This window comes from Dyella sp. CR10, assembly GCF_055814425.1.
Genome location: NZ_CP185986.1, coordinates 4,366,642 through 4,481,984 on the forward strand (window position 1 = coordinate 4,366,642; position 115,343 = coordinate 4,481,984).

88 protein-coding genes (2 of these 88 only partly in view) are annotated in these 115,343 nt (G+C 66.7%); 36 read left to right on the forward strand and 52 right to left on the reverse strand.

The genetic code is table 11. The features are described 5' to 3' along the window. Positions 1 to 649, reverse strand: the 5' portion of a protein-coding gene (locus ACNR9O_RS19780) for a VOC family protein (protein ID WP_473685595.1). It extends 353 nt beyond the left edge of the window; the window shows 649 of its 1,002 coding nt (coding positions 1-649); its start codon is at positions 647 to 649; its stop codon lies off the left edge, out of view. 577 nt (positions 650 to 1,226) lie between these two features. Between ACNR9O_RS19780 and ACNR9O_RS19785 the strand changes: the two genes are divergently transcribed. Beyond that, complete coding sequence (locus ACNR9O_RS19785; protein ID WP_473685593.1) at positions 1,227 to 1,790, forward strand: helix-turn-helix domain-containing protein; 564 nt, start codon at positions 1,227 to 1,229, stop codon at positions 1,788 to 1,790. On the opposite strand, the gene ACNR9O_RS19790 is transcribed toward ACNR9O_RS19785, so the two are convergent. Both ACNR9O_RS19790 and ACNR9O_RS19795 read right to left on the reverse strand, forming a co-directional pair. Continuing rightward, the gene (locus tag ACNR9O_RS19790; RefSeq protein ID WP_473685591.1) at positions 1,780 to 2,481 is read right to left on the reverse strand and encodes a pirin family protein; all 702 of its coding nucleotides are present in this window, start codon (positions 2,479 to 2,481) and stop codon (positions 1,780 to 1,782) included. The genes ACNR9O_RS19785 and ACNR9O_RS19790 overlap by 11 nt on opposite strands. A gap of 30 nt (positions 2,482 to 2,511) precedes the next feature. Next, positions 2,512 to 3,264, reverse strand: coding sequence for an SDR family NAD(P)-dependent oxidoreductase (locus tag ACNR9O_RS19795; RefSeq protein ID WP_473685589.1), 753 nt, complete (start codon positions 3,262 to 3,264; stop codon positions 2,512 to 2,514). Positions 3,265 to 3,374: 110 nt separating this feature from the next. Here ACNR9O_RS19795 and ACNR9O_RS19800 point away from each other — a divergent pair, with 110 nt between their 5' ends. Beyond that, positions 3,375 to 4,313 (forward strand): LysR family transcriptional regulator, encoded by a 939-nt coding sequence (locus tag ACNR9O_RS19800; RefSeq protein ID WP_473685587.1) that lies wholly within the window; start codon positions 3,375 to 3,377, stop codon positions 4,311 to 4,313. Here the strand turns inward: ACNR9O_RS19800 and ACNR9O_RS19805 are convergent. Then, entirely contained in the window at positions 4,310 to 4,498 is a 189-nt protein-coding gene (locus ACNR9O_RS19805) for an alpha/beta hydrolase fold domain-containing protein (RefSeq protein ID WP_473700819.1), read from the reverse strand. The two genes, ACNR9O_RS19800 and ACNR9O_RS19805, sit on opposite strands and share 4 nt — an antisense overlap. Between ACNR9O_RS19805 and ACNR9O_RS19810 the strand changes: the two genes are divergently transcribed. Together ACNR9O_RS19810 and ACNR9O_RS19815 are read left to right on the forward strand one after the other, a co-directional pair. Then, a complete protein-coding gene (locus ACNR9O_RS19810; protein ID WP_473685585.1) occupies positions 4,468 to 5,229 on the forward strand; it encodes a hypothetical protein in 762 nt (253 codons plus the stop codon). The two genes, ACNR9O_RS19805 and ACNR9O_RS19810, sit on opposite strands and share 31 nt — an antisense overlap. Next, positions 5,229 to 5,933, forward strand: a complete 705-nt coding sequence (locus tag ACNR9O_RS19815; RefSeq protein WP_473685583.1) for a M48 family metallopeptidase — start codon at positions 5,229 to 5,231, stop codon at positions 5,931 to 5,933. Before ACNR9O_RS19810 ends, ACNR9O_RS19815 begins: the two co-directional genes overlap by 1 nt. A 616-nt stretch (positions 5,934 to 6,549) precedes the next feature. Here ACNR9O_RS19815 and ACNR9O_RS19820 read toward each other — a convergent pair. From ACNR9O_RS19820 to ACNR9O_RS19830, 3 genes are all read right to left on the reverse strand, one after another. Next, entirely contained in the window at positions 6,550 to 6,852 is a 303-nt protein-coding gene (locus ACNR9O_RS19820; RefSeq protein WP_473685581.1) for a hypothetical protein, read from the reverse strand. A 633-nt stretch (positions 6,853 to 7,485) separates the two neighbouring features. Continuing rightward, on the reverse strand, positions 7,486 to 7,968 hold the full coding sequence (locus ACNR9O_RS19825) for a hypothetical protein (RefSeq protein WP_473685579.1): 483 nt from the start codon (positions 7,966 to 7,968) through the stop codon (positions 7,486 to 7,488). 32 nt (positions 7,969 to 8,000) lie between these two features. After that, complete coding sequence (locus ACNR9O_RS19830; RefSeq protein WP_473685577.1) at positions 8,001 to 8,558, reverse strand: RebB family R body protein; 558 nt, start codon at positions 8,556 to 8,558, stop codon at positions 8,001 to 8,003. A gap of 287 nt (positions 8,559 to 8,845) precedes the next feature. Between ACNR9O_RS19830 and ACNR9O_RS19835 the strand changes: the two genes are divergently transcribed. Next, positions 8,846 to 9,616, forward strand: a complete 771-nt coding sequence (locus ACNR9O_RS19835) for a TIGR00266 family protein (RefSeq protein ID WP_473685575.1) — start codon at positions 8,846 to 8,848, stop codon at positions 9,614 to 9,616. A gap of 124 nt (positions 9,617 to 9,740) precedes the next feature. On the opposite strand, the gene ACNR9O_RS19840 is transcribed toward ACNR9O_RS19835, so the two are convergent. Together ACNR9O_RS19840 and ACNR9O_RS19845 are read right to left on the reverse strand one after the other, a co-directional pair. Continuing rightward, the gene (locus tag ACNR9O_RS19840) at positions 9,741 to 10,451 is read right to left on the reverse strand and encodes an rRNA pseudouridine synthase (protein ID WP_473685573.1); all 711 of its coding nucleotides are present in this window, start codon (positions 10,449 to 10,451) and stop codon (positions 9,741 to 9,743) included. 63 nt (positions 10,452 to 10,514) lie between these two features. Further along, complete coding sequence (locus tag ACNR9O_RS19845) at positions 10,515 to 12,101, reverse strand: FAD-dependent oxidoreductase (RefSeq protein WP_473685571.1); 1,587 nt, start codon at positions 12,099 to 12,101, stop codon at positions 10,515 to 10,517. Between the two features lie 441 nt (positions 12,102 to 12,542). Between ACNR9O_RS19845 and ACNR9O_RS19850 the strand changes: the two genes are divergently transcribed. After that, positions 12,543 to 13,526: a lipase family protein gene (locus ACNR9O_RS19850; protein WP_473685569.1), complete on the forward strand. Its 984-nt coding sequence runs from the start codon at positions 12,543 to 12,545 to the stop codon at positions 13,524 to 13,526. A 98-nt stretch (positions 13,527 to 13,624) separates the two neighbouring features. Here the strand turns inward: ACNR9O_RS19850 and ACNR9O_RS19855 are convergent, their stop codons facing one another. The 8 genes from ACNR9O_RS19855 to ACNR9O_RS19890 form a co-directional block, all read right to left on the reverse strand. Then, entirely contained in the window at positions 13,625 to 13,921 is a 297-nt protein-coding gene (locus ACNR9O_RS19855; protein ID WP_473685567.1) for a hypothetical protein, read from the reverse strand. 14 nt (positions 13,922 to 13,935) lie between these two features. Continuing rightward, positions 13,936 to 14,226 (reverse strand): hypothetical protein, encoded by a 291-nt coding sequence (locus ACNR9O_RS19860; protein WP_473685565.1) that lies wholly within the window; start codon positions 14,224 to 14,226, stop codon positions 13,936 to 13,938. Positions 14,227 to 14,366: 140 nt separating this feature from the next. Next, a complete protein-coding gene (locus ACNR9O_RS19865) occupies positions 14,367 to 14,822 on the reverse strand; it encodes a hypothetical protein (RefSeq protein WP_473685563.1) in 456 nt (151 codons plus the stop codon). A 719-nt stretch (positions 14,823 to 15,541) separates the two neighbouring features. Continuing rightward, positions 15,542 to 16,033, reverse strand: a complete 492-nt coding sequence (locus ACNR9O_RS19870) for a hypothetical protein (RefSeq protein ID WP_473685561.1) — start codon at positions 16,031 to 16,033, stop codon at positions 15,542 to 15,544. Positions 16,034 to 16,043: 10 nt separating this feature from the next. Further along, on the reverse strand, positions 16,044 to 16,436 hold the full coding sequence (locus tag ACNR9O_RS19875; RefSeq protein ID WP_473685559.1) for a hypothetical protein: 393 nt from the start codon (positions 16,434 to 16,436) through the stop codon (positions 16,044 to 16,046). A 132-nt stretch (positions 16,437 to 16,568) separates the two neighbouring features. Next, entirely contained in the window at positions 16,569 to 16,949 is a 381-nt protein-coding gene (locus ACNR9O_RS19880; RefSeq protein WP_473685557.1) for a hypothetical protein, read from the reverse strand. A gap of 131 nt (positions 16,950 to 17,080) precedes the next feature. Further along, positions 17,081 to 17,470 (reverse strand): hypothetical protein, encoded by a 390-nt coding sequence (locus ACNR9O_RS19885; protein WP_473685555.1) that lies wholly within the window; start codon positions 17,468 to 17,470, stop codon positions 17,081 to 17,083. A 27-nt stretch (positions 17,471 to 17,497) separates the two neighbouring features. Beyond that, positions 17,498 to 22,078: an RHS repeat-associated core domain-containing protein gene (locus ACNR9O_RS19890; RefSeq protein WP_473685553.1), complete on the reverse strand. Its 4,581-nt coding sequence runs from the start codon at positions 22,076 to 22,078 to the stop codon at positions 17,498 to 17,500. 720 nt (positions 22,079 to 22,798) lie between these two features. Here ACNR9O_RS19890 and ACNR9O_RS19895 point away from each other — a divergent pair. Further along, positions 22,799 to 23,026 (forward strand): Imm32 family immunity protein, encoded by a 228-nt coding sequence (locus tag ACNR9O_RS19895; RefSeq protein WP_473685551.1) that lies wholly within the window; start codon positions 22,799 to 22,801, stop codon positions 23,024 to 23,026. A 54-nt stretch (positions 23,027 to 23,080) separates the two neighbouring features. After that, positions 23,081 to 23,458, forward strand: coding sequence for a hypothetical protein (locus tag ACNR9O_RS19900; RefSeq protein WP_473685549.1), 378 nt, complete (start codon positions 23,081 to 23,083; stop codon positions 23,456 to 23,458). Between the two features lie 111 nt (positions 23,459 to 23,569). Here ACNR9O_RS19900 and ACNR9O_RS19905 read toward each other — a convergent pair whose 3' ends face one another. Next, positions 23,570 to 24,343: an SDR family NAD(P)-dependent oxidoreductase gene (locus ACNR9O_RS19905; RefSeq protein WP_473685547.1), complete on the reverse strand. Its 774-nt coding sequence runs from the start codon at positions 24,341 to 24,343 to the stop codon at positions 23,570 to 23,572. A gap of 141 nt (positions 24,344 to 24,484) precedes the next feature. Between ACNR9O_RS19905 and ACNR9O_RS19910 the strand changes: the two genes are divergently transcribed. After that, positions 24,485 to 25,369 carry a LysR family transcriptional regulator gene (locus tag ACNR9O_RS19910; protein WP_473685545.1) on the forward strand — a complete coding sequence of 295 codons (885 nt, stop codon included), beginning with the start codon at positions 24,485 to 24,487 and terminating at the stop codon, positions 25,367 to 25,369. Between the two features lie 235 nt (positions 25,370 to 25,604). Next, complete coding sequence (locus ACNR9O_RS19915; protein WP_473685543.1) at positions 25,605 to 26,018, forward strand: VOC family protein; 414 nt, start codon at positions 25,605 to 25,607, stop codon at positions 26,016 to 26,018. A 93-nt stretch (positions 26,019 to 26,111) separates the two neighbouring features. Here the strand turns inward: ACNR9O_RS19915 and ACNR9O_RS19920 are convergent, their stop codons facing one another. Beyond that, a complete protein-coding gene (locus ACNR9O_RS19920; protein WP_473700678.1) occupies positions 26,112 to 27,665 on the reverse strand; it encodes a glycoside hydrolase family 30 protein in 1,554 nt (517 codons plus the stop codon). 359 nt (positions 27,666 to 28,024) lie between these two features. On the opposite strand from ACNR9O_RS19920, the gene ACNR9O_RS19925 reads away from it, so the two are divergent. From ACNR9O_RS19925 to ACNR9O_RS19965, 9 genes are all read left to right on the forward strand, one after another. Further along, positions 28,025 to 29,200 carry a Vgb family protein gene (locus ACNR9O_RS19925; RefSeq protein WP_473685539.1) on the forward strand — a complete coding sequence of 392 codons (1,176 nt, stop codon included), beginning with the start codon at positions 28,025 to 28,027 and terminating at the stop codon, positions 29,198 to 29,200. 118 nt (positions 29,201 to 29,318) lie between these two features. Then, positions 29,319 to 30,899, forward strand: coding sequence for an AAA family ATPase (locus tag ACNR9O_RS19930; protein WP_473685537.1), 1,581 nt, complete (start codon positions 29,319 to 29,321; stop codon positions 30,897 to 30,899). Position 30,900: 1 nt separating this feature from the next. Then, the gene (locus tag ACNR9O_RS19935; RefSeq protein WP_473685535.1) at positions 30,901 to 31,893 is read left to right on the forward strand and encodes a hypothetical protein; all 993 of its coding nucleotides are present in this window, start codon (positions 30,901 to 30,903) and stop codon (positions 31,891 to 31,893) included. Beyond that, positions 31,890 to 33,680 carry a vWA domain-containing protein gene (locus tag ACNR9O_RS19940; RefSeq protein WP_473685533.1) on the forward strand — a complete coding sequence of 597 codons (1,791 nt, stop codon included), beginning with the start codon at positions 31,890 to 31,892 and terminating at the stop codon, positions 33,678 to 33,680. The genes ACNR9O_RS19935 and ACNR9O_RS19940 overlap by 4 nt, the downstream gene beginning before the upstream one ends. Continuing rightward, on the forward strand, positions 33,677 to 34,642 hold the full coding sequence (locus ACNR9O_RS19945) for a radical SAM protein (RefSeq protein WP_473685531.1): 966 nt from the start codon (positions 33,677 to 33,679) through the stop codon (positions 34,640 to 34,642). Before ACNR9O_RS19940 ends, ACNR9O_RS19945 begins: the two co-directional genes overlap by 4 nt. Beyond that, positions 34,639 to 35,226 (forward strand): hypothetical protein, encoded by a 588-nt coding sequence (locus tag ACNR9O_RS19950; RefSeq protein ID WP_473685529.1) that lies wholly within the window; start codon positions 34,639 to 34,641, stop codon positions 35,224 to 35,226. The genes ACNR9O_RS19945 and ACNR9O_RS19950 overlap by 4 nt, the downstream gene beginning before the upstream one ends. Next, positions 35,223 to 36,572, forward strand: coding sequence for an AMP-binding protein (locus ACNR9O_RS19955; protein ID WP_473685527.1), 1,350 nt, complete (start codon positions 35,223 to 35,225; stop codon positions 36,570 to 36,572). Before ACNR9O_RS19950 ends, ACNR9O_RS19955 begins: the two co-directional genes overlap by 4 nt. Then, complete coding sequence (pnuC, locus tag ACNR9O_RS19960; protein ID WP_473685525.1) at positions 36,569 to 37,138, forward strand: nicotinamide riboside transporter PnuC; 570 nt, start codon at positions 36,569 to 36,571, stop codon at positions 37,136 to 37,138. Before ACNR9O_RS19955 ends, pnuC begins: the two co-directional genes overlap by 4 nt. Beyond that, positions 37,135 to 38,187, forward strand: a complete 1,053-nt coding sequence (locus tag ACNR9O_RS19965; protein ID WP_473685523.1) for an AAA family ATPase — start codon at positions 37,135 to 37,137, stop codon at positions 38,185 to 38,187. The genes pnuC and ACNR9O_RS19965 overlap by 4 nt, the downstream gene beginning before the upstream one ends. Positions 38,188 to 38,230: 43 nt before the next feature. On the opposite strand, the gene ACNR9O_RS19970 is transcribed toward ACNR9O_RS19965, so the two are convergent. Next, positions 38,231 to 43,771, reverse strand: coding sequence for an autotransporter domain-containing protein (locus ACNR9O_RS19970; RefSeq protein WP_473685521.1), 5,541 nt, complete (start codon positions 43,769 to 43,771; stop codon positions 38,231 to 38,233). Positions 43,772 to 44,044: 273 nt separating this feature from the next. On the opposite strand from ACNR9O_RS19970, the gene ACNR9O_RS19975 reads away from it, so the two are divergent. Continuing rightward, complete coding sequence (locus tag ACNR9O_RS19975; protein WP_473685519.1) at positions 44,045 to 47,842, forward strand: AAA family ATPase; 3,798 nt, start codon at positions 44,045 to 44,047, stop codon at positions 47,840 to 47,842. Between the two features lie 43 nt (positions 47,843 to 47,885). Further along, a complete protein-coding gene (gene pssA / locus ACNR9O_RS19980) occupies positions 47,886 to 49,271 on the forward strand; it encodes a CDP-diacylglycerol--serine O-phosphatidyltransferase (RefSeq protein WP_473685517.1) in 1,386 nt (461 codons plus the stop codon). Here pssA and ACNR9O_RS19985 read toward each other — a convergent pair. The 4 genes from ACNR9O_RS19985 to ACNR9O_RS20000 form a co-directional block, all read right to left on the reverse strand. Next, the gene (locus ACNR9O_RS19985) at positions 49,255 to 50,145 is read right to left on the reverse strand and encodes an EamA family transporter (protein ID WP_473685515.1); all 891 of its coding nucleotides are present in this window, start codon (positions 50,143 to 50,145) and stop codon (positions 49,255 to 49,257) included. The two genes, pssA and ACNR9O_RS19985, sit on opposite strands and share 17 nt — an antisense overlap. A 311-nt stretch (positions 50,146 to 50,456) precedes the next feature. Further along, positions 50,457 to 52,889, reverse strand: a complete 2,433-nt coding sequence (locus ACNR9O_RS19990) for a TonB-dependent receptor (RefSeq protein WP_473685513.1) — start codon at positions 52,887 to 52,889, stop codon at positions 50,457 to 50,459. A 245-nt stretch (positions 52,890 to 53,134) separates the two neighbouring features. After that, on the reverse strand, positions 53,135 to 55,588 hold the full coding sequence (locus ACNR9O_RS19995) for a glycoside hydrolase family 3 protein (RefSeq protein WP_473700820.1): 2,454 nt from the start codon (positions 55,586 to 55,588) through the stop codon (positions 53,135 to 53,137). A 208-nt stretch (positions 55,589 to 55,796) separates the two neighbouring features. After that, positions 55,797 to 56,819 carry a LacI family DNA-binding transcriptional regulator gene (locus ACNR9O_RS20000; protein ID WP_473685509.1) on the reverse strand — a complete coding sequence of 341 codons (1,023 nt, stop codon included), beginning with the start codon at positions 56,817 to 56,819 and terminating at the stop codon, positions 55,797 to 55,799. A 171-nt stretch (positions 56,820 to 56,990) separates the two neighbouring features. Here ACNR9O_RS20000 and ACNR9O_RS20005 point away from each other — a divergent pair, with 171 nt between their 5' ends. After that, the gene (locus ACNR9O_RS20005) at positions 56,991 to 57,851 is read left to right on the forward strand and encodes a LysR family transcriptional regulator (RefSeq protein WP_473685507.1); all 861 of its coding nucleotides are present in this window, start codon (positions 56,991 to 56,993) and stop codon (positions 57,849 to 57,851) included. Between the two features lie 3 nt (positions 57,852 to 57,854). Here the strand turns inward: ACNR9O_RS20005 and ACNR9O_RS20010 are convergent, their stop codons facing one another. Beyond that, the gene (locus ACNR9O_RS20010) at positions 57,855 to 58,388 is read right to left on the reverse strand and encodes a lipocalin-like domain-containing protein (RefSeq protein WP_473685505.1); all 534 of its coding nucleotides are present in this window, start codon (positions 58,386 to 58,388) and stop codon (positions 57,855 to 57,857) included. 199 nt (positions 58,389 to 58,587) lie between these two features. Here ACNR9O_RS20010 and ACNR9O_RS20015 point away from each other — a divergent pair, with 199 nt between their 5' ends. From ACNR9O_RS20015 to ACNR9O_RS20025, 3 genes are all read left to right on the forward strand, one after another. After that, on the forward strand, positions 58,588 to 58,857 hold the full coding sequence (locus ACNR9O_RS20015; protein WP_473685503.1) for a hypothetical protein: 270 nt from the start codon (positions 58,588 to 58,590) through the stop codon (positions 58,855 to 58,857). Between the two features lie 133 nt (positions 58,858 to 58,990). After that, positions 58,991 to 59,854 (forward strand): PP2C family protein-serine/threonine phosphatase, encoded by an 864-nt coding sequence (locus tag ACNR9O_RS20020; protein WP_473685501.1) that lies wholly within the window; start codon positions 58,991 to 58,993, stop codon positions 59,852 to 59,854. Continuing rightward, positions 59,851 to 60,756 (forward strand): LysM peptidoglycan-binding domain-containing protein, encoded by a 906-nt coding sequence (locus tag ACNR9O_RS20025; RefSeq protein WP_473685499.1) that lies wholly within the window; start codon positions 59,851 to 59,853, stop codon positions 60,754 to 60,756. Before ACNR9O_RS20020 ends, ACNR9O_RS20025 begins: the two co-directional genes overlap by 4 nt. A gap of 3 nt (positions 60,757 to 60,759) precedes the next feature. Here the strand turns inward: ACNR9O_RS20025 and ACNR9O_RS20030 are convergent, their stop codons facing one another. The 6 genes from ACNR9O_RS20030 to ACNR9O_RS20055 all read right to left on the reverse strand — a co-directional run bounded on the left by ACNR9O_RS20030 (position 60,760) and on the right by ACNR9O_RS20055 (position 66,475). Next, entirely contained in the window at positions 60,760 to 62,448 is a 1,689-nt protein-coding gene (locus ACNR9O_RS20030; protein WP_473685497.1) for a protein kinase domain-containing protein, read from the reverse strand. Next, positions 62,445 to 62,972: an FHA domain-containing protein gene (locus tag ACNR9O_RS20035; RefSeq protein WP_473685495.1), complete on the reverse strand. Its 528-nt coding sequence runs from the start codon at positions 62,970 to 62,972 to the stop codon at positions 62,445 to 62,447. The genes ACNR9O_RS20030 and ACNR9O_RS20035 overlap by 4 nt, the downstream gene beginning before the upstream one ends. A gap of 169 nt (positions 62,973 to 63,141) precedes the next feature. Next, positions 63,142 to 63,447, reverse strand: a complete 306-nt coding sequence (locus tag ACNR9O_RS20040) for a hypothetical protein (RefSeq protein ID WP_473685493.1) — start codon at positions 63,445 to 63,447, stop codon at positions 63,142 to 63,144. A 4-nt stretch (positions 63,448 to 63,451) separates the two neighbouring features. Then, positions 63,452 to 64,189: a hypothetical protein gene (locus ACNR9O_RS20045; RefSeq protein WP_473685491.1), complete on the reverse strand. Its 738-nt coding sequence runs from the start codon at positions 64,187 to 64,189 to the stop codon at positions 63,452 to 63,454. Between the two features lie 121 nt (positions 64,190 to 64,310). Beyond that, positions 64,311 to 64,907, reverse strand: coding sequence for a fasciclin domain-containing protein (locus ACNR9O_RS20050; protein WP_473685489.1), 597 nt, complete (start codon positions 64,905 to 64,907; stop codon positions 64,311 to 64,313). Further along, entirely contained in the window at positions 64,904 to 66,475 is a 1,572-nt protein-coding gene (locus ACNR9O_RS20055; RefSeq protein WP_473685487.1) for a hypothetical protein, read from the reverse strand. The genes ACNR9O_RS20050 and ACNR9O_RS20055 overlap by 4 nt, the downstream gene beginning before the upstream one ends. 239 nt (positions 66,476 to 66,714) lie before the next feature. Between ACNR9O_RS20055 and ACNR9O_RS20060 the strand changes: the two genes are divergently transcribed. The 8 genes from ACNR9O_RS20060 (at position 66,715) to ACNR9O_RS20095 (ending at position 74,240) form a co-directional block, all read left to right on the forward strand. Continuing rightward, positions 66,715 to 67,461, forward strand: a complete 747-nt coding sequence (locus tag ACNR9O_RS20060) for a hypothetical protein (protein WP_473685485.1) — start codon at positions 66,715 to 66,717, stop codon at positions 67,459 to 67,461. A 117-nt stretch (positions 67,462 to 67,578) separates the two neighbouring features. Then, positions 67,579 to 68,334: a hypothetical protein gene (locus ACNR9O_RS20065; protein ID WP_473685483.1), complete on the forward strand. Its 756-nt coding sequence runs from the start codon at positions 67,579 to 67,581 to the stop codon at positions 68,332 to 68,334. A 94-nt stretch (positions 68,335 to 68,428) separates the two neighbouring features. Next, a complete protein-coding gene (locus tag ACNR9O_RS20070) occupies positions 68,429 to 68,788 on the forward strand; it encodes a YciI family protein (protein ID WP_473685481.1) in 360 nt (119 codons plus the stop codon). A 105-nt stretch (positions 68,789 to 68,893) separates the two neighbouring features. Then, positions 68,894 to 69,505, forward strand: a complete 612-nt coding sequence (locus tag ACNR9O_RS20075; RefSeq protein WP_473685479.1) for a M949_RS01915 family surface polysaccharide biosynthesis protein — start codon at positions 68,894 to 68,896, stop codon at positions 69,503 to 69,505. A 104-nt stretch (positions 69,506 to 69,609) separates the two neighbouring features. Beyond that, entirely contained in the window at positions 69,610 to 70,338 is a 729-nt protein-coding gene (locus ACNR9O_RS20080; RefSeq protein ID WP_473685477.1) for an ABC transporter ATP-binding protein, read from the forward strand. 4 nt (positions 70,339 to 70,342) lie between these two features. After that, positions 70,343 to 72,703: an ABC transporter permease gene (locus ACNR9O_RS20085; protein ID WP_473685475.1), complete on the forward strand. Its 2,361-nt coding sequence runs from the start codon at positions 70,343 to 70,345 to the stop codon at positions 72,701 to 72,703. A gap of 2 nt (positions 72,704 to 72,705) precedes the next feature. Continuing rightward, positions 72,706 to 73,911, forward strand: coding sequence for an efflux RND transporter periplasmic adaptor subunit (locus tag ACNR9O_RS20090; protein WP_473685473.1), 1,206 nt, complete (start codon positions 72,706 to 72,708; stop codon positions 73,909 to 73,911). Positions 73,912 to 74,030: 119 nt separating this feature from the next. Further along, a complete protein-coding gene (locus ACNR9O_RS20095) occupies positions 74,031 to 74,240 on the forward strand; it encodes a hypothetical protein (RefSeq protein WP_473685471.1) in 210 nt (69 codons plus the stop codon). An 80-nt stretch (positions 74,241 to 74,320) separates the two neighbouring features. Here the strand turns inward: ACNR9O_RS20095 and ACNR9O_RS20100 are convergent, their stop codons facing one another. Both ACNR9O_RS20100 and ACNR9O_RS20105 read right to left on the reverse strand, forming a co-directional pair. Beyond that, on the reverse strand, positions 74,321 to 75,511 hold the full coding sequence (locus ACNR9O_RS20100; protein ID WP_473685469.1) for an MFS transporter: 1,191 nt from the start codon (positions 75,509 to 75,511) through the stop codon (positions 74,321 to 74,323). Beyond that, on the reverse strand, positions 75,508 to 76,647 hold the full coding sequence (locus ACNR9O_RS20105) for a serine hydrolase domain-containing protein (protein WP_473700821.1): 1,140 nt from the start codon (positions 76,645 to 76,647) through the stop codon (positions 75,508 to 75,510). The genes ACNR9O_RS20100 and ACNR9O_RS20105 overlap by 4 nt, the downstream gene beginning before the upstream one ends. 147 nt (positions 76,648 to 76,794) lie before the next feature. Between ACNR9O_RS20105 and ACNR9O_RS20110 the strand changes: the two genes are divergently transcribed. After that, complete coding sequence (locus ACNR9O_RS20110; RefSeq protein WP_473685465.1) at positions 76,795 to 77,688, forward strand: LysR family transcriptional regulator; 894 nt, start codon at positions 76,795 to 76,797, stop codon at positions 77,686 to 77,688. Between the two features lie 81 nt (positions 77,689 to 77,769). On the opposite strand, the gene ACNR9O_RS20115 is transcribed toward ACNR9O_RS20110, so the two are convergent. The 5 genes from ACNR9O_RS20115 to xylA are packed head-to-tail and all read right to left on the reverse strand — an operon-like array spanning position 77,770 to position 84,347. After that, the gene (locus ACNR9O_RS20115) at positions 77,770 to 78,912 is read right to left on the reverse strand and encodes a sugar ABC transporter permease (RefSeq protein WP_473685463.1); all 1,143 of its coding nucleotides are present in this window, start codon (positions 78,910 to 78,912) and stop codon (positions 77,770 to 77,772) included. Positions 78,913 to 78,938: 26 nt separating this feature from the next. Then, positions 78,939 to 80,480 (reverse strand): xylose ABC transporter ATP-binding protein, encoded by a 1,542-nt coding sequence (locus ACNR9O_RS20120; protein WP_473685461.1) that lies wholly within the window; start codon positions 80,478 to 80,480, stop codon positions 78,939 to 78,941. Between the two features lie 10 nt (positions 80,481 to 80,490). Then, complete coding sequence (xylF, locus tag ACNR9O_RS20125) at positions 80,491 to 81,507, reverse strand: D-xylose ABC transporter substrate-binding protein (RefSeq protein WP_473685459.1); 1,017 nt, start codon at positions 81,505 to 81,507, stop codon at positions 80,491 to 80,493. 28 nt (positions 81,508 to 81,535) lie between these two features. Next, positions 81,536 to 83,026 carry a xylulokinase gene (gene xylB / locus ACNR9O_RS20130; protein ID WP_473685457.1) on the reverse strand — a complete coding sequence of 497 codons (1,491 nt, stop codon included), beginning with the start codon at positions 83,024 to 83,026 and terminating at the stop codon, positions 81,536 to 81,538. Between the two features lie 4 nt (positions 83,027 to 83,030). After that, positions 83,031 to 84,347: a xylose isomerase gene (gene xylA, locus ACNR9O_RS20135; protein ID WP_473685455.1), complete on the reverse strand. Its 1,317-nt coding sequence runs from the start codon at positions 84,345 to 84,347 to the stop codon at positions 83,031 to 83,033. 213 nt (positions 84,348 to 84,560) lie between these two features. Here xylA and ACNR9O_RS20140 point away from each other — a divergent pair, with 213 nt between their 5' ends. After that, positions 84,561 to 85,727 (forward strand): XylR family transcriptional regulator, encoded by a 1,167-nt coding sequence (locus ACNR9O_RS20140; protein ID WP_473685453.1) that lies wholly within the window; start codon positions 84,561 to 84,563, stop codon positions 85,725 to 85,727. 344 nt (positions 85,728 to 86,071) lie between these two features. Here ACNR9O_RS20140 and ACNR9O_RS20145 read toward each other — a convergent pair whose 3' ends face one another. From ACNR9O_RS20145 to ACNR9O_RS20160, 4 genes are all read right to left on the reverse strand, one after another. Beyond that, positions 86,072 to 88,966: a TIM-barrel domain-containing protein gene (locus ACNR9O_RS20145; protein ID WP_473700679.1), complete on the reverse strand. Its 2,895-nt coding sequence runs from the start codon at positions 88,964 to 88,966 to the stop codon at positions 86,072 to 86,074. A 9-nt stretch (positions 88,967 to 88,975) separates the two neighbouring features. After that, positions 88,976 to 90,565, reverse strand: coding sequence for a GH35 family beta-galactosidase (locus ACNR9O_RS20150; protein ID WP_473685449.1), 1,590 nt, complete (start codon positions 90,563 to 90,565; stop codon positions 88,976 to 88,978). 221 nt (positions 90,566 to 90,786) lie between these two features. Then, a complete protein-coding gene (locus ACNR9O_RS20155) occupies positions 90,787 to 93,057 on the reverse strand; it encodes a WD40/YVTN/BNR-like repeat-containing protein (RefSeq protein WP_473685447.1) in 2,271 nt (756 codons plus the stop codon). After that, a complete protein-coding gene (locus tag ACNR9O_RS20160; RefSeq protein ID WP_473685445.1) occupies positions 93,057 to 96,041 on the reverse strand; it encodes a TonB-dependent receptor in 2,985 nt (994 codons plus the stop codon). The genes ACNR9O_RS20155 and ACNR9O_RS20160 overlap by 1 nt, the downstream gene beginning before the upstream one ends. 956 nt (positions 96,042 to 96,997) lie before the next feature. Here ACNR9O_RS20160 and ACNR9O_RS20165 point away from each other — a divergent pair. Then, positions 96,998 to 97,891, forward strand: a complete 894-nt coding sequence (locus tag ACNR9O_RS20165; RefSeq protein ID WP_473685443.1) for a hypothetical protein — start codon at positions 96,998 to 97,000, stop codon at positions 97,889 to 97,891. A 19-nt stretch (positions 97,892 to 97,910) separates the two neighbouring features. Here ACNR9O_RS20165 and ACNR9O_RS20170 read toward each other — a convergent pair whose 3' ends face one another. From ACNR9O_RS20170 to ACNR9O_RS20215, 10 genes are all read right to left on the reverse strand, one after another. Further along, entirely contained in the window at positions 97,911 to 99,065 is a 1,155-nt protein-coding gene (locus tag ACNR9O_RS20170; RefSeq protein WP_473685441.1) for a CaiB/BaiF CoA transferase family protein, read from the reverse strand. Positions 99,066 to 99,170: 105 nt separating this feature from the next. Next, complete coding sequence (locus tag ACNR9O_RS20175) at positions 99,171 to 101,030, reverse strand: glycoside hydrolase family 127 protein (protein WP_473685439.1); 1,860 nt, start codon at positions 101,028 to 101,030, stop codon at positions 99,171 to 99,173. Beyond that, positions 101,027 to 103,219, reverse strand: a complete 2,193-nt coding sequence (locus tag ACNR9O_RS20180) for a formylglycine-generating enzyme family protein (RefSeq protein ID WP_473685437.1) — start codon at positions 103,217 to 103,219, stop codon at positions 101,027 to 101,029. The genes ACNR9O_RS20175 and ACNR9O_RS20180 overlap by 4 nt, the downstream gene beginning before the upstream one ends. Before the next feature lie 27 nt (positions 103,220 to 103,246). Next, positions 103,247 to 104,188 (reverse strand): ribokinase, encoded by a 942-nt coding sequence (locus tag ACNR9O_RS20185; RefSeq protein WP_473685435.1) that lies wholly within the window; start codon positions 104,186 to 104,188, stop codon positions 103,247 to 103,249. Beyond that, positions 104,188 to 105,444, reverse strand: coding sequence for a serine hydrolase domain-containing protein (locus tag ACNR9O_RS20190; RefSeq protein ID WP_473685433.1), 1,257 nt, complete (start codon positions 105,442 to 105,444; stop codon positions 104,188 to 104,190). The genes ACNR9O_RS20185 and ACNR9O_RS20190 overlap by 1 nt, the downstream gene beginning before the upstream one ends. A 35-nt stretch (positions 105,445 to 105,479) precedes the next feature. Then, positions 105,480 to 107,729: a TonB-dependent receptor gene (locus ACNR9O_RS20195; RefSeq protein ID WP_473685431.1), complete on the reverse strand. Its 2,250-nt coding sequence runs from the start codon at positions 107,727 to 107,729 to the stop codon at positions 105,480 to 105,482. A 292-nt stretch (positions 107,730 to 108,021) separates the two neighbouring features. Then, positions 108,022 to 108,903, reverse strand: a complete 882-nt coding sequence (locus ACNR9O_RS20200; RefSeq protein ID WP_473685429.1) for a LysR family transcriptional regulator — start codon at positions 108,901 to 108,903, stop codon at positions 108,022 to 108,024. Positions 108,904 to 109,159: 256 nt separating this feature from the next. Continuing rightward, positions 109,160 to 111,517, reverse strand: a complete 2,358-nt coding sequence (locus ACNR9O_RS20205; RefSeq protein ID WP_473685427.1) for a sodium:solute symporter family protein — start codon at positions 111,515 to 111,517, stop codon at positions 109,160 to 109,162. Positions 111,518 to 111,579: 62 nt separating this feature from the next. Beyond that, positions 111,580 to 112,434, reverse strand: coding sequence for an HpcH/HpaI aldolase/citrate lyase family protein (locus tag ACNR9O_RS20210; RefSeq protein WP_473685425.1), 855 nt, complete (start codon positions 112,432 to 112,434; stop codon positions 111,580 to 111,582). A gap of 153 nt (positions 112,435 to 112,587) precedes the next feature. Beyond that, a protein-coding gene (locus ACNR9O_RS20215) for a putative Ig domain-containing protein (protein WP_473700680.1) crosses the window boundary here: on the reverse strand, positions 112,588 to 115,343 show its end. Its footprint extends 2,854 nt past the window's final position; only the last 2,756 of its 5,610 coding nucleotides appear in the window; its start codon lies off the right edge, out of view; it ends in the stop codon at positions 112,588 to 112,590.

Genomic DNA, 115,343 nt, shown 5'->3' on the forward strand with positions numbered 1-115,343 from the left:
CCTCTTGACTGGGATTGGCCGTGGATACCGAGGAGTCTCGTGCACGCCACAGATGAGTAGCGGCCGTTGCTTCAGCGGCCTGCCCGCCCGGATAACTCACCAGTTCCATCTTCGCCCCCCATGGAGCGAGGAAGTAGGCCCAGGTATCGCCCGCCGTCGGCCCCGATGTCATATGAATAGGATCGGTGAGTACGGTCAGACCCTGGCTGCGAAGACGCTTGACCGCCCCATCGATGTCATCGACGTACAGGGCGACATGCGATGCCCCGGCATCGTCATAGTGAGGCTGAAGGTGATCCGCATCCGGTGCGTCATACGCAAACAGCTCGATGTTTGCTCCGTCCTTGGCACGCATCATCACGATGCTCTTTACGCTGGACGAGCCATGCATGTTGAAAAGCTTCTTGAAATCCGCGTTGACGGGCGGGCTCTTCATCTCGGTCACCGGCTGGAAACCAAACGTCTCCTGGAAAAAACGGATCGCCTGATCCATGTCCGGCACATTGATGCCCACGTGGTCAACACCCGTGACGTTTACGGCAGGCGATCGGTTCGCACCTTCCGCATGTGATTCGGACGCGACAGCGGCCGATGTTGAAATGGCAAGGGTCAACGAAAGCGCCAGGGAAGTGACGGTATTTCTGTTCATGATGTTATTCCAGGTATGGGAGTCGCAATGGCCGCCGGCTCGTCTTGCCGCCAGTCTGCTTTACGCTGTGAGTTCGGGATGCCGCGGATTCTGGTCGCTGCAGACAACTCAAAAGTGGATGAATGCGCTTTTCTTGTACGTATGTGCTCGGCTGCTCTAACTGACCGATCTCAAGTCAGCGCATACCAAGGCATATCGTTCGCCTGCGCTTTGAATGACGGAATCGATCTGTGCTCCCGCATGTGGTCATGGCACTGAAACTAGCCATCGACATAGCGGTGGGCTAGGACAATCGTGCGTCGAGAACTTGCAGGTTTTTGCATCCCGTAGACCTCGAATCCGACGACAAACGCTTCCTGACGTAAGGGCCTGATAGTGCGCTCGGTGTCCGGGTGTGGGTGTCGGCGCGCAATATGGAATACCTAAACCGGTGATTTTCTTTCACGGGATCACATCTGTTTCGGCGTCATGACGCATCACAACATTGAGGGCATTCGCACTACCGCTCTCTTTGCACCTCTACCGACTTCGCCACGCGACGAGAGAGCACTCATCCGCCTTCCATCGGGGACAGAAGATGACGGCCAGTGTCAAAGAAATCAGTGACTCAACGGCATTGCTCTGTGCGAAGCAGCTCCTGGCCGCAGCGCTGGCGGGATTCGATGACGATCTTTCGTTGACTCGCCAGCGCGTCTCCGAGGTCGCCAGCCTCTTGGATAGCTCCTGTCCACCTGAGGCATCCATCGATACCGCCATCCCCAGTGACATGGTCGAGCGTCTCGAGGCATACATTCGCGACCACCTCTATCGTGTGATTCGCATAACAGAGCTGGCGACGATGATCGGGTTCAGTCGAGGCAGGTTTTGCCGATCGTTCAAGGAAACTTTTGGTGTCACCGCCCATAGCTACATTACGACGCAGAGGGTCATGGCGGCCGCAAGAATGATGCGTGAAACCTCCCTGCCGCTCAGCGCCATTGCCGTCTCCTGCGGCCTTTACGACCAGTCGCATCTCTGCAACGTCTTTCGCAAGAAGTACCGCGTGTCGCCGAACGTATGGCGAAAACGACAAGTAGCACATGCTCAGGCGAGACCGAACGATCGGACTGACAGACCCGCCGCCCAGCTACTTATCGGTTGACTTCGACCATGACGACCTCGGTGGCATCGATGGCCTCCAGTGTCAGCACCTCTTCGTCCATGACGTAGGCACCATCCTGGGGATGTACGGTGACCCCGTTGACGATCACCGCCCCTCGCACGGGAACGAGATAAGCCTGCTTCGAAGGGCTAAGCGCACGGTGGATGACGGCCCCTGGAGTCATGGTGGCGCCAAGGACTCTGGCGTCCGCGTTGATGCGCAATGCGCTTGAACCGTCGCCATAACCCGTCGCCAGAACGTCAAACTGATCGCTCGCCGCTGCCCCTCTGAGCTGCCGGCTCTCCCATCGCGGCGTTCCGCCCGGCGTTCTTGGCCTCAACCAGATCTGGAAGATGCGGGTCACGCTCTCTTCCGCGTTCCACTCCGAGTGCCGAATGCCCGTGCCCGCACTCATCACCTGGATGTCGCCGGCAACCGTGCGACCACGGTTGCCGAGACTGTCCTGATGCGTAATCGCGCCTTCGCGCACATACGTGACGATTTCGACGTCCTGATGCGAGTGGAGAGGAAACCCGGAGAGCGGCTCGATCTGATCGTCGTTCCATGCGATGAGCGGACCGATGGCTGCGTGCTCAGGATTGCCCAATCCGGCCACGGCGACATGAAGGCGGGCTTTGAGCCAATCGTGGTCATGGCCACGCAGCGTTGAGTACCGGCGAAGCGCGATCATCGCATGAGCCTCCGGGTTCCTTCCTTCCCTTTAAACCTGCGCCTGGCCGCCGTCGACAAAGAGCTCAGCGCCGTTGACGAAGCTGGCATCGTCGGAGGCAAGGAACACCACCGCCTTGGCGATTTCTTCCGGATCGCCGACACGGCCCATCGGAACCAGCGAGGCAAGGTAGTCCAGCAAACCCTGCTGCTGCGCGGCATCGGGACCGGCCAGATCAACGAGGCCAGGCGTCCTGGTAGCGCCAGGGCTGACCACGTTGAAGCGGATACCGCGGTCCTTCACATCCAGGATCCAGCTGCGAACCAGGGCGCGGACCGCGGCCTTGCTCGCGGAGTAGACGCTGAAAGCGGGCGTGCCGCTGATACCGGCGGTCGAACCGGTGAGGATGACGGAGGCGCCCTTGGCCAGCAGCGGCAGCGCCTTCTGCACGGTGAAGATCACGCCTTTGACGTTGCGGCCGAAGGTGTCTTCGTACTGTTCTTCAGTGATGTCGCCCAGGGGGAGCATGCCGCCGCCACCAGCATTGGCGAACAGTACGTCGATGTGGCCCTTGCTGTTCTTGATCGCCGCGAACAACTGATCGAGCTGATCGAGCTTCGAGGAGTCCACCTGAACGCCCGTCGCGTTGCCGATGGCAGCAACGGCTTCGTCGAGCTCCTTCTTGCGACGACCGGTGATGAAGACGTGGGCGCCCTCCGCGGCAAACTGCTTGGCCGTGGCCAGGCCGATGCCGGAGGTGCCACCAGTGACGACAGCGATCTTGCCTTCGAGCTTACGGGTCATGACTGCGTTCCTCTTGATTGGATGTGGGTGTTGCGGGACGAGAGATAGGCTATCGACGAGGCCAGACAAACAAAATAGAATCGATTGCAATTCATCGTTGCAAAAATGAAATGAGTAACCTCCCCGATCTGGAAGGCCTCGCCCTGTTTGCCAAAGTGGCGGAGGAGCGCTCTTTCGCCGGCGCGGCGCGGGAGTTCGACCTATCCGTGGCGACCGTGTCGCGCGCCGTGACCCGGCTGGAAAGTCGCTTGGGCGGCCGGTTGTTCAATCGCACCTCACGCCAGCTGGCACTGACGGAGTTCGGCGCATCACTGCTGGACCAGGCGAGCCGCCTGCTGCGCGAGGCCGAGGAGCTTGAGGCCACGGCGCGCGAGCAAGCCGCACATCCGCGTGGACTCGTTCGCCTCGCGGTGCCCATGTCCTTCGGGATCAAATGGGTGGCTCCTTTGCTTCCCGAGTTCCTGGAGCGCTTCCCCGACATCAGTGTCGATTTGCATCTATCGGACGCCTCGGTCGACCTCATTGGCGATGGATTCGACGCCGCCGTGCGCATCGCCTTGCTTCCGGACTCGTCGCTGGTGGCGCGCAAGCTCTGCAGCGTCTCGCGCTTCCTGGTGGCATCGCCGGAATACCTTCGCTTGAACGGCAAGCCGAAGAATCCCGATGATCTGAATCGCCATCACTGCGTCGGCTACGCTTACCGCTCACAGAACGACACATGGAAGCTGATCGACCGCGAAGGCAACGAAGAACTGATCAAGCCGCGTGGCAAGCTGCGTGTAACGAACATCGAAGCCTCCATTCCTCTCCTGCTTGCAGGCAAGGCGGTGGGTGAGCTTCCCGAGTTCATTGCCAGTGAGTACCTGAAGTCCGGAGCGCTTCAGGAGGTACTGCCTGGCTGGTCACAGCCAACAGGCGGCCTCTACTTCGTTACGCCCACGTTGCGCTCCCGCCCAGCGAAGATCGAAGCCCTCGGGAATTTCCTGACAGAGAAGCTCTCCGAGCCACAGTGGCGCTGGTCCCCGAAGAGACCAGCGCACCGAAGTTAGTGGCCCCTGAAGGCGGCGCGAATCTTTTCGTTCGCCTGGTCGATCGCCGCGCGGGCGGCCGGCGTATCGGAAAGGGCATTCAACATGACGAAGTCGTGGATCGTGCCTAGATACCGAACTGCGGTCACCGGAACGCCAGCCGATGCCAGTTTGTGTGCGTACGCCTCACCCTGCCGACCTTTCAGAACTTCAAGTTGCGCCTACCGCCAAGAACTATTCCGGCGAGGAGTTCGACATCAAGCCCTTCGAGGGCGACATGCGCGACTTGCTCAATCGCTACGTCAAGGCCGATGACGCCCGCGAGCTGGGCGACATGAGTGATCTGTCGCTAGTCGACCTGATCGTCAAGACGGGCATCCACGACGCCATCGCACAGAAGCTCAATGCCAAGGGCGCTAGTGCGAAAGCCGTGGCCGAGGGCATCATCAACAATATCCGCAAGACCATCATTCAGGAGCGACTGACCGATCCGCGCTTCTTCAAAGAGATGTCCAGCTTGCTGGACGAGTTGATCGAGCAATCGCGCGCCGACGCGAAGAGCTATGCGGAATTCCTCAAGCAAGCCGAGGCGCTGGCGAAGAAGCTGGCAGCGCACGCGTCCGGTGGCGAGCAGGCGCCCGAAGCCTTGCAGGGCCGGCCCGAAGCGGTGGTGATCTACCGCAATCTGCCCGATATCCTGGCCAAGGTGCCCGATGCCAGGCATATCGGAGAGGAAAGGATCTGGCACGCCAGTGAGTTGATCGACATGGCTGTCAAGATCGACGCTGCGATGCGCGAAGCCGTGCCCGCCGGCTGGAAAGGGCATGAGATCAAGGAACGTGAAGTCCGACGCGCACTGCTCCCGCTGGTCGGTGGCGACCGCAGTGCCATGTTGAAGCTGTTCGAGCTGGTCAAGAACCAATCCGGCTACCGTTGATGGATACCTTGCGGCTGGGCGACATCGAGATCACGGTGACGCGCAAGGACGTCAAGCACGTCCATTTGTCCGTGCATCCGCCAGAAGGCAGGGTGACGCTGGTCGCGCCTGTTCGATCCCGCCTTGAGGTGCTCCGGGCCTATGCCATCACCCGGCTTTCGTGGATCCGCAACCAGCAAGCCGCACTCCATGCCCAGGCCCGCGAGGCGCCGCGGCGCCATGTCACGCGGGAGAGCCACTATCTGTGGGGTCGCCGTTACCTGCTCTACGTCCAGTACGTGGATGCCAAGCCCGGCATTCGCCAGGACCACAAGCGCATCACGCTCATGGTGCGCCCCGAGAGTGATCCGGCGAAGCGGGCGGATGTGATGCACGAGTGGCACAAGGCCCAGCTTCACTCGATCCTGCCTGACCTCATCCGAAGCTGGGAGCCTCGGCTGGGTGTAAAGGTGCGCGCCTACTATCTACAGCGAATGAAGACCCGCTGGGGTAGCTGCAATCATGCGCGTGGGCATATCCGTTTGAACACTGAACTGGTCAAGAAGCCCAGGCACCTCTTGGAGTATGTGCTGGTGCACGAGATGGCGCATTTGATAGTGCCTAAGCATGACGAACGCTTCATCGCACTTATGGATGAGCACTACCCACGATGGCGAGAGGCACGCGCGGAGCTCAATGCTCTTCCACTTGCGACGCATACCTAGAACGATAACTAAGCAATGTGGGGCCGGATGTAGCTAAGCGACTAGCGATCTTAATCACCCCAGCCCCTTACTCTTGGGCAAGAAGGTCCAACTGGCGGAATCGGCCATGAGCGGAATGGAAGCCGACGAAGGCGGGGAAGAGGCTCAAGTGGCGTAGTGATGTGTGCCGGAAGATACGAGATCTTGGACCATGGGAAATGGCCCGCCAATTAACCACGATTCGCAGGTATCGAACGCCTGCTGAGAAACCAATCCGGCCTGCGCGTCACTTGCGATAGCCAGCCTTAAATATAGGCGTCCGTAACGTCCCATGTTTAACGCTGGCTTTCATATGGCGACCCTGAGCCAGTTCCCCTGCGTTGATGTTGCCAACAGAGCAACATTCGTTGCCCTATGAGCAACACCCTTGCGAGATAGACCCGATCTCGTACCCGCGCTCCTTGCAAGGACGAAGCGTGGCCTTGAGGTGCGCCGACACAACGAGGCCCGAGCCACGGGCCTCGTCGCTTGAAGATGTGCTCGACGCCTTTGCTTCTTGCGGACCGACCAACCGTTCTGGCTCCCAAGCGCTGATGACAACGCGCTCGTCCTGGCGGGGTAATCCGGGGTAGCGGACCTAAATCGCCACAGCCGAATGTTCCGCCTTGCCGCGCACTTGCAGCCACTGCATCCTCAAATGCGCCTGCGCCGCACACCGCGTGCCCATCTCCATAAATGCCCCAATCCCATCCAACATCACCGTCAATCGCTGGACGTCCGGGACGCCTCGCTCGTTCACCAACTCCGTCAAAGTCCGGAGATTGCTACGCGCGTACTGCAACCACTCCGTAGCGTCGTTCAACAGCGCCTCCGGCCCCGCGTCCGGATCAGAGAAATAATTCGTATGCCGCTTGGTCCAGGGCTCGCCAAAACCGCTCATCAGTAACTCCTTTGCTATAAAGCGCCGCTCCTCGCTCCGAAAACGGCACGCCGCCAACCACTCAGCGTGCCGCGATCACACGGACTCGAGGTTTCACCGGTGGTCCATGGCTGGACTCCGGGCGGCTTGATTGAGAAGTGGAATGCGGCGTCAGTAGATTCCGCCGTCGCGCAAGGCAACGCGCCGGGTTACACGGCTAGGATTCTTCCAACGAAAACCACCTTGGGCCGCGGTTCTTCAACCGTGCCTGCGAGGAATGCAGACGGCCCGAACTGGCGGTGAAGATGTCGCCGAGGGGATCGGCGGGCGTGCAAGTACCGTATGATCTGGCTTAGCCATGATCAACTCTCCAGAAGTTGGTGATGGTCAGCGGGTCAGGGGTGTTTCCAGCACCCTTGGCCCGCGCTTCTCACAGCATTGCTGCCATGGTTGCACGCGACGCGCATCACCACCCCGCGTGCAACGCCATCGACACTAGCAAAATCATTTTTTGTTGTCTGTAGTCCCGCACCCTCGTCGCGGGCGCCTTCGCGCACATTGCGTATATGTCTCATGCGTCGCCGACAAAAAATCGTCGACGACGCATGTCACGCAGGCCTGCATATGACTCGCTAACAGCGTGGCGTAGAACGTTCAGCCGTCCTGGACGGAAATCTTTCGAAGAAAATCCGCAGACGGCGCCGAGCCGTAGTGCAGCACCCGAATATTTCCGGCCTCCGCCTTATCCGCGATGTTGCCGACGATGCCGAGATCCTGGTTGGTACGAACGACATAGACCCACAAATACGCCTTTGCCCTGGCGCCGGGCTTGGGCAAGCAAATGCCGCCTTTGTTTACGGAAGACTGAAGCCCCCAAAGCACGCACTTATCCGCGCATTCGTAGAAGACGTAATCCTCGTTCTCGAACGCGGCGACGTAATGCCCCGCTTTGAGCGTTTGGTTGATGTGATCGCCAAGCACGTTCTTTGCGTCCGTATCCACCGCGTCCTGCGCAAGATCAAAGTGGCTGGCCTTGCCAACCGGATGGAACTTCGCCGGGCTGGTACTCATGCAGCCTGCCAGGCTTGCCACACCGAAGATGGCGAAGCAGAGCGCCTTCCCTGTTGCCTTTTTCATGCGTTCCCCCTGGTGCGTCACTTGATGCAGTACTAGAGCGCCTCGATCATCGCCAGCACCTTGTGATACTGCTCCAGCTGATCCGGCGCTTCGAGCATGCGCGCCAGCGTCGCCGTGATCGCCGCCTGCTTGAGGATGGCCATGTTCGCTTCCTGCGACACCTTCTGAAACTCGCGCAACGTGTCGGCCACGGTGTCCATCAATTCCCGTGCCGCGTGGGACCACGGGCCGGTGTGGTCGAACGGGATCACGTTATTCGGCACGCTCGCGGCATCGGCCTGCGCCAAGGCATCCGCGGAATCCATGACCGCCGCCGCCGGCGACACCGTGTAAGGCGGCTCGCTTTCCAGCGCGGGCTTCGCACCGTCCGCTTCCACCATCGTGTACAGCTGCATCACGCCCTGCGTGGTGGCCGCTTGCGCCAGGATGTAGCTCTGCTGCTGGCTGGACACGGCATTCATCGCCGCATTGCCCATCGCCTGGGCGGCGACCTGATAGAGATTGCGCAGCGCGATGTCCGCGGCGTTGTCATGCGCGTGCACGTTGGACTGCGTCACGGCATCGGTGACTTGAGGGTTGACGGTCGACATGAAGAACTCCCTTCTTGGGTGAGGTCGCCTGAAGGCGCTCCATCGATGGGGCCCCGCAGGCCGGGTATCCGCGCGTGGGCACGGTTTCCATGCGTACTACCGGCGTAGCTTCGTCCAAATTCAGCCACCGTAGACAGTGCCATTTCGGGCCGCACGGCCTAGCCGTCTGCCGCATGTTCTTGCGCCGCCAAAAGACAGGTTCCGCCGGACCCGAAAAGCGTGGACCATGCGCCCCACGCGCTCTTAGATAGCCGCCCGCCAACCCTCAATTGCCAGGGAGAACACTCATGCAGACACGCATCCAGGGCACGGTCATGCCCGTACTGGAAGTCCGGCTCGATCCCAACGAAAGCATCTTCGCGGAGAGCGGCGAGCTTTCCTGGATGACCTCGTCCATCCAGATGAGCACGCACACGCAGATGGGCGGCGGTGGCGGTCTGTTCGGCGCGCTCAAGCGCGTGATCGGCGGCGGCACCTTGTTCATGACCGAATATCGCGCCGCCGGCGCCACCGGCGAAGTGGCGTTCGCCACCAAGGTGCCGGGTCACATCGTGCCGGTGTCGCTCGGCACGGGTAACGAGTACATGGTGCATCGGCACGGCTTTCTCTGCGCCACGCCGCAGGTGTCGATCAGCGTGGGCTTTCAGCAGTCGCTGGGCGCAGGCATCTTCGGCGGCAGCGGCTTCATGCTGCAGAGGCTCGGCGGCACGGGCACGGCATGGCTGGAGCTTTCCGGCGAACTGATCCGCAAGGACCTCGCCCCGGGCGAGAACCTGCGCGTTCACCCGGGACACGTCGGTGCGTTCCAGGGCTCGGTAAACTTCCAGATCGTCACCGTGCCCGGCATCAAGAACGCACTCTTCGGCGGCGACGGCATTTTCCTCGCCTCCCTCACCGGCCCCGGCACGGTGTGGCTGCAAACCCTGCCCATCGCACGCCTCGCCCACCAGATAGCGGAATACCTGCCGAGCAGAGAAGGCGGCGCCGGACGCGCGGCCGGTGGCGGCGCGCTGCTGGGCGGCATCGTGGGGTCGTTGTTGAGCAGTGACGATCGGTGATTCGCGAGGCTCTCTAGTCCGCCCTAGGAGCCGTGAGCCGAATAGAGGCACACGCTATCGGACCACATCGCCTGATGGCACCGCATAACGCTGCCGGGCCTCGCTGCTCATTTACATCAGCCGCTCAGAAACGGTCCGCAGCGGCCAGATAACGCCACTGCCCCGGCTGCAACCGCGCCATCGAAATGCGCCCGACGCGCAGGCGCTTCATCGACAGCACCGTCAGGCCGACCGCGCCGCACATCCGCTCGATCGTCTCCGGCGCGATGCGCTTCAGGGCGAAGCGCAGGTGCGTTTCGTTCTGCCAGCTCACCTTGATCGGCGGCAGCGCGTAGTGGTCGAAGGTCAGCCCGTGGTTGAGCAGGGCGAGGCCGTTGGGCGCCAGCTTGCCGGCCACTTCCACCACGAACTCCTGCTCGATGCGTTCGGCGTCCTCTTCCAGGCGGCGCTTCACGCGCCAGTTCTGGGTGAACACCAGCAGGCCGCTGGCCTTGTCCGGCAGGGACAGCGGCGCTTCCAGCCGTGCGAAGTGGCGCTTGAGCATGCGCACGCCGGAAGCGTCGTCGGCCGCATGGCTCGACGGGCCGATCAGTGCGCGAGCTTCGTCGACGGTCGCGCCAGCGGGCTTGTGCAACACCATCGTGGCCGGTTCGGGCGGTTCGAGCTGGGCGTGCGGATCGATTTCGATGTGCTGGTCCAGCACCTTGAACTGCGGTTCCTCGACGACCACGCCGTCCACGCGCACCCAGCCGCCTTCGATATACATCTCTGCCTCGCGCCGCGAGCACTGGGTCAGGGCGGCGACGCGTTTGGCCAGGCGTACGGGTTCGGTCATCGGCGGGGCCAGGAAGTCATGGGCGCCAATTATAGGCATCGCCATCCCGGCGCCGCGCGCGGCTCAGCCGTTCAAGTAGCTCCACACCTTGGAGATGACCACCGAACCTTCGCCCACCGCCGACGCCACGCGCTTGACCGACCCGGCCCGCACGTCGCCGACCGCGAAGATCCCCGGCTGCGAGGTGGCATAGGGCGAGTCTGCGCCGGCCGCCTCGCCGGTCTCCACGAAGCCCTTCTCGTCCAGCTTGACCAGACCCGACAGCCAGGCGGTGTTGGGCTCCGCGCCGACCATGATGAAGAGCGCGCACGCCGGCAGTACATAGTCCGCACCGCTCTGGCGGTTGTGGATGGTGAGCCCGTCGAGACGCTCGCCGCCATGCAGCAGCCGCACTTCCGAGCAGTACTCGATGGTGATCTTCGGATCGGCTTCCAGCCGGCTCGACAGATAGCTGGACATGGACGACGCCAGTGACGTGCCGCGCACCAGCAGGCGAACATGATGCGCCGCGCGGCTCAGGAACATGGCGGCCTGGCCGGCGGAGTTGCCGCCGCCGATGATGACCGCTTCGCCGTCCTTGCAGTGGCGCGCTTCGTTCTCCGTGGCGGCGTAGTAGACGCCGGCGCCTTCGAACTCCGCCAGGCGATCGATCGGCAGCCGCTTATATTGCACGCCTGTCGCCACCACGATGGCGCCGGCGAGCATGCGCTGGCCGTTGTCGAAGGTGGCGCAGAACTTGCCGTCGGGACGTCGCTCCACGCTCGCCACGCGCCGCGGCATGATGAAGCGCGTACCGAATTTCATCGCCTGCACTTCGCCGCGCCACACCAGGTCGGCGCCGGAGATGCCGGTGGGGAAGCCCATGTAATTTTCGATGCGGCTGGACGTGCCGGCCTGTCCGCCGATCGCGAGATCTTCCACCACCATCGCGCTCAAGCCTTCGGCGCCTGCATAGACGCCAGCCGCCACGCCGGCCGGGCCGCCGCCCACGATCAGCACGTCGATGGTCTCTTCGTCGGCCAGATCGAAGTTGAGGCCGAACCAACGCGCCACCTGGTCAGGCGTCGGCGCGCTCAATACATGGTCGCGGCCGAAGATGACCACCGGCTGGTCCACGGCGGCCGCACAGCTCGTGGCGACCTGCCGCGCCTCGGCACTGCCGATCGCCAGCGACTTGTAGGGGATGCGGTTGCGGCTGGCGAACTCGCCGATCCGCTGGAGGCTCCGGTCGACGTCCTCGCCGATCAGCACCAGCGTGCCGTCGCGGGCATCGAGCTGGCGGCGGCGCCGCGCCGAGAAGACCGTGATGATGATGTCCGACATCTCCGGTATCTCGGACATCAGGCGCAGCATTGCGGGGCGCGGCACTTCGAGCACGCGCGTGTCCTTCACGGCGCGCATCGGCAAAGACCACGCACCGCCATTGAGGAATGCGATCTCGCCCATGAACTGGGTCGGCCCCAGCGTCGACGGCAACAGGCGCTCGCCCGTGAAGGCGTTGACCACCTCGATCTCCCCTTCGTCGACGTAGACGAAGCGATCGATCGGATCGCCCGGCCGCACCAGGAAGGTACCCGCCGCATAGCGCACCTCCGTTCCTACCGCCCGCATGGCCGCCACGTGGGCGCTGTCCAGCGGCACACGTTGCATCTCCCTCAGGTCACGCCCGATCGTTTCCACCTCGACTCCCCGTAATTGGCCTGGCTGCTCGGAACGAGGGCCATGGCGGCCCACGTGAACGCGGATGGTCTCGCCGATGAGGCTGTCATGGCAAGGAAAAGCAGGGGCGCAGCGATCTCCCCGCGCAAGCGATATCACCCATGGCAAACGGCAACTCGAAAGTGCGCTGGATCACGTTGCCGCACACGGGCATCGAAAGCCCGTCGGGAACACCTGGAGAACGCACGCTTTTCACAGGTCATCTACGGTTCCAAACCTAGGTTCACCCCCGACAGAGTGACGACGTCGAACAAGGAGCACCTCGACTCTCCTCCATGCGCCGATGCCGGCGGCAGAGCCTCCCGTTTCTGAGCGCCCCCTCCTTGATAGGAGCGGGGATGGTTGTCTTGTACCCAAGCAAGGAGTGCGGCAATGTCTTCGAATGAAGCAAAGATCAATCTGACGCTGGCTTTCGTGCTCAACAACGCCACCACCGATGACGGTGGTCATCCCATGCAGAACCCGGATCCGTCAGCGGTGCAGGCGAACATCGTCAAGCGGGTCAAACAATCGACGTATGCGAACGACTTCACGCTGGTGTGGGGCCCTGCCATGTTCCTCGATCCAGGAACGACTTCCACATCCGCGGGTTATTCCGCCAACGTCACGGCCATCTTCAAAGGTCCGTCGGGCGATTTTCGCGTGGTGACCAGCGGCACCAATGGCAAGTCCGACTACGACGTCAACGAAGAAGACAACGACATCGGCCAGACCGCCGTGAACGCTCTCATCCCGGCGGCACCGTCGGACGCATCCATCTCCAAGGGCGCCATGGCTGGGGTGAATCACATTCTCGACAGCGTCCCCACCAACGGCGGTACGTTGCTGAGCTACCTGCAGAACCAGGTCGGTTCGGGTGGCACGGTCACCGTCGTCGGACACAGCCTCGGTGGCGCCCTGGCATCGGTGCTGGCCCTTTATCTGAAGACTCAGCTGACGTCGGCCACGTTGAATGGCTTCACCTTTGCCGGGCCGACCGCGGGCAATCAGCAGTTCGCCGATTACTTCGACAAAACCCTCGCCGATTCCTTCACCCGGTACTTCAATACGAAGGACACCGTACCGGCCGCCTGGAGCGCCAGCACGATAAAGGGCGTCCGCAAGATCTACGAGCCCGATATCGATACTCCGAAGAAGATCAAAGACGACATCAACAACGCCATGCTGCTTCTGGATATCCTGAACTATCAGCAGCCCAGCACAGGGACGCAGCAGCTCAACGGGTCGGTCAACGACAAGATCATCCAGCACGACGACAACGACTTCAAACGACAGGCCGCATATCAGCACGTCGGCGCGTATCTGGATCTGCTGACGATGCAGGCTGGCGATGTCTGGTTGCCGCCGGCTTCGTGATACGAACACGGCAATGACGAATCCGACGAGGATGGGAGGTAGCTGCAGGGTAATGGCTACCTCCTCTCCGCCCTGTCTCGACCACTCAGCTTGGACTTCTATTTCGCTGCGCCGGAGAGCTTGGTCAGAAGGGCGTACGCGATGGCGGTAAACACAAGAGAATTGAGCGGAATCAGGACAGTTAGCGTGTTTCCGGAGGCATGGATACCCGGACTCAACCCATCAAGCAGTTCCATCAGCGAAAAAATGGGAAAGGCCAGCACTTGGTTCCACACGCGGTCCAAGGTGGTTACGCAGCCACCCCCGGTTCCGCAACCAATGAGGTGCGCAACGCTCATCAGCGTCAAAGCCAGATGGGCGACAAAGCAGCCAGCGCATAGCGCCACCTTTACCATAGCGCCATCACCCGCTAAGCGCGCCGAAGCTCGCAAATAGCTTCTTCTATATATCTCCGAGCGTCCTCGGCCATGATTGGGTCAGGATCCGCTTGCGTGAGCAGCAATAATTTCTCGAGGACGCCTAAATCCGGCCTCCTTCTCAGCCACCAATGAAAAGCTCCGTTCCGATCGTGCTCGCTCGCCGCCTCATCACCAGGCTTGTAGAGAGCCAACTGGCCAAGAAAAAGCTCGTCAGGATAGAGCCCCCATTCTTGCCACTGAGGGGGAAACTTCATCAAGACAAGAAAATCTGATTTATTCATCCTTGCCCACCGGGATGTTGTGCTTTTACCCGAAGCTATCCATCGAACACCTCCGTGCGAGGATTGTCCCCGCTTTTAGGTGTCCGTTAAATCAGGGGTAGTCCAACCCGACCCCGTTCCTCGTTCGAGACCTCTTGCGGTCAAGGTCCAGAGAGATGTTTGTCCAAAACAAGTTCCACCGCCTCGGCGCCATACAGCAGATTCGGAAGATAGCGAATATTCTCTTTCGCAGGCTCCTCGCGTGCTAAGTCGTTGGGATCATCATCGGCGTACCTCACCTCCCAGCGACGGCCGGTAAATGGTTCCTCTCGGACGAATAGCGGCACGGGCCATTCTTCGCGACTCCAACGAGACAGTTTGCCTAGGATGGGCCATTTCCCTTTGATCAAGAAGAGGTCGCCAAATCTAGCGATCATCACAGCGCTTTGAGGGGTAAGAGATAAGGAGTCTACGTCGGGCAGACTGCCCCATTTACCCCAAAAGTATCCAAGTAAAACTCCGAAAACGGGGTCAGGTTGGCTTTCGAGCCCCATGGAAGTGAACCCGACCCCGTTCTTCAGCACCATGGAAGTGAACCCGACCCCGTTCTTCAGCATGAAGCTCTCTAGGTTAGTGCTCGGACTTCGGGCGAAGTCTGAGAACGGCCTTTAGTAGTAACCAGATGATGGTTACCGCAAGTATCGAATTCAGAAAGAACAGAAAGAACTGCAAGCCGGATACCGTTCCATCGGGCGTCGACCACATCCACGAGACCAGACTGAGCGGCAAGCCCAGAATACTCGTTAGAACTTTTGTGGCCGGTGGAGCGCAATTAGGATGTATGCCGCAATCCAGATATGTGTTCATGACCATGAACCCCATCAGGATGTGGATCACTGATCCGATGAGGATAAAAGGGATGGCTTTTAGCTTCTTCATCGCGCTGACGATTCCGAAAACGGGTCAGATTGACTTTCGAGCCCCATGGAAGTGAACCCGACCCCGTTCCTCCCATTTATGGCTAGAGCCCCATAGAAGTGAACCCGACCCCATTCCTCGGATCGGGCACCATATGCCTTTGCCCACCACTGTACCCGGCAAATGGACACGGCCCCAGCCATGCTCTTTGCTGCTCTAAATCTGGATCCGGCTGCGGCCAACGCATCCGCCCGCCCCCCCTTTGTCACCGACCACCTTGAACAGCGCCAACCAACTACGTCCGCAGAAATCTTTGCATCGAGCGATTTCCATGGGACGGGGAATGCGATCTGCGCGCCAGCGGCCTCAACGGGTAGTGAACCCGACCCCGTTCCTCGTAGCTCGGCATTTTACATTTCTAGGCTGTTTTTGCAGTCCTGATCTTCTTATCCAGGAACTCAATTCCTTTCAAAAGAACCTCTCGCACCGCTTCTATGTCGTGCCTCGATAGTTGAGCTTTTTGAACATCAACCAATGGTGCGACCTCGCTTTGTGAAAATAGACGCAAGTAAACGTCCCTATGCGATTCAAAGAACATTCGATCTTCACCGCCAAACGTGTGATAGAGATCAGTCAGCAAGTTCCACAAATTGAGAGCATAGTCATCCTCGACAACAAGTCCTCCGTCCAGTCTTTCGGCGATCGAATCCAGATCGAAGAAGCTCTCACGCTTCATTTGGGAATCAGGGAATATTTTCATCACCTCTCGCGCCAGCCCATCCTTGCCGCCACACGAAAGAACTAAATGTCCCTTATTCGTCAAAAAAAATTCATCACCGTCTTCTGGTGAAACCCAGCCAAGCCAAATGGCCTCACCCTTTAACGAAATTTCGACAGGAAATACCTCCATCACCCCTCCCTTAAATCATATCTGGCTCACGTTTCGGTGGATCGAATAGTTGATGGAGAATGTCAGATATAGACGGCTTGGGTGTCTTCTCGAAGCTCGTCTTACCCCATTTGCGGCCGAAAACGGGGTCAGGTTGGCTTTCGAGCCCCATGGAAGTGAACCCGACCCCGTTCTTCGGGTCAGGATCCGATTGCGTGAGCAGCAACAATTTCTCGAGGACGCCTAAATCCGGCCTCCTTCTCAGCCACCAATGAAAAGCTCCGTTCCGATCGTGCTCGCTCGTCGCGTCATCACCAGGCTTGTAGAGAGCCAACTGGCCAAGAAAAAGCTCGTCAGGATAGAGCCCCCATTCTTGCCACTGAAGGGGAAACTTCATCAAGACAAGAAAATCTGATTTATTCATCCTTGCCCACCGGGATGTTGTGCTTTCACCCGAAGCTATCCATCGAACACCTCCGTGCGAGGATTGTCCCCGCTTTTAAGTGTCCGAGAAATCAGGGGTAGTCCAAACCCGACCCCGTTCCTCGCTTACCTCTTACATCCCCCAACGAGACCGAAGCTCGTCTAGATGTTTTGTGGCCTCGGGCGAGGGATGTTTCTGGTAATAGGTCAGGACACCTTTCCTTGCCCCGACATCTCCCGTATCACCCAATCGTTCAAGCCACGAAACGCCTTTTGCTTCGTCACCAACGTACAGCATGTAGTAATCAGCCAACCTATTGATGGCCTTGACATCACCATGTGATGCGAGATCCACGACGGCTGGAAGCTCAGCCTTATCGATAGCAAAAACTTGTCCCGGCCTGGGCGCCTGGGCGTCCTGGGTTGCATGCGCTGTGCAGCCTATGAGAGCAAACGTTCCAGTAACGAGAACGGTAGCTAAGCGCGAACGCCCATTTGCCTTTTGCTTTTTCATGGGTGCCGAAAGTGAACCTGGACTACCCCAGATCGACTTTCGAGCCCCATGGAAGTGAACCCGACCCCGTTCCTCGTTCCAGCATTTAGTGGGTCGCCACTAACGTAGGCATAGAAGTCTCGATTCTTGCGTCACGGCACTTTTCTGATCAACCGCATAAATTTCTGTTTATCAATTAAGAACTTCTTGCTCCCAAGCCTCACCACACCATTTCGATCAATGAAGTAGATGACGTTACCTGAAAAGGTAACCTTGGCCCTAACGTCACGATTCTCGTAATACTCGGAGTCAGGCCTTCTGGAGAGCAAGCCCAGGAAAGCCTCCCTGTTAATCGCATAGCGACAGATGCCCGGGTTATCTAGCTCGCTCTCAGTTCGACCAACAGCGAAGTCGATGCGAAAATCGATAAGGCATACAGGCGCCTCCTTGCTAGCCATTGGGTCATCGTCACGCCCAGCGATCACCGAAAAAGACATGATGACAAGAATGAAAAACACAACTCTGCGAAGGATCCTATTCATGGCTCTCTCTCTTAGTAGAGTCGGGTACTAGTATCTAATTCTTGCGGGCAAGCCCATGTCATGTCGAATTGGGTTTTCAACCATTCGCACGTTGTCTCCGATGGGGTCGCTAGCACTTGTGTTGTCTTGGTAGCCGATAGCGTGCCCTAGTTCATGACCAATCTCGACAGAAAGTGGAATGGTCTGCATTCCGTCGGCCGTCGGTATTTTTGGCAGATGGCAAATATCAACAAAAACTGTGTGGGGATGACCTTCGCACCCCAAATAGTCTCCGGTCGGGCAGTAGCTGCCAGCCAAATTTGGATCGCTCGTCTGGCGAATCTCGTAAACAGTATCCGAGTTCTCTAGATCGCCATTGATGTCACGCGCGGTGGCTGAACCTCTATTTAGATCAGCGTAGGCATTCATCAAGATTCGAGCGACGTTGGGATCGTCTGCGACGACTTTTACTATGAGTCCCGTAGGATCTGTGAAATCAATCGGGTCAGCCCCCACATAGGCATACATACTAGGCCCAGCGTTGAGTCCCAACGGATCGGGCTGAGTGTAGCGCCCCGACGCCGGCTCATAGTAGCGGTTGACGTTGTAATTTAACCCGCTTTCAACGTCGTAGTACTGACCGGCAAAACGAAGGTTGATGGTAATACCGTTAGGCGTGGCGGGCTGCATCTCACCAAAAGGGTTAGCCCGGCGCGGGAACACCCAGCCTGACGCTCCGCTGGCGTCGGTGCCAGCTCGCGGTGTATCCAAGTCATCGGCATGGATGAAAGTAATCGCTGTCCCAGCCACCACGGCTACAGGCATGTTGCCTAGCCACACATAATCCCGCGAAGCATCTCCCAACTCGCTCAGCAGGTGCGTAGCCGCGTCATATGCAAACCGCGTCTGCACCGCACCCACGGTCTTGCTAATCCGCAGACCCAACGCGTCGTAGGCATAAGTCGCCACCGTGCCGCCATCCCGCTGCACTACCGTGAGCCGCCCACGCCCGTTGTAACCAAAGCCCCACGTACTGCCAGCCGTCGCGTTGCCGGTCATCGAGCCATTGGCGTCGTAGGTGCGCGCGCTATTGCCGATGCTGGTCAGCCAGTGCGTACCGGCCTGGTAACCGTAGGTTCCGGTAGCGAGGCCAGGTGCTGTTTTGCTCAACCGATCGCCAGTGCGGTTATAGGTGTAGGCCTCGATCGCGTTACCACCGGCGTCCTTCACTGACGTTAGTCGATAGAGCGGATCGTAGGTGTAGGTTTCAGTTGCCGGCGAGGCTCCAGGCGCATCGCCTAAGGCAACGATGTTTCCTGTGGCGTCCCGCGCGAAGTGCAGGTTCAGCGCCGGGCTGGTGACGTCGGTCACCTGATAGTTGGCGTCGTAGTTCCGGGTGACGGTCTGTCCATTACCCAGGGTGTAGCTCGCGATCGGCCCGAAGGGCAGGTAGGTCGCGGCCTTGACCACCTGGCTCGCCGTGCCATTAGCCGGCGTCACGGTCACCGTGGTGATCTGGCCAAGCGCGTCGCGACCGTACTCGGTCAGCAGGCCGGTCGGGCTGGCCACGGCGGCGAGGCGTCCGGCCCGGGTGTACACATAGTCGGTGATATCGGTCACCGTGCCCTGGGTCTGGCGCTGCTCGGTGGCGCGACCCTGGTTGTCGTAGCAATAAACGGTGGTGACCGCCGTTTCCACGATGCGCGTCAGACGCCCGACCGGGAACGAAGTCGCGCAGCCCGTGACGCTATTGGCCTCGTCGTAGTGATAGGCGATGTTGAGACTGGCATCGACATACGACGTGGATATCTTGCGACCCAGTGCGTCGAAGACCTGGGTCGCCACCGTGGCCTTGGCATCCGTGCGCGTGAGGGGGTTGCCTGCCGCATCGAAGGTCGCCGATTGGGCGCCGGTATCCGGACTGGTCTGGCCGGTCGGATTGCCCAGCCCGTCGAAAGCGTACGTCGTCACCAGGCCATCCGGATCCGTCACCGAGGTCAGCTGATCCTTGGCATCGAAGGCGAACACACTGGTCGTCGCCTTCGTCGCGGCGTCGGTTCCGTTGGCGTTGGCCACGCGAGTGACTAGGCGGTCCAGGACATCGAAGGTGTCTTTGCGGACCACACCCAATGCGTCCTTCGCCGTGACGAGGTTGCCGTTGGCGTCGTAGCTCCCCGTCGCCGTCGCATCGAATACCGTGTGCGCTCGGCCATCGGTAACGCTGACCAGCTGGCCAAGCGTGTTGTACTTGCGAGACATGGCGCGCCGCGACGCTCCAGTCGCGTCGAAGGTCTCTTCCTTGATGCGGTTGCCCGACGCATCGAGCGTGTAGTGAATGTGGTTGCCGGCGGCATCGGCGGCGTCGATCAGGCGATGCGCGTCGTCGTAGGTGAAGGTGGCGGTCACGCCATCGGCATCCGTCGCCGTCTTCAGCGCGCCTGTGGCTTCATAGGTGAGTGTGGTCGTCGCGTCGGCCGCCGAGGGGGAGCCATCCGCATTGGCGCGTACCGTACGGGTAGCGAGCCAGCCGCGCGGCGTATACGTCACATCGGTGATGACGCCATTGGCGTCTTTCTGGCGCAGCGGACGGCCGTGGCGGTCGTACGCCATGGAGGTGATCGCCTGGCCGGCCGCGTTGATGACCTGGGCCAGATCACCGGCCCGGTGGCAGGCACCGCCGATGGAGGTGCAGCCGCTTTCGTCGGTCGTCAGGTAGTAGATGTAGCGGGTGAGGTCCGTCACGTCGGTGCGAGGCCCGTCGACCGTCAACAACAGCCCTGTCCGGGGGCACTGAGTCGAATCCACCGCATCGCAATAGGTGTAGCGCGTCTGGCGAACGCCCGTGGGCGCCTGGGCTTGGCTGCCGCAGTCGTACGCCGCGGTGATCGTCGGATCGATGGCGCACTCCGCGGTCACCTGGCCGCGTGCGTTGTATGTCCAGCTGTTCTGCGCCACTACAACGCCCTTGGCATCCGAAACGACACGGGTGAGCGGCTGGCGGTGCGGCGCGTCCCAGGTGGTGCTGGTCGTGCGCTGCTTATCGGTTCCGGATGCCTCGACCTGCTTGGTCAGCAATCCGTTGGCGTCATAGGTGGTCGCGGTCACCGTGCCACGGTAGTCCGTGTAACTGGCGGGATAGCCACGGGTGTCGTACTTCGCCGACTTCCAGGGCTGGTTGCACTGGTTGCCGCAGAGCGTATCGGCGCCGCTCGGCTTGAGCGTCTGGGCTCCGTCATCCACGAAGTTCAGCGGCACCGCCAGCCCCAGAGGCGTGGTCATCTGGGCTGGAATGCCGCCGTTGGAGGTGTAGCTCGCGTAAGACAGCGTGATCTTGTCCGCGCCACCGGCGAACTGCGACGAAAGCCCGCGATTCTTGCTGTCGTAGGTTGTCGTCTCAAAGCGCACGCCTTTCTCGTCGATGACACCCGTCAGTTCCGATGGGAATGTGGCGGGCGCTGCCGCGTAGGCCGCTTCGGCGTACAGGTACTGGCGCGCGGAGTTGTCCGCATAGGTCACCTTGACCAGGTTGCCGTTGTCACCGTACGTGTAGGTGGCCGCTTGACCGGCCGGATCTGTCACCTTCGACAAGCGGCTTTGAGCGTCGTAACTCAAGCTCAGCGCCCGCCCCTGAGGATCGGTAACGGTGATCAGGAGACCCGGAGTCGGTGCGACGGCCGGATCAGTCGCTGCATCACTGTAGGCCAGTGTCGTCGTCGCGCCATTATCGTCGGCAATGGACAGCAGACGCCCGGCTATGTCGTAGGTCTCCATCTCCCGCGTGGCCGCCACGCGAAGCACATATCCCGTGGACACGCCGGTCGTCGCATCCTTGGTGACTGCCAGAGTTTCTGCGGCGTCCGTATCAGCAGTCCATACGCCGCCCTTGCTCCAGAAACGTACCAACGAGCCATCGGGACGACGGGCATAAATCAGTCCCCCGTCGGCTCCGCTGCTGGGCATGAGGTTGATGGTTCTATCGAACGAATGGCGCCATTTGGGCCCCAATGTGGTGGAGACCACAAAACTAGAAGAGTTGTAGAAACGGCGAAAAGTGAGCCATGGCGACGTGTGCAGATCGGTATCCTGACGAAACACGCTTCCATTGGAGGCATTGATCGGATCGCCTTCCAGAGGCGTACCCACGTTGGAGGACCCCGTCTTGGTCATGCCCTCCTGGGTGCTTCCGCGAGGACCAAGCGTATCCGCCGACGAGCCATTACCGCCCGTACACATCGTGCGGCAGCCGCCTGCATTTTTTGGCGCAAATCCGGAACCTTTGGCATCGGTAGCGAAAATATAGCCGCCGAATGTTTTCCCCGTGGTCCCATCCGTATTGACGTAGTTGATGGTGACCGAGGCGGCGCTATCGGAAGTAGAACCAGAATAGACAACGGAGAATGTGTGCGGCTTGCACGTCAAGTTCGTCGCGCAAGAGTTCTCATAGCGAGCAATCAACGAATTGACCGCCGCATCGACGGAAAGGAAGCCACTCTCGGATCCGAACGCCGTGTTGTAGCTGTAGGGCGGTCCATAGACCCAGGTGGCGTGTGCGCCCAAGGACACCAGTGTCAGCGCAGCGCACATCCAAAGGCGCACGCGCACAGAGAACGTCGAACTCATGTGGAACATCCTTATTCCGTCCAATTTAGTTTGCAAAAGGCTACGGCAAATGCTTTTTCAGTTTTATTGCTGACGCAGAACTTCTTCTGCACGACTACGCGCTACTACCGCGATTCGTTCGTCACGAAACGGCCACCGTCATATGTGATGTCTTAATAGACTGGCTTCAGTACCGCCTATTGAAACGATCACACACGACACGTCCTCCCCGCTGCAGGAAAGCGGAGGTAGCGAACGAAGTGTTGGTTGGTGAGGTTCCCGACCCGCGGGTTGGTAAGCGCACCATGCTTGGCGATCATCCTTGTCCCTGTAAGTTGACGAGCTCTTTCCTGAGCAGACTTGACGCTTCCGCGCCAAGGAGAAGATCCGTCCCATCGTCGAAATAGCGCTTCCCCTGCGCCCGATCACGCTGCCGTTACGGCTGTGCTGAGGCGATTAGGATCGCCCGGGACTGCATCAAAGGGATGTGAAGAATCTTGCGACGTTTATACCCGGATGCAGCGCGTCGCGACGAGAAGCGAGAGAGCAGACATGCCTCGTGCATAAGCGGCCGACAAGCGTGGCCGATCGGCTAACGCAAACGATCAAGTCATTTCTTGCATGAAAACCGCTTCGATCATCGAGAAGCACGCAGGCTTCCCAGGAGCATGTCTCCGGCAAAAATTATCCGGCCTCAATCCCCGTCGCCCTGCTACACTCCGCCCCCGCATTCACCAGGGGACCCACGGAATGAAGCTCTTCGGCTACACGGACAACGCCGCCACCTCGCAAGGCCCCCTGAAGCTCTCCGAGGTCACCGTGGTGTGCACGCCGGACGAGCTTCGCGCGATCGCCGAGGTGCTTACCCATATCGCTGACGACATGGAACAGACCGGGCTCGGTCACGTCCATCTCGCGGATCGCGTCGAAGGGTTGCAAGACAGTCCGCAGCTCATCGTGATGAAGGCCGAGGGGTAACTCGCGCGACGGACTCGTTTTACCCACGCGGGATACGCCAGGAAGGCTGCGCCCATGACGGATAACGACCCCTTCTACCTGCCCGACCCTTCGCCCATCCCGCCGCCGACGCGCGAGACCTGGTTTCTCCGGCGAGGCATGATCTGGCGAGGAGCGAAAGAGGCTCATTGGTGGTCGCCGCCGGATAATGCGTGCCGCCACTTGCATCGGGCCGGGCAGCGGTTCGACCTCGACATGGGGCTCAAGGAAGGCGTGCATCGCGTTTTTCCTGGCGAAGATGCCGGATGCAAGTGCTACTCCATCCCGATTTATGTGGAGAACGGCGTTGCCGTCGGCAAGGATCGGTTCGAGCGCAATGTGACGCTGGCGACGATCGGCGCCAGCGCAATCATCCTTGCCGTGATTGGCATGATCGCGTGGCTTGAGCAGTGACCATGAGGCATGCCATGGCGTCATGGCCATCGCCTCTACTACGTCGACATCCTTCTGACCCGACCCTTGGCCGAGCGGCGCCATGACAGCGCCGCCGGCCACGATGCTGAATCAGGCGACGGTGTAGCCGCCATCCACCAGCAGGCCGTGTCCCGACACGAACGACGCATCGTCGGAGGCAAGGAACGCGACGACCTTGGCTACTTCTTCGGGCGAACCGGCGCGGCCGGGGACCGTCGATGCGGCGAAGGCGTCCTTCGCTTCCTTGCTCGGCCAGATGCGGTCCTGGAATGGCGTATCGATGATGCCGGGGTTCACCGCATTCACACGCACGCCTTCCTTGAACCACTCGATCGACGCGGTCTTGGTCAAGCCGAGCACCGCGTGCTTGCTGGCGATATACAGGCCGGCATGCGCGAAGCCGATGATGCCGCCCATGGACGCGTTGTTGATGATGACGCCGCCGCTCTGCGCCAGCATGGCCTTGGCTTCGTGCTTCATCGACCAGAACACGCCGCGCACGTTGGCGTTGAAGATGGTGTCGTACACCTCGTTGGTCTGCTCCACGAAGGGCGAGAACTCGCCTTCGGTGCCGGCGTTGTTGAAGGCGATGTCGAGGCGGCCACAGGAGGCGATGGCCTTCGCCACCAGATCGATCACCTCCTGCTCCACGTTGATGTCGGCGACCACGGCGGTGGCGTCGTGCCCTTCGCGCCGGATCTCCTCGGCCAGGGCATCGATCTCGGCTTTCCGGCGGGCGCTGACGATCAGCTTGGCGCCACGGCGAGCCAGTTCGAGCGCGGTAGCCCGGCCGATGCCGGAGCTGGCGCCGGTGACCAGCGCCACTTTGCCGGCGAGCGAGGGATTTGCCACATGTGCGTTCATATCATCTCCAGAATCAGTGGGTTGGGTTCGAAGGACCCGGCCCATGCCCGCCCGTGTCCTGTCGTTGGGCGGCATTCTGGCGATGCGCATTGCTACGATAAAGTAAGCAATATTTACGACGATGATGAGTGACATTCACCAATGGACCCCACTGAGCTAAGCGAGCTCGCGGTCTTCGCCGCCGTCGCCAGGCACCGCAGCTTCCGCCAGGCGGCGACAGAGCGAGGCACCACCGCCTCCGCCGTCAGTCACGCCATCCGGAACCTGGAGGCGCGCGTCGGCGTCCGGCTGTTTCATCGCACCACGCGCAGCGTCTCGCTGACGGAAGCGGGCGACATGCTGTTCTCCCGCCTCGAGCCCGCCTTGACGGACATGCGTGCCGCCGTCGACGCATTGAACTCGTTCCGCGCCACGCCATTCGGGACGGTTCGATTGAACGTGCCCAACTCGCTCGCGCTTTACGTGCTCGGCGACGTGGTGCCCGCGCTGCTGGCGGCGAATCCGGGACTGAAGCTGGAAGTCGTCGCCACGGACGCCTTGGTCGACATCGTGGAGGGCGGCTTCGACGCGGGCATCCGCTTCGGCGAGCGCCTGTCGCAGGACATGATCGCGGTGCGGATCAAGCCGCGATTCCGCTTCACGGTGGTGGGCTCTCCGAGCTATTTCGAGCAGCGGCCCGCGCCCCGGCTTCCGCATGACCTGAGGGAGCACGCGTGCATCCGCTACGCCTTTCCCAGCGGCAGCCTGCTCCACTGGGAATTCGCCAAGGGCGGCGAAACCATCCAGGTGGATGTCGACGGTCCGCTGACGGTGGATAGCCAGGAGCTGATGGTGGAGGCAGCGGCGCGGGGCGTCGGGCTCGCTTATGTGTGGTCGGACCGCGCCGCGCCCTACATCGCCGATGGGCGGCTGCGGTACTGCCTCGAAGACTGGTGCCGTACCGAAGAGAACCTGTTTCTCTATTTCCCCAGCCGCAAGCATCAGTCGGCGGGGCTGAGGGCACTCATCGATGCGATGAAGGCTTAAGCGTTTCGATCGGGGGCCGGTTGGCGCACGGCCGTGCACCTCATGACGCCTGGCACCCGCATCGCCGCGCCAGCCGCCGTACGCTTCGATCTCGTGGCTTGAGAGCCGCGCGGGCGAGACTCGATGCATCGCCGCCGGCCGATCTCGCCGGTCGTGTCGATTTTCTCTTTCCCCGCTCGTCATCAAGAGGCCACGGCAATCCAGCCGTGGCTTATACGCACATAAGGCCCAGACAATGAGCAAGATGATCTTCGTCAACCTGCCGGTGACGGACCTGCAGCGATCCATGGCGTTCTACGAAGCGGTCGGCGCCACCAACAACCCGCATTTCACCGACGCCACCGCAGCCTGCATGGTGATCTCCGAGACGATCTACGTGATGCTGCTGACCCACGACAAATGGCGCCAGTTCACCAGCAAGCCGATCGTCGACGCGCACGCCAATGCCCAGGTGCTGCTGTGCCTGTCGGCGGGCAGCCGCGACGAGGTCTCCGCCCTGGTCGACAAGGCCACCGCCGCCGGCGGCAAGGCCGATCCCACGCCGACGCAGGAGTACGGCGTGATGTTCGGGCGCAGCTTCGAGGATCTGGACGGGCACATCTGGGAAATCATGTGGATGGACCCCAGCGCGATTCCGCCGCAGGGCTGAGCGTAAAGCGTAGGTTGGGGTGAGCGCAGCGAACCCCAACGTGGCGCGATCGCGTGCCAGGTGTGTCGGGGTTCGCCTATGGCTCACCCCGACCTACGGCGTCCCGTTCAACCACCGGAACGCGCGCCGCACCCACGATCCGGCCAGGTCCGAGTTCCACACGAAGGTCGCCACGCTGCGTGGCGGCATCGTGTACTCGAAGCGTGTCTGCCCCTCGGCCACCGACACGGTACGTGCATTGGTATGGCTGTTCACCATGACCAGCACGACCGAGCCATCGGTCCGGTTCTGGAATGCCACGTTGGCGATGCCCTTATCGGCATCCGTATCGGTCGACTTCACGCGCACCGCGCCCGGCAGCACGAACTTGCTGAAGTGCGCGAGTGCGTAGTACTCGTCGTTGCGGCTGACCGCGCCGGTCTGCGAGTCGATCGTCACCACGCCCTTGCACAGATCGCAGCCGCCGAAATGCGGCCCGTGGTTTTCGTCCAGCGCGAGATTCCAATAGATCACCCCGCGCGCCCATTGCCGCGTGCCCAGCACCAGCAGGTTGCGCGTGAACCAGATCAGCTCGCCATTGGCCGCGGAGGCCCAGTCGCCGCCGGAACACTCGGTGAGGTAAGCATCCTTCTTCGGGAACGCGCGATGCACTTCGCCCTGCGCGTACTGGCTGCCTTCGTAGCAATGCCAGGCCACGCCGTCCACATAGGGAGCCGCGGCCGGGTCGCCCAGCACGGCTAGCGGTTGCTCGGGGTGATTCCAGTTGTGGTCCCAATCCAGGATGCGCGTCCGCGGTTTGCGGCTGGCCAGCTTCGGGCCGAGGTACTGCGCGATGACGCGCGCCCGCGTTTCCGCGCTCATCTCCATGCCGGGGTAGGTGATCGGCGTGAAACTGGGCTCGTTCTGCAAGGTCAGGGCGAAGATGGGGATGCCGTAGCCGCGATAGGTATCGAGGTATTTGACGAGATAGTCGGCGTATGCGCTTTCGTACTGCGCCAGCAGCTCGCCGCCGATCAGGTTCTCGCTGGTCTTCATCCACGCCGGCGCGCTCCACGGCGAGGCCACGACCAGCAAGCCCGGATGCACGGCTATGACCTCGCGCATCACCGGGATCACGTCCTGCAGATTGGCCGTGACGTTGAAATGCGCGAGGCCCGGGTCGGTCTGCCCCTGGGGCACGTCGTCCAGGGTGTACGGCTGCAATGAGAAATCCGAGGCGCCGATGGTCAGGCGCATCATGTGGAAATTGAGGTTCGGCGGCGGGCCGAACAGCTCCTGCAACAAGGCGCCGCGCTGCAAGGCGTTGAGCTTGTTCTGCAGCAGCCAGGCCGAGGAGTCGGTCAGCGCCGCGCCGAAACCGGTCATGCTCTGATAGGTGGTGTGCGTGTCGATGATGACGTCGGCCGCCTCCTGCTCGCGCAGGTGCATCGCGATGTCGGGCTGGCTGGCCAGCTGCAGCCGGCGGTTCTCGGTGCTCAGCCAGACCTCGACGGCCGGCATGGCCGGCTGCATCGACGTGGCGACTCGCGATACCACCGGGGTTTGTTCGAAACTCGGCGCATACAGCGCGCCCAGGGTGAACAGGACAAGCAGTACCACGAAGATGAGGGCAACCCGATGATGGGATTCCGGCCTCCGCTCATCCATGGTGCGCACACACCCTGTTGCTCATGTTGCAGCTCACTTCGATCACGCGTCTCCCCGGCCCTCGTCTCGAACTATGCGCCGGAATTACCTCCGGAATAAAGACGGGATGACCGAAAATTTCGCATCCCGACGTTTTGATCCGCCATGGCTGGCGGAACCTCGTCGGCGCCGGGAAAGCATGCACCGGCATTCGCCGGGCGCGCATCGACTGTGATGCATATCCACTTAGCCGCAGGGCAAGGCTCGATCGGCGGGGGCCATGCACCTGTATTGACACCCTCCTGTGCTAGCTTCCGCGCGCCATCGGCGGCCCCTTGCCGGTGGCATTGGCATATCTGCCCAATCACAAGGAGATCGTGATGAAACACCTGTTACACCTGGCCGCGCCGGCTGTCCTCGGCGTGGCGCTTTTCGTTGCCTGCGCACCGTCCTCGGCCACCGATGCGCTGCCCGCGCAGGCCACCGTCGGCGAGATCGCCACCCCCTCACCGGCCAGTTCGCCGCAAGGCGTCGACGTCGCGTTCGATGGCAGCGTGTGGTACGCCGAAACCACCGCGGGCAAGCTCGCCGTGCTTCGTCCGGATCGCAGCTCGGCCGAGTATCCGGTGCCGAACGGCGGCCAGCCGTTCATCGTCAAAGCCGGCGTCGACGGCATCTGGTTCACCGACAGCAAGACGCACGCCATCGGCCATCTGAATCCGCTTACCGGCAAGATCGTGGAGTACGCGATCCCCTCCGGCGCCTCGCCGTTCTTCATCCAGATCGCGCCGGACGGCAGCAAGTGGTTCACCGAGACCGCAGGCGTGGGCCGGCTGTCGCCCGACGGCACCTTCACCGAATGGCAGGTGACGCTGGAACATCCGGACGACAACATCGAACAGTTGAGCCTCGACAGGTGGGGCAATGTCTGGTTCGTCGAGCGCAACTTCGACGGCGCCGGCGAAGCGGGCACCAACAAAGTGCGCCGCCTCAATCCCTGCACCAACGTGATCAGCACCTATCCGGTGCCCACCTTCGGCGGGAATCCCGCCGGCGTGATCGCCAATGCCGACGGCACCGTGTGGGTCTCCGAGTACTTCGCCAATGCGGTGGCGTTGCTCGATCCGCTCACCGCGCCGCACACGGATGACGTCGTGCAGCCCGGTCGCCAGTGGGTGACCGGCCAGTCGGCCCCTTCGCAGCGCATCGTCTCGGGACGGACCCCGGACACGCGCACGCAGGTGGCCGCCACGACCCGCACCGTACAGCCGGTGGTGACGCCGGGCTGGATCGAATTTCCGCTGCCGACCGCCAATGCCGAAGCCGAGGACATGCGCACTGACGGCCGTGGCCGCCTGTGGTTCGAGGAAGACGCCGGCTTCCTGGCCGTACTCGATCCCAAGACCGCCAAGGTCACCGAGTACCCGATCCCCTCGGCCAACAGCGGCTACTACAACATCGCGCTGGATCAGCGTTCGGGCCTGCTGTGGTTCACCGAAGCGGGCGTGTTCGCGCCGGTCACGACCAAGATCGGCTATCTGAATACGCGCTACTGAGGAACCTCGGCGCCGCCGCTTCCGGCGGCGCCGCTTGCCAACGCCCGGTTGACAGCGACTTACTGCTGGCGACCGGGCGTTCTAGAATGGCGCGAATGGCTGCGAAGCGAGGGATCGAGTGTCGCCGTTCAATCTGTTCCAGCGCGTCTCCAAGGCGCCGACCAACCCCAAGGCCGAGCAGGCGCCACGGACGTTCGACGTCGCCGAGCTGTACGAGGGCCCGGTGCGCACGGCCGCCGACACGGAAGCTCACCCGGTGCGCCTCGACGAGAAGCTGCGCCAGGCGTATTTCTGGATCGTCAACAACGCGATCATCAGCCCGCACTACGACATCGAGTACCACGACGGCCCCTCGGCCACGTTCGCGGTGGGCGATACGCGCCGCACGCTGACGCTGCCGTCGGCGCAGAGCTATTCCAGCTACGTGCTGCTGCCGCTGCTGACCTTCGCGGCGCGGCGCAAATGCCTGTTCATCGGCGGCCCCGGGCGCGGCAAGACGGCCAGCGCGATCCTGATGGGCGTGCTCGCCGGCTACCCCGTGCGCGAGGTGCGTCGCGCCATGCAGCACGGCCATCCGCAGATGACCATCGCCGATCTGCTGGGCAACCCTCTGCCGGCGGATCTGGTCGCCGCGCAGGACATGGGCGATATCCGCATCGCCTGGCGCAAATGGCTGGCCATGCGCGTGAAGATCATCGACGAGTACAACCGCATCCCCACGCGAACGCAGAGCGCGCTGCTGACGGTGATGGGCGACAACTACGCGGAGATCCTCAACCACGTCTTCGAATGCCCGGAATCGGCCTGGTATCTCACCGCCAACGACGACCGCGGCGGCGGCACCTACCAGGTGGTGGAGGCGCTGCGCGACCGCATCGACGTGGTGGTGCAGGCGCTGGCCTTCAATCCGCGCTTTCTCGACGAGCTGCTGCTGCGCGTCGAGGAGAACATCCGGCCGGAGGAAGTGGTGCCGCGCGACATCATCTTTTCCGAGGCGGAAGTCGATCGCCTGGGCGAGGAGATCCGCGCCGTCGAGGTACCGCACGACGTGCGCCGCCGCCTCGAGTTTTTCGCCAGCCAGTTCGAAATGATGGAAACGGCCGGCGCGCAGTTCGAATACCTGACCAAGGACACCGTGCGCCTGGCCGGCGCCGACTGGGCGCAGGCCACCGCGGCGGATACCGGCCGCGACCGCATGAAGGATCTGGGCTGCCAGACTCGCAACGGCCTGTCGGTGCGCAACCTCACCACGCTGCTGGTGTTCGCCAAGGCGCTGGCGTACTTCCGCGGCAACGCGGCGGTGGCGCTGGACGACCTGCGCCACGTCCTGCCGTTCGTGCTCAACGACAAGTTGCAGCCGGACCTGGACGCACCGTTCTTCGCCCTGCCGGAGAACGCCGCCTACCGCACCGATCGTCTGAGCTGGCTGCGCTGGTTGTTCGATGCGTCCAATGCGGAGTACGACCGCCTGGACCTCGATCGCGACGATCCGGTCGGCGCGCTGTCGGCGGAGTTCGCGCGCGGGCTGGACGGGCTTAGCGAGCGCGAGACGCGCTCGCGGCTGGTGCGCATCGAGCGGCTGATCGAAGAACGGGTAAAGGGCCGCAAGCTCTACGGGCATCTCTACGACGACCTGCTCAAGCTCAAGTACCTGCACCAGCGCTACACCAATTATCTGCACTGGCAGCAGGCGCGCTGAGATGGTCTCCGACGCTCTCGCCGGCGTGCTCGCTTCGCGCCGCGCGCTGCTCAACCAGCGCGTGGCCGAGGCCCGGCATCGCCAGCCCGCGCTGGACACGGCCGCGTTCGGCGCGTTCGTCACCGGCACGCTCGACGCGATAAGCGCGGCAGTCGATGCCATCGACCCGCTGAGCACCGGCGCGGTCGTGGAAGCCGGCTTCGATATCGGCCTGAACCTGGTCGGACAAGGGCTGGCCGGCCCCGCCGCACGCCTGCCGTGGGTCGATCGCGCCTGGCAGGCGCTGGCGGCGGCGGTGGCCCCGTTCATCGCGCAGGCGCCGACGGAGACGCTCGGCCTGCTCGCCAACGCCGTCGTGCGCCTCGGCAGCGTGCGTGGCGTGCGCGTGGATGCATGGATCGAGCACATGCGCGAACTCGCGCCACGATGCCGCAACCTGGACGACCTGCGCGCGCTCGGCGCACTGTGCGCCTGGCGCGCCGGCATGGCGCACCTGCGCGAGCCGGCGCTGGCGCAAGCAGCGCAGCTCGATCCCGCGCTCGCCGCTGCCGCGCTCGGCGCGCCGGACACGCCCTGGCACGACCTGCACGAACGCCTCCGCACCGATCGCTGGTGGAACCCGGCCACCGGCGGCGTGGATGCACAGGGCCAGACCGTCGGCGGCTTCAGCGGTCTGGACGGCCCCTTCGCCGTGCCGCCCGAGGTGCGCGGTGACGCCGGCCATTTCGTGGCGGAAAGCGCGGGCCGCCATTTCCTGCTGATGGCCGACGCGTTCGGCGCGGTGGTGCTGCCCGCGTCTCCCGGCGAATTCGCGCAAGCCGGCGCCATGCAGGCGCCCGGCGTAGCGATCACGCCGCGCGGCGGCAGCGTGCATGGCCGCGAGATCGCCTTCGCCGTGCCGGGCGAGCGCATGAAAGCCGTCGCCGGCGGCGACAGCGTCGCGTTCTTCTCGCCGTGGTCGCATCACGTGCGCATCGTGCCGGCCCGCGCGTGAGCGATCTGCTGCCCATCGTCCCGACGCTGGACCGCTGGCAGGCCGCCTGGCCCGCCGCCCTGGCGGCATGGAGCCGCTTCACGCGGCTGCGCGATCCGCGCCTGTGCGAAAGCCGCATGGAAGCAGCCGCCGAAGGCCTGGCCGGCAGCTTCGCCATGATCCGGCTGGCCGACCAGCGCGTGGTGATCGACCTGGAGGAAGTCGAACGCCTCGAACTGGGCGATCACGCCGAGGAAATCCTCGCGCACGAGATCGGTCATCACGTGCTCGCGCCGGCCACCGCCACCGACCATGCGCGCCTGCTCGCGCGCATCCGCCATGCGCTGCCCACGCTCGAAGCGCACGCGCCAATGGTGGCCAACCTCTACACCGACCTGCTCATCAACGACCGCCTGCAACGCCAGTGCGGCCTGCGCATGGCCGACATTTACCGCCGCCTGAAAGAACGCGACACGAGCAAGGAAACCTCGCCCGTGTGGATGCTCTACATGGGTATCTACGAACAACTCTGGCAGCTGGAGCCCGGTTCGCTCGGGGGGCCGGTGAACGATGCCGCGCTGCGCGGCGACGCCTGGCTCGGCGCGCGCGTGGTGCGCGTCTATGCGGGCGAATGGATGGATGGCGCCACGCGCTTCGCCGCGCTGCTGTTGCCGCACTTGCTGCGCTCGGTCACCGACTGGCGCGTGGACGCGCTGATGGATACGCGCCATGCCGGGCAGGGCAGCCAGCCGGTCGGGCTGGAGCGCATCGAAGACGGCGAGCTGGACCAGGCCATGCATCCGGCCAACGATCCGCGCATCACCGGCGAAGAAGCGCCGACCGAGCCGCCGTCGGTCGATGGCGGCCTGGCGCCGCCGCCGAACCGCCAGGCCACCGGCCAGACCCGCGAGCCGTTCGAGTACGGCGAGATCCTGCGCGCGGCCGGCCTGGACCTGGACGATCACGACATCGCCGTGCGCTATTACCGCGAGCGCGCGCTGCCGCATCTGATCCGCTTCCCGTCCCGTCCGCAGCCGCGCGTGACCGAGCTGCTGCCGGAAGGCCTGGAGCCATGGGAAGCCGGCGATCCGCTGGATGCGCTGGACTGGATGCAGAGCGTGCTGCAATCGCCGCGCGTGATCCCCGGCCTCACCACCGTGCAGCGCACCTATGGCGAAGCGCCCAGCCAGGACCCGGCGGATGAACCGATCGACCTGGATCTGTACGTCGACAGCTCCGGCTCGATGCCGAACCCGCAGCGGCAGCTCTCCTACCTCGCGCTCGCCGGCGCGGTGATTGCCCTGTCGGCGCTGCGTGCCGGCGCGCGCGTGCAGGTGACGCTGTGGAGCGGCAAGCACCAGGTGCTGCATACGGATGGCTTCGTGCGCGCGGAGGACGCGATCCTGCGCGTGCTGACCGGCTTCTTCGGCGGCGCCACGGCCTTCCCCATCCATCGCCTGCGCGACACCTACGCGCGACGCGGGCCGTACGAGCGCGCCGTGCACATCCTGCATATCTCCGACGACGGCATCACCACGATGTTCGACCAGGACGAGCGCGGCGGAAGCGGCTGGGACATCGCCGCGAGCGCGCTCGCCAGCGCGCGCGGCGGCGGCACCATGGCGCTCAATCTGTACACGCCGCTGCCAGCGCATATCGCCGCCGCGGATCGCCCGTGGATGGCGGATCTGCTGCGCGCCGGCAAAGCCGGCTGGGACATCCATGCGGTGCGCGACATGGCCGACCTGCTCGCCTTCGCGCGCGAGTTCAGCCGGCGCCACTACGATCGCAGCGGAGGCGCCGCATGATCGTGCTGTGGCGCGTCATCACCACCTGCAACCTCGCCTGCGGCTTCTGCGCCTACGACCGACGCCTGCGCGTGCCGCGGCAAGCGATGCAGACGACCGAAGTCGAGCGCTTCGCCAACCTGCTGGGCGACTACCGCGCCGCCAGCGGCGAGGATGTCCTGCTCAGCTGGCTGGGCGGCGAGCCCTTGCTGTGGCCGGGTGTGCTCGCGCTGTCGCGGCACCTGCGCGAGCGGCATGGCCTGCGCGTGAGCGTCACCACCAATGGCAGCACGCTGCATCGCCCGGGCGTCGCCGAAGCCGTCGCCGCGGCCTTCGACGAAGTGACCGTCAGCATCGACGCACCAGGCGAAGTGCACGAACAGTTGCGCGGCTGGCCCGGCGGCTGGCAGCGGCTGGAGCGCGGCATCGCGCGCCTGGCCGCACAGCGCGACACGCATGGCACGCCGCGGTTGCGCGTCAACACCGTGCTGATGCGCGACACGCTCGCCCCCTTCCCCGCGCTGTGCGAACGCCTGGCCGAGTGGGGCGTGGACGAGATCACTTTCAACCAGCTCGGCGGCCGCGACCGCCCCGAATTCCATGCGACCCAGGCGCTTCGTTCGGTCGACGTGGCCTGGCTGCGCGCGACGCTGCCGGCGCTCGTCGCGCGCTTGGCCGGGCGCGGCGTGCGCCTGTGCGCCAGCGACACCTACCTGGAGCGGTTCGAAGCGAGCGCCGCCGGTCGCGCCATCGCGGTGGACGATTGCGCATCGCGCCGAGCGACCCTCTTCATCGACGAGCATGGCCGCATCGCGCCCTGCAGTTTCACGGTCGACCATCAGCCCCTGACGGTGAGCGAAGTGCGCACCGCGCACGACATCGCCGCCCTGCGCGAGCGCCTCGCCGCACGGCACCGCGCCGCGCCCGCCGCAGTCTGCCGGGACTGCCCCTCCACCCAGGTCTTCGCCAAGTTCGGAACATGAGCATGCCCACCGCTCCCTCGCTCGAACGCCTGCTGCGGCGGCTGATGGAGACGCCGCCGGACTTCCTCGCGCCGCCGTGGCGCGGCGGCGAAGGCCAGGTGCGTGTCGCCGCCGTGGTCAACGACGTGCTTGCCGCTCTCGACGGCCAGGCGCCGCTGCCTTTGCTCGCCACGCTGTCTGGCGAGCTGACCGCGGTATCCGCCAACCAGCTGACGCTGTCGGCCGTGCTGGCCTGGCTGCTCGCCGACGAGGCATGGCGCGACACCGGCATGACCTCCGCCGCCTTGCCGCCATTGTTCATTGAGACGGTGCCGGCACTGGCCGCCGAAGCGGCAGCCTCGCGCTATGTGTACGAGCCGGAACGGCGCGAAGAACTGGCGCGCACCGCGATCGCACGGCTCGGCCTGACGCCCGATGGCGAAACGGCGGCGCAGGCGGCGGACCGCCTGGCCAGCGTCAGCGGCGTCGAACGGCGCCGCCTGCTCGACGCCAGCCGCGAAGCGGAAGCTCGCGCGCGCGCCATCCGCGAAGCGCTGGCGCGCAAGGCCGCCGAGGAGTCGGCGGACAAGTGGACGCGCGAGTGAGCCGCGAACCGACCGACGCGCAACGCTATCCCACGCTCAGCGACGCGGGGCAGGCCATGCTGCGCTTCATGCGCGAGCATCCCAGCGCGCCGATGCTGCGCAACCAGAGCGGCAACCGCTTGCTCGCCGACGAGGTGGAAGCCTTGCGCGCCTACGAGCGCGAGATCGCCTGCGCACGTTTCGAGTGGCATACGCGCCAGCCGCCGCCATGGCTGGGAGCCTTCGTCGCCGAGGTCCATGCGCAGGTGCCGCACTATCGGCAGCTTGGCCGGCCTGCCTCCTTCCACGACATCGCCAGCGTCGACCGCGGCGATCTCGCGGCCGATATCGCGCGCTTCGTGCCGGATGACGTGCCGCTGGACCGCATGATCAATTTCCGCACCACCGGCACCACCGGCCATCCGCTGGTGCTGCCGTCGCATCCGCTCGTAGCCGGGCGCTACCTCGCCTTCCACAAGCGCGCGCTGCGGCGCGCGGGCGTCGAACTGCGCCATGGTCGCGGGCAGGTCGGCGTGATGCTGCTGGGCATGCAGCGACGGTGCTTCACCTATGTCTCGGTGACGCCGACCATGGACGAATCGGGTCTGGCCAAGATCAACCTGTATCCGGACGACTGGCGCGATCCCGCCGATCGCGCACGCTATATCGACGCGATGCGACCGGAGGTCATCGCGGGCGATCCGATCTCGTTCGCCGCGTTGCTGGAATTGCCGGTGACGCATCAGCCCGCCGCGTTGATCTCGGTATCGATGGCCTTGTCGGCATCGCTGCGGCGCACCTTGGGCGACCGCTTCGGCTGCCCCGTGCTCGACGTCTACTCGATGAACGAGGCAGGCCCGCTCGGCGTCTACGATGCAAGCTTCGATGCGTTCGTGCTGCTGCAGCCGCGCATGTATGTGGAAATCCTGGATACCGACGGCCAGCCGGTGCCGGCGGGCCAGCCAGGCGACATCGCTCTCACCGGCGGTTTCAACTTCTGCCTGCCGCTGCTGCGCTACCGCACCGGCGACCAGGGCGTGCTGGTGGATACCCCCGAAGGGCCGGGCATCGCGAAGCTGCACGGGCGTCGTCCCGTGCGCTTTCTCACCGGCACCGGCCACTGGATCAACAACATCGACCTGACCCACGCGCTGGCACCGCTGCCGCTGTCGCGCTACACCGTGCACCAGGGTGCCGATGGCGCGGTGAGCGTCGGCCTGCCGCCCACCGAAATGAGCCATGCGCGCGAAGCGGCCGAGCGCGTCTCCGCGGCGCTGCAAGGACGCACGGTGCGCATCATCGAACTGACTGGCGAGGACAAAGTGCTGCAATACACGACCGACCTGCCCGGAGGCACGGGCGCATGACCTTGGTGGAAGGCGCGGCCAACCTGCTGGCCACCGCATCGATCCTGCTGGCCGGTCGCAACAGCGTGCATACCTGGTGGACCGGCATCGTCGGCTGCGCGCTGTTCGCGCTGCTGTTCTGGGAGACCCGGCTGTACGCCGACGTGCTGCTGCAAGTGTTCTTCGTCGGCGCCAGCGTGGTGGGCTGGTGGTTCTGGAGCCGGCACGGCGACCGCGCGGAGCTGCCGATCGGCCAGACCGCGCCGCGCCTGCTCGCCTGGTTCGGCGTCGGCGCGGCCGTGGCGGCCGTCGCCTATGGCTCGCTGCTGCATCGCTTCACCGATGCGTACGCGCCCTTCGCCGACTCGGCCGTGCTGGCGCTGTCGGTGCTCGCGCAGCTGCTGCTGATGCGGCGGCGGATCGAGACCTGGCCGATCTGGCTGCTGGTCAACACCATCGCCGTGCCGCTGTACGCCTCGCGCGGCCTGATGCTGACCGCCGTGCTCTACGCGGGGTACTGGGTCAATGCGCTGGTGGCCTGGCGCCATTGGCTGCGCCTGTTCCGGCGCGAGCAAGCGGTCGCATGAAGCGTTTCGGCACAGGCCTGGTGGTGGGCAAGTTCTGTCCGCTGCATCGCGGCCATCAGTACCTGCTCGATCGTGCGCAAAGCGAATGCGAACGGCTGGTCGTCATCAGCTACACCAAGCCGGAGTTTCCCGGCTGCGAACCGGCGCGGCGCGAGCGCTGGCTCGCCGACCTGTATCCGGATGCCGAGCGGCTGGTATTGGACGATGCGCGGCTGGCCGGCCAATGCGCCGCGCTCGGCCTGGCCACGACGCGCCTGCCGCACAACGACGCGCCCGATGACGAGCACCGCGGCTTCGTCGCCTGGCTGCTGCGCGAGGTGCTGCGCGCCGAAGTGGACGCAGTGTTCACCAGCGAGAGCTACGGCGAGGGCTTCGCCCAGGCGCTGAGGCGCGCGCAGGCTGCGCATGGCGGCGCCGGCGTCGTGCACGTGTCGGTCGATGCCGGTCGCGTCGCGGTGCCGGTCTCGGGCACGGCCGTGCGCGCCGATGTGCATGCCTTGCGCGACCGCCTGGACCCCGTCGTCTATCGCGACTTCGTCCGGCGCGTGGCGATCCTCGGCGGCGAGTCCACCGGCAAATCCACGCTGGCGATCCTGCTGGCCGAACGCATGGGCACGCGCCACGCCGCCGAGTACGGCCGCGAGCTGTGGGAGCGCAAGGACGGCCAGCTCGTGCATGAGGACATGCTGCACATCGCGCAGGTGCAGGTCGCCCGCGAAGAGGCGCTTGCCGCCGCGGCGCACCGCTTCCTCATCTGCGACACGACGCCGCTGACCACGCTGCTCTACGCGCAGGCGATGTTCGGCCAGGCCGACCCGGCGCTGGAGACGCTGGCCGAGCGTCGCTACGACGAGGTGCTGCTGTGCGCGCCCGACACGCCGTTCGTGCAGGACGGCACGCGGCGCGACGAGGCCTTCAGGCAATGGCAGCATGCGTGGTATTTGCGCGAGCTGGACGCCCGGCGCGTGCCCTATCGGCTGCTCACCGGCGCATGGCAGGAGCGCCTGGACGGCGCACTGGACGCACTGGCGCCTCCCGTCGCCGGCTGACCGCCGCGCCGGGCACCCCTTGGCGGGGCGCCCGGCGCATCGTTCAGAACGCCACGCTCAGGTTCAGGCGCACCGCCTGGTCCTTGTTGCCGCTGGCGAACTGGCCCTGGTAGCTCGCATCCATCGACACGCGCGGACTCCAGCGCCAGCTCAGGCCGCCTTCGACGACCGCCGCGTGCCTGGCCATCGGCACGCCATCCACGGTGAAGCTCGAGCCGCCGACGGCGAAACGCTCCTGCACCGACGATGCCGTGGCGCCCCAGGCCTGGCGCCAGCCGAGGCCGGCATGCGCGTGTACCGCGCCCTGCGGATCCAGTCCGACGTAGAGGCGCGTACCCAGCGTGGCGGTCGTCGTGTCGGTGCGCTTGCCTGCGGCGTCCAGTGCCGCGGCAGCGTTCGCCTCTTCGATGGCGTCCGTGCGCAGACGCATGTGGGCGACGTTGAGATAGGGCTCCAGCGCGGCGGTGCCGAACTCGAAGCGATAACCGCCCTCGACATAACCATGCGCCAGGTCCGCGTCGTAGCGAGCCAACGCGCTGGCGGCGCCGCCGGCCAGGCCGAGTTGGCGCTTGCTGTCTACGCGCTCCCACGCGTAGGCCACGCCGGCGCGGGCCTGCCACGCACCCCATTGCGCACCGCCGTAGATGCCCAGGTGCGTCGCGTGCACATCTGCCTTGTCGCCGCGCGCAACGATGCGCAGCGCTTGCTTGCCCACGCCGCCAAAGGCGCCGAGCTTCGCCTGGTCGCTCACGGCGACATCCGCGCCCACCAGCAGACCGCTGCTGTCCGCGTTGAGGCGCGAAGTATTGCCGTCGCCATCGATCTGGCCGGCGCGTCCCCACGCCGACGTCCATGCCGTGACGCCGCCGCGGCTGGCCGAGCGGTCGCCGATGCCATCCTGACCGAGCAAGCGGCGATTCACCGCGTCGCGCACGTAGTAGCTGTCGTCCAGCAGGGCGGTACGCGTGCTCGCGTGCAGCTCGCCCGTCAACGGGTCGTAGCTGGCGCGCGCGTGCAACGCGTCCATGCCCAGGATCGCGTCGTAGACCGCACGGCCACGGCCCAGGCTGTCGATGGCGCCAGCCACCGCGCGCTGGTTGGGCGTGGTGGCGACGCTGGCCATGGCGATGTCGTTGCGCTGCATCGACAGCGTCACCGCATTGGCGGTGTAGGCGAGCGAGGGCGTAAGGAAGGCCAGATTGCTGCTGACGCCGTCGAACTGGCCGCTGATGCCCTGGCTGGCGCTGAGCATCGTGTAATCCGTACGCGCCGCATAGCTGCCCGGCTGCGCGAGCACCACCACGTTACCGCCCTGGATGCTCGCCTTGCCGCTCGCGACGATGCGGTCGCTGCCGCCGTCCGGCTGCACTTCCAGCTGATAGGTGGAGCCCTTCTGGAACACCGCGTCGCCGTTCACCCGCAACGTGCCGATGGAGTTGCCTGGCGCGATGGTGCCGGCCAGATCCAGCCCGCCGATGCTGCCGATGCCATGCAGCGTAGCGCCCGTGCCGACCGCGACCTTGCCGCCCAAGCTCGCGCCGGCGTGGCTGTCGTCGCCGATCACCAGCGTGCCGGCGGTGACCGTGGTATCGCCATCGAAGCTGTTGGCGCCGTTGACCACCAGCGTGCCGCCGCCCTGCACGCGCAGGTGGCCGTGGCCGCTGAGGATGCCGTCGAACACGCCGCGGTCGCTCTGGGCGAATACCAGTCCACCATTGTCTACGATCGCACCCCGCAGCGTATGCGTATCGCCTTGCAGCGTGCCCGCCGCGATCGTCGTGCCGCCGCTATAGCTGTTGGCGCCGGCCAGAATCAGCGTGCCCGCGCCGGTCTTGGTCAATGCGCCGCCCGTGATCGCGCCGGAGACGGTGAGATCGGCGTCGGTCTGCAAGCTGCCGTTGCCGGCGAGGTTCAGCGTGCGCGCGGTGGCGAAGGCCGAGGTAGTAGCCAGCGTGCCGCCGTTGAGCGTCACCGCGCCCGTGGCAAGGCCGAGATTGGCATCACTGCTCACCGATACCGCGCCGCCATTGATGACGGTGCCGCCCGCGTAAGTGTTGTTTCCGCCCAGCGTCAACGTGCCGGTACCGGTCTTGGTCAGCGCGCCAACACCGCCGATCGGGCCGGACACGGCGAGGTCGGCATCGGCCTGCAACGTGCCGTTGCTGGCCAGGTTCAGCGCGCGTGCGGTGGCGAACGCGGCCGTGGTCTTCAGCATGCCGCCGTTGAACATCACGCCACCCGACGCGTTGCCGAGATTGGCATCACTGCTCACCGACAACGTGCCGCCGTTGATGACGGTGCCGCCGGCATACGTGTTGGCGCCGGCGAGCACCAGCGTACCCGCGTCGGTCTTGGCCAGACCGGCGCTGCCCGTCAGCGCGGTGCCGATGGTGGCGGTCATGCCCACGCCGGCGCTGGAGCCGTCGCCCACGCGAATCGCCGGCATGCTGCCGTTGCCGACCAGTTCGAGCGTGCCGCCGGCGACGGTGTAGCCATCCGTCGCGAACTGCATGCCGGTGGCTTGCACCGCGCCGGCACTACCGTCCACCGTGACGGTGCCGGCCGCGCCGCCGAACATCGCGAAGCCCGGCTGCGGCTGCATGGCTGCGTTCGGCGCGCTGCCGATCGCGTCGGTCCACTGCGCCGCGGTCGCCGACCAAGTGCCGCTGCCGCCGCCCATCCGCGCGGAGGAGGCCAAGCCGTTGGCGTTCCAGAAGTTGAGCGAAAGGCCGGTGGCGTCGATCAGGTTGATCTGCTTCTGCGCGGCGAGGTTCTGCCACAGCAGCGTGCGGCCCGCGGGCGTCGTGCCGAGGGCGATGTCGCCATTGCTTTCGCTCAGCGTGCCGCCGTAGGTGAATACGTTGTACAGGCCCGGCCCCATGCCGAGATCGGTGACGTTGAGCGTGGCGCCGTCGAGCGTGAGGTTGCCGCCGACGTGCACGCTGTCGCCCGTCCCCGCGGTATGCATGTCCGCGCCGGGCGCGCCGAACTCGTAGTCCAGCACGCTGCCCTGCGCGAGATGGAGATCGCCATCGATCGCGAGCGTGCCGATCGAATGGCCCGGCGCCAGATGCGCGCCGCCAAGCAGTTCGACGTTGCCGCCGATCTCGCCGTGCCCGCCCAGCATGCTGCCGCCGCTGACACTCACGTTGCCGCCCAGCACCGCGCCGTTGCCGGCAACGCTGCCGACGACCAGCGCACCGCTCGTGACGGCCGTGCTGCCGGCGAAGCCGCGGCTGTCGCCATCGAGCACCAGCGTACCGCCGCCGTGGTAGTTCAGTGTGCCGTCGCCGGCGAGCGAGCCCATGAAGGTGTCCGTGCCGGCGCCGGTGATATCGAGCAGGGTGCGATTGAGTGTCAGCGTGCCGTTGCCGCCCAGTGATGCCAGTTGCTGCGCTTCGTTGGCAAGGCTCGCCGCCGCGCCGCCGGCGATCCGCAGCGCGCCGGTGCCGAGGCTGCCACTGTCATTCACCGCCAGCGTGCCGCCGCTCACGACGGTATCGCCGGTATACGTATTGGATCCGCCCAGCGTCAGCGTGCCCGTGCCTTCGTGCACCAGCGCGCCGGTGCCCTGGATGTCCCAGTTCGCCAGCGCCTGGTCCGCGTGGTTCCACACCAGCGTGCCATCGTTACGCGCGCCGCCGCCAAACAGGCGAATGGCGTCGGAGGCGCCGCCGCTGCCGATCTGGAAGGTCGAGCCGGCGGCGATGGCGATGCCCGCCAGGCCGCTTTCGCTGCCACTGTCCAGCACGGTGCCGCCGCCACCGACGTTGAGGAAACCCTCGCCGTAGAAACCACGCTGCAGCGCGAGTGTCTGGCCCGCGCCGATCGAGATCGTCGCCCAGCGGTTCATGGCGACGGCGGCGCCGATCGATGCGCTCGACGCCACGTCGAGTTCGCCGTCCAGCGAGAAGTTCGCGGCTGGCGCGATGGCAATGCCGCCACCGATCTTCAGCACCGCGCCGGACGACACGCTGAAGCTGGCATTGTTCTGCACGATCAGATCGCGCACCGCCAGGTCCGTGGCCGTGCTGCCGTCGCCGATGCGTACGAGGCCATGCAAGGCGGTAAGCGCGTCGACGCTCTGCGTGCCCGCGGCGCCACTGAACACGATCAGCCCCCGCGTGCTGGCGGGATCGGCATTGAGCACCAGGCTGCCGCCGGAGAGCTGTCCGGTGAATGTGACGCGGTTGTTGAGGTAGTTGAGCTGGTTGGCGTTCGCGTTGATGGTGCCGCCGTTGGCGCCCACCGCCAGGTTGCCGCCGTAGGTCACCGCGCTGGTGTTGGTGAAGCTCAGCGCGCCGCCGTTGAAGGCGACCGACGGCCCGAGCTCGGCGCCGCTGTTCGAGGCGACCGAGAGCACGCCGCCATCCAGCACCCAGCCGCCTCCGGTGGCGTTGGTGCCCGTCACCACCCAGGTCGACGAACCGGTCTTGCGCAACGCACCGAAGCCGACGTATTGCGTGCCGCCGCCCGATGCGCTGGCCACGACGCTGGAAAGATCGAAGCTGCCATTGGCGCTGCCGCCCAGCGCGAGCGTGTCGCCGCCTTCGCTGACCGCATTGCCGGCGAGGCTCGATCCGGCCGTCAGCACCAGCGTGTTGCCGCCGCCGCTGAAATGCACGGCATCCGCCTGCGTGCCCGCGCCGTTGTCGCCCAGGCCGCCGGCGATGCTGCCCGCGTTGACGACGGTCGCACCGCCGGTCGCGAAGACGCCGGCTCCGCCCGCGCCACCACCGCCACCGGTGCCGCCCACGATGCTGCCCGCGTTGGTCGCATAGAACGATGCTCCCGCCAAGCCCGCGCCGCCCTTGCCGCCCGCGTTGTTGCCGGAACCGCCGGTGCCGCCGGCGCCACCCGTGAGCGTGCCCTGGTTGACCAGGATGAAGCCCGTGCCGTCCGCACCCGTACCGCCAACGCCACCCGTGCCGCCATTGCCGCCATAACCGCCATGGCTGCCGCCATCGCCACCACGGCCGCCAGTCGCGCTGGCACCAGCCTGCACCGTGAGGTTGTAGCCGTCGCCCACGATGCCGGCACCGCCGGTGCCGCCGGTGCCGCCCGATCCGACTGAGTTGCCGCTGTCGGCACTACCGCCTTGGCCACCGGCGCCGCCGATGTAGAGATCGGTGGTCGTCAGCGGCAACCCCGGCGCGCTGCCCAGGTACCAGCCCGCGTAGCCGCCACCGCCACCACCGCCGCCGCCGCCGCCGCTTGCGCCGCCCGCACCGCCCGCGCCGCCGGCCGCCCAGCCCTGGTAGGCCCCGCCGCCGGCGCCGCCGGCATGATTCACCGCATAGGACGCGCCGCCGCCGCCACCGCCGCTGCCGTTGCTGCCCGCGCTGCCGGGCGACCCCCAGCCGCTGTCCGCGGGATTGCCGCCTACGCCGCCGGCGCCGCCCGATGCGGGCACCGGCGCGCCGGGCTGAGATGCCGCGCTGCCACCGGCGCCGCCATTGCCCCAGTTGCCGACCGGCACGTTGCGCGCGGTGCCCGTCGAGCCGTCGCCGCCGGCCGCGCCGGTGACGGTCGTCGCCCAGGCCGGCGCGCCGTGTGTCACGGCGAGGGCCGCGGCGATGGCCATCGCGATGACTCGCCCGGCATGCTTTGCGCGGCGCGGCCGCAGCGGCGCGCCAGCGCGCCCGGACACACCGCCGCAGGCGAGTTCCGAGGCCACCTGCGGTATGCCAAGATGGCCGTTGAAAACAATTCGATAGACGCGATTCACGGAAGGATTCCCCAGTTTTCGAGCGGCGCGGATTCTCGAAGCGGGGCGTCACACAAGCGTCACAGCGGTCAAGGAGCGACAGGGGGCTCCGCGGACATGCGACACACACAGCCAAGGACCCGCCTGCGGGTGTTGGGCGGTTGGCATTGGGAAGTCGACGGCGTGCCGGCGTCCGGCCCGTCGTATCGCAAGGGCCGGGGTCTGCTGGCCTATCTGGCGCTGGAGGAAGGCTGGCACGCGCGCGAGAAGCTCGGCGAGCTGTTCGCCGTCGGCTCGACCGGCTACCTGCGCCAGCTCGTTTCCAACCTGCGCGCCAGCCTGGAGCAGGCCGGCCTCGCCGCCTGCCTCGTCGCTGAGCGCAATCTGCTGCGCCTGGAGCCGGCCGGCGGACTGTGGATCGACGCGCATGCCTTTCTCGCCGCGGCCGATGAGCGGTTCGCGCCGCTCGGCGCCACCGACGATGCCGCGACGGCACGCCTGGAACAGGGCGCCGCACTGTATTGCGGCGAATTCCTGCATGGCCTGTCGCTGCCCGATTGCCCCGAGTTCGAAGCATGGCTGGAAGTACGCCGCCAGCACATGCTGCAGCAGGCGCTCGCGCTGCTCGACGGCCTGCGCCTGCGCGACGAAACGGCCGGCCTGCTCGACCGCGCGCTGGCTCACGCCCGGCGCATCCTCGAACTGGACCCCTGGAACGAAGCCGCGCATCGCCACGCGATGCGGCTGCTTGCACAAAGCGGACGCAGTGCCGCTGCGCTGGCGCACTACGAGACCTGCCGCTGGACGCTGCAGCGCGAACTGGGCCTGGCACCGGAAGCCGAAACGCAGCGCCTGCATGCGCTGATCCGCGACGGCGAACTCGTCGCAGTCGCGGCGCCAGCGCCCGAGGCACCGGTCAAGGCGATGGCCGAACGCCGCCTGGTCACGGTGCTGTGCTGCGAACTGGAGGTCACCGCCGAAGACGATGTCGATGCCATCGCCGAGTACCTGGCGCAGCCGCGCCTGCGCTGCCAGGCACTGCTGGCCTCCGCCTCGGGACATCGCGTGCTGCTGCACGGCAACCGGCTGCTGGCCTACTTCGGCGTGCCGCTGGCGCGCGAGAACGCTGCGCGGCAGGCCGTGCACACCGCGCTGGCGCTGTGCCGCCAGTGCGAGAGCCCGGTCGCCGCGCGGATCGGCATCCACACCGGCATCGTCATCACGCACGCGCAGTCCGACGAACCGGACGCCGCCGGCGTCGCCACCAGTCACGCGATACGGCTGACCGGGCGCGCCGCACCCGGCGCGGTCGTGGTCAGCGAAGCCACCCAGCATCTGGTGCGCGGCTATGTCCATCTGCAACCGCTGGATGGTCCAGGCGACGCGGACGGCAAAGCTGTGGCGGCGTTCCGCGTCGAAGGCGAGACCGGTGCCGACAACCGCCTGGATTCGGCCGCCAGCCTCAGCCCGCTGGTGGGACGCGAGCAGGCGCTGGAGCACCTGCTGGCTTGCTGGCGCGAAGCCGAGCGCGGCGGTCGCGCCAGTGTGCTGATCCGCGGCGACGCGGGCATCGGCAAGTCGCGTCTGGTGCGCAGCCTGCGCGAACGCCTGGGCAATGCCGCGCCCGCGGCCTTCGAGTTGCGCTGTCTGCCGGAGTTCTGCGACACGCCCTTCCATCCGCTGCGCGTGCTGTTCGGCGCGCTCGCCGGCTTCGCCGCGGACGACGATGCGCCGCGGCGGCAGGCGAAGCTGGCGGCGTTCCTCGGCGCGCATGCCACGGCATCGCGCGAGGCACTCGCGCTGCTGGGCGATCTGCTGCACGTCAGCGACGCCGACGCGTCGCGCGCGCCGTTGTCGAGTCTGTCACGGCAGCGCGAGAAGACCATGCGCCTGCTGCTCGATCTGCTGGACGGCCTCGCCCGTGGCGGACCGGTGCTGCTGATCGTCGAAGACCTGCACTGGGGCGATCCGTCCACACTCGATGTGCTGAGCGCGCATGTCACATCGCGTTCCGCGACGCCCATGCTGACCCTGCTCACCAGCCGGCCCGACGCCGCCTGGCCGCACGCGCAGGCGACCCTGGAACTGCCGCCGCTGTCGGACGCCGAAGCGCTGGCGCTGGCGCGACAGCTCGGGCACGCGTTGCCGCCGGACGTGCTCCGGCAGGTCGTCGCGTGGTCCGACGGCATCCCGCTCTACCTCGAAGAGATGGCGCGCATGAGCGCGCATGCCGCGACGTTCGCGCGCGATCCCGAAGCCTCGCTCAGCCTGCAGGAACTGCTGGCCGCGCGCCTGGACAGCAAAGGGCACGCCGCCAAGGCAACCGCGCAGCTCGCCGCCGCATTGGGCAGGGATTTCAGTCTCGCCCTGCTGCAAGCGGTGTCGCCGCTCGATGCGGCAGCGTTGCGCGCCGCCCTGGGCGCCTTGCGGGAGGGCGGCCTGGTGCTCGCCGCCGGCGACGCCTATCAGTTCAAGCATGCGCTGATCCAGGACGCGGCCTATCGCTCGCTGACCCGCGGCGGACGCGCAGCGAACCATCGGCGCATCGCGCAGGCGTTGCAGGCGGATTTCCGCGCGCTGGCGGAAAGTCAGCCCGAGATCCTCGCGCGTCATCTCGCGCTGGCCGGCCAAGCCGGCGCGGCGATCGCGCGCTGGCTCGAAGCCGGCCGGCGCGCCGCCTCGCGCTCCGCCGACCGCGAAGCCGTACGTCACTTCGAGGCCGGCCTTGCGCTGTTGCCGCAACTGGCCGATGAGCGCGAACGAGGGCGGCTCGAACTCGCCTTGCAGATGAGCCTCGGCAGCGCGCACGTCGCCGTGCAGGGCTACGGTTCGCCGGGGGCCAGACAGGCGTTTCTGCGCGCGGTCGCGCTGAGCCGCGACGTCGATGGCGATGCGACATCCTTTCCGCTGCTCTACGGACTCTGGCAGGGCGGCTTCACCGAACGCGTCACCGCCGCACCGCTGGAACTGGTCGAACGGCTGGCGCACATCGCGCGCGCCTCCGGCGACCCCTCGCACCAGCTGGTGGTGGACTACGCCTACGGCAACAACCTGTTCTGGCTGGGTCGTCACGCTGACGCCGCGCGGCATCTCGAACGCGCACTCGCAGCGCCGGACACGGTGCGGGCCGAGCAGCTGGTGTCCCGCTACGGCGAGGACAGCCGCAACCTCAGCCGCTGTTTCCTGGCCTGGGTACGGTGTTTTCAGGGCCGCGCGGATGAGGCGCGCCGGCACATGGCGCAGGCGCTGGACGAGGCGCGACGGCTGGGTCACTCGCATTCGCTCGCGTTTGCGCTCACCTTCGCCGCTCAGCTGCAACGCCATCTCGGCGACGCGACGCAGACCGAGCGGCTATCGCTCGAACTCGCCCGGCTGTCCGAGGAACACGCGATGTCGCTGTGGTCCGCGGTCGCGGCCGGCACGCTGGGCTGGTCGCGCGCGATGCGCGGCGACGAGGCCGCGCTGGACGTCATCCGCGCGAGCATCGACGCCGCACTGGTCGCCATGCCGCTGGCCGTGGTCACGTTCCGCTCCTTCCTCACCGACGCGCTGCTTCGCCTGGAGCGCCATGACGAAGCGCTGGCTTGCCTCGCCGACACCATCGAGCGCGCCGAAGCCTACGAAGACCGCTACATGCTGCCCGACTTCCTGCGCCAGCAGGCCGCGTGCCTGGCCGCGCTCGGACCGTCGCGCCACGACGATGCGTTGGCGCTGCTGTTGCGCGCGCTGACGCTCGCGCAACAGCAGGGCGCGGCGATGGCCGAGCTGCGCGCGGCCAGCGAGCTGTTTCTGCTCCTCGGCGGCGAGCAAGCGCTTGCATGGCTGCGCCAGGCCTACGGACGCTGCCAGCAGGATGCCGACGCGCCCGATCTCCTGCGCGCCGCCGGCCTGCTGGCGCTCGCCGCGCGGCAGGAAGCCCGGCAGGAGACGTGCGGCGCTTCCGCGTGAAGGGCATGCGGCCAGTGCGACTGGCGTCGTACCATCCGCGGTCATGAGTCCCATCGCCCGCGCCCAACGCCTTGCCCGCCGTCTGCTGCCTCGCCGCCGCGTATCGGCCGTCGTGGAATCCCTGCCGTCCTTCGCCGTGCCGGCCGCCGCCGTCGAGGTGCTCGACGGTCCGGTGGCGTTCCGTCACACCCTGCTCGACCTCATCGCCCACGCACAGCGCCGCATCGTGATCTGCGCGCTTTATCTGCAGGACGACGACGCCGGCCGCGAAGTGCTCGAGGCGCTGTATGCCGCGCGCGACCGCGCGCCGTCGCTGCGAATCGAAGTCTACGTGGACTGGCATCGCGCACGGCGCGGGCTGATCGGCAAGGGCTACAGCGAAGGCAACGCGGCGATGTACCGCGCCTACGCCGAGCGCCTGGGCCCGGGCGTGACGATCCGTGGCGTGCCGGTGCAGAGTCGCGAACTGTTCGGCGTGCTGCACCTGAAGGGCTTCGTGATCGACGATACGGTGCTCTACAGCGGCGCCAGCCTCAACGACGTCTACCTCGCGCGGCATGGCCGCTACCGCCTCGACCGCTATCACCGGATCGAGGACGCGGCGCTGGCCGACAGCATGGCCGGCTTCGTCCAGGAGCATCTCGGCACCAGCACCGCGGTGCGCCGCCTGGACCAGCCGGCACCGCCGACGCGCGAACTGCTGGCGGACATCCGCCAGCTGCGCCAGCAATTGCAGACGGCGCAGTACCGCGTTCCCTCGATGCTGCTCACGCCGGATCGCGTCGCGGTGACGCCGCTGGCGGGCTTCGGGCGCACCGACAATCGCCTCAACGACACCTTGCTGGAGCTGCTGCACGGCGCGCGCGAGCGGGTCGTCCTGCTCACGCCCTATTTCAATCTGCCCAGGCCGGTGCGTGCCGTGCTGGGGCAACTGCTGCGTCGCGGCGTCGCCATCGACATCATGGTGGGCGACAAGGAAGCCAACGACTTCTACATCCCGCCGGATCAGCCGTTCCGCAAGATCGGCCTGCTGCCTTATCTCTACGAAGCCAACCTGCGCCGCTTCGCGCGCATGCACCAGGAGCACATGGCGCGCGGCCAGCTCAACCTGTGGCTATGGCGCCATGGCGACAACAGCTATCACCTGAAGGGCATCTTCGTCGACGACGACATCGCCGTGCTCACCGGCAACAACCTCAATCCGCGCGCGTGGGCACTCGATCTGGAGAACGGCCTGCTGCTGCGCGATCCGCAGCGGCTGCTGACGGCGCGGCTGCGCGCCGAATGGGATGCCCTGCGCGCGCATGCCACGCGGCTGGGCGACTACCACGCCCTGCAGCCGGCCAGGCACTACCCCGACGACGTGCGCCGCCTGCTGCGGCGGCTCAGCCGGGTGCGCATGGATCGCCTGCTCAATCGGCTGCTGTAGCGGCCGCTTCGGCCGGCGCCGGCCGCCGCACGCTCAAGGCCGTACCCGCCGAGGCGACGATGATGGCGCCGATCGCCAGCCACTGCAGCGCGCTCAGCCGTTCGCCCAGCAACAGCACGCCGGCCATCGCGGCCACCGCCGGCTCCAGGCTCAGCAAGGTGCTGAAGGTGCGCGCGGGCAGGCGCGTCATCGAGATCATCTCCAGCGAGTACGGCAGCGCCGAGCTGAGCAATGCCACGCCCAGCGCATACGGCAGCAACGTCGGCGACAGCAGCGCGCTGCCGGCATGCGCGACGCCGAACGGGATGGCCACCAGCGCGCCGATCGTGGTGCCGAGCGTCACCGCATCCTTGCCATAGGCCGCGCCGGTGCGCTGGCCCAGGATGATGTACAGCGCCCAGCCCACGCCGGCGGCCAGCGCGTAGGCCACGCCCACCGGATCGAGCGACTGCGCCTGGCCATGCAGCGGCAGCAGTACGGCCAGGCCGCCGATCACCAGGGCGATCCATACGAAATCGATGAGGCGACGCGAGCTGAACATGGCCAGCGCCAGCGGACCGGTGAATTCCAGCGCCACGGCGATGCCCAGCGGGATCGTGCGCAGCGACAGGTAGAACACCAGGTTCATCGCGCCCATCGACAAGCCGTAGCCCCACAGCGCGCGCCAGTCGCCTGATCGATCCATGCGGCGCCAGGGTCGCCGCCACAGCAGCAGGAACAATGCGCTCAACCCCAGTCGATACGCGGTGGCGCCTTGCGCGCCGACCTGCGGAAACAGGTGCTTGGCCAGCGACGCGCCGCACTGGTACGACACCATGGCGATGAGCAGAACCCCGATCGCGAGCGCGATCTGGGCATTGGAACGGGAAGGCATGGGGGCGGCCGTGGCGAGGCGGTGCGCACATGATGCCAGGAGGGCGGAAGAAGCGGTGGCACCGGGGAAAGGCCTGCTGACAGCCGATGGCAGCAGGGATCGCCTGGGTGCTCGAGGCCGTTTTTTTGCCGTGACTACCCCAGGGCGCGGCTCACATCGCCCTGCCAAAGAAACGGCCGGGCTCTGGGGGAAGCCCGGCCAAACATGCCATTCGAAGGGAGGTTCGCCGGCGCTGCATCGAAACGCCGGCCGTTGTCGAATGGCACGACCATTGGCGGTGCTGCCCCACGCCGCACCGCCGCTCGGCTAACTCAGAACCACACGCCCACCTGCACGCCGAAGGTGCGCGGCGGCAGGTACTGCGATACGTACACGAACTGGTTGTTCGGCAGCGCGAAACGGCCGGCACTGGTGCGCACGCGCCCGTCGGTGACGTTCTGCACGTACGCCGCCGCCCACCAGCGATCCTGCGGTTCGGTGTAGCGCAGGGCCAGGTCGCCGCGGAAATACGCCTTCTGCTTGTCGCCGTCGCCCAGGTTGAACGTGCTCAGCCACTGGTCGCTCTGATACTGCCCGCTGAAGCGCGGCGTCAGGCGGCCGCCATTGCCGAGATGGAAGTCGTGCTCGTAGATCGCGGTGAGCGAGACATTCGGCGCGTGTGGAAGATCGTTGCCTGAGATATCCGTGCAGGCGGAGATGCCCGACTGCGGCGCACACGGCGGCAGGCCCTGGTAATCATTGCTGCCGGCGTAGAGCAGGGTGCCGAGTTCCTTCTTCGGAATCAGCGACAGCACCAGGTTGGCGCGATCGTCCTTCTCCTGGTACGCCAGTTCCGATTCCAGGCCGATCACCTTGGTGCTGCCCTTGACGTTGTTGAAGCCCAGGCCGCGGTTGCCGTCCGGGTAGGTGATCGGCGCGGACAGCTGGAAGTCCTTGAAGTCCTCGTAGTACGCCGCCGTGTTCCAGGTCAGCTTGCCGTCGAGGAAGACGAACTTGGTGCCGATCTCGTAGTTGGTCAGCTTCTCCGGCTTGTACAGCGTGCCGGCATCCTGCGTGCCGCCGGACTTGTAGCCGGTGGAGATGCTGCCGTAGAGCAGCCCGTTGGCGCCGATGTCGGTGTCGATGCGGGCCAGCCAGGTCACGCGGTCGTCGCTGTATTTGGCATCGTTGCGCGTGGAGATGTTGAAGCCGGTGGCCGGGCTCGGATAGGTGCTGGGCGCGATCGGCAGCTGCGGCACGGTCGGATCGTAGGCCCAGCCCCAGCCGCGGCCGCCGATGTTCTTCTTCACGTCATCGGACCAGCGCAGGCCGCCGGTGAGGCGCCAGTGCTCGGACATGTGCCAGGTGGCCTGGCCGAACGCGGCGGTGGATTTCACCGTCTCCTTCGGCTGGATGAAGGAGCCCTGCCACGAGACCGATTCGGACCCCATCGTGCCGTTCATGATCGGGATGTCGAAGCGGATGTTGTTGTCTTCGTAGCCGTAGTACGCGCCGACGATCCAGTCCACGGTCTGCTCGCCGGCCGAGCGCAGGTCGAACTCGTGGCTGTAGCTCTTGTAGTTGGAGGAATTGGTGCGGTCGTTCTGCGACTGTGCGCCGGTGGCGAAACTGGTCGGCACCTGCACGCCGACATCCTGGTCGAACTGGCTCCTGCCGGAGAACTTGTTGTAGCCGGCGATGTAGCTGAACTGCATGCCGTCGTTGATGTTCCAGTCGATGCGGCTGCGCACCGTGCCGGAGTTGCGGTGCAGGTACGGCGCGGTGTCGATCAGCGCCGACCAGAAATCCTGTCCCTGGCGCGGCTGCTGCATCAGGCTCATGCCGGGTGTGCCGCGGTCGATGAAGTACTCGTACGAGAGGTTCCACTTGAACGCATCATTCGGCTGCCACAGCGCGCTGACGCGCGCGGCGGTCTGGTCCTGCGCGTTGTATTTGTCGCCGCCTTGCACGAACAGGCCAGGATCGATCGGGCGGAACTTCGCCGGATTGCCGCCGCTGGCCAGATACGCCGCCTGCTGCTGCGCAACGCTCGGCAGCTGGCCGGCGGGACTCTGGTAATCGACATAGCCGTCGTGCTGCACATGCGCCACCGCCACGCGCAGGGCGAAGGTGCTGCTCACCGGCAGGTTCACCGCCGCGCGCTCGCTCAGCAGGCTGTAGTTGCCAGCTTCGACCTGCGCGTTGCCGTAGAAGCCGGCGTTGATGTCCGGCTTGGCGGTCTGGAAGCTGATCGCGCCCGCGGTGGAGTTGCGGCCCCACAGCGTGCCCTGCGGGCCGCGCAGTACTTCCACGCTGTCCATGTCCAGCAGCAGGCCGGCAGCCGCCTCGGCGCGCGGCGAGTACACGCCGTCGACGAAGGTCGCCACTTCCGGATCGGCGTACTCGGTCTTGGCACTGTCGTTGCCGATGCCGCGCATGGTCAGGGTGACCACGCCATGGTCGCCCTGCGAGGTGCCTTGCAGGCCCGGCACCAGCTTGGTGAGGTCCTGCACGGTCATCACGCGTTCCTTGTCGAGCAGGTCGGGCGTGATCGCGCTGACGGCGACAGGTGTCTTCTGCAAGGGCGTTTCGCGTTTGGTCGCGCTCACTTCGATCGCGTCCAGCTGCTTGATCTTCTTTTCCGGCGGCGCGGTCTGCGCGGGCGCGTTCTGCGCCGGTGCATCCTGCGGGTCCGCCGCGAGCGCCGCGCCAGGAGCAAGCGCGAGTGCCAGGGCGACGTGCATGGCCGAGTAGCGCAACTTCATGAAAAAGCCTCCCCTCGATTCGTCCGTAGTTGGGGCGCCGCCATCCCCCGACGGTGGCGCGTGGTTATCGACCGCGAAATGACAGCGCTGTCATTTCGGAATGATAGTCCGGTCTTTCCGTGGAAGCTTGACGCGTGGCAGCACGCGTGAAATTCGCGTCAAACCGTTGGTACGACTGGGTTTCCAGACGCCGGCGCCGCCCGAAGGCGGCGCCTATGCTGCGCAGCGGCCAGACGGCCGCGGCGTTATTTCGGACAAGACACGATTTGATCGGCATCCGTGCCCAGCACGACGCGCGATACCACCAGCGCGGCGTGTGCGTTGGCGCCCAGGACGAAGGGCCGTTCGATGCGATGCATGTCGGCGCCGGCGGCACGGAAGCATTTGAGCGGTACGCCGACGCGCGCCCAGTGGCCCGCGCCGATCGCGCCCAGCGTCTGCGTCAGCGGTACGCGGCCCAGGCAACCCTGGCCGCAACCCATGCCCATCCAGGCAGCGCCGGCGGTATCCACGCGCAAGGTGGCCACCAGCAGCACGTCGGCATTGGTCTGGCGATCGAGGTCCATCGGCGCGCCGGACTGGATCGCCGCGATCGCATCGTTCTTGCTCCAGTCGAAACGCCGCGCGTCTTCCTGCGCCTTGTAATCCAGCGCACTCATGCGCAGGCCGCCATCGGCGGTGGCCGCCGGCACCACGTCGCCCGACACCACGGCGCCGTCCGCGCCGGCGAGGCTGAGACGATAGCCGTGCACCGCCTTGCCGCGTTCCAGGTAATTGCCGATCGGAATCTGCTCGCCGCTGATGCCCGAGGCTTCCGGCAACTTGGGTGTCGCCGCATGGTCGGCATAGGTCAGGCCATAGCCGAGCGGGAATTGCGCGCCGTCCGCCTGCACGCCGCTGCGCGGCCACGCATAGGCGAGCTTGCCGTGGAAGTCGTGCGCCACGCGGCCCTCGCGCGTACGCAGCAGCACGTCGGCCACGCCACCGCCTTCGCTGCCCGGCAGCCACGCGGCGACGAAGGCGTCGGCGGCATTGATCTCGCGATTGACCCACAGCGGCCGGCCGCTGAGGAATACCGCGACCACCGGAATGCCGTCGCCATGCAGGCGGCGCAGCAGCTCCAGGTCGTGCTCGTCGCCAGGCCGGTACAGCAGGTTGGGCAGATCGCCCTGGAATTCGGCGTAGGGATCTTCACCGAACACCACCACGGCAACATCGGGTTTCGCGACATAGCGTCCGTCGGCGGCGATCTCCACCCGGCCGCCGGCGGCCTTCACCTGCTCGGCGATGCCGGCGCCGATCGATTGCGCGCCGGGAAAATCCTTGTTCGCCAGCCCGGTGCCCTGCCAGGTCAGCGTCCATCCGCCGCTCTGGCGCGAGATGTTGTCCGCCGCATCGCCGGCGACGAGGATGCGCTTGCGCGGATCGAGCGGCAGCAGCCCCCGCTCGTTCTTCAGCAGCACCATCGACTCGCGCACCGCCTGCCGCGCCAGCGCGCGATGCGCGGGGCTGCCGACGATGTCGCCTGACCGCTTCGCCAGGGGCTGCTGCGACGGCAGCCCCACCTCGAACACGCCGAGGCGGAACTTCACGCGCAGGATGCGCGCTACGGCGTCGTCCACGCGCGCCATGGGAATCGCGCCGGACTTCACTTCGGCCAGCGTGTGTTCGTACAGGCCGCGCCAGCTGTCGGGCGCCATCAACATGTCCATGCCGGCGTTGAATGAGGCCTGGCAATCCTCGTTGCTGCAGCCGGGCACCTGGCCGTGGCCGTTCCAGTCGCCGACCACGAAACCCTGGAAATCCATGCGGCCCTTGAGCACGCCGGTGAGCAGCGCCCGGTTGCCATGCATCTTCTGGCCGTTCCAGCTGGAGAACGAGGCCATCACGGTCTGCACGCCCGCATCGATCGCCGGCGGATAGCCCGCGGCGTGCACCGTGCGCAGCTGTTCTTCGCTGATCTGCGCGTCGCCCTGATCCTTGCCGTCCTTGGTGCCGCCGTCGGCGAGGAAGTGCTTGGCCGAGGCGATCACGTGCGCGCTGTCGAGAAACGCCGGCGTGCCGACCTTGCCCTGCAAACCCTCGATCATCGCCTTCGCGTACTGCGCGACGATGCGCGGATCCTGCGAATAGCCCTCGTACGCGCGGCCCCAGCGCAGATCCTGCGGTACCGCCAGGGTGGGCGCGAAGGTCCAGTCGATGCCGGTGGCGCGTACTTCGGCGGCGGTCGCTTCGCCGATCCGGCGGATCAGTTCCGGATCGCGCGCGTTGCCCAGCGCCGAGTTTTGCGGAAACAGCGTGGCGCCCACGGTGTTGTTGTGTCCGTGCACCGCGTCGATGCCGAACAGCAGCGGGATCGCCTGGTGGCCGCCGCTCGTATCCATCGCCGCGCGATGGAAGGCATCGGCCAGCGCTTTCCATTGCTCCGCCGTGGCGGTCAGGCGCGCATCCGGCTTGGAATTGCCGCCGGCGAGGACCGAGCCGAGCCGGTACTTGCGCACATCCTCCGGCGTCACGCTGAGGATGTCGGCCTGGATCAGCTGGCCCACCTTTTCCTCCACGCTCATCTTCGCCAGCAACGCCGCGACGCGCTGTTCGAGCGCGGCATCATGCGGCAGCGGCCATGTCGCGGCGGGCCAGCGTTCGGGGTGGACGGCCGTCTCGGCGGCCGGAACGGTGGCGAGCGGCAGCAGGGCCATGGCCGCGGCCAGTGCGAGCGGTGCAATACGCAAACGACGAACGGACGCCAGCACGTCTTTCTCCCTTGTCAGATGATCGCTGCCCAAGGCTCCCCCCCGGAGCCGGCTCAGGCGATGGAGCCTGCCAGAAATGACAGCGCTGTCAATCAGCGATGCAGCATGCCCGCTCTTGCTCTCCCCGCCTGCTTCCCGGAGGGGGAGAAGGAACTCATTTTTCGCGCGGCGCCTTCCCCGTCGACTCGCGCATCTGCAGCGCATACGGCACCTGCAGCAGCAGCCCCGTGCCCCGTCCGCGCAGCTTGTCCATCAGCTGCAAGGTGGCGATCTTGCCCATCTCGCGGCTGGGCTGGCGCACCGTGGTCAACTGTGGCCATAGCTGGGTGGCCAGCGGCGTGTCGTCGAAACCGCAGACCGACAGATCACGCGGCACCTTGAGGCCACGTTCATTGGCCGCCCACATCACGCCGGCGGCCATGTCGTCGTTGGCGGCGAAGATCGCGGTGGGACGCCTGGGCAGCTCGAACAGCTCGCGCGCGGCAATCACGCCGGAGCCGAACGTGAAGGCGCCTTGCACGACATAGTCCGGATCGAGCGGCAGCCCCGCCGCGGCGAGCGCGTCCTTGTAACCCTGCAGGCGCCAGCGGCTGGCGCCATGGTTGGCGATGCCGACGATATGCGCGATGCGCCGGTGCCCCAGCTCGGCCAGCTGCTGCACCAGGGCCTTGGCCGCCTGCTGCTCGTCCATGCATACGCCGATCGTCTGTTCGCGACGCAGCGGCGAGATGCTTGCATAGGGCACGCCCAGTTCGCCGAGCCGGCGCAGCAGCGCGGCATGATCGGTGAGCGGTGGCGTGAGGATCACGCCATCGATATGGTGATCGGCCACCAGCGCGTCCACGCGGCGCAGGAAATCCTTCCCGCGCAGACGCAGCGGGCACACCATCATGCTGTAACGATTGGCGTCGCAGGCATCGAGCACGCCATCCTGGATTTCCGCCAGATAGGTCGACGCCGGGTTGTCGTTGTTGTCGTAGAGCATCGCGACCAGGAACGAACGGCTGCCGGCCAGCCCGCGCGCGGCGGGGCTGGGGCGATAATTCATCGATTCCATCGCGGCGAGGACTTTCTTGCGCGTCGATTCCTTGACCGACGGCTCTTCGTTCAACACACGGGACACCGTCTTGGGCGACACGCCCGTCGCGCGCGCTACGTCTTCCAGGCGGACCCGCATGCATGCTCCCAACGTCACCAGCCGGCCAGGACTATGCCTGTCGCGCCGGACGCTTTACAAGGCAGGCGGGTACGGCTACAGAACCATGCCGCGTCCCGCCAGTCCAACCGCCACCGCCAGCGAAGCCGCGCGAAAACTTGCGCGCGCCTTGCGCCCCACGGATCGCCCGACATGAATTCCACCAAAGCGCTCGACCTCGATGCGGTGAAGGCCTTCGTGCTCACCGCCGACCTGCAGAGCTTCACGCGCGCGGCGCAGACGCTCGCCACCACGCAATCGGCGATCAGCCTGAAGCTGCGGCGCCTGGAAGACCAGCTCGGCCGGCGCCTGCTGGAGCGCACGCCGCGGCAGGTGCGCCTGTCGGCGGAGGGCGCGCTGTTTCTCGAGGCGGCGCGCGCACTGGTCGGCGCGCACGAGCGCGCGGTGGCGTCGTTCCAGGCCGAGCGGCGCCGGCTCACGGTCGGCATCAGTCAGCTGATCGTCGGCAGCGAGCTGCCCGGCCTGCTGCGCCACATGCACGAGCACGATCCGCAGCTGTTGCTGGAGTTGCGCGTGGGCGGCTCGCGCGAACTGATGCAGGCCTACGAGGAAGGCGCGCTCGATGCGGTGCTGGTGCTGCAGCCGGAAAGCCGGCGCCAGGAAGGCGAGACGCTCTACGCCGAGCAATTCGCCTGGATCGCGCTGCCGCAGTGGCGTCTGCATCCCGGCGAGCCGCTGCCGCTGTCGACCCAGGGCGAATCCTGCAGTATCCGCGCGGCCGCGGTGCGCGCGCTCGACCAGGCCGGCATCGCGTGGACGGAAGTGTTCATCGGCAAGGGCGCCGCGGTGGTTGGCGCGGCCGCCGCCGCGGGCCTGGCCGTGGCCGTGCTCGCCCGGCGCGCGGCGCCGGGCGGCACGGTGGACGTGGGACCGGCGCTGGCGCTGCCGCCGCTGCCGCGCCAGGACGTGGTGCTGTACACGGCGCTCAACGACCCCCGTTCGCGCCAAGCCCTGCATACGCTGGCCGACGCGTTCAAGCGAACGGCCGCTTAGCCGTCAATCCAGCTTCTGCCACACCACTTCGCCATGCGCGCCTTCCGCCGCGCCGCTTGAAGGCTTGGCGACGATATAGGTGAGGCGCTTGCCTTCGAGCTTGTAGCTGGTGCTGCCGCCGCGGCCGTTCCAGTTCGGGAAGGTGGCCTGCTCGATATGCGTGGTCATCGTGTCGCCTTGCACGCTGACGCTGCCGAAGTGCGCATTGGTATCCAGCGATGCGGCGCGGTATTCGTCCGGCGTGCCCTTGGACTTGTCGCCGGCGGCGAACGGCGTGCGTTTGGCGCGCGCGATCAGCATCTCGTAGTGGCCCTGCGCGTCGATCATCCACAGCCCTTGCGGATCGGGGCCGTACAGCTCGACGCGACGGCCGTCCGGATACACGTTGTCGCAGCGGACCAGGGTCCAGGTGCCGGCCAGCCAGGACGGCACCGCCGTGGCCTGAGCGGCGGCGGGTGCGGCCATGCCATGGAAGGAAAAGACGGATAGCGCCAGGCACATGGCGCCGGCGAACAGGTGCTTGCGATGACCAAACATGGGGAACGTTTCCTGTGATGGGGTGAAGCCAGCCCAGGCTAGGCCGGCGATCAAGTCCGAAACAGGAGGGCGAACGGCATTTCAGCGATGCGCAAACGCCATGACTGTCCGCTTGATCCAGGTCACCAGCCCGGCCGCGGGCAGGCGCACCATGCAGCCGTCCCGGGGGGCTCGACCGCAGTCATGCAGGGGGGGACGCATGTCCATCGAACTGAACCAGAACGACGTCGATACGCTGCTGGGCATCGACAGCGGCCTGCTGCACGAAGTCGAAGCAAGGGAGGCGGGCCGGCTGATCCTGATGGGTTACCTGGCGCCGCTGGAGCTGGAACTCGCCTCGCTGGCACCGGCTATCACCGAAACCGACGGACGGAAGGTCTACCTGCGCGTCACTTACGGCGGCGCGCGCCTGCTGGCCGCGATCCGCACCGGCCAGGACGCCCGCTGGCACCTGCCGGCCGCCGGCTGACGCACCGCACGGCGCACGGCCGGCGCCGATTGCGCGTGCCGGCACAAACCGCCGCCCGCGACTCCCGTAATGTGCCGGCCCGGCACAGGTCTATCGACCAGGCATCGGCCAGGTCCTTTCGACAGGGGGAACGGTGGACAACGCGATCGACAGCGTCAGCGACGGCGTGATCGCCTTCGAGGCCGGTCCGCACGTCGCTGCCGGCCGCGCGCGCGGCGGACGGCCCACGCAGCAGGACGACCTGGTCTGCCTGCACGATGCCGAGCACGATGCCTGCCTGCTGGTGCTGGCGGACGGCATGGGCGGTGACGGCGCGGGCGAACTGGCTTCCGCCGGCGTGGTGCAAGTCGCGCGGCAATGGTGGGAAGCGCGCGACTGGCTCGCGCAACCCGGCCCGCTGTTCCTGGAGACGCTGTGCCAGCAGGCGCACGACGAACTGCGCCGACGCGGCCAGGGGCTCGCCCACGGCGAACCGCACGCCACGGTGGTGGCGCTGCTGGCGCGCGGTCGCCGGCTGGCGTGGGCGCACGTGGGCGACAGCCGGCTCTACCGCTTCGAGGGCGCGCGACTGCTCGGCCGCACCGAGGATCACAGCGTCGCCGCGCTCCGTCATGGCCAGGACGATGCGGCGCTCGCCGCCGATCCGGACCAGCACAAACTGCTGCGCGGCCTGGGTGGGCCGCAGCCGCCGGTGGTGGAGCACGGCTGCGGCGAACTGCGCCGCGGCCAGCGTTTCGTGCTTTGCAGCGATGGCGTGTGGACGCAGCTGAGCGCCGCCGAGCTGGGCCGCCTGTCCGCGCGCCGCGACCGGCACGCTGCCGTGCGCGAAGCCTTGCAGCTGGCGCTGACGCGCGGCGGACCGGAGGGCGATAATGTCGCGCTGATCTTCGCCAGTCTCGCTCCGCCGGGATGGCGCTGGCGGCAAGTGGTCGGGTCGGCGGTCCGTGGGGCCGCGGCCCTGTGGCGGCGCGGTTCCAAATCCGGCGCCGCCGGATGAAACAGGGGAATGCTGTGGTTGGTTCGCTGTACACCCGTCGCCCGGGGCTGCACCCGTGGCGCCTGGCGCTGTCGTTATCGCTGCTCGCGCTGGCCGGTTGCGCCCAGGTCCGCGCGGTCAGAACCGAGGTCGCCAACAAGATCGGCGGATCGTCCGATGCGCCCGCGGCGAACGCCGCCGACGATGGCGCGCCGCTGTCCTCGCCCAGCGCGATCGCCAACACCTACTTGCAGCACGGCCGCTACGCCGAGGGCGAGCAGCGCCTGCGCCTGTACCTTGCACGCTATCCCAACGACCGCGCCGCGCAGAACCTGCTGCACCAGCTCACCGCCGACCCGCGCGCGACGCTGGGCGCAGCGTCGCGCAATTACACGGTGCAGGCCGGCGATTCGTACAGCACGCTGGCGGCGCGCTACCTCGGCGACGCGAGCCGCTTCCTGCTGCTGGCGCGCTACAACGGCTCGACCAATCCCTCGGCGCTGCGTGCCGGCGACGTGGTGCGCCTGCCGGCGGCCATGCCGGGCAGGGCGACCGATACGCTGGTGGTGCATGCCGCCGATGCCGATGCCGCCACGCCGGCGGCCGCCGCGCCCGGCAATGCGCAGCGCCTGCAGGCGGAAAGCAGCGCGCTGCTGCGGCAAGGCCGCAAGAGCGACGCGCTTCAGCGCCTGGACCAGGCGCTGAAGCTCGACCCGCATCTCAAGCCCGACGGCAACCAGGCCTTGCGCGCCCAGCTGCTGTCCTCCTATCACGAGCGCGCCGTGCTGCTGTACCGCGACCAGAAGCTGGACCAGGCCATCGCGCTGTGGGACCACGTGCTGGCGGTGGACCCGAACTACGAGCGCGCGGTGATCTATCGCGCGCGCGCGGTGGAGCTGAAGCAGCGGCTCGACCGGCTTTGAGCCTCAGCGTGCGCCGCTTTTCTCTTCGTCCGGCGCAAGCACCAGGGTCGGCTGCGCCGCGGCTTCGGCGGCGCGCGGCGGCGGCGCGTTTTCGCCCGGCGGGCGCGATTGCAGCGCGCTGTTCATCAGGTTGAAGGTGGCGAACAGCCGGCCCAGTTCGTCGCGGCGCGTCAGCCGGATGCGATACGCATAATCGCCGCGCGCCACGCGCATCAGCGCCTCGTCCAGCATGCCCAGCAGCGCCAGCGGACGGCGGAACAGCAGGTACGCCGCCCCCACCATCGCCGTCAGGGTCACCATCAGCACGGCGACGATCACCCAGAACGTCGCGCGCTGCACCGCGCTCAGCGGCGCCTTGCTCACGCCCAGGCGCAAGGCGCCCACGTCCTTGTCCTGGTAGCGGATCGGCACGTCGAACAGCAGCATGTCCTCGACGACGCCGGCCGTGCGGCCCTGGAAACTTTCCACGCCGCCGTCCAGCGCCTGGCGCTTCGGCGGCGGCGCAGTCAGCGGCTGGCCGATATCGTCCGGTGCGGTGCTGGCTACCACGGCGCCGGCGCGATCGGCGATGGCCAGGTAATGGATCTGCTGGTTGCGCGACACGTCCGCCACCAGCGCGCGCGTCGCCGCGACGTCGCCCAGCAGCAGGTTCTCCGCCGATTCGCCGGCCACCATGCGCCCCAGCGAACCGCCGAAGTCGTTGGCCAGCCCGGTCGCCGCCGCGTTCTGCTTGGCATAGATGGCCGCCAGCCCGAGCAACAGCACCGCGCACAACGTGGCGCCCAGCGCGCCGATCCAGCGCGTGCGCAGCGACACGATGCGCGTGGCCAGCGGCGATTCGTCCGCGCGCTCGTACTCGCGGCGCGCCAGGCGCAGGTCATCGATCACTTCGGAACCGCGCTGGTAGCGCGCCGCCGGCGTCGGCGCCAGCAGGGTGCGCACGATGCCCGCCAGCATCGGCGGCATGGCCGGATCGATCGGCGTGATGGACGGGTGCGGCAGGCGCTGGCGTTCGCGCAGCAGGCGCGTGATATCCGGGATCTCCGGCCACGGCAGCTTGCCGGTGACCAGCCAGTACAGCACCACGCCCAGCGAGAACAGATCGCTGCGCGCATCCGCTGCTTCGCCGCGCAGGCGCTCTGGCGCCATGTACGCGGGCGTGCCTCCGATGACGCCGCCGTCGCCCGCTGCCGCACCGGCGACGCAGCGCTCGGCGATGCCGAAATCGCTGAGCTTGGCGTAGTGCCAGCCATCGGCCAGCATGATGTTTTCCGGTTTCACGTCGTGATGCAGCACGCCCTGGCCGTGCGCATAATCCAGCGCCGCGGCCATCTGCGACGCCAGCTCGATCACCAGCGGCAGCGGCGGCAGGCCTTCGCGCGCGACGCGGCTGGCCAGGGTCTCGCCGGGCAGCCGCTCCATCGCCAGGTAGGCGCGGCCGTCGTCGGTCCGCCCCGTTTCGAAAATGGTGACGATGTTCGGGTGCACCAGCTGGCCGGCGGCGCGTGCCTCCAGCAGCAGGCGCTCGCGCGATTGCGGCGAGGACGCGGCGTCGCGATGCAGGCATTTGATCGCCACCGGCCGGTCGATGCCCGGATCGTAGCCGGCATACACCACCGCCATCGCCCCTTCGCCGAGCACGCCGTCGATGCGGTAGCGCCCGATCTTCTTCGGTACGGCGGACAGGCTCATGCGCGCGTCGTCACCCACCATGCCAGCGCCGCGATGCCCATCACCGCCACCACCGCGGCGGCGATCAGCCAGCCGGTCGCGCGGCCGATGCGGCGACCCGGCTCGCGGGTGAGGAAGACGAACTCCGCCTGCCCGAAGCGCACGCGGTCGCCGTGGCGGATCGGCGACTCATGCACGCGCTGGCCGTTGACGAAGGTGCCGTTGGTGGAAAGCGTGTTCATGACCACGTAGTGGCCTTGCTGGTTGACGATCCAGGCGTGCGTGGACGACACGCTCGGCTCCTCGACCACCACGTCGTTATGTCCGCCGCGCCCCACCGTCAGCCGGCCGGGACGCAGGGCGAAGCGACGACCCTCCAGCCCCTCCGACACCCCCTCCAGCACCGGTTCGATCGCGCTGGCGCGGCCCGCCGGCGCCGGCGCGGCCTCGGCCGCCAGCCGGCTCAGCTCCTCGGCCGAAAACAGCCGCGTGCCTTGCGGGCCGGCGGCACGCCGGGGTGACGGAGTGGCGCGAGGTGTTTCCATTGGAGCCTTGTCGACACGCATGAATGAACAGGTTGGCCGGACACTATAGCCAACATATGTCGACCAAAGCCGCCAAAGCTTGATGGGGCGCACAGGTGCGCAGCGCGAAGGCGTGCAAATCCGCGCCGGCCTTACGGGACGCTGAGTCCGGCGCGTAGCTACGCCTGTTTCAGGGTTCTTCCTTCACGCCGCCCCGCCACTTGGGCGTCAGGGAATCGACGGTGTTGCACATATGCGGATAGGCGGCACGCACGTCCGGGTCCCAGCAGCGCTTGGGATCCTCGGGAGGCCGGCAGCTGATGGTGGTGGGGTCGCAGCGGGTCGTCGCCGGCGGCGCGGGGTCGTGGTACTGCGTGTCCGGCAGAATCTCGGCCGGCACGACGTTGGGGTTGTGAATGCCCTGGCAGGCGCCGAGCGCCAGCATCGCGACGAGCGCGATGCCGTCGCGCCAGACCGGCGAAAGCTTGGCGCGCATGGCGTCACTTCCCTTTCGGCAGGCGGTATTCGTAGGTCTTCGCGTCGAAGCGCACCGGGATGTCTTCCGGCGCGGCACCGTCGCGGGTCTTGCTCACCACCAGCGGGAACAGCCCGCCACCCGCCGCCGCATCGTCCACGATCTTCAGCTCATAGCGCACGTCCTGCGCGTTCTCGCGGCTCTGCGGCACGCGGCTGACATCGACGAAGCCGCCCTTGTGCGGCGTCACGATGGCATAGTCGGCCACCACGATTCCTTGCCATACGCCGCCGCTGACGAACAGCCAGCCGTAATCGCCGTGGTCGCTCAGCTTGACGAAGCGCGCATCCGCGCAGCCGCACTGGCCGGCGCTGCCGAACTCCAGCGCGTTGTCCAGCGCCAGATAGGTCCAGCCGCCCTTGGCGTCGAGGCTGAGCTGAAACGCTCCCATCAGGCCCGGATCGACCTGGCCGTAGTCGTAGCCCGCACCGCTCATATCGAACACGTTGGCGGCCCGCACGAACAGCTGCGCGCCCTTGGGCGTATCGACCCGCTCGGCCTTGCCCGGCCGCATGCAGTAGGTGAGATCGTTGCCTTGCTCGGTGGTGTAGGCGAAGACCCAGCATGCGTGCCCGGCGTCGTAATGCTTGCCGTACTGGTCTTCCATCACCGCCTTGACGATGGCATCGAGGTCGGTTGCCGCGGCGGCATGGCTCAGCGGCAGCAGGGCAAGGGCCATCGCGGCCCCGGTGGTCATCTTCATCTGGCGTCTCCTTCGCATAATGGTGGGTTCCTGCGCCAACTCTACCGCCCTTGATCAAGGGACGCTTTGCTCCATGCCATGCCGGGAGCGTCCGGAGGCGATCGCGGCGGAGGGCAGCCGCCTATGGTGCGCGCGGCGCCGCCGGCGGTCCGTTCCAGACCCGGCAATCATCGACCACCACCAGTTCGCCATCGCGGGCCGAGAATCCACTGTCGACCACGGCGCTGCCATGGCCGCGGATGTGCAAATCGCCGTGGCTGACCGATAGCGTCACGCGTCGCCCATCCAGGCTGGTCACGCTCAGGCTGCGGCCGTTCTCGATGCGCCGGATCTTGTCCGTGCCCGGCGCTCGCCAACCCAGCGCGAAGACATCCTTTCCGCCCGGCTCCAGATAAGCCAGCGTCTGCGCATCGAACAGCGCGCCCTCGAGGGCGTGGCTGCGCAGCAGGCGCACCGCCTGCGCGTCGTCGAGGCGGCGTATGCCGCGCGCCGCGCACGCCCGGTCGGTGGGAACGAACACCGTCAGCTCCGTACCGCCAGCCTGCCGCGCGAGTTCGGCAACGGCGCTCGCCTTGAACAGCGTGACCTCGGCGGAGAACGTGCCGATCACCTCGGCCATCCGCGGCTGCGTCGGCGTGCGCGCCGACGCGGCGAGACAAATCATCAGCGCCGCGCCAAGCCAGCATATGCGGCGCACGACGCCGCGCCGCGGGCTCACGGCTGTTTCAAGCTGAAGGTCTGCCCGAGCGCACCGGCGAAATTGCCGCCCTTGGCCGCCACGGTCGGCTGGCGCAGCTTCATCGTGTCGAGGATCTTGGTCAGGCCGGGCAGGAACTGCAGCGACGTCTGCGCGTTGGTGTTTTTCAGATCTTCCAGATGCGCCGGGATGCGCACCAGCGAGTACTCGCGCATGTCGCACTGCAGGCCGCCGGACTGCAAGGCGCAGGCTTCCTTGTCGAAATGCACGTTGGGATCCTGCGCGTAGAAACCATCCACCATCACCGCCTCGCCCGGCGCCACCTTGAACGACGCGAACTCGCGCGTGAGCTTGGTGGCGATTACCAGGCCGTCCACCTGCTTGGCCTGGGTGATCGTGCGGTAGCCGCCATCGGAGAGCTTGTCGCGCACGGTCGAGCTGGAGCTGTCCCACTGCACGCACGGGCCGCCGACGATGGTCACCGAGCAGTAGTCGCTCTTCACCGTGCGGTCGGCGTAGACCGCGTCGAACCAATCCTGGGTCTGGTAGTACTCGGTGTTCTTGGTCGGCATCAGGGAGATCTGGCCCAGCGTCGGCTTCGCGGATTTCTTGGTGCCGTTCGCCTCTGGCAGCGTGCTGCGCTCCACTTCCACGGTATGGCCAGTGATGGAGTAGGTACCGGGGTTGACGATGTAGAGCAGGTAGAACGCACGGTCCGCCGCGAAATGATGGAAGTAGCCGTGCTGGCCCATTTTGTAGGCGGAGGCGTCGTAGCCGACCTTGATGATGTTCTTCGGCTCGTCCGCGGCCTGCCAGATGGTGGTGGAGGTTTCGTCCGCCCAGAACGCCGCGTGCTTGGTCTGCGTTTCGCCGTCCGCGTACTTCGCGTCCAGATTGATCGAAGGAATCATCACGATCGCCTTGCCCGACGCCAGCGCGCGCTGATACAGCGCATCCATCGCGCCGAAGTACAGTTGCTTCAGATCCTCGCGCTTCTTGCTCTGCTCCTGCGCCGCCTCCTGCTGGCGCTTGGCCGCGCTCTTGAACGGGTTGGAGAACAGGCTGCGCCCGCCGTTCTTCTTTTCCACCGGCCACGGCGTGCCGCCGGCCTCGCCGACCAGGCCACAGAGCAGTTGCTTGGCCTCGGTGGAACCCACGAACTGGCCGGGGTTCGCGCGCATGTGCACGCTGACCACGCCCAGCGCGCTGTCCACGTCGACGAACATGGGAAAGCCATCGCCTTCGGCCGGATTCTTGACGAACAGCGAGAGGCTACCTTCGGTGCCGTGGTAATCCTCGCCGCGTACGTCCAGATGGTTCGATATCGCTGCGCGCTTCAACTGCGCGATCGCCGCATGCGTATCCAGATCGGCCACCGCCACCCATGAAGTGAAATTGCGCCCGACGGTGGGATTGACCGTGTCATAGAAGAACGCATCGCAGGTGTCATTCACCGAGGCGAGCGTGGTCGAGCGCCACGTCGCGCTCGCTTCCTGGCTGCCGGCCATCGCCGGCGCGGCCAGCACGAAGCTCATGGCGAAACCGATACGGAGGGCCAGCCGGCCTCCAGCCTGATGTCCTTGGCGCATGGCGTTCTTCCCTGGGTTAAGTGACGCGATTCTAGCCAAAGCTGCCACGGTCTTGTCACCCTGGTCGTGCGCGGGCTACGCGATGCCGCGCACAGGCTCTAAGATGCCGCGGCCCTTCGCCGCTCCAGCTGTCTGCCAACAGGAAGAAAAGGGCCATCGACGACCGCCACGCCTAAGGACCGGGCCGCGCGCCAGGGATGACCGGGCATCCGAATCGGACTCACACAAGGAAAGAATCCATGCCGTTCCTGCACAAACTCGAGCAGCTCTACAACGGGCTGATCCGTCTCGTCACCGTCCTGCTCACGCTCGCCCTGCTTGGCGTGGCGTTCAACGCCGCGCTCGACTGGCGGCGCGCCACCGCGGAGCCGGAGCCGAAAGTGGATGCCGCCAAGGTAGCGAAGACGCCCAAGGTCGCCACCGAAGACGTGGTCACGCGCGTCGTCGCCAACCAGACCGGCAAGGAAACCATCGGCATCAGCAGCACCGATCCCAACCGCGCCGCCTATGACCGCATGAGCGCGGCCATCCATGCGTTCGCGCAGAAGCATGAGGTGTCGGCAGAGGACGAAGATCTGCCCAGCCAGATCGAGATCATCTACTCCAAGGTACGCGCGCAGGACACCGACACGCTGAAAGTCATCTACGCCAATGGCCTGGCCGATGCGCTGGAACAGTCGCTGGCCGATCCCCGGATCGGCCGCCTGCTCCAGCCCGGCGGCGACGAGGCGCCGGCCGTCACGCCGATGGCTCTGGTGAGCGACGTGATCGACCAATACGACACCGCCTTCACCGAGCAGCACACCAGCAACGCCGATAGCTTGGATGCCTACGAGGCGCAGAAGCAGCAGCAGGATGCCGCGTGGCGCTCGCTGGCCCGCACCGGCGGTCCGCTGCTGCTGGCGATCCTGGTGCTGCAGCTGCTGACGTTCGGTCGGATCGAGCGCAATACGCGCGGATGGAGTGGCGACGGCGGCGGGCGCTGAAGCGCGCCGCTTTCGCTACCGCTTTCACGGCGCGAGGCGCCACGGCGGGCGCAGACTTGGCCCCCGTGCCGACGAAGCACCCCGCCTCTCCGCCGTTTTCATCGATTGAGGAGTGTTATGAAACCCGCCCTGCACAGCCTCGCTCTCGGCGCCCTGCTCGCCGTCTTCACCACCGCGTCGCCGGCAGCCGGCGACGATCTGTCCACCATGACCTACGAAGGCACGCTCGGCGCGCAGCGCATCGGCATGACGCTGGCGGTGCGCGACGGCAAGGTGGTGCCGGACAGCCATTACTTCTACGCGCGTCACCTGCAGGACATTTCGCTCACCGGCACCGCCGGCGGGGAGGTCGCGCTGCAGGAGACGGGCGGCGGCGCGTTCGCGCTGCATTTCAAGGGCAATGGCAGCAACGGCAATGCGCCACTCACCTTCAACAACAGCGTGGGCCTGGAAGGGCAGTGGACCGGCAAGGACGGCAAGACCTTCCCGGTGACGCTGACCAATGCCAGCGAACCGGGGGATGCGGCCTTGCCGGGCGCGCGCTGGTATCGCAACGCCACCGACAAGAGCGATACGGCGTTCGAGGCGCAGGTGCAGGGCTTCTACAAGGCCGTGCTCGCCGGCGATCGCGCAGGCACGGCGCGCTACGTGCACTTTCCGTTGCGGGTGAACGTGGCGCCGGGCAAGCCGCTGATGGTGAAAGATGCGGCGCAGCTCAAGGCGCAGTGGGACAGGATCTTCAGCCCGGCCTGGCTCAAGCAGGCCGCGCAGGCGATGCCGCACGACATGCCGGTCATCCGCGGGCAGGCCATGCTCGGCCAGGGGCTGGCGTTCTTCGGCGACCAGGGCGTCGAGGTCATCAATCCGCAGTGAATCGTTTGTCGATTCCCGTGCGGACCGTTCGTCGCCCGGGTGGAAGCACGGCTCCGGCCGCGCTGCCGCCTTACCCCACTTCAGGAGAAACCCCATGCGCTTCCTTACCTTGATCCGCATCAACGAGAACTCCGGGCAGGTGCCGGACGAGCGGCTGATGACCGAGATGGGCAAGCTGATCGAAGAGATGAAGCAGGCCGGCGTGCTGCTGGATACCGCCGGCCTCGCGCCGACCAGGGACGGCACGCGCCTGCGCCTGTCCAGGGGCCGGGTCAAAGGCACGGACGGCCCGTTCACCGAAACCAAGGAAGTCATCGGCGGCTACTTCATGCTCAAGGCGGACAGCAAGCAGGACGCTCTGCGCTGGATGGAGCGCTTCCTGGAAGCCCACGGCGACACATGGGAAGTCGAATGCGAAGTGCGGCCGCTGGACCCGGCCTTCTCCGACCTCTGACCTCATGTTCTTGCGTCCGGGCGCGACGGATACCGCCGCGCCCGGCTTTCGGCGAGAATGCGCGCCGCGCGATGCGCGCACCCCACTTGTTCAAGGACGAATGCCATGAAACCGCTCGCCGCCGCGCTGCTGTGCGCGTTCGCTGTCGCCGCCCACGCCGCCGCGCCGATCAAACCCCTCGCGCTCACCGCCAGGCAACTGCCGGCCGGCGTCACCTTCAAGGGCGACTTCAAGCAGGCGCTGCGCTGGACCGATGCCGACGGCGACAACATCGTCGTGCTCAGCACGCACAACGATGAAGAGAGCGAGTACGGCGCCAACGACGATCTCTACGCCGTGCGCTACACCATCAACGATGGCGAAGCGAAGGCACGCTGGAACGTGCACGACTTCATCCACGATTGCCCGGTGGACCACCAGGCTTCGTTCCTCAAGGGCGCGGCGGTGCAGGTCACCGATCTGGACGGCAACGGCACGGCCGAAGTGTGGCTGGGGTATCGCCTGATGTGCCGCGGCGACATTGCCTCCGACACGCTGAAGGTCATCGTGTATGAAGGCGCCAGGAAGTACGCGATGCGCGGCGAGACCGAATCGGTGGATGGCAGCGGCGGCGGCTACGTCTTCGACCCGGCCTTCATGGAAGCACCCAAGCCGTTTCGCGAATTCGCGCGCAAGCTGTGGTCCGACCACGTCGCGGACGATCCCGACGCCGGATAAGCCAAGCCGGCGCGCGACTGGCCGCGGCGAACCCGCTCCGACGCGCTCCGCCTCCTTGCGGCAGATCAATTCGCGCCACCGTGGCCGGCACTATGGTCGATGCCATGGCCTTGTCCACCGCCCGCCAGACCCGCGTGGCCTTCCACATCGAAGGCCTGGTGAAGACTTATCGCTCCGGCGACATGCAAGTGCAGGCCCTGCGCGGCGTGGACCTGGACATCATGGAATCGGAAATGCTGGTGCTGCTGGGACCTTCGGGTTCAGGCAAGTCCACCTTCCTGAACATCCTGGGCGGGCTGGACCGGCCCACGGCCGGCACCGTCGCGTTCCGGGAACATCGCCTGACCGACATGGACGACCGGGCGCTGACGCTGTACCGGCGCGATCACGTCGGCTTCGTGTTTCAGTTCTACAACCTGATTCCCAGCCTCACCGCGCGCGAGAACGTCGCGCTGGTGACCGATATCGCCAGCCATCCCATGACCCCGGAGGACGCGCTGGCCATGGTGGGCCTGGAAGCCCGCATGGACCATTTCCCCGCCCAGCTCTCCGGCGGCGAGCAGCAGCGCGTAGCCATCGCACGTGCTATCGCCAAGCGTCCCGACCTGCTGCTGTGCGACGAACCGACCGGAGCGCTGGATTCCCCGACCGGGGTGGTCGTGCTCAAGGCGATCGAGCACATCAACGCGACCCTGGGCACCACCGCCGTCATCATTACCCACAACGCGGCGATTGCCGGCATGGGCCATCGTTCGGCGATTTTCGCCGATGGCCGTATCGCGCGCCTGGCCACTGCCGGCGAACGCTCGCCGGCCATGTCGCTGCGGTGGTGAGGCCATGCGCGCGCTGGACCGCAAGCTGCTGCGCAACCTGGGCGAGATGCGCCTCCAGGCGGCGGCCATCGCGGCGGTCATCGCCTGCGGGGTGGCTATCGCCATCATGTCGGCGGGCGCAATGGCATCGCTGCGCTCGACCCGCGATGCGTATTACGCGCAGAACCGCTTCGCTGACGTGTTCTCGCATCTCAAGCGCGCGCCGCGCCTGCTGACCGGCGAACTGGCGCGCCTGCCCGGCGTCGGCGCCTGGGACGTGCGCATCACGCGCTACGCCTCGCTGGATATTCCTGTCCTGCACCGTCCCGCGGCGGCCTGGCTGATATCGCTGCCCGACCAGGGACGCCAGCGGCTCAACCGGATGGTGCTGCGATCGGGCCGGCTGCCGCAGCGCGGACGCGACGAGCTGGTGATGAGCGAGGCGATGGCCAAGGCGCTGGGCTACGCAACGGGCGACCAGCTGGGCGTGGTGCTGGGCGGCCACAAGCGCCGCTTCACCGTGGTGGGCGTGGCGCTGTCGCCGGAATTCGTCTATGTCCTGCCGCCGGGACAGCTCATGCCGGACGATCGCGCGTTCGGCATCCTGTGGCTGGACCAGGCGCTGATGGAGGCCGCCTTCGACCTGCGTGGCGCGTTCAACGACGTGAGCCTCGCGCTCGCGCCCGGCGCCGGGGAGAGCGACGTGATCCGGCGCGTGGATGCCTTGCTGGCGCCCTACGGCGGCACGGCCGCCTATGGCCGAGCGGACCAGACCAGCCACGCCTTCATCGATCAGGAGCTGGGCCAGTTGCGCACCATCGCCCTGATCATTCCGCCGGTATTCCTGGCGGTGTCGTCGTTCCTGCTGCACATGGTGCTGGTGCGGCGCATCGATACGGAGCGTTCGTCGATCGGCCTGCTCAAATCCTTCGGCTATACCGATCGCGAAGTGGGCCTGCATTACATGAAGCTGGCCCTGCTGGTGACGGCGCTCGGTCTCGCCGCCGGCTACGCGCTCGGGATGGCGCTGGGGCACTGGATGACAGGGATGTACCAGCAGTACTTCCATTTTCCGTTCCTGGCCTACCGCAGCGATCCGCTGATATTCGCCTTGGCGGGGCTGGTGTCGCTGGCCGCCGCGATGGCCGGCACCTGGAGTGCCGTCGGACGCGCGGCGCGCCTGGCCCCGGCGGCGGCGATGCAGCCGCCGGCGCCGGCCGTCTATCGGCGCACCCTGGTCGATCGCATGCGGCTGGGCCGGCGTCTCTCCATGCCGGGCCGGATGATTGCGCGGCACCTCCAGCGCTTTCCGCTGCGCGCCGCACTCACCACGCTGGGCACGGCGATGGCGGTGATGTTGCTGGTGTCGCTGTTCTTCTTCTTCGACGCCATCGATGCGCTGGCGGACGACTTCTATTTCCGCGCCCAGCGACAGGACGTGGTGGTAGGACTTGCCGACCTGCAGGGCGAAGCGGCGCGCTACGAAGCGGCCCGCTGGCCGGGCGTCCGGCAAGCCGAACCCTTCCTGGACGTGCCCGCCCGCCTGTCCAGTGGCCCACTCACGCAACGTCTCGCGTTGACCGGCATCGAGCCCTCGAGCCACTTCCGCACGTTCCACGACATCGCAGGCGCCGCCTTTACCGTCCCGGCGCAGGGCGTGGTGCTGTCGGACAAGCTCGCGCACCTGCTCGACGTGCGGCGCGGCGACCGCATCTACGTCCAGGTGCTGGAAGGTACGCGGCGCGAAGGCTGGCTGACGGTAGACGGCATCGCGGCCGAACACGTCGGCCTGGCGGCTTACATGGACCGCCATGCACTGGCGGCGCTTACCGGCCAGTCCGGCGTGGTGTCTTCGATCGGCGCGCTGGTGGACCCGCGCCAGCAGGACGCGTTGTTCCGCTACCTCAAGGGGGTGCCAACCGTGGTTTCCGTCGCCACGCGCGAACAGGCGATCGCGCAATTGCGCGAGGTAATGGCCGGCGGCATGGTCATCACGATCAACTTCTACATCAGCCTGGGCGTGGTCATCGCGCTGGGCGTGATCTACAACGCGCTGCGCATCGTTCTCTCCGAACGCGCGCACGAGCTGGCCAGCCTGCGTGTGCTCGGCTTCACCAGGGCAGAGGTCAACCACGTGCTCCTGGGCGAGGTCGCCATACTCGTGGCGCTAGCGCTGCCGCTGGGTTGCGCCATGGGCTATGGACTGGCCGCGGGGATGGCGCGCGCGATGGATACCAAGCTGTTCCGCGTGCCTTTCGTGATCGAACCGTCCACCTACGGCATTGCCGTGGGGATCGTCGCCGGCGCCGCGGTGCTGTGCGGGACATGGACCGCCAGGAGGGTGAACCGCCTGGACCTGGTCGCCGTTCTCAAGACACGGGAATAGCCATGCGCGCCCGCCCGCTTCTTGCTTCGTCCGTGTTCGCCGCCTTCGTCGGCGCGGCGTTGACATGGGCGTTCTGGCCGCGGCCAGTGCGCGTGGAAGTGGCCCAGGTAACGCGCGGTCCGATGCAGGTGGAGGTAGTGGACGATGCGCGTACGCGCGTGCGGGAGGTCTACCAGGTTTCCTCGCCCGTCAACGGCGAGGTGCTGCGCATCGAAGTGCATGCGGGCGATGCGGTCCAGGCCGGCAAGACCCGCGTGGCCGACGTGCTGCCCATATCCCCGTCCTTTCTCGATGCGCGCACGCGCGCCCAGCTGGCGTCGCAGGTTAAGTCAGCCGAAGCGGCGGACCATCTGGCTGCGACCGAAGTGTCGCGGGCGAGGGCGGAACTGGCCTTCGCCCGCGCCGAGCTGGAGCGCTCGCGTGCCCTGGCGGACAAAGGCGTGCTGCCGCGCGCGGGCCTGGACCGCGCGCAGATGACATACGACACCGCCGTGGCACAGCTGGCGACCAGCCAGGCAGCACAGAAAGCCAAGCGTTACGACCTGCAGGCCACGCGCGCGTTGCTGATAGAGCCCGAGCCGCACGGCAACCCATCGGCCAAGGCCGGCATTCCGATCCTCGCGCCGGTATCCGGCTCGGTGTTGCGGGTACTGCGCGAAAGCGAGTCGGTGATCCTCGCCGGGGTCCCAATCATGGAAATCGGCGATCCGCGACAGCTGGAGATCGTCGCCGACCTGGTTTCGGAAGACGCGGTGAAAGTACGCGTGGGCGATGAGGCCATGATCGCCGACTGGGGTGGACCGGCGCCGCTCCACGCGCGCGTGCGGCGCGTCGAGCCGTCGGGCTTCACCAAGATTTCCGCGCTCGGCGTGGAGGAGCAACGCGTCAATGTTCTGCTCGATTTCACCGATCCGCCCGAGCGCTGGGCCACCATCCTCGATGGCTACCGCGTCATGGTGCATATCGTCGTGTGGCGCGCCGAAGATGCACTGCGCGTGCCAGTGTCGGCGATGTTCCGCCGCGGCGATGGCTGGGCGGTGTTCCGGCTGCGCGAAGGATGGGCCGCGCTGACGCCGATCCACGTGGGGCGGGCCAATGACGAGGTGGCCGAAGTACTGGACGGACTCGCCGCGGGCGACCGCGTGATCGCGCATCCCAGCGACCGCGTCAACGATGGAACGCGCGTGGAGGAAGACGACTCGAAGTGAGGCGCGCGATCGAAAGCGCACCGCTCTTCCTTTTGGCCACTAGCTCATCGCGCACGCACGCGCTGTAATCGCGAGACTCCTTACCGGCGGAGGACCGTGCGATGTATTTGAAGGCACCCATGCAATGCATTGGCGGCCATTTCAGGCCGTCTTCCGACGATGTCGGCAAGCTGGAATACGACGCGGCGGCGGCCCACGCGCTGCTGGCGGCGATGGAGCATGGCTGCGACGCGGGCCTCAGCCCCGAAGCGCGCATGATCACCCAGGCGTATCGCAAGGCATTGATCAATCGCGCGAACGATCTGATGTGGAAGTGGGGTTATCCCTAAGGCGATGGAAAGAAACAAACGGTTGGTCAAGTTTCGCGCGCGTCCAGCTCCTCTTCCCGCAGGGGACAGGAAGCCAAGCATCAGGCCCAGGCCTTCTTCGCCGCGGCCACCGACCACAGCGTCAGCACCAGCATCACCGTCGGCGACCACGGCAGGATCGCCGCGCCACTGCTCTTGAGCAGCATGCCGCCCATCATGCCGCCGCCGGCGATGGCGAGATTCCAGCCGACCACCACCAGCGATTGAGCGAGGTCTTGCTGCTCGCCCGAGCGGCGCGCCACCGCGGTCTGGATCAGCGTGGCCGCGCCGCCGAAACCCAGGCCCCAGACCGCGACTGCCACGACCAGCACGAACGACGAGCGCGCCCCCAGCGCCAGCGCGAACGTCGCCAGCAGGAACAGCGCCGCGCTCAGCGCCATCAGCGGACGCATCCAGCGATCGATCAACGCGCCGGTGATGGCGATGCTCGCCACCGACGCCACGCCGAACAGCAACAGCAGGCGATCGAGCATCGCTTGCGCGCCGAACAGCGCCGCAAGCGGGGCGACGTAGGTGTACAGCACGTTGTGCGCCAGCACGACCAGCAGCATCACCAGGTACACCGGCACCAGGCCAGGCAACGCCAGCACGTCGCGCAGCCTGCCGCTCTTCTGCGGCGGCATGCCGGCGACTGGTGGCAGCGTGGCACGTGACCATCCCACCAGCACCACGCTGAGGATCGACATCAGCCCGAACACCCAGCGCCAACCGATCAGCTGCGACAGCCACGTGCCGACGGGAATGCCGATCGACATCGCCAGCGGCGTGCCTGCCATCGCCACCGCGATCGCGCGGCCCTGCTGCCGTAACGGCACCATGCGGCTGGCGTAGCCGGCCAGCAGCGCCCACAGCAGGCCCGCCGCTACGCCGCCGAGAAAGCGCGACACCAGCATCAGTACGTAGGAATCGGTCCAAGCCATCGTGCTGTTGGCCACGGCGAAACCGAGGATGGCGGACATCAGCAGCGGCCGGCGCGGCAGGTGGCTGGTGAGCTTGACCATCGGGATCGCGGTGAGCAGCGAGCCGAGCGCATACACCGTGGTGAGTTGGCCGATCAGCGCTTCGCCGAGGCCGAGATCGCGGTTCATCGTCGGCAGCAGGCCGGCGACGATGCATTCGGTGAGCACGGTGATGAACGACGCGCAGGCCAGCGCGAGCAGGCCGAGCATGGGCAGCCGCGCGGGTGCGGGTTCGCAGGCCTCGTACGGCAAGGCTTTGTCGATGGCGCTCATGCTGGCTCGTCCAGCGTGGCGTACACCGCATCGCGCAGTTCGTCGACGAAGGCGCCGTGCATGCCTTCGTACAGGGTGTTGGTCAGCGCCACCACGCTCAGGGTGCGCGCCGGATCGATGAACCAGCTGTGCCCGTACGCGCCGCCCCAGCGCCATGTGCCCACGCTTTCCGGCGTGCCGGTCGGCGCCGGATCGCGCAGCACCGCGAAGCCCAGGCCGGGGCTCCAGCCGGGCATGTCCGGCGGACCGGCCTCGCCGGCGCGGCCCAGGCCCATGCGCGCCACCCATGCGGTGTCGAGGATCGGTCCGCCGCCATGACACAGCGCATCGAGCAGGCGCATCAGGTCGTCCGCGCTACCGACCATGCCGGCGCCGCCGGATGGAAACGCGCTCGCGTCCAGCGCGCGCGCAAGGCTGTAGCGAATGCCGGCGGTGTCGGGATAGACCGGGACCGTCTCGCCTTCGGCCAGCACATGCGGCGCGGGCGTGTCGCTCACATAAGGCGTAACCAGCCGCGCGGGTTGCAGCGCATGGAACGCGGTATCGGTCATGCCCAGCGGCGCGGTGACCGCATCGCGCACAATCGCCTGCAGCGGCTGGCCCGTGGCGGCTTCCAGCACGCCGCCGGCCACATCCACGCCCAGCGAATAGAACCAGTCGGTACCCGGCGCGAACCGCAGCGGCACGTCGGCGATGCGGCGCAGGTTTTCCGCCAGGGTGAGGCCGCTGTCGTCCATGCCGTCGGAAACGCCCGCCAGCGCGTGCGGGCCGTCGGCCGTCGCATCGAGGAAGCGGTAGCCGAGCCCGGCCTGGTGCGACAACAGCTGACGCAGCGAGATGTCCGGCGCGCTGCCGTCCGGCAGGCGCGGGCGGAACGTCGGCAGCCAGCGCGTGACTGGCGCGTCCAGGTCGACGATGCCGCGGCTGGCCAGCACGACAGTGGCCGTGGCGACGATCGGCTTGCTGACCGAGGCGAAGCGGAACAGCGCATCCGCTCGCATCGGGCTGCGCTGCTCGCGATTGGCCCAGCCGGCGGCGCGACGGTAGACCTCGCGGCCGCGATGGCGCACCAGCACCACCGCGCCGACCAGCCGCTGCTGCGCCAGCGCGGCATCGATGACGGCGTCGATCGGCATGACGGTCGCGACGGGGAGCGCGTCTGCTTGGCTCGAAGACATGGGACGTTCCTTCAGGTGGAGAAAGGAACGCCACACTAGATAGGGCGCACCCGCGGAAAAAGGCGGGTAGAGTTCGTGGCTTTACGGATCTGGAGTTCCGCAATCATGGCCGCCGTGGACAGCCTGTCTCTCCTGCAGACCTTCGTGCAGGTGGCCGACACCCTGAGTTTCGTCGAGACCGGCCGCCTGCAAGGGGTATCGGCCTCCGCCGTGGGCAAGGCCATCGCGCGGCTGGAACAGCAGCTGGGCGTGCGCCTGTTCCACCGCAGCACGCGCAGCGTGGCACTCACCGCGGAAGGACAGCAGTTTCTCACGCGCTGCCGGCGCATCCTGGGCGAGCTGGAAGCGGCCGAAGCGGAGCTGTGCAGCCAGTCGACCGAGCCGCGCGGCACCTTGCGCGTGAGCCTGCCGCTGATAAGCGGGCTGATGCTGCCGGTGCTGTCCGATTTCATGGAGGCATACCCGCAGGTGCGCCTGGACCTGGATTTCGATGACCGGCTGGTCGATGTGATCGAGGAAGGCTTCGATGCCGTGCTGCGCGTGGGCGTGCCGAACGATTCGCGGCTCAGCGCGCGGCGCGTCGGTACGTTCCGCCGCCGGCTGGTAGCCGCGCCCGCCTACCTCGCGCGCCGGGGTACGCCGCGCACGCCGGCGGACCTCGTCCACCACGAGTGCCTGCACTATCGCTTTCCTACCAGCGGCAAGCTGGAGATATGGCCGGTGCCGCCGGAGGTGGAAGTGCCCATCGCCATGGTGTGCAACGACGTGGACACCCGCGTGTGCTTCGCCCAGCGCGGCCGCGGCATCGCCTACGTGCCGGAACACGCGGTGCGCGCCGCGCTCGCCTCCGGCGCGCTGGTGCCGGTGCTGGACGAGCACGCCAACGTGTGCGGCACGTTCTATCTGCTGTGGCCGTCGGGACAGCACATGCTGCCGAAGCTGCGGGTGTTCGTGGATTTCGTGAGCGAGCGCCTGCTGGCCGACGAGCAGGAATGCTAGGTCGGGATTAGCGCAGCAAACGCCGATATCGCCACCTTCAGGTGCCTCGCCATGTCGGGCATCCCAACCTGCGGCCCCCGCTCAATCGCGCTGCGTGCCGGACAGCACGTCCACCCACACCGCCAGCACCAGGATCGAGCCCTTGACGATGTATTGCCAGTACGTGTCGACGTCCATCATCGACATGCCGTTGTCGAGGCTGGCCATCACCAGCGCGCCGATCAGCGCGCCATGCACGGTGCCCGCGCCGCCGCGCATCGAGGCGCCGCCGATGAAGCATGCGGCGATCGCGTCCAGCTCGCCGTTGGTGCCGGCCGAGGGCGAACCGGCGGCCAGGCGCGCGGTGTTGACGATGCCGGCGAAGGCGCACATCAGACCCATCAGGCCGAACACCACCAGCTTCACCCTCGCCACGTTCACACCGGACAGGCGGGTAGCCTCAAGGTTGCCGCCCACCGCATAGATGTGGCGGCCGAGCACGGTCTGGCTGGCCACGTAGCTGAAGATCGCCAGCAGCGCGAGCAGGATCAGCACCGGCAGCGGAATGCCGCCGTAGCTGTTGAGCGTGGCGACGAAGGCCGCCAGCACCGCGCCGATCGCCAACACCTTGAGCAAATCCGCCCACCACGGCAGCTGGCGCAGCTGAAGCTGGGCGCGTCGGCGCCGGCGCAGCACCGCCAGTGCCGCCACCACCGCGAAGATCGCCACGCCCAGCACCGTCGACAGCAGCGGCGATACGTAGCCTTGGCCCAGATACACCAGGTCCGCCGGCACCGGCGCGATGGTCGCGCTGTGGGTCACGCCCAGCAGCACGCCGCGAAACGCCAGCATGCCGCCCAGGCCGACGATGAACGAAGGCACGCGCATGCGCGTCACCCACACGCCGTTGAACAGGCCGACCAGCATGCCCAGCAGCAGCACCGCTGCGATCGCCAGCGGCGTGGACCAGCCCAGGTTCACCGTGAGCACCGCCGCCACGCCGCCGAGCAGGCCCAGCAACGAGCCTACCGACAGGTCGATCTCGCCGGCGATGATCACGAACACCATGCCGCAGGCGAGCATGCCGGTGATCGCCATCTGGCGGAACAGATTGGAGAGGTTGCGCGCGGTGACGAAGTCGCCGCCGGTCGCGGCGTGGAAGAAAATCCAGATCGCCGCCACCGCCAGCAGCAGGGCCAGGATCTTGTAACGCGCGAACAGTTGCTGGATGTGCTGGGCTTGCATGGATATCCCGAGATTCGTCGCTTAAGTCAGGCAGCGCGCGGCGCGGCGTCGATCGCCGCGGCCAGCACCTGCTCCTGGGTCAATCCCTGATTGGGGAAGTCGCCGCGCAGGCGGCCTTCGCCCATCACCAGCACACGGTCGGCCATGCCCAGCACCTCCGGCATCTCGGAGGACACCAGCAGGATGGCGACACCCTGCGCGGCCAGCTCGAAGATCAGCCGGTAGATCTCGGCCTTGGCGCCGACATCCACGCCGCGCGTGGGTTCGTCGAGGATCAGTACCTTCGGCGCGGTCAGCAGCAGCTTGGCCAGCACCGCTTTCTGCTGGTTGCCGCCGGAAAGCCGCGCGATGGGCAGCGCGGGACCGGCGGTCTTCACGCGGCGCTCGGCGATCTGCGCCTCGACGGTCTGCAGCTCGCGCTGGCGGTCGATGTGGCCCGCGCGCGCGTAATGCCCGAGCGTGGCGAGGGTGATGTTGTCGCCCACGCCAAGCAGCGGGACGATGCCATGGCGCTTGCGGTCCTCCGGCACCATGCCGATGCCGGCGCGGATCGCCTCGCCGGGCGAACGCAGCTTCACAGGCTTGCCTTCCAGGTACAGCTCCAGCGAGCTGCGCCCCGCATACGCGCCGAAAATCGCGCTGACCAGCTCGGTGCGCCCGGCGCCGACCAGGCCGGCGACGCCGAGGATCTCGCCGCGGCGCAGCTGGAACGACACATCGTCCACGCGCTTGCGCTGCGGATTGATCACATCCAGGCAGGTGGCGTGGCGCACTTCCAGGACCACCTCGCCGATGGCGTGCTCCACGCGCGGATACAGGTTTTCCAGTTGGCGGCCCACCATCAGCGCGATGATGCTGTCCGCGTCCAGCTCCGCCATCGGCCGGGTGGCGATGTGGCGGCCGTCGCGGATCACGCTGACCGTGTCGCACACGCGCTCGACCTCGTCGAGCTTGTGCGAGATGTAGATGCAGGCCACGCCGCGGCGCTTGAGATCTTCGACGATACGCAGCAGCACCTCGGTCTCGCTGGCCGTCAGCGACGACGTGGGCTCGTCCAGGATCAGCAGCTTCGCGTCCTTGGCCAGTGCCTTGGCGATCTCGAACAGCTGCTGATGGCCGCCGCCATAATGCATCACGGGCAAGGCCACGTTGACGTCGCGCAGGCCCAGTTCGCGCATCAGCTCGTCGGCGCGCGCGTACATCGCGTCGTAGTCCATGCGGCCGCCGGCGCGGGTGATCTCGTGGCCGAGGAAAATGTTCTCGGCCACTGACAGCTGCGGCACCAGCATCAGTTCCTGGTGGATGATGACGATGCCGGCGCGCTCGCTGTCGCGCACCGAACGCGCGCGCAGCGGCTGGCCCTGCCACAGGATCTCGCCGTCCCAGCTGCCGTGCGGATAGACGCCGGAAAGCACCTTCATCAGCGTGGACTTGCCCGCGCCGTTCTCGCCGCACAGCCCCAGACATTCGCCGGCGCGCAGCGCCAGGTCGATGCCATCCAGCGCCTTGACGCCGCCGAACGACTTGGCGATGCCGCGCATTTCGAACAGACAGCTCTCCCCGGCCATCGCGCCTCCGTTACTTGGCGCCGTAGATCTGGTCTTGCGTGTAGAAGCCGTCCTTGATCACCGCGTCGACCTTGTCCTTGGTAAGGAGGATCGGCTGCAGCAGGATCGAATCGACGTCCTTCTTGCCGTTGTTCATCTTGCTGGTGAAAGCGGGCGCCTCTTTCTTCGCCAGCTTCACCGCCAGCTCCGCTGCCGTGGCGGCGATGGTCTTCAGCGGCTTGTAGACGGTCATCGTCTGGGTGCCGGCGACCACGCGGCGCACGGCGGCGAGGTCGGCGTCCTGGCCGGACACGGCGACCTTGCCGCTCAGCTGCTGCGCGGCCAGTGCCTGGATCGCGCCGCCGGCGATGGAATCGGCGGAGGCGACGATGCCCTGGATGTCGTTGTGGTTGGCGGTGAGCGCGTCTTCGATGATGCGCAGCGCCTTGGACGCATCCCACTCCGGCGTCCACTGCTGGCCGACGACCTTCACGTCGCCGCGGTCGATGGCCGGCTGCAGCACTTTCAGCTGGCCTTCGCGCAGGATTTTGGAATTGTTGTCGGTGGGCGAGCCGCCGAGCAGGAAGTAGTTGCCCTTGGGCACGGCGTCGAGCACGCCCTGCGCCTGCAGTTCGCCGACCTTCTCGTTGTCGAAGGAAACGTAGGCATCGACGTCGGCGCCGAGGATCAGGCGGTCGTAGGCGATCACCTTGATGCCGTTGCGCTTGGCCTCGGCGATGACGTTGTCGAGCACCTTGGAGTTCATCGGCACGATCACCAGCACGTCCACGCCGCGCGAGATCAGGTTCTCCAGCTGCTGCACCTGACGCTGCTCGTTGCCGTCGGCCGATTGCACGTAGACCTTGGCGCCGAGCTTCTCCGCGGCGGCGACGAAGTAGTCGCGATCGCGTGTCCAGCGCTCCAGGCGCAGGTCGTCGATGGAGAACCCGATCTTGGGCTGGTTGGCCTGCTTGCCGCTGCAGGCGGCCAGGACCACCGTGGCCAGCAGGAGCAGGGGTAGCAGGGCTCGCACGAACAATCGCTTCATAGGAATGTCACCTGGTTGGGTCGCCGGCTCACGGCTGCTCCGAGGGAATGGCTTGGCGCGCGTTCCGCTCACCGCGATACAACGCGCGGAACAGCGGCTGCCGGCGTTCGCGATAGTAGGCGTGTCGCTGCATGTCCGGTTCATGCACGGCGACGAGCGGTGGCATGGCGCACACTTCTTCCGGCGTGGCGCCCGCTTCCGCGGCCAGGCGCGCCAGCCGGGCGGCGCCGAGCGCGGCACCGACGTCGCCGCCTTCGCGCCGCTCCAGCGGTCGGCCGGCGATATCCGCCAGCATCTGGATCCAGTACGCGCTGCGCGACCCGCCGCCGATCACCGCGACGCTGTCCGCACGCAGGCCGGCGGCATCCACCGCCTCGATGCCGTCGAGCAGGCCCAGGCCGACGCCTTCGAGCGTGGCGTTGGCCAGGTCCGCGCGCGTGCTGTCCGCGCGCAGGCCATCGAACGATGCGGTGGCGTGCACGTCGTTGTGCGGCGTACGCTCACCGGTGAGATAAGGCAGGAACATCGGACCGTCATCGCGCCGCGGCGCGGCTTCCGCCTCGGCCAGCAACGCGCCGACATCGGGGTGGCCGGTGAGGCGCGCGGTGAAGTCCAGGCAGCTGGCCGCGTTGAGCATCACCGACATCAGGTGCCAGGTGTCCGGCAGCGCGTGGCAGAAGCTGTGCACGGCCTGTTCCGGCCGGGACAGGAAACCGTCGGACACGGCGAAGTACACGCCGGACGTGCCCAGCGACAACATCGCCTGCCCGTGCCTGACGATGCCCACGCCGACCGCGCCGGCCGCGTTGTCGCCGCCGCCCGCCGCCACCGGCACGCGGCCCATGCCCCAGCGCTGCGCCAGTTCGGCGCGCAGCTGGCCGGCGGCGTCGCTGCCTTCGTGCAATACCGGCATGTGTTCGCGGCTCAGCCCGCACGCGGCGAGCATGGTGTCGCTCCACTGGCGCCGGCCCACGTCCAGCCACAGCGTGCCGGCGGCGTCGGAGACGTCGGTGGCGTACTCGCCGGTGAGGCACAGGCGCAGGTAATCCTTGGGCAGCAGCACCTTGGCGACCTGGTCGAACACGGCCGGTTCGTGCGCGCGCACCCAGGCCAGCTTGGGCGCGGTGAAGCCGGGGAAGGCGAGGTTGCCGGTGATCGCATGGAAGTCCGGCAGGGTTTCCATCCAGCGGCATTCGGCGTCGCTGCGGCCATCGTTCCACAGGATCGCCGGGCGCAGCACGCGGTCGCGTGCATCCAATAGGGTGGCGCCGTGCATCTGTCCGCTCAGGCCGATGGCAGCCACGCGGCTGGCGGGGATGCCGTCACGTGCGGCCGCTTCGAGCAGCGTGTCGATCGCGCCCAGCGCGGCGCGCCACCAGTCCGCCGGGTCCTGCTCGGACCAGCGCGGCTGCGGATGCGCGACATGCAGCGCACGCGATGCGCTCGCACGCACCGCGCCGGCCTCGTCGACCAGCACGGCCTTGACCGCCGAGGTACCCAGGTCCAGCCCGAGGAACATCGCTTCAGCCGTAGATGTAGCGGTTGACCAGATTCTCCAGCCGCTCCTGCTGGCCGGAGACATGGGCCGGGCGCAGATCGCGCCTGGCCGCTTCCTGAGCCAGCCCTTCGAGGGTGAAGCCGCCGTCCAGAACCTGCCGGCCGAACGCGTCGTCCCAGCCGGCATAGCGCTGCGCCTTGAACGCGGCGAGCTGGTCGTCCTCGATCATCTTCGCCGCGCGCTCCAGCGCCAGCGCCAGCGCGTCGATCGCGCCGATATGGCCGTGGAACAGGTCGGCCGCGTCGATGCTCTGGCGACGCACCTTGGTGTCGAAGTTGAAGCCGCCGGTGGTGAAGCCGCCGGCGCGCAGGATCTCGTACATCACCAGGGTCAGTTCTTCCACGCTGTTGGGAAACTGGTCGGTATCCCAGCCGTTCTGCGGATCGCCGCGGTTGGCATCGATGCTGCCGAACACGCCCAGCGAAATCGCCGTGGCCACTTCGTGGTGGAAGGAATGCCCCGCCAGGGTGGCGTGGTTGGCTTCCAGGTTGACCTTGACCTCCTGCTCCAGTCCGAACTCCTTGAGGAAGCCGTACACGGTCGCGGTGTCGTAGTCGTACTGGTGCTTGGTCGGTTCCTGCGGCTTGGGCTCGATCAGGATCGTGCCCTTGAAGCCGAGCTTGTGCTTGTGCTCGACCACCATCTGGAAGAAGCGACCCAGCTGCGCGCGTTCGCGGCGCAGGTCCGTGTTGAGCAGGGTGTCGTACCCCTCGCGTCCGCCCCACAGCACGTAGTTCGCGCCGCCCAGGCGATGCGTAGCGCCCATCGCGTGGAACACTTGGCTGGCCGCGTAGGCGAACACTTCCGGCTGCGGGCTGCTGGCCGCGCCCGCGGCGTAGCGCGGGTGGCTGAACAGGTTGGCGGTGCCCCACAGCAGCTTCATGCCGGTGGCGGCCTGTTTGGCCTCCAGCACATCCACCATGGCGGCGAAGTTGCGCGCGTAATCGGCCAGATGGTCGCCTTCGGGCGCGATATCCGTGTCGTGGAACGTATAAAACGGCGCGCCCAGGCGCTGGAAGAAATCGAATGCCGCATCGGCCTTGGCCCGCGCCTGCGCCATCGCATCGCCGGCCTGCTGCCACGGGCGCTGGAAGGTGCCGCCGCCGAACATGTCCATACCCGGCCATACGAAGCTGTGCCAGTAGCACACCGCCAAGCGCAGGTGCTCGTCCATGCGCTTGCCGAGAATGACCCGCGCCGGATCGTAATGGCGGAACGCGAGCGGACTGTCGGAACCGGTACCGGCGAAGCGGACCGGGGCCACGTGGTTGAAGTAACTCATGGATCAAAGCCTCCCGTGCGAGCCGCCCGAGGGACTCCGGACCGGCTGCTGATGCCCCGGGATGCTGCAATCGGCGGCTTTCGCGCGCAATTGCGAAATCCGCCAAAGGGCAATTCTTTTTCCCTGTCGCGTTGCGTCATGCGGGTGCCCCGTCGAACTGGTAGCGTCGCCCATTCCCGGCAGGTGCCGTCAGTTACTTTCACTGGTACACCCATGTCGCCTCATCGCATCGCCCTGCTGTTCAATGCCAACAAGGTGTATGACCGGCAGGTGATCGCCGGCATCGGCCAGTACCTCAAGTCCACGCGTGTCGTCTGGGATCTGTTCCTGGAAGAGGATTTCCGCTGCCGCACGCTGGGTATCCAGCACTGGCGCGGCGACGGCATCATCGCCGACTTCGACGACCCCACCGTGGAGGAGGCGCTGGCACACCTGTCCATCCCGGTGGTGGCGATCGGCGGCTCCTACGCGGACGACAGCCGCTACCCGGCCAATATCCCGTACGTGGGCACCGACAACGCCAAGCTGGTGCGCCTGGCCTACGACCATCTGATCGAGCAGGGCCTGCAGCGCTTCGCCTTCTATGGCCTGCCGCCGTCGCCCGGCAACCGCTGGGCGCAGGAACGTGAAGACGCCTTCCTGCGCATGATTGCGGACGACGGCCTGGAGGGCATGGTGTACCGCGGCTCGCCCACCAGCGCCGGCGGCTGGGGCCGCTCGCAGGAGGACATGGTGGCCTGGGTGCGTTCGCTGCCCAAACCGATCGGCGTGATCGCCGTGACCGACGCGCGCGCGCGCCAGCTGCTGCAGGCCTGCGTGGTGGCCGATGTGCCGATTCCCGAGCAGATCGCCGTGGTGGGCATCGACAACGACCCGATGGCGCAGCTGCTCAGCCGCATCCCCTTGAGCTCGGTGATCCAGGGTGCGGAGGAAATGGGCCGCATGGCCGCGCAGGTGCTGCACCAGATGTTGCACGGCGGCGACTGCTCCAGCACGCGCGTGCTGGTGCCGCCGGTGGGCCTGAGCGTGCAGGCCAGCAGCCAGCACGAGCCGCTGCGCAGTCCGTACGTGATGCGCGCCAAGCACTACATCCGCCAATACGCGTGCCTCGGCATCAAGACTGAGCAGGTGGCCGATTACGTGGGGATCTCGCGCACGCTGCTCGAAGAGCACTTCAAGCGCGAGCTCAAGCAGACGGTCCACCAGGCGATCCTGGAGCACAAGCTGGAGATGGCTCGCACGATGCTGGAAGGCAATGCGGTGCCGCTGGCCGAGGTGGCGGTGCGCTGCGGCTTCACGTCGCTGCAGTACATGTACGCCGTGTTCCGGCGCGAGTTCAATTGCACGCCGCGGCAATTTCTGGGGGCTGCGCGGGCCTAGGTATTCAAGCCGGGGACTCGCTTCTTTTCCTTCGGGAGAAGAGCTTTGCGCTTCCCGCGCCCCTCGGCGCCATGCTCCGCCCGCCCCTCACCCCGGCCCTCTCCCCGGCGGGGAGAGGGAGAAGTGGGGTACTGAGGAGAGAGCCTACCGAGTTTCTTCTCCCCTCCGGGGAGAAGATGCCGGCAGGCAGATGAGGGGCGGGTGCTCGCGGAAGCAGCTCGACGAGGCGAAGCAGAAAGCTTGTGAGCTTCCCGCGACCCTCGGCGTCACGCTCCGCCCGGCCCCTCACCCCAACCCTCTCCCCGGCGGGGAGAGGGAGCAGCCTGAGGCTAGAGCAGGAGGCGTTACAGCTTCACGGTCTGGACAGACCCGTCGTAGTCGACGCTCACGTCACCCGCCGCATCCAGCCCATCCGTATTCGCCTTGTCCGCGCGAATCACGCGCACCACGAATTGCCGCTTCGCCGGCGCGCCGCTGCCGTCGCCTTCGCGCTTGCCCAGCGTCAGCGTTTTGGCCGCGTCGTCGTAGCTCAGCGGGATGCGCGAGTAGCGACCCTTCTCGTAGCCATAGTTGGTGCCCTCGTCCTCGTACAGCGAGAAGCTTCCGTTCGCGCCCGCGTACACCAGCAGCGTCACCGGCGCGTCCGGCTTCTCGCCGGTGTACTGGATCGCCGGGCCGGTCGGCACGATGGCGCCGGTGCGCACGAACAGCGGCATGCGCGACGGAGGCGCATCGGCCTGGATCGTCGCACCGCCTTCGTGGAATTTGCCGGTGTGGAACTCGTACCAGCCCGCACCCGCCGGCAGATACACCTGGCGCGACGTCGCCTTGTACTCGGTGACGGGCGCGACCAGGAAGGCGGGGCCGAACAGGTATTCGTCGTCGATGCCGCGCACCTTCGCGTCGTCCGGGAAGTCCATGACCAGCCCGCGCATGATGCTGCCGTCCTTCCAGTACGTATCGCCGGCCAGCGTGTAGACATACGGCATCAGGCGATAGCGCAGGCGGTCGTAGTAGGCCAGCGCTTCGTAGACCGGCGAGCCGGGCGCCGCGAGGTTGTAGATCTCGCGGTAGGGGAACTGCCCGTGCGAACGGAACAGGGGGCTGAACGCGCCGAACTGGAACCAGCGCAGGTTGAGTTCGCGCCATTCGTCCAGGTCCGCCTGGTTCGGCTTTTCGTAGCGCGGCTCCAGCGCGAAGCCGCCGATGTCGGTGGTCCAGTTCGGGATGCCGGCCAGCGAGAAATTGACGCCCGCCGAGATCTGGTCGCGCAGGTTGCTCCAGCGCGAGACCACGTCGCCGCTCCAGGTTGCCGCGGCGTTACGCTGCTGCCCGGCGAAGGCGGAGCGGGTGAGGATGAAGGCACGGCGGTCGCCATGGTCGCGACGCCAGCCGTCGTACACGCCGGCGGTATGCATCAGCGGGTAGGAGTTGAAGAAAGCGCCGCCCGGGCCCAGCGCGGTCGGTCCCATGCGCAGCTTTCGCTCGGCGATGTCGAGGTTGGAATGCGTATCCGGCTCCGACGCGTCCAGCCACCAAGCATCGATGCCGATCGCGCCGAGCTTCTCCTCGATTTGCCGCCAGTAGATGCGGCGCGCCTCTTCCGCATAAGGATCGTAGAAGGCGTTGAGATAGCCCTTGCCGATCCAGTCGACTTCTTTCTTCTCCACGTTGCGCCGGTAGATGTAGCCCTTCGCGTCCAGCTCCTGGTAGTTCTTCGTTTCCGGATAGAACTTCGGCCAGACCGAAATCATCAACTGCACGTGCATGGCATGGAGCTGGTCGACCATCCCCTTGGCGTCGGGGAAGCGCGCCTTGTCGAAATCGTGCGAGCCCCACGCGTCTTCGGGCCAGTAGCTCCAATCCTCCACCACGTTGTCCAGCGGCAGGCCGAGTTCGCGATAGCGCCTGGCCGTATCGAGGATCTCCGCCTGCGTCTTGTAGCGCTCGCGGCTTTGCCAGAAACCATAGGCCCAGCGCGGCAGCAGGGTGGCCTTGCCGGTGATCTGGCGGTAACCGGCGATCACCTGGTCGAGGTTGTCGCCGGCGACGAAGTAGTAGTCCACCGCGTGGCCGGCTTCGGAGAACAGCGACAGCTCGTTCTGCTCGTCGCCCGGCAGCGGATCCAGATGCAGCAGGGTGAGATAACCCGCGTTGGGCAGCCACTCGATGCGCAGGCTGTGCTTGCTGCCGGCGTCCATCGGCAGGCGCAGATTGTGATACCAGGGATTCCAGTTCTGCCGCCAGTCGTCGTACACCAGCTTGCCGTCGAGCCAGACCTTGGCGTAGCTGCTCGCATACAGACGCAGCTTGTGCACGCCGGATACCGATGGCTCGATGCTGCCTTCCCACACCACCTTGCCGGTGGTCTTGGCCGGCGATTCGGCCGGCCATTGCGCCACGTCCTTGAGGTACTGGTAATCGGGCTGCTTCTCGATGCGCTTGAGCTTCAGCGTGCCGCCGTCGTCGTAGTAGCTCGCGGTCAGGCCGCCGGGCTTGCCGTCGACATCGTAGAGTTTCAGCGATGCGCTCAGCGGCTGGTACTCACGCGCATCGCCGAAGCGGGTGATCGAGTTGTTGTCCCACAGCAGGCCGTAGTCGCGCGACGACACCACGAACGGAATGCCCACGTCGATGTTGTGCTGCGCCAGCTCCACGTCCTCGCCCTTGTAGTTCATCTGGCGGTTCTGATGCTGGCCCAGGCCGTAGAACGCCTCGTCGGCGGGCGACTCGAAGCGCTGGCGCACCGCGTAATACGGTTTGCCCTCGATCGTCACGGGCTGGAACGTGCGGCCGTCCGCGCGTTCGGCCAGCAGTGGCTTGCCGGCTGCGTCCAGGAAGCGCACGGCGCCATCGTGCAGCGATACCTGCGTCGCCAGCCGCGGTGTCTTCAGCGTCACCGCATCGGCGGTCTCCTCGACGGTGAACTGCGTGTCGCCACCGGTCTTCACCGCCATCAGGCTGGCCGGCAGATCGAACTTGCCATCAGGCGCCGCGGTGACGTGCACGATGCGTTCGTTCACCACCTGCAGGCGTATCTGCTGGGGCGAGTGGTCCAGCCGCACGATCACGCCGTCGGCGATTTTCTGCGCGTGGCCGACGACCGCCGCTTGGACGGCACCGGCCTTCCCATCGGCGGGCTCCGGTGTCTTGCCGCAGCCGGCGAGCACCGCCAGCGCCAGCGCGCAGAGCGGCATCCAGCGGCGGTTGGCGATCGAGCTGGGCGAGGTCATGCGCATGCTGTTCCTTCAGTACGGGGCCAGCCGCACGCGCAGCACGCGCGGCGGGCCGATGAAATTCAGGCCCCAGTCGGTCTGGTCGCCGTTCCACAGGCGGCGGAAGATCCAGCGACCGTTCTCATAACGGCCCTCTTCGACGCGATCGAGCAGGAAGTCTGTGGTGCGGCCGCGCGCGGGCAAGAAGCTCACGCGCACGTCGCGCGCCACGACCAGGTACTCGTTCGACGCCAGCTTCGCGATCAGCGCGCCGCCGGAGCGATCGGGGTTGCCCTGCGGCGGGTCGGTGCCGAACTGCAGCTGCCCGTAGCCGAGCCGCACCTGCCAGTCGCCCAGGTCCAGCGTCTGCTCGTGCGTGTCGTCCGGCTCGGCGGCGCCCCACAACTTGCCGGCCTGGGCCGCCGCCGCGAGCTCGCCAGTCATCGGCGCCAGTACGCGGTAGTTGGCGGCGAACTGCTCCACGGTCGCGTCGTCGAGCTTGGGCGCCCCCAGCGGATAGTTGGAGTACCCGGTGAAATCCATGCCGAACGGCGACCAGCCGATGGCACCCGCGCCGAGCGCGGCATAGACGTAGCGCGCATAGACCTTGCTGTTGCCGGTCTCGGCCACGAACAGCGGGTTGTCCTTGCGCGCGTAGCGCTCGAGATAGGCCGTGTAGTGCGCATAGTCGGGCCTGTAGATATCCGGCCCCAGGACATCCAGTGCGGGCGCGGCCGCTTTCCATACATGCAGCACGTTATCGGTAGGACCACCGCTTTCGTAGCCGCCGGGCGGGCCGGGGTTGAATGGATCGCGCAGCGCCGCGTTCGCATACATCGGCAACGGATAGACCGCCTTGCCCGCCGCGGCGACCTGCCCGATGAAGTGCGCGACGTGCCAGGCATGGAAGAACTCGTCCGCATCCTTGCCGAACACCTGGCGCCAGCTGCCGGGGGATTTGCCGGCAGCGCGCAGCAGTTCCTGCGGCACCGGCCCGGCGAAGACCTTGTCCGCCATCGGCGAGTGGTCGCGATCCGTCCCGTACGTGCCGGCCTCGTTCTCCACCTGCACCATGATCACGGTGTGGCGGTCGCCGTCGATCTGGCGCAGATGTTTCATCAGCTCGACGAAAGCTTTGCTGTCGGCCGCCAGCGTCGCCGGCGCGAGCGGCGACAGGGAGTTGAGGCGTTTCCCCTCGCGGCTGAAGACGCGCGGGAAACGGCGATCGTCCAGCTTCACCCAGGAGGGCGCGTAGCTCGGCCCGTTGTTCTTCCACGTGGCGAACCACAGCAGGACCAGGCGCACATCGTGCGCGCGCGCCTGCTCGACGAGCGTGTCGAGGAAGCCGAAGTCGAACTGGCCTTCCTTCGGTTCGATCTGTTCCCACGCGATCGGCACCTGCACGGTATTGGCGTGCAGCTTGTCGATGGCGGGCCAGACGTCGTCGAGCATCGCCGGCCAGTTGCTGGAGTTGTTGACCTGGGCGCCGAGGATCAGGAAAGGCTTGCCGTCGACGAAGAGCGCGTGGCGATCGTGGTCGGTGATGATGCGGGGGAGATCCGAGGCGAAGGCGGGGATGGAAAGTGCGGCGAGGGCGAGGAGCAGGAGGCGCTTCAGGAGCATCGGGACGTGACCAGGTGAAGCCCTTCTCCCCTCCGGGGAGAAGATGCCGGCAGGCAGATGAGAGGCGGGTGCTCGCGGAAGCAGCTCGACGAGGCGAAGCAGAAAGCTTTTGAGCCTCCCGCGACCCGCGGCGCCACGCTCCGCCCGGCCCCTCACCCCAGCCCTCTCCCCGGCGGGGAGAGGGAGAAGTGGAGTACCGAGGGGAGTGATCGTGGGGGAGTTCAAGGCGTCACCTCGCTCGCGGGATCGCCGTAGAAGATCCCGCGTCCGCTGGTCGCGAAATACAACCGGCCGAACACGCGCGGATCACCCGCCAGGTGGCTGACCCGCCCATACCGGTGATCCGCGTCGTCGATACGCTGCCAGCGCGCGCCGTCGTCTAGCGAACGGAAGATGCCCTGCGCACCGCGCAGGCGCCCCGCGAGGAACAGCACCGGCTTCGACGATCCCGGCGCCGGCTTGCCGAAACCGAAGGCATCGATGCCGTCCACGCCTTCGAAGCGCTTCAGCACCCGTCCGGCATCGTCGCCGCGCAGCCACGCGCCGTCGCGGCTGCCGACGTACAACACGCCGGCCGCATCCGGCGCCGCCTGGACCTGCGTATGCGCGCGGCCGCGCGACGCCTCGCCCAATGCACCCCCGATCGGCGCGAAATGCACGCCGCCATCGCGGCTGCCGTACAACGCGCCGCTCATGCGGTCATAGGCATAGAACCGCTTCGCGTCCACGCGGTCGGCCAGCATCCGCAAACCGGCGCCAAGACCTTCGGCCACCGTCCACGTCTTGCCGAAATCACGCGTCAGGTACACGTGCCGCGCGTTGCGTGGCGCCCATACGACCACGCTGCCGTCCGCCGCGAGCGCGATGCTGCCTGCGCCCTCGCCTTCCGGCGGCTCGCTCGCGAACGCTTTCCACTGCTTCCCGCCGTCCTCCGACCAGGCTGCGCGGATCGCCGCGCCGAACGGCTTGCGCAGGAAACCGCTGCGCACGATCAGCGACGGCCTGGCCTGCGCGAAGTCGATGCTCTCGCCGTTCGCATAGCGCGGCGGCGCGGCGAACTGCAGCTGCGCCGTATCCAGCTCATCGTGGCGATACCCGTCGAGATCGCCGATGGCGCTGAGCAGGGGCGCGCCTTCCGGCGGACTGATCAGCCCGAGCGCCACCGTCTCTTCCAGTCCTTCGTCCTGGAACGACCAATGCACCGTGCCGCCGCCATCCAGCGCACGCATGTCGCGCGAGGCCCAGATGCCGTAGCCGGTGACGAACAGCACGTGGTCCGGGTCGTAGGGATCGATCTGGATGGAGGCCAGCCAATGCGGCGTGTGATCGCGCGTCCAGGTCGCGGTCGCATGCTCGAACTCCGACCGCGGGAATACCGCTGTCCAGTGCGCGCCGCCGTCGGTGCTGCGGAACAACTCGTCCTTCGGCGTGTAGTGCGCGAAGGTGGCCGTCATCAGCACCTTCGGATCGCGCGGATCCACCGTCACCGCGCCCCAGCCGTAACCGCTGGGGCCGTTGCCGGGACGTGGCCACGGCGTGATTTCGGTCCAGCGCTGCGTCTTCGGCTCGTACTTCCACACGGCGCCGTCGTGCATGGTGTCGGGGCCGGGCTCGTCGCCATAGCTGAGGTAATACGTCCCGTCGCCGGCTCGCACCATGTGATTGGGCCGCAGGCCGGTCGGCTGGCCGGGCACCGGCCGCCAGCTGCGGCCGCCATCGTCGGAACGGAACAGGCTGGTCTCCTGCGTGGAGACGCCCGCGTACAGCGTGCGCGTCGGCTGGCCGGACTTGCCGCCATCCGGCTCGAACACCACGAAGACGATGCCGATCGCCTGGCGCCGCCACGCGTTCTGCGCGCTGGCGGACGGCGCGGTGGCGACGGCGGGAAAACTTTCCACCTTCGCCCAATGCGCGCCGCGGTCTTCGCTGCGCCACAGGCCTGCGCCGCGCGAGCCGAGAAACAGTACGCGGCCGTCGTGCGGATCCACCGCCAGCCGCTCGCCGTTGCCGCGTCCCAGTTCGTTGCCGCCCATCTTGAACGGCATGTCGGCGCGCTCGAAATGCCGGCCGCGGTCGGACGAACGCAGCACCGCGCCATTGCCCACCTGCGGCGCGGTGTAAGTACCCGCGGCGAGATAGACGCGCTCCGGATCGGACGGATCGACGGCGAGGCTGTCGATGCCCAGCAGGTTCTCGTCCTTCGCCTCGATCCAGTCGGTGAGCGGCATCCAGCGCTTGACCGCATCGTCCCAGCGATACGCGCCGCCGACATCGGTACGCGCGTAATACAGGCCCTTCTCGGCCGGATGGAACACCAGCCCGCTGACGAAACCGCCGCCGCCGATGCGCACGCCCGCGTAGCGATAGGGCACCGCTTCTTCGGCCGCTACTGACGCGGCGAACGCCAACAGGCAAACCGCCAGCGCCGCCTTCCAGCCGGGCCGTGCGCGACCGCGCCGGCCCGTATCGATCCCTGCCGCGCGCCCCGCCATCAGAACGTCGCGCGCACCACCAGCTCGTAGCGGCGGTCGTTGACGAACCAGCCGCGGTTGTACAGGCGGTGGTCGACCGTGCCGTCGGCATAGCTGGTCGGTCCCATCAGGACCTTGGTGGTGGAGTTGGTGAGGTTGTTGGTCTGCAGGCCGACCTGCACGCTCTTGTTGAGGCGGTACATGATCGAGCCGTCGAGCTGGCCGTAGTCGTCCGACCAGGTCGGCAGTTTGGTCGCCACGTCGCTGGCGGTCAGCAGATAGCGCGAACGCCAGTTCCAGGCCAGGCGCATCGACCAGTCGCCGTATTCGTACATGCCGACCAGGTTGTAGCTGCGCTTGGACAGGCCTTCCAGCGGCAGCACCACGCCGGTGACGGTGGTATTGGAGTACGGATCGGTGGCGCTGTTGGTGCCGCCCTTGCTGTCGACATAGGTGAAGTTGGCCTGCACGCCGAAGCCCTTCAGCCAGCCGGGCAGGAAATCGAAGAACTGCTGGTAGCCGATTTCGCCGCCGCGGATCTTGCCCTTGCTCATGTTGTACGGACGGGTCACCTCGAACGGCTGGCCGTTGTAGGTCTCGGTGCGCGTCTGGTTGGCGATGTAGTCGCGCACGTCCTTGTAGAACAGCGTGGCGTACAGCTGGCCGGTGGGTGCGAAATACCATTCCAGCGCGGTGTCGTACTGGTTGGCGCGCATCGGCTTGAGGTTCGGATTGCCGGCCGAGCCGTTCCACTTGGTCACCGCGGTGTTGTCCGAGGTGAGCGTGGCGCCCATCTGCACATACGGCTGCAGCTGGGTGAAGTCCGGACGGGTCATCGCCCGGGACGCGGCCAGTCGCCACTGCAGGCTGTCGGTGAACTTGAAGCGCAGGTTCAAGCTGGGCAGCGCGTTCTTGTAGTGCCCGCTGAAGTTCAGCGGGAAGTACTGGCCGTAGTACATGGCCTTCAGGCTGGGGTCGACGCCGCTGGTGGTGAGGTCCGGATACTGGCCGTAGCCGTTCGCTGTCACGTCGGTGCGCACCAGGCGGATGCCCACGTTGCCATCCACCGGTATGCCAAGCGCATCGTCGCTGCCGAAGTACAGTACGCCGTACGCGGTCTTGGTCTTTTCGCTCTGATCGTTGATGTCCTGCTTGCGATAGATGTCGCGCGGCGCCCAGCCCGTGGGCGAACCAAACGCATGCAACTGCTGGTAGGCGTAGTGATAGTCGCGCACCAGTTTGTCGCTGGGGAAGTACAGCTGCGGCGGCATGCTGGCGTTGCCGCGGAAGAAGTTCGAATACGTGTACAGCGAGGACATGCCCGGCATATAGGTGGCCAGGTCCGCCAGTCCGCTCGGGCTATCGATGGCGGCCCAGTTGTCGGAAACCACGCCCCAGTTGTAGCCGTTGTTCTTGTTCAGTTCGGTGCGGCTGGTAGCGCGCACGCCGAACTTCACGTAGCGCAGCCATTTGCTGTCCTCGAAGTTGTATTCGAGGTCCAGGCGCAGGGCGCGCTCCAGCCCCTTGTTCCGCTCGTGGTGATCCATCGCCGCGCTCCAGAAGTAATTCGCCGGGTTAGTGGCGTAGGAAGCGGGGTCGGAGGTAATGGTCGGCTTGGACCCGCCGGGCACACTCAGGGTGACGCCGGGCAGATAGGTGGCGTCGAATACGGTGAAGTCCAGCGACTGGCTGGTCGATTTGACGAACTGCGCATCGGCGTACAACACCATTTGGTCGTTGATGTTGTACTTGAGGCTGTTGGACCAGTCGGTGGTGATGGTGCGCTGAGTCGCGTAGCGGCGGTCGGCCATGAAGCGCACGCCGTCGGTGGTCAGGTTGCCGCGCCACGAATCGGACGCCAGCGTGCCGCTCTGGAACACGCCATTGCTGTCGTAATTGAAGGTGCCGCCGTTGGCCGGGTGCACGTTGTTGGTGCTGTCGTTGAAGATGCCGCCGAACTCGTCCCATTGCATGCGGTAGTCGGAACGCAACACCTGGCTGGTCAGCTCCAGATCCTTGGTCGGACGCCACTGCAGTGCACCGGCCAAGCCGATGCGGCGGCGCTGGAAATCCAGCGTGCGCCAGTCGGCGCCGCCGGGCACGTAGACGTTGGCGAAATTGGTGCCATTGAGTACGGCGGCGTCGTTGCGCTTGACGTACGGCTCCATCTGGATGCCGTCCGAGCGCGTGGCCAGTTCGGAGAAAGCCACGTCGAACAGGGCGCCGAACTCGCCATGGTTTTCGGTGTTCCACCGATTGCTGTAGAGGAACGACACCGACGGCTTGCTCTTCTTGGCGAAGTCGCCTTCGTTGACGCCGCCGGTGAAGCCGATCACCCGTCCCGGCGAGTCGAACGGCAGACGCGTGCGCAGATTGACCGTGCCGCCGATGCCGCCTTCGATGATCTCGGCGGATGGATTCTTGTACACGTCCACGCCGGCCATCAGCTCGGCCGGCACGTCTTCGAAGCTGAGGCCACGGCCGGAGTTGGCGCTGAACACATCGCGCCCGTTCAACTCGCCGCGCACCTGGGTCAGACCGCGGATCATCACGCCGCTGCCTTCGGCGGAGAAGTGGTCAGGATCGTTGCGCGCCATGAAGTGGTCGATGGTGACGCCGCTGATGCGCTGCAGGGTTTCGGTGACGCTGCGATCGGGCAGGGCGCCGATGTCCACGGCGGTGACCGAGTCGACGATCTGATCGGCGTTCTGCTTGAGCTGCTGCGCGGACTGCAGGCTCGCGCGCACGCCGGTGACGGTGACGCCGGCCAGTTCCTGCACGGATTTCTCGCCATCCTTCTTGCCGTCTTTCTTCGACTTGGCGGGCGGGCTGGCCTTGGCCGGCGCGCCGTTGTCCTGCACGGGCTGGGCCTGCTGAGCCGCGGCGGCCGGTCCATAGAAAAGGGCCAGGCTCATGGCGATGGCTGCGGTCAGACGCGCGCCCTGCAAGCGGCGCGCGGCCTTGAACGGGCGATGCGAATCCCCGCCATGGAATCTCTCGATCATGGTCATCGACTCCCCAACAGATTTTTTGTGTCCGTGGACGGCGTCCATCGGTTTTTCGCAAACCGGCCCGGTTTCCCCTCCCGGTGGCTGGGTACCAGCCACACCGGCTTGTGGCACGGTGCATGCTGCGAGCTGAGGGGGTCTCGCACAATTACGAAATTAGGGGCGGGGAGTAATGTTTCTTCGTTTGCGGTTGCCACATGGATCGTGACAAATGCGGGTGTTTGGGGGTTGGGGTGCGCTTGATTCGTCTCTTTTCTGCGCGGTGATTCTGCTCATGTTCGTCGTTCTGGTGCAGGTCGGAATCCGGTGGCGATGTCGCTTGGGGGGCTTTATTGCCGCTCGCTGTGGTGGGTGGGGTGTCGTGACCTGGCCGCTTACGTAGGGGGGCTTGCGCTGTTTGTTGCGCTGTTGGTTGGGTTACGGGGCGCTGGCCGCTTATGCAGCGGGCATTCCGGACGGCTGCCGCCGCCCGGGTCACTTTCTCTTTGCTGGCCCAATCCCCTCAAGGGGGACCTCGAGAGAAAGTAACCAAAGAGAAATGGCCTGAGAGCCAGAGCTCGTGGCTGGACTATGGAGAGCAGTGGACGGTTATGGCAACGGATTAACCTGGGGCGACGCGAGGCTACCGTGCGGTTTCGGAACGGTGACTTCGAGGCATCCGTAGTGGAGAGGACACAGGGATATAGACAAGGAGCGTTTGCCTTGGCGTCTTGGCAGGCTGCTGCATGACGCGCTCCGAGTCACGTTGCGACGGTCCCGCACTTCTCCTTCTCCTCGCTGGGGAGAGGGCCGGGGTGAGGGGCCTGGGGGCGGGATGGGACGGCGTGTTTCTACCGTCGCTGGCGCGAACTTCTCTGCTGTGCCCTCTCTTTCTCCAGGTCCGTTTCGACCTGCGGTTTTCGACAACTCGCCCTCGCGCCGGCCATACTTCGCGGCCATGCCACGGAGGGCCCATGTACGTCCTGCTGCTGATCTCCCTGCTCGTCTTCGGACTCGTCGCGCACGCCCATGGCTTTCTGATCGGCCTGGCGGCGGGGGGCGGTGCGTTTGCGGGAATGGTCGTGCTGATCCTGCTGCTGGGGCGATGGGCAGGACGGCAGCCGCCGGCGGCGGACTCGGCGAGCGCTGCGCCCGAGCCCTCTCCACAGGCCTCGATCGACTTTCCGTCGGATTGGGAAGCCATCGCTCCGCGCGACAGCGATCGCACCCTGCCGCGCGACCATTTGCCGTTCCCGCTCGGCGGCGGCATCACGGCGGACGATGACGGCGTGCCACCGGGCTTGCTCGGACGCGAGAGCTATCTGCTGCCGTTGCGCGTCGACCTGGGCGCCGCGCCTTGCTGCTGGTCATGGCGTGCGGCCACGTGGCTCAAGGGCGCGGCGGCGCGCGAGGTCTTTGCCGCCCAGTTCTACGAGCGTCTGCGCGGCGCCCTGGCAGACCCGGACATACCGGACGCAGCCCCTCTGGTCGGTTCGGATGACTTGTCCAGGCACCACATCGCACTGGAAGGAACGCCTCGCTTTCTTGCTTTTCGTTCCCGCGATGCGCGCTGGGGCGGCTTCATGCTCGGCGACGCCTCATTCCGCTTTCCACTGGAGCGGCTCGCCGGCCTGCACCTGCGCATCGGCCGGCCCGCGCGCGGTTCCGGCGGCTATGACTTATGCATCGTGCTGACCGACGGCGACGAGCGCACGCGTTTCCTGGAAACGCATCTGGCGTACGAGCCGCGCACGACCACCTCGCTGCTGATCACGACGATGCAGCTCGGACGGCTGTTCGATGTGCGCGTGGGTGGCGAGGAGTACATGGACGACTCGCGCGGCTTCGATCCCAACTACGATCGCTGAGCTGCCGGCCCGCGCTGGCCTACAGCTTCGCTTTGACCTCGTCCGTATGCTGCCCCAGCAGCGGCGCCGCGAACGGCTCCGGGCCCGGCGTGCGTCCGAATTTGATCGACTGCGCGACGCCGTGGTAACGCCCCACCACCGGATGCTCGATGGTGCCGACGATGCCCTCGGCCAGTACCTGCGGATGCTCGAACATGTCCTCGATGCGCCGCGCCGCCGCACAGGGCACCTCGTCCCCGAACAGCTGCTCCCACGCCATCGCAGCCTGCCGCGACAGGGCGTCGTGCAGTTTCGGCAGAATTTCCGCGGCGTGTTCGGCGCGCTTGCGCACGGTGTCGTAACGCGGATCGTCGGCGAGCGCCTGCAGGCCGGTCTTCTCGCATAGCGCGCGCCAGAAGCGCGGCGTATTGGCAGAGATATAGATGTAGCCGTCGGCGGTGGGATGGATGCCGGTGACGCCGCCGGAACGCATGTCGCGGCCGATGTCGAGCGATTCGCCCTCGGCCCAGATCAGCCGCGCCGACTGCATGGTGAGCGCCGCGCGCAGCAGCGACACGCCGACGAACTGCCCCAGGCCGCTGCGCTCGCGCTCGTACAGCGCCGAGGACACGCCCGCGACGACCAGCGCGGCGGCGTAGTAGTCCACCACCGAGCCGTAGATGATCTCCGGCGGACCGCCGCGTTTGCCTTGCAGCGCGCACATGCCGGTCATGGTCTGCAGCACCTGGTCGTAGCCGGCCTTGTCCTTCATCGGCCCGGTTTCGCCGTAGCCGGTGACAGCGCAGTAGATCAAACGCGGGTTGATCGCGGTGAGCTGCTCGAAGTCGATACCCAGTCGCTTGGGCACGCCCGGGCGGAAGTTGTGTACCAGCACGTCGGCGTCGCGCACCAGGCGCAGCAGCACCGCATGGTCGGCCGGCTGCTTCAGGTCCAGCACTATGCCGCGCTTGCTGCGGTTGACGCCGAGGAAGGCCCGGCTCTCGCTCGGCAGCGTCGAAGGATACTGGCGCAGGTTGTCGCCGCCGGGCGGCTCGATCTTGAGCACATCGGCGCCCTGGTCGGCCAGCAGCGTGCAGCCGTAGGGGCCGGCGATGTACGCGCTCAGGTCGAGCACGCGGATGCCGTGCAGGGGACCGCGCGCGGCGGTGGCCGGATCAGGTGAAGTGCTTTCCATAGGCCGCGTATCCGCGTTCCTCATCTCGTGTCGCGCCTACTTTGCGCCCGCGTCGCGCCTGGAAACAGGCGCGGCCGATATGTTCTGTCAGCACGATCGCTTGTTTCACCACGGCGGCTCCGGCGCGAGCTGCATCCAGGTCAGGCGCCACGCGCCGTCGACGCGCCCGCCGGCGCGGTAGTACGGCTCGAAGTACAGCGGCGCGCGGTATCCGGGGCGCAGTTCGATACGTGGCACGGCGTCGCCTTCTTCCGGCGGCAGCACGGTGAGCCAGTCGGCGGGATCGCCGGAAGGCAGGCGCAGCGTTTCCTCGATCTTGAAGCCGTCGATCAGCCCGGTGGCGTAAACCAGCGGGCCGCGCGTGAGGCCGAGGTAGTCCAGGCGCAGTACCTGCTGCCGTACCGGCTCGCCGTCGGGCGCGCGCGACTCCTGCACGTTGCGATGCACCGCGCGATGCGCGCGCGCGGCCATCGGGAACTCCAGCGTCACTTCATCGCCGTCGCGCCACTCGCGCTCGATCGCGGCATAGCGTCCCGGCACCGCCGCGATGGACTCGCCGCCCACCCGCACCTTGGCGCCTTCGGCCCATGACGGGATGCGCAGCTTCAGCACGAAGCGCGCCGCAGTCTGCAGGCGCAAGCGCAGCAGCACGCTCCCGTGGAAGGGATAGGCCGTGTGCTGTTCCAGCACGACCTCGCCGGCACCGGGCCAGTCGAATGCGGCGCGGCCGGGACCGTACAGATTGACCGCCACGCCGCGCGCGTCGCGCAGATACGCGACACCCGGCAGTTCCTCCAGCGCCATCGCGCCGCTGGACTTGCAGCAGCGCCAGTACGTGGTGTGCACGCGGCGGCCGTTGGGGAAGACGTAGTAGCACCAGTCCTCGCCGTCCGGCGCCTGCGCGCCGAGCAGGTCGTTGTAAGCGGTGCGTTCGATTTCCTCGGCGTACTTCGGATCGCCTTCGATCAGCAGCAACTCGCGGTTGAGCTGCATCCAGGCCAGGCTGGAACAGGTCTCGACATAGCCATAAGGACTGAACGTACCCGGCGCATTGAACACTTCGCGCGAGCGATGCATCACGCCGCCCCACGGCCCGCCACCGAGCGTGAGGTGATGCGTGCGGATGCTGACCCACATGCGGTGCAGCGCGTCGCGGTACGACGGCTCGCCGGTAGCTTTGTACAGCTTGGCCAGCCCGACCAGGTTCCACGCCAGCTGGTAAGCCTTGCCGGTGGCGATCTCGGCGGCATCGGCGCCGGCCTCGATGCGCGTCAGCAGCGCGAGATCGCCATGCGCCTCGGCTTGCGCCAGCACCCGCTTCGCCAGCTCGAGATAGCGCGGCTCGCCGGTGGCGAAATAAAGCGCCATCGCCGGATCCAGCAGCACCGTCGCGGACAGGCCGAAGTGGTTGCCCAGCGCGGTGATGTCGATGCCGCCCTCGGTAAGCGTGCGCCAGCACAGGTCGCCGATGCGGCACGCCGCATCCAGCCAGCGCGGTTCGGCGAAGTGCTTGTGCGCTTCGACCAGGCCGAGGATCAGATAAGCATGAGTCCAGATATCCCAGGTGCGCACGCTGGGCTCGCCGTTCCAGCTCGGCGGCTTGGGCGGCTGCGGGCGCATGAAGCGGCGCTCCGGCGCGTAAGTGCCCAGATAACCGTCCGGCTCCTGCACCGAGATCAGGCAATCGGCCACATGGCGCAGCCGCGCGATGAGCGCCGCGTCGCCACTGCGCGCGGCCGCCTTGGCCGCCGCATACAGCCATTTGCCTGCGTGCTCGCCGTACCAGTCGCCTTCGGTGTTATGCGCGCGCCGCTCAGGCGCGAACAGCGCGATCGCGGGGCTGTGTTCGTCGACGATGAAGTGCGACAGGCGCCCGCTTGCGTTCGCGGCCAGGGCATCGCCCAGCGGGCCATCCAGGCGGACGGCGCCTGGTGACAGGGCGTGAAAGTGCTCCCGCGCGCTCACGCCGCATCCACCACGCAGCGGAAGCCCACGCAGCCCGAGCGATCCTTGCCCGGCGCCATCAGCAGGTACTTGCCGTGCTGATCGAGCCGATAGGCCTGCGGAAAATACCAATGCGAGGTACGCGGCTGATAGCTGCTGCCGCCGCGCAACACGGCGGCGCGGGTGTGCTCGTCGAGGTATTCGTCGGTCCACTGCCATACGTTGCCGACCAGGTCGAGCAGGCCGAACGGACTGGCGCCGTCCGGATGCGCGTCCACGTCGTCCGGCGCACGCAGCGTGCGGCCACGATTGACCTCCGGCACCTTGCTTTCATCCCACGCGTTGCCCCACGGATACAGGCGACCATCGGCACCCTGCGCCGCGTACTGCCATTCCCACTCGTGCGGCAGGCGCTTGCCCGCCCACGCGGCATAGGCGCGCGCATCCTCGATCGATACCCACGTCACCGGCTTGTTTTCCCAGCCGCGCGGCGGCGCGCCGTTCTGCCAGTGGCGGAGGAAGTGGTGCGAGTCGGCCGGCCTCCAGCCGCTGGCCTCGAGGAAGGTGTGGAACTGCGCATTGGTGACCGGCGTGCGGTCGATGTAATACGGCTTCAGCGACAGGCGATGGCGATGGCCGCGTCGCGGCGTGTTCTCCCACGGATACTGCACGTCATTGCCGGCCCAGGTCTGGCCTTCGATCTCGATGCCGCCGACGGCGAAATCGAAGTCGCCGCAGGGAATCGCCACCATGCCGTCCGGTGCGGAGGCCGCCGGTGCGGTGGGCGCGATCGGGCGAAGCTGCTGCGGCAGCGGCGTCCAGGCGGCGGAGAATGCGCGCAGCGGTGTCGCCGCAAGCTCATGCATGCGCGCGAGAAAGGCATCCAGCCCGTCCATCGACGCGCCGGGCGCCAGTGCCAGCACGGCACCGAAGCCACGCGCCTCCATGGCGAACGACAGCACGGCACGCCCGTTCTCGATGCGTGGCTTCAGCACCGTCCCGTGCCACGCATCGATGTAGCGCGTGCCTTCGCGATGCGGCACGGCCAGCTGGTCGCCCTCGATGTCGTACTCGTGGCGATTGACCAGGTTCCACACCGTGTAATCGTCCAACGGGAAGCGCGACGCGAAAACGCCATGCTGCAACGTCCGCTCGTACGGACGCCAGGCCATGCTCACCATCGCCGGCGCGAACTGCCGCTCGATCGCCGCGATGCGCCGCAGCGCTTCGGCATCGCGCGGCGTGAGCTGGTTCCAGATACCCCACACGTTCTCCCACGCGTTGTAGCCGACGCCGTTGAAGAAGATGTATTGCAGGTCGTGGTTGCGCTCGCGGCCCCAGCGGTTCTCGTAATTGATCATGTGGCGCGGTTCGAGCCACTTGAACTTCGCCACCGGCGGGATGACTTCGTTCGGCGCCTTCTTGCCCCAGCTCTGCACGTTCCAGATCAGCTGCTCTTCGGCGCTGATGGTGGATTCCGGCTGCAGCACCACGGGACGGCCGGCCGCAGCGCAGGCGTCGAAGAAGGCGCGCGGCACGCCGTTGTAGGTGTCGCCGTTGAGGCCATCGGCGCCGACCGCCTTCACCAGCTCGGCCGCCGCGTCCCAGTCGGGCTGCCCCTGCGGCCGCGTGCCGTGGTCCCACGGCATGGTCGGCAGGAAGACGCGTACGCCGCGGCGGTGGAAATCCTCGATCGCCCCACGCAGGCCATCGAGTCCGCCGGGCAGGTCGCGCGCCAGGTCGAACTGATTGCGATCGTCGATGCCGATGTTGGGATAGACGTACCACAGCAGCACGCTGTCGATGCCGCCGTAGCGCTGTTCCAGATCGTCGAGGTAACGGTCCACGGTATAGCGGCCCGCGTCGGGATCGTAGAAGTAGCGGTCCTCCACCATCATCTGCGCGTGCACGAAGTTGCGCTGCGCCCATTGCAGCTCGGGACGGCAGTAGTTGGCATCGTCGTAGCCGATGCGCGCCAGATGCTCGCGGCGCCAGTCCTCCAGCTCCGCGATCCAATCGTCGGCGGTGCCATCCACGTCCATCTTCCAATGGCCGATCTCAGCGAACGGCCAGCCCGGCGCCTTGCCCGGCGGGGGCAGGTAGCGGCCGGTGGTGACGTGGGAGAACTTGAACTCGGTCTTCACCGGACGGGGATTCTCCGGCCCGGTGCTGGCGTCCTCGTCGTGCGGATGGTCGGTGGCGTGGCTCATGTAAGCGGATTCGGCAAGGTGAAGGAATCAGGCGAGGCCGGCGTAGGCCGCGAGCGCGTCGACCGCATCGTGGTCGCGCGAGGCGAGCAGACGCTGCACCTCCTCGCGCGCCGGCACGCCGGCCTGCGCACCCAGGCGGGTGCAGGCTAGCGCAGATGCGGCGCAGGCGCGGCGCAACGCCGCCGCGAACGGCAGGCCAAGGTTGAGCGCGGCGACCAGCGTGCCGCAGAAGGTATCGCCGGCGCCGGTCGTGTCGATGGCATCGACGGCGAAACCCGGTTGCAGCAGGTGCCGGCCGCCCACGCGCGCGCAGCAGCCGCGCGCGCCGAGCGTGACGACGACGGCTTCGACATCCAGCGCGGCCAGGCCGGCGGCGATACCGTGCACCCCGCTGATCGCGGCCAGTTCGCCCTCGTTGACGATCAGCAGGCGGCAATCGTCCAGCAGGCTCAGCGGCAGCGGCTGCGCCGGCGCGGCATTGAGCGCCACGTAGACGCCGGCACGCCGCGCCGCGCGCGCCCAGGCCTCGACCGTGGACAACGGAGTTTCCAGTTGCAGCAACACATGGCTGATGCCGGCGAGCGGCGGCAGGTGCTCCGGTCGCAAGGCCGCGTTGGCGCCGGGCGCGACGGTGATGGCGTTCTCGGCGCTGTCGGCCAGGCACACGAAGGCCACGCCGGTGGATGCGCCAGCGACGCGCACGATCTGCGGCGCCACGCCGGCCTCGCGCAACGCGGCCTCCATGGGTGCCGCGTAGGCATCGTCGCCCAGCGCCAGCAGCATGCGCGTCGGCGCGCCGCCGGCGCGGGCACAGGCCACCGCCTGGTTGGCGCCCTTGCCGCCGGGAAAGGTGGCGAAGGCGCGACCCAGCACGGTCTCGCCCGGCGCGGGCACATGCGCGGCGCGCACCACGAAATCGAGATTGGCCGAACCGGCCACGAGCACCGCACCGGATGAGGTTCCATCCATCACGGCAAAGCCTGGTAGACGAGCGCGTAGAAACCGCGGCTCAAGCGCGGCAGATCCTTGCCGCCATCGTCGCGCGGCAGGTGCTGCAGCAGCAGAATGGCGAGCAGGTCTTCGCGCGGATCGATCATGTAGTAGGTGGACGCGGCGCCGGACCAGCCGAACTGCCCGACCGAACCGGGCAGCCCGCGCCGCGCCGGATCCAGTACCACATAGCCGCCCAGCGCGAAGCCTTCGCCCGCGTTGAACTGGTTCACCGGCGGGTCGAGCATGGTCAGGTGATTGCGCAGCATCAGCGCCACGGTCTTGCGGCCGAGCAGCCGGTGACCTTCGAGCGTGCCGCCGTTCAACAGCATCTGCGCGAAGCGCGCGTAGTCGCCGGCGGTGGAATACAGGCCGCCGGCGCCGCTGGTGTACGCGTTGAGCGACGCACCAGGATGGGCGGCGGCGGGACCGTCGGCGATACGCAGATGGCCATCCGCGCCCATGGTGGTGATGTCGAGCACGCGCGCACGCCTGGCCTGCGGTACCGCGAAGCCCGTGTCGCGCATGGCCAGCGGATCGAAGATTCGTTCCTGCAGAAAATGTTCGAAGGACTGGCCCGACACCACTTCCACCACGCGCGCCGCCAGTTCCAGCGATGCGCCGTCATAGCCGAAGCGCGACTGCGGATCGGCGGCCAGCGGCACCCGGCTCATCCGCTCGGCGAAGCCGGAGAGATCGCTCGCCCCATGCGGATCGATGCGTTCCATCCGCCGCACCGCCGGCTCGTCGCCCTTCACGCCCGCCGGATAACCGGCGGTATGCGTGAGCAGCGCATGCAGCGTGATGGGCTGGTCCGCATTGCGCAGCACCGGATGGCTGGCGTCGCCGCCCGTCATCACCTGCGGATGGTCGAAGCCCGGCAGATAGCGCGACAACGGATCGTCGAGCGACAGCTTGCCTTCCTCCATCAGCATCAGCACGGCGACGGTGGTCACCGTCTTGGTCATGGAGTAGATGCGGAAGATGGCGTCGCGCCGCAGCGGTTCATGGCGTGCCAGGTCGCGATAACCGTAGGCCTGCCAGTCGACGATGCGCCCGTGGCGGGCGATCAGTGCGACCGCGCCGAGGTAGCCGTCGGCGCCGGTGTGCTGCTCCAGATAGGCGTGCAGGCGTTCGAGCCTTTCCGCGGCGAAGCCTTCGTCTTTCGCCGCAGCGGCGGGCAACGGCGTTTCCGCCGCCACCGCGGCGCCTGCGCACAAGGCGACGGCCGCCATGAGGGCGGCACGTCGCGCATGCGCCAGCCAGGCCGTCACAGCGTGACGGTATAGGTCAGCGAGGTCATGCGGCCGCGGCCGGCCCAGTAGTTCTGATAGCCCGCCAGCTGCGACCAGCTGAGGATGTACTGCCGGTTGAACAGATTCTCCACGCCCAGCGACAGCTTGCCGTGCTTGCCGAGGTCGTAGTTCACGCCGAGGTCGAACAAGGTGTAGCCCTTGGTCTGTTCCGAGTAGCTGAACTTGGTGCCGTCGTAGGCACGCGTGTCGCTGCCGGAGATGTCGCGGCTGAACAGCGTGGTGAAGCCCAGCGTGGCATCGGCATTGGGCAGGAACTTCCAGGTCGCCGCGGCCGCGAACTTGTCGGGATTGATATCCAGCACGCCCATCGGCTTGTTGAGGCCGCCGGCACCGTAGCGGCCGGCCGTATCGGCCGACCAGAATGCTGTCTTGCCGCGGATGCGCGAGTACAGGCCGGTGAGCTTGAACGCCTGATTGAACCGCCACTCGCCGGTCAGCTCGGTACCCTCGATGCGCACCGGCGCGCGGGTCAGGATGAAGTCCGTGGTGTGCGGATCCACCGCCAGCGAGGAACCGAACGGTGACTTGGACACGTAATGCGTCGCGCCGAACGCGCCGTGGTCGCCGTGCCAGTTGAAACCGCCTTCGTAGTTCTTGAACACGATCGCATTGAGATCGCGGATACGGTCCACCGACTGCCCGGGCGTGTTGATGTTGCGCAGCGGGATGCCGATGTTGGGCAAGGTGAAGCCTTCGCTGTAGGACAGGAAGGTGGACCACTGGTCGTCGACGCGCCAGATCGCGCCGAAGTTCTTCAGCCCCTCTTTGTACTTCAGCCCGCCGCCCTGCACGAACACGCGGTTGCGATAGTAGGTGGTGGTGTAGCTGTTGACGGTGAGCTTGTCGTCCTCGCGACGGTAGCCGGCGCTGAGCGTCACCGGACCGAGATCCCACGACAGCTGCGCGTACGGCGCTACGCTCTTGTAGTCCATCGGCGGCACCCACAGGCGGTTGGTCAAGGCCAGGCGCTGCTGCGCCTGATCCTTGCCGAAGTCGATGCCGGTATGCAGCTCCAGGCCCGTGATGTTGAAGATGTCCGGCCGCGTCCACGACGTGCGCAGCCCTTTCTTGTGCACCACGATCTCCGACTGGTCGTACAGCGTGCCGAGCGGGGCGATCAGCGGGTCCTGCTTGTCTTCGGTGTTCTCCGGCAGGTAGCGCATGGACTGGTCGGCCTTGTAGGCGTTGATGTCCAGATAGCCGCCGAAGAACTTGTCGTTGGTGTATTGCAGCTGGTACTGCTTGAAATCGTTGAACGCGTCCTTCGCGCCGAAGATGTGCCCCTTCTCGGAGGTGTTGGTGCGCGGCACCGCGCACGGCGGATCGTCGGTGGGGCCGCGGCAGCCGAGCACCTGGATGTACTCGCCCTTGCCCTCGATGCGGAAGCGGCTGACGCTGGCCTGCAGGCGCTGCTCGTCGTTCTCGCCGAAGTTGAAGCCGACCTTGGCGTACAAGTTCTTGGATTCGGAATCGGCCAGCGAGCCGCTGGTGTTCAGGCCGATGCGGCGGCCATTGCCGTCGTAGCTGATGCCGCGATCGATGTACGAGGCGGACAGCAGCGCGTCGAACTCTTTCTGCTTGTGCGTGTAGGTGGCGCCTACCTTCCAGCCGCTGCTGTCGCTGTGGCCCTGGGTCTGGTAGCGCGTGGTCAGGGTGACCTCGTCGCCTTCCTTGGTCGGCGTCTTGGAGATGTAGTTGATGATGCCGCCGGCTGCGCCGATGCCTTCGGAGGCGGACGGACCGTTGATCACTTCCACCCGCCCGATGATGCCCATGTCGGTGAAGGTGCCGTTGCGCGTACCTTCGCGCAGCGGCGACCCTTGCGGCACGCCGTCGAACAGGCGCAGCGGGATGCGGCCGCGCAGCGTTTCGCCGGTGTTGCTCATCGCCTGCGAGGACTCGGCATAGCCCGGCACCGAGCGCGCCAGCACCGCCGTCGCATCCTCGGTCACCAGCAGGGTGTGCTGGATCTCTTCCTTCGACACCACCGTGATCGCACCCGGGATCTCGTCGATCGCCTTGGGGCTGCGCGTGCCGGTGACGATCACCTGCTGCAGGTTGACGGCTTGCTTTTCCTTGCCGTCCTTCTTGGTGATGGCATCGGCCTGGGCAGCGCCATTGGCGGCGTTCGCGTCCTGCGCCTGCGCGCCGACGGCGTAGGCAAGCAGGATGCCGCTGATGGCGGCGGTGAGTGGCTTGATCATGTCGTGTCTCGTCTTGGTGCCGCCTTGCGGCGGGTCGGCGCGCGGCGCGCCGGGGACGGTGCTTCGTCTGTTTACTGGCGACGCCCTCCCCCAGGCATCCCGACGGCCCATGTCTTCTTATGCGAACCGCTTGAGCAGCTCGTACTGCAACCACGTTGGATTGCGAGCGAGCCTATGCGCTTCGCCATCGGCATAGAACCGGCGCGGACTATGTTCAGAGGCTAGTTTTTGTTGCTTACGAAGGAAGCGGATGTATGCGGCGATGCAGCACGAAACGTGCTTGCCGCGCGCGTCAGCGCGATCGGGACTGCATGGCCTTTTTGCTTTCCTGCAACAGCACGGTGACCAGGCGCACGCGTACGCTGGAACGCGACCACACGATGCCGATGCGTCGCGGCACCGCGGGGTTCGGCAAGGGAATACGCGTCAGCTGCAAGCCTTCCGGCCAGGGCTGCGCCCAGTCCGGCACCAGCGACACGCCCAGGCCGCGATCGACCATCACGGCGATCGCATTGAGCGCATTCAGTTCGAAGCGTTCGCGCGGCACGATGCCGTTCGCGCGCAGGTAGTCGTCGGCCTGGCGCCCGCCCCATTGATTGCGGTCGTAGCGGATCAGCGGCTGCGTCGACAGCAGTTCGTGCGGATCGCGGCCGGCCATGCTTCTGGGCGCCAGTACGATCAGCGGCTCTTCGCGCAGCAGCAGCCATTCGCAGGTCTTGGGCAGCGGAAATGGCGCCTGCAATACCACCGCCGCGTCCAGCTCACCGGCTTCCACCGCGCGATACAGGTCAACCGAATAGCCCGGCTTGATGAAGACGTTGATCTGCGGGAACGCGTCCACCATCCGTGCCAGCACGTCGGGCAGCATGCCGGCCAGCGCCGTCGGGCAGGCGCCGAGGCGCAGTTCGCCGGAGACGGCGCTGTCGTTGGCGACGCTGCGCAGGTCCGACACGCTGCGCAGCAGTTCGCGCGCGCGATCGAGGATGCGCGAGCCTTGCTCGGTGACGCTCACCGTGCGGCCCACGCGCGCGATCAGCGAGGCGCCCAGCTCGCGTTCCAGCGTACGGATCTGTTGCGCGACGGCTGCCGGCGTCACGTTGAGCACGCGCGCTGCCGCCGCCATCGACCCCTGGTCGACGACGGTCACGAAGGTGTTCAGGAATTGCGTTTCCACGTGCCGCCCTCTTCGGTCTTGCCCCCGCGGGGACGATGGGAGAGGGGAGAAAAAGCGTCAAGGGCCGGAAGGCGCACAAGAATGAAACTCTTCTCCCCTCCGAGGAGAAGATGCCGGCAGGCAGATGAGGGGCGGGTGCTTGAGAAAGAGGCTCTGCGGAGCTAGACGTGCTCTGAAGAAAGCTTCCCGCTTCTACGCTCCGTAGGTCCCCCTCACCCCAGCCCTCTCCCCGCAGGGGAGAGGGAGTTAGAAGCGGTCAGTGCTTCGGCCTGGAATAAATCGTCAAGCCTTCCAGCGACCGCGTTGGCGCCGGAAACAGCAGGCTCGCCAGATAGCCGATCACGATGCACAGCAGGATCGAGATGGCGAGGTAGAAGTATGGATGCACCAGGTGGAACGACCACGCGATCAGCGTCAGCACGATGCTGGAGGCGATCCCGATCGCCACGCCCGGCGAGTTCGCGCGCCGCGTGAACATGCCCAGCGTGTAGGCCCCCGCGAAACCGCCGCCCAGCAGTCCCGCCAGCTCGATCGACACGTCGAACAGCGAATGGATGTCGAAGCGCGACAGCAGCAGGGCCGTGCCGATGCCCACCAGGCCCACCGCCACCGTCATGATCTCGGCGATGAACACGCTCTTCTTCGGCGAAGGCTCCTTCACCAGCTTCTCGTAGAAATCCACCGAGATCAGCGTCGCCACGCTGTTCATGATGCCCGAGAGCGTCGCCATCGCCGCGGCGAAGATGCCGGCGATGATCAGCCCGGTGACACCCATCGGCAGCTCCGCCGCGATGAACAGCGGAAACGTGGCATCGATCGGCAGCAGCGGATTCAAGCGCTCTGGGTTGTTCTTGTAGAACACGAACAGCGAGGTGCCGATCAGGTAGAACACGAAGCCGCCGGGAATCATGATCGCGGCGAACATCCAGATCGAGCGGCCGGCCTCCTTGTCCGACTCCGTGGACAGCGTGCGCTGCATCAGGACCTGGTCCTTGGGGAAGGTCAGCACCACGTCGAACAGCACCAGGAAAAGAAAGCCCCACACCGTGGCCTTGGTCAGGTCGAAGCTGAAATCCAGCAGGTGCATCTTGTGGTTGGCGGTCGCCGTGGCCATGAACTGGCCGATTCCGCCGTGCAGATGCCACACGATGAAGCCGATCACGAACAGCGCGCCGCCCATCTTCACCAACACCTGCACGAAGTCGGTCCAGATCACCGCCTTCATGCCGCCCATCGCGGTGTAGACGATGGTGAACACGCCCATCATCACCACGCTCGCCGTCACGCTGATGCCGGTGATGGTGGCGATGGCCAGCGCCGGCAGGAACAGGATCACGCTCATGCGGCTGCCGATCTGCGTGACGATGCACAACGCGCTGGCCAGCATGCGGATGGCAGGATGGAAGCGCGTTTCCAGGTACGAGAACACCGACATCAGGTCCAGCCGGCGCAGCAATGGCACGATCCATACCGCCACGAAGGCCAGGCCGAGCACGGCGATCAGGTTGTTGGTGAGGTAAGTCCAGTTGCTCTCGAACGCCTTGGCCGGAATGGCGATAAAGCTGATCGAGCTGGTGTTGGCCGCGTACAGGCTGATGCCGGCGGCCCAGAACGGAATGCTGCGGCCGCCCACGAAGAAGCTGGCGGTGCTGTTGCGCTTCTCGCGGATGTAGAAGTACAGGCCGATGCCGAACATCGCGACCAGATAGACCAGGATCACCACCCAGTCCAGCCACTTCAGCAGCAACTTGCCGGACTGAAGCTGCGCCGCGCGCACGTCGTAACCCGCACTGGACCGCTGCGCCCATGCGAAGCCGTCGGGCCATGCGGCCATCACGGCATCGGCCGCGGGCATGGCACCCGGCAACACGGCCCAGGAGCCGGTGATGATGTGGAAGGTCATCGGCCTGACACCATCGGGCGTATCGACCAGGTAGAGCAGATGCGCCTGGCCCAAGGCGCGCGGCGCGGCGGACAGCAGCGTGCCGGGGACGGCACCAGCGTCGCTCCAGCCTTTTGCGGCCGACCAGCGCCACAAGTGCTGCCCGCCTTCGCGCGCCACCGCCACGAACAGGTTCGCGCCCTGCGCCACCAGCGACAACGCGGGTGCGTTGCCCGGCCAGGCCGGCAGCTCGGTCCACCCGGAGCGCGGTTCGGCCTGGCCGGTACGCCAGACGCGCGGCTTGCCGTCTGCTCCCATCCCGGCAACGAACAGGGCCTCGGCCGAGATCGCGCCATGCGGATCGGCGACCGCCACCGGCAAGGCAGGCAGCGCGGCCGCATCGAGGCGATCGCCGCGCACGTGCAGTTCCGCCAGCGCGACGCGCCCTTGATCCTGCGACATCAGATAGGCACGCGCGCCGTCCTGGACCAACGCGACGTCCGCGGGCATCGCCGCCGGCCACGCCAGCGCCAGCCAGCGCTGGTTTCCAGCATCGAGGCGCCAGGCCTGACCGGATGCGATCGCCACGGTCTGGCCGTCGACGACTGCCATGCCAACCAGCGGTTGCGCGGTGGCCAGCGCGGGCAGGTCGGCGCTATGCAGCGGCGTAAGGCTTTCAGCATGCAGGGGCAGCACCAGCCAGGCGAGACAGAACAACCACAGGCGGAACACGTTCGGCCAGGCCTCTCGATGCTGTCGCGGAAGAAATGCCCTCGCGGTGCGCGGCACCGCCGTCACGGCTTGTGTGCCGCGGCGAGCAAGGCCTGCGCCCGTTTCAGGAAAGGCAGGTCGACCATCTTGCCATCGACCATGAAGGCGCCGCGACCCTGATTGGCCGGCTCGCGCGCGGCGGCCACGATGCGGCGCGCGCTTTCGAGCTCCGCCTCCGACACCGCGAACGCCGCATTCGCCAACGCCACCTGGCGCGGATGGATGCAGCTCTTGCCCAGGTAACCCAGGCGTCGCGCCATCGCTGCCTCTTCGCGATAGCCCGCATCGTCGGCCACGTCGGCATAGGCGCTGTCCAGCACGAACACATCCGCCTGCGCCGCGGCCATGCGCAGCGCGAACAGCACCGCATGCACGCTGGCCGGGTCGCGCCGCTCGATGCCGTACGGCTCGAACATATCGGCCAGCCCCAGCTGCAACCCCGCCACGCGCGGATGCGCGCCGGCAATGGATGCGGCCCGGGCCAGCGCGCGCGGCGTCTCGATATTGATCAGAAGTCGCGTGCGGCGCTGCATGCCGCGCGCGGTTTCGGCGCGCGCGACGAGATCCACCGCCGCGCGCACCTCCTCGGCGGATTCGATCTTGGGCAGATTGAGCAGGGTGACGCCATCGCCGACCACCGCGTCGACATCGTCCGCGAAGTACGGTGTGGATGGCGCATTGGTCCGCACGATCATCAGCTTGGGCGACTGTCGCGCCGGCTCGGTGGCGAGGAACGCCGCCACCGCGGTGCGTGCGGCGCCCTTCAATTCGGGAGTGACCGAATCCTCCAGGTCGAACGACAGCGCGTCCGCCTCGCCGGACAGCGCCTTGGCGAACAGCTCCGGCCGCCCTCCGGGGACGAACAGTTTGCTACGCATGGGAGAGGGACGCGGGCATCGGCATGCCCGTAGTGTGCGGCAGCGTCCCGGCGCGATCGGTACAGCGCGCGCTTGTTCAAAAGATAGCGATGCTATCGATTCGCCGCGGTGCGACATGCCGCGAGGCACATGGTGCACCCCGCGGCATGCGTCTTACGGATCGAACTTCTTCTCGATCCCCAGCTGGATCGACTGGTTGTCGCGCGTGCTGTTGTCCAGCAGGTTCTGGTACTCGAAGCGCACCGACAGGCCCTTCAGCGTCTGCAACATCACGCCTGCGCCGACCAGGGTGTGGTTGCGCGTGGTGTTGCCCAGCACGGCCTGGTACAGCGGGCCGCCCAGCAGGTCCGCGTAGCGCATGGCCGCCACGCTCGCGCCCTGGAAGTCATGGCGGAACTCCGCCCGCAGCTGCGGCATCCACACGCCGTAGTCGCGCTTGACCGTCCACTGCGCGCGCAGGCCCAGCACGCCGGTGCTGGTCTTCACCGTCTGGCGCTCGTAGTGCAGCGCGTAGATGTCGTCGCCGTGCTCGGTGTAGCTGTCGAGCGTGGCCCGGGCGAAGTCGAAGCGGCCGTACGGCGACATCAGCATGCCGTCTTCGGTCTGGTGCTCGTAGCCCACCGAGATCGAGGCGAACAGCTGCTTGCCGTCGCGGCTGCCGGTCACCGTGTTGCCGTTGTCGGTGACGTAGCGGCGCGAGTCGAACGACATCTTCTGATAGCCGATCAACGCATCGACGTAGACCAGCGGCACCGGCCGATAGCTGCCGTACACCGCGGCGCTGTAGGCATCGACGGTGCTGCGGCTGTCGTGCTTGCCGATGTCCGACGCGTCGTGGCCATAGCCGATGCCCGCTCCCATCGCGAACTGGTCGCCGAAGGCCCGGTCGGCGCCAAGGCTGACGCCCGAGGTGGTGAAGTCGATGCCGTTGTCGCTCGTACCCGGCTGCGTCTTGCCGAAGTTCACCGCACCGCCAGTCCACACCGACCACGTGCCGGGCTGCCCGCCCGTCGAAGCGGCGCGCTGGCCCTGACCCGGCGACGGTTCGTCCGGCTGCACCAGGAAGCGCCGGCTCCAGTCGTCGTCACGTCCGCGCAGGCCGGCCAGCGGGTCGCGGTTCTGCCGCGCGCTCGCCGAACTGAAGCTGATGCCATTGGTGAAACCCCCACCGCCGGCGCCGCTGTGCAGCGTTTCCAGGCGACGCTGGAAGTTATTGATCTGTCCCACCGCCAGGCGCCGCGCCGAATCGGCCTGCGCCTGCAGGATGCCCAGCACTTCGGCATCCTTCGACGGATCGCTGCGTGGCGCCACGGTGATCGTCACGGTCGCATGGGCGGACGTGGCGTAGGCATTGCTCAGTGTGTAGATGACCTGCGCCTGGCCGCTGTACGTCGCACTCGCGGTGAAGTTGAGCGTGTAGCCCGATCCCTCGCTGTGGATGACGGCATCGCCAGCGGTCGACGGCGACACGGCGACCAGCGTCGCCGCAGTGAACGGGCCGCCGCGCGCCGCGCTGGTGAGATCCACCTTGACGGTGCGGCCAGCCACCACGTTGGCGCTCAGCGCGGCCGGCAGCGGTACCGGGTTCACCGTGATGGTGACGTGCGCCGGCTGCGACGTGCCGAACGGGTTGGACAACGTGTAGTCGAAACTCACCGCGCCGGACGCATCGATCGGCGCGGTGTACACGATGTCGGTGCCGCTCACCGTTGCCGTGCCCTTGGCCGGCGGCGTGGCGACCGCCGCACCGGTGAACGGCGCGCCAGTGGCGCCGTTGATCGCATGGATCGTCACCGACTGGCCGGCCAGCACCGTGGCGGCCTGCGCGGCCGCGACCGGCACCGGCAGCGGCGTCACCGTGACGCTCACCGTGGCCGGCGCGGAGCTGCCGCCCGGACCGGTCGCGGTGTAGGTGAAGCTGTCGTTGCCGAAGAAATTGCTCGACGGCGTGTACACCGCATTGAGCCCGTTGACCGTCGCCGTGCCGTGTGCGGGCGCCTGCGCCACCGCGATGCTGGTGATCGGACCGGTGTCATTGGCGGTGACGTTGATGGTTACCGGTGCATTGGCCGGCGTCGTGGCGGTGTCGTTCACCACCACCGGCACGGGCTGGTTGATGCCCACCGTGTAGGCCTGGCTGCCGGTGAAGCCGAAGCCGTCGGTCGCCTTGATAGTGAAGTTGTAATTGCCCGCCGTCGTCGGCGTGCCCGACAGGCCACCCGCGCTGCTCAACGCGAGACCCGGCGGCAAGGCACCGGAGGCGAGGCTGTAGGTGTAGCCGCCATTGCCGCCGCTGGCACTCACCGCTTGGCTGTAGGCCACCGCAACCTGGCCGCCCGGCAGCGTGGCCGGTGCAATGTTGATCGTCGGCGAGCCCACGGTGAGCGTGTAGGCCTGGCTGCCAGTGAAACTGAAGCCGTCGGTCGCCTTGATGGTGAAGTTGTATGCGCCCGCCGTCGTCGGCGTGCCACTAAGCTGGCCTGCGCTGCTCAGCGCGATGCCCGGCGGCAGCGAACCCGCCATCAGGCTATAGGTGTAGCCGCCGTTGCCGCCGCTGGCGCTCAGCGTCTGCCCGTAGGGCGTGCCGCCGGTAGCCAACGGCAAGGTGGTCGGCGAAATGCTGATCGTCGGCGCGCCCACCGTGAACGTGTAGGCCTGGCTGCCGGTGAAGCTGTGGCCATCGGTCGCGGTGATGGTGAAGTTGTATGTGCCGGCCGTGGTCGGCGTGCCGCTGATATGACCGGCGCTGCTGAGCGCGATGCCTGGCGGCAATCCGCCCGCGCCGAGGCTATAGGTGTAACTCCCGTTGCCGCCGCTCGCGGCCACCGTCTGGCTGTACGCGACACCACCGGTGCCGCCTGGCAACGCGGACGGAGAGACGGTGATGACCGGCGCGTCCACGGCGATCG

Bases quoted from the DNA above. Each gene is read 5' to 3' on its own strand.
- ACNR9O_RS19785 (WP_473685593.1), top strand. From the start codon at position 1,227: ATGACGGCCAGTGTCAAAGAAATCAGTGACTCAACGGCATTGCTCTGT.
- ACNR9O_RS19790 (WP_473685591.1), bottom strand. From the start codon at position 2,481: ATGATCGCGCTTCGCCGGTACTCAACGCTGCGTGGCCATGACCACGAT.
- ACNR9O_RS19795 (WP_473685589.1), bottom strand. From the start codon at position 3,264: ATGACCCGTAAGCTCGAAGGCAAGATCGCTGTCGTCACTGGTGGCACC.
- ACNR9O_RS19800 (WP_473685587.1), top strand. From the start codon at position 3,375: ATGAGTAACCTCCCCGATCTGGAAGGCCTCGCCCTGTTTGCCAAAGTG.
- ACNR9O_RS19815 (WP_473685583.1), top strand. From the start codon at position 5,229: ATGGATACCTTGCGGCTGGGCGACATCGAGATCACGGTGACGCGCAAG.
- ACNR9O_RS19820 (WP_473685581.1), bottom strand. From the start codon at position 6,852: ATGAGCGGTTTTGGCGAGCCCTGGACCAAGCGGCATACGAATTATTTC.
- ACNR9O_RS19825 (WP_473685579.1), bottom strand. From the start codon at position 7,968: ATGAAAAAGGCAACAGGGAAGGCGCTCTGCTTCGCCATCTTCGGTGTG.
- ACNR9O_RS19830 (WP_473685577.1), bottom strand. From the start codon at position 8,558: ATGTCGACCGTCAACCCTCAAGTCACCGATGCCGTGACGCAGTCCAAC.
- ACNR9O_RS19835 (WP_473685575.1), top strand. From the start codon at position 8,846: ATGCAGACACGCATCCAGGGCACGGTCATGCCCGTACTGGAAGTCCGG.
- ACNR9O_RS19840 (WP_473685573.1), bottom strand. From the start codon at position 10,451: ATGACCGAACCCGTACGCCTGGCCAAACGCGTCGCCGCCCTGACCCAG.
- ACNR9O_RS19845 (WP_473685571.1), bottom strand. From the start codon at position 12,101: ATGCAACGTGTGCCGCTGGACAGCGCCCACGTGGCGGCCATGCGGGCG.
- ACNR9O_RS19850 (WP_473685569.1), top strand. From the start codon at position 12,543: ATGTCTTCGAATGAAGCAAAGATCAATCTGACGCTGGCTTTCGTGCTC.
- ACNR9O_RS19855 (WP_473685567.1), bottom strand. From the start codon at position 13,921: ATGGTAAAGGTGGCGCTATGCGCTGGCTGCTTTGTCGCCCATCTGGCT.
- ACNR9O_RS19860 (WP_473685565.1), bottom strand. From the start codon at position 14,226: ATGAATAAATCAGATTTTCTTGTCTTGATGAAGTTTCCCCCTCAGTGG.
- ACNR9O_RS19865 (WP_473685563.1), bottom strand. From the start codon at position 14,822: ATGCTGAAGAACGGGGTCGGGTTCACTTCCATGGTGCTGAAGAACGGG.
- ACNR9O_RS19870 (WP_473685561.1), bottom strand. From the start codon at position 16,033: ATGGAGGTATTTCCTGTCGAAATTTCGTTAAAGGGTGAGGCCATTTGG.
- ACNR9O_RS19875 (WP_473685559.1), bottom strand. From the start codon at position 16,436: ATGAATAAATCAGATTTTCTTGTCTTGATGAAGTTTCCCCTTCAGTGG.
- ACNR9O_RS19880 (WP_473685557.1), bottom strand. From the start codon at position 16,949: ATGAAAAAGCAAAAGGCAAATGGGCGTTCGCGCTTAGCTACCGTTCTC.
- ACNR9O_RS19885 (WP_473685555.1), bottom strand. From the start codon at position 17,470: ATGAATAGGATCCTTCGCAGAGTTGTGTTTTTCATTCTTGTCATCATG.
- ACNR9O_RS19890 (WP_473685553.1), bottom strand. From the start codon at position 22,078: ATGTTCCACATGAGTTCGACGTTCTCTGTGCGCGTGCGCCTTTGGATG.
- ACNR9O_RS19895 (WP_473685551.1), top strand. From the start codon at position 22,799: ATGAAGCTCTTCGGCTACACGGACAACGCCGCCACCTCGCAAGGCCCC.
- ACNR9O_RS19900 (WP_473685549.1), top strand. From the start codon at position 23,081: ATGACGGATAACGACCCCTTCTACCTGCCCGACCCTTCGCCCATCCCG.
- ACNR9O_RS19905 (WP_473685547.1), bottom strand. From the start codon at position 24,343: ATGAACGCACATGTGGCAAATCCCTCGCTCGCCGGCAAAGTGGCGCTG.
- ACNR9O_RS19910 (WP_473685545.1), top strand. From the start codon at position 24,485: ATGGACCCCACTGAGCTAAGCGAGCTCGCGGTCTTCGCCGCCGTCGCC.
- ACNR9O_RS19915 (WP_473685543.1), top strand. From the start codon at position 25,605: ATGAGCAAGATGATCTTCGTCAACCTGCCGGTGACGGACCTGCAGCGA.
- ACNR9O_RS19920 (WP_473700678.1), bottom strand. From the start codon at position 27,665: ATGGATGAGCGGAGGCCGGAATCCCATCATCGGGTTGCCCTCATCTTC.
- ACNR9O_RS19925 (WP_473685539.1), top strand. From the start codon at position 28,025: ATGAAACACCTGTTACACCTGGCCGCGCCGGCTGTCCTCGGCGTGGCG.
- ACNR9O_RS19935 (WP_473685535.1), top strand. From the start codon at position 30,901: ATGGTCTCCGACGCTCTCGCCGGCGTGCTCGCTTCGCGCCGCGCGCTG.
- ACNR9O_RS19945 (WP_473685531.1), top strand. From the start codon at position 33,677: ATGATCGTGCTGTGGCGCGTCATCACCACCTGCAACCTCGCCTGCGGC.
- ACNR9O_RS19950 (WP_473685529.1), top strand. From the start codon at position 34,639: ATGAGCATGCCCACCGCTCCCTCGCTCGAACGCCTGCTGCGGCGGCTG.
- pnuC (WP_473685525.1), top strand. From the start codon at position 36,569: ATGACCTTGGTGGAAGGCGCGGCCAACCTGCTGGCCACCGCATCGATC.
- ACNR9O_RS19965 (WP_473685523.1), top strand. From the start codon at position 37,135: ATGAAGCGTTTCGGCACAGGCCTGGTGGTGGGCAAGTTCTGTCCGCTG.
- ACNR9O_RS19970 (WP_473685521.1), bottom strand. From the start codon at position 43,771: ATGGCCATCGCCGCGGCCCTCGCCGTGACACACGGCGCGCCGGCCTGG.
- pssA (WP_473685517.1), top strand. From the start codon at position 47,886: ATGAGTCCCATCGCCCGCGCCCAACGCCTTGCCCGCCGTCTGCTGCCT.
- ACNR9O_RS19985 (WP_473685515.1), bottom strand. From the start codon at position 50,145: ATGCCTTCCCGTTCCAATGCCCAGATCGCGCTCGCGATCGGGGTTCTG.
- ACNR9O_RS19990 (WP_473685513.1), bottom strand. From the start codon at position 52,889: ATGAAGTTGCGCTACTCGGCCATGCACGTCGCCCTGGCACTCGCGCTT.
- ACNR9O_RS19995 (WP_473700820.1), bottom strand. From the start codon at position 55,588: ATGGCCCTGCTGCCGCTCGCCACCGTTCCGGCCGCCGAGACGGCCGTC.
- ACNR9O_RS20000 (WP_473685509.1), bottom strand. From the start codon at position 56,819: ATGCGGGTCCGCCTGGAAGACGTAGCGCGCGCGACGGGCGTGTCGCCC.
- ACNR9O_RS20005 (WP_473685507.1), top strand. From the start codon at position 56,991: ATGAATTCCACCAAAGCGCTCGACCTCGATGCGGTGAAGGCCTTCGTG.
- ACNR9O_RS20010 (WP_473685505.1), bottom strand. From the start codon at position 58,388: ATGTTTGGTCATCGCAAGCACCTGTTCGCCGGCGCCATGTGCCTGGCG.
- ACNR9O_RS20015 (WP_473685503.1), top strand. From the start codon at position 58,588: ATGTCCATCGAACTGAACCAGAACGACGTCGATACGCTGCTGGGCATC.
- ACNR9O_RS20025 (WP_473685499.1), top strand. From the start codon at position 59,851: ATGAAACAGGGGAATGCTGTGGTTGGTTCGCTGTACACCCGTCGCCCG.
- ACNR9O_RS20030 (WP_473685497.1), bottom strand. From the start codon at position 62,448: ATGAGCCTGTCCGCCGTACCGAAGAAGATCGGGCGCTACCGCATCGAC.
- ACNR9O_RS20035 (WP_473685495.1), bottom strand. From the start codon at position 62,972: ATGGAAACACCTCGCGCCACTCCGTCACCCCGGCGTGCCGCCGGCCCG.
- ACNR9O_RS20040 (WP_473685493.1), bottom strand. From the start codon at position 63,447: ATGCGCGCCAAGCTTTCGCCGGTCTGGCGCGACGGCATCGCGCTCGTC.
- ACNR9O_RS20045 (WP_473685491.1), bottom strand. From the start codon at position 64,189: ATGAAGATGACCACCGGGGCCGCGATGGCCCTTGCCCTGCTGCCGCTG.
- ACNR9O_RS20055 (WP_473685487.1), bottom strand. From the start codon at position 66,475: ATGCGCCAAGGACATCAGGCTGGAGGCCGGCTGGCCCTCCGTATCGGT.
- ACNR9O_RS20060 (WP_473685485.1), top strand. From the start codon at position 66,715: ATGCCGTTCCTGCACAAACTCGAGCAGCTCTACAACGGGCTGATCCGT.
- ACNR9O_RS20065 (WP_473685483.1), top strand. From the start codon at position 67,579: ATGAAACCCGCCCTGCACAGCCTCGCTCTCGGCGCCCTGCTCGCCGTC.
- ACNR9O_RS20070 (WP_473685481.1), top strand. From the start codon at position 68,429: ATGCGCTTCCTTACCTTGATCCGCATCAACGAGAACTCCGGGCAGGTG.
- ACNR9O_RS20075 (WP_473685479.1), top strand. From the start codon at position 68,894: ATGAAACCGCTCGCCGCCGCGCTGCTGTGCGCGTTCGCTGTCGCCGCC.
- ACNR9O_RS20080 (WP_473685477.1), top strand. From the start codon at position 69,610: ATGGCCTTGTCCACCGCCCGCCAGACCCGCGTGGCCTTCCACATCGAA.
- ACNR9O_RS20085 (WP_473685475.1), top strand. From the start codon at position 70,343: ATGCGCGCGCTGGACCGCAAGCTGCTGCGCAACCTGGGCGAGATGCGC.
- ACNR9O_RS20090 (WP_473685473.1), top strand. From the start codon at position 72,706: ATGCGCGCCCGCCCGCTTCTTGCTTCGTCCGTGTTCGCCGCCTTCGTC.
- ACNR9O_RS20095 (WP_473685471.1), top strand. From the start codon at position 74,031: ATGCAATGCATTGGCGGCCATTTCAGGCCGTCTTCCGACGATGTCGGC.
- ACNR9O_RS20100 (WP_473685469.1), bottom strand. From the start codon at position 75,511: ATGAGCGCCATCGACAAAGCCTTGCCGTACGAGGCCTGCGAACCCGCA.
- ACNR9O_RS20105 (WP_473700821.1), bottom strand. From the start codon at position 76,647: ATGCCGATCGACGCCGTCATCGATGCCGCGCTGGCGCAGCAGCGGCTG.
- ACNR9O_RS20110 (WP_473685465.1), top strand. From the start codon at position 76,795: ATGGCCGCCGTGGACAGCCTGTCTCTCCTGCAGACCTTCGTGCAGGTG.
- ACNR9O_RS20115 (WP_473685463.1), bottom strand. From the start codon at position 78,912: ATGCAAGCCCAGCACATCCAGCAACTGTTCGCGCGTTACAAGATCCTG.
- ACNR9O_RS20120 (WP_473685461.1), bottom strand. From the start codon at position 80,480: ATGGCCGGGGAGAGCTGTCTGTTCGAAATGCGCGGCATCGCCAAGTCG.
- xylF (WP_473685459.1), bottom strand. From the start codon at position 81,507: ATGAAGCGATTGTTCGTGCGAGCCCTGCTACCCCTGCTCCTGCTGGCC.
- xylB (WP_473685457.1), bottom strand. From the start codon at position 83,026: ATGTTCCTCGGGCTGGACCTGGGTACCTCGGCGGTCAAGGCCGTGCTG.
- xylA (WP_473685455.1), bottom strand. From the start codon at position 84,347: ATGAGTTACTTCAACCACGTGGCCCCGGTCCGCTTCGCCGGTACCGGT.
- ACNR9O_RS20140 (WP_473685453.1), top strand. From the start codon at position 84,561: ATGTCGCCTCATCGCATCGCCCTGCTGTTCAATGCCAACAAGGTGTAT.
- ACNR9O_RS20145 (WP_473700679.1), bottom strand. From the start codon at position 88,966: ATGCGCATGACCTCGCCCAGCTCGATCGCCAACCGCCGCTGGATGCCG.
- ACNR9O_RS20150 (WP_473685449.1), bottom strand. From the start codon at position 90,565: ATGCTCCTGAAGCGCCTCCTGCTCCTCGCCCTCGCCGCACTTTCCATC.
- ACNR9O_RS20155 (WP_473685447.1), bottom strand. From the start codon at position 93,057: ATGGCGGGGCGCGCGGCAGGGATCGATACGGGCCGGCGCGGTCGCGCA.
- ACNR9O_RS20160 (WP_473685445.1), bottom strand. From the start codon at position 96,041: ATGATCGAGAGATTCCATGGCGGGGATTCGCATCGCCCGTTCAAGGCC.
- ACNR9O_RS20165 (WP_473685443.1), top strand. From the start codon at position 96,998: ATGTACGTCCTGCTGCTGATCTCCCTGCTCGTCTTCGGACTCGTCGCG.
- ACNR9O_RS20170 (WP_473685441.1), bottom strand. From the start codon at position 99,065: ATGGAAAGCACTTCACCTGATCCGGCCACCGCCGCGCGCGGTCCCCTG.
- ACNR9O_RS20180 (WP_473685437.1), bottom strand. From the start codon at position 103,219: ATGAGCCACGCCACCGACCATCCGCACGACGAGGACGCCAGCACCGGG.
- ACNR9O_RS20185 (WP_473685435.1), bottom strand. From the start codon at position 104,188: ATGGATGGAACCTCATCCGGTGCGGTGCTCGTGGCCGGTTCGGCCAAT.
- ACNR9O_RS20190 (WP_473685433.1), bottom strand. From the start codon at position 105,444: ATGGCGGCCGTCGCCTTGTGCGCAGGCGCCGCGGTGGCGGCGGAAACG.
- ACNR9O_RS20195 (WP_473685431.1), bottom strand. From the start codon at position 107,729: ATGATCAAGCCACTCACCGCCGCCATCAGCGGCATCCTGCTTGCCTAC.
- ACNR9O_RS20210 (WP_473685425.1), bottom strand. From the start codon at position 112,434: ATGCGTAGCAAACTGTTCGTCCCCGGAGGGCGGCCGGAGCTGTTCGCC.